Below are 115,343 nucleotides of genomic sequence, written 5' to 3'. Positions count from 1 at the left end.
GTTACTGTTTGAATTAGGTTGTTGTGTGAATGATTTGAGTTGTTATTGCTCAATGATAAACCTCAATAACATTCAGCAAGCCGAAATGAGCCTCCATAAATTAGAAGGCCTTGTTTCTTTTGTTAGAATGTTTATTCTCAAACGCTTTCCTTGTTGAATAAAACCATTTACTCTTACTTCTACTCCGCATAACAGAAAACTCACTGACTATGCGGATGTTTTACTGTCATATGTTGATTAAAGAGACATGCCAATCAACACATCCACTAAATTGACAAAAATTAATCAAATAGATATTATTCGAGCAAAATTTGAAGTAGGATGTTTCACAATGACAATAGTAGGAAATGAACTAGAATATTTAGGAACTTTACATATTATGGGATAGGAAATCCTCAATTCGATCTCGTCCTCGACGCATACTTAATCCAAATCAAAAGGATGAATATTTTTCTCCCTCTTACGCGCCAACCCCTCGCAGTACATCCAATCATTCAAAATCTTGATTCTAATTCTAAGGCTGTAACCTTTATTTGTCTCAAACTGTTTATAAATTTATGTATGATATTGCAATTTTGGAAACAGAATTGGTCAATCGTGGCGCTTTAATTGTTGCAAATGACTGTTTAGATATGGGCTTCCCCTTAGCTCTGCGCCAAGATGCATTATCTGTCATTATTGATGAAGCGTATCATGCTTATGTTGCATTGGACTTCATCAATTAAGTAGAAGCAATCACCGGCACTAAGCGTCTGAATACTCCTACACAAACAACTGTACTTCAAGCTGTTACAGCAGTGAAAAATAAATTACCTGCAGATCTTCATGTTTTATTTGAACTTATCGCAGTATGTATTAGTGAACATGTTTTAACTAAAGACTTTATCAGACGCATCTAAGCTATGCAATGAATTACATCAATAAGCAAACTGAGAGAAAAGGAAGCCCTGTTGAGATGGGTACTGGTGGAACCCCTTTAGTCACTTATTTAAAACAACATGTGGATGATGTGTTAAACTCAAAGGTTGTATTGGCAGGAGCCTAATTTACTTATGAAGACTGCAAGTTATGAAAGTGAACATATTCCTTATGCGTTACCTTCATTATTATTGATTATATATATGGTTAGTTTGCCACAGATAAGTGAAACAATTTACTCTCCTGCTCTCCCACAGCTAACTGCTGCATTAAAGACCACTAGCCATTTAGTGCAGTGGTCTTTAAGTATCTATTTTATTGGCTTTGCAGTTGGCGTAGCTTTTTGGGGTAAATTATCTGATCATATAGGTAGACGCCCTACTATATTGGTAGGCTTAGTTATTTATTTGTTATTTTCGATTTTCTGTGGTTTATCAACGCATATCTATTGGTTATTATCAGCTCGTTTTTTTCAAGCTTTTGGAATCAATGTAGGCTCAGTGATTACTCAAGCTATTATGCGTGATTGTTATGATGGCGTTGAGCGTAATAAGATATTTGCTTTAGCTGGTATGGTTATTGCCTTTGCTCCAGCTGTAGGCCCCATCATAGGTGGCCATTTGACCGAGTGGTTTTCATGGACTGCTAATTTTACTTTTTTAGCTTTACTAGGTAGCTTCTTATTTATCTATGCTTATATGAACCTACCAGAAACTTACCAATATCGAACTTCTGCGACAAGCGCAAATTCGCTGAAATTAATGCCATTATTTTTGCATATGCTTAAAGACAAACATGTAATGGCTTCTGCTTTTCTCGTTGGTGGTTTTAATGGAATCTTGTTTAGTTATTATTCCGAAGCTCCTTATCTTTTCATTAACTTACTTGGTATGGCTTCCGAGCATTATGGGATGTTGGGTATGTTTATGGCTACAGGTGTTGCCTTAGGCTCTTTTTTATCTCATAGAGTTAGTCAAAGGTGTAGCGCATTGAATCTAACACGCCTGGCAACCTTAGCTAACTTAATCGTTATGGCTGTTTGTTTTACTTTAGTGAGAATTAATATAATTAATACCTATAATTTACAACAAAGTGTGCTTTTAATCATGCCTTGCATGATGCTTTTCTACGTTTGTTTTGGCTTAGCTATTCCCAATATATTAAGTAAAGCTTTAGTGAACTATCAAGAAAATATAGGGGCTGCTGGTTCTATTCCAGGATTAATTTATTACTGTTGGGCCGCTTTATCTATATTTGGAATTGGGCTATTTATTCCTAAATTGCATATAATGCCTGGTTTTTTTCTTGGAGTCAGTGGACTTATGTTTTTTTCATCTTTTTATTTAGTAGATTACAGCAAATAAAATAAATATAAGCAGGGTGAAGTTATACGCTCGAATAATTACAAAATTTTTTAGTTAACAATTTTTATTGTAACAGTAAGTTAACTGACTACGTAGATATTTTACTGTTACTTACTATCTTACTTATTACTTTAGTTAATAGAGGCTAATTTTGGAGCAAATTAATCGATTGTTCTTCGATTTAAAAACTACATAGTGAGCCGAGAATAATTTTCGTTTAAATCCTCAGAGTCATAAGCAGATCTTGAGAAAATTCCCTGACTAGATGTTAAACCAGAGGCGACTACAGGCAATGCTTGAAGACCCTTAATTGCATTAATATTTTCCAAAGATTGTCCTTGCCCAATAAAAATTGATCTTACAGGTAGTACATGATCTGCATTAGTTTCAACAGTTTTTGAGTCCTTTCGGGTACATATTGCTTCACCCATATTACCTGTTGGTACTATTTTAGCAACAGCAATTAATGTATCTTCTTTTTGGTAAATAGCACAAATCTGAATATCATTAGACAAATTAGAAAACCCCTTACTTACTTTTACTGTTTGTTTCATATTATCTCCTTTTAGAATGATTTAGATAGCGGATGTTATACTGTTTTCTTATAAGGAACAATTCGACTTTTAGGAAAAAATAATTACAGATTATGGTAGAACAAAAGTTAAACTAAGCTCCGAAATCTATTTGCATTTTGAAAGATAAATAAGCAAATGTTATGATTCAATTATTTTAATAATACATCGATTGATTCAAAAAGATATCAATAAGATTTTTATTTGGTTTCAAATAGATAAGAGTGCTTTTTCTCCATTGAGCGTAATATCTCATAAATTTTTTTATAATTTTAGAGACAACTAATAATAATAAATAAGACCGAAAAAATGTTGTTTGATGCCATCAAAAACCGAAGTGATGGCATGGCATGTTCTACAGTTGGTTTATTTGCAGCGCCTGATGAGGAGTTTGAGCTTGATGTAGAAGTACCCAATCTAAATTTGTGTGACGAAAATGGCTTTGCTCTTTTACATTATGCAGTTAAGCGAGGTCTTCGCGCTACTGTAAATCGTTTATTAGAAAAAGGGGCAGCAGTCGACACTAAAGATAAAGATGGCAATACTCCACTCATTCTTGCCATGAAAAAACTTCCTGAAAGAGAAATTAATGATCCTGACGTCTTTTCAATAACTCATTTAGATACATTCAAAATAATAGAAAAGCTTGTTGAATATAATGCAGATATAAATTCGGTAGATCCTAGCGAGTATGGTGGTTATACCTGTCTTCATATGGCTGTTAGCCGAAATCAATATTTAGCTCTTAGAACTTTATTAATAAAGCAAAAAGACCCTGCAAAATGCTTGGAAGTATTGGATAGCATGGGTCAATCCCCTCTTCATTTAGCATCTCTAAAAGGGGATATGTTTACAGTGAGCTATATGTTAGATGAGGTAAAAGCTAATCCAGATTTTCAAAGTGGTCTATTCCGGAGACATGGGTTACAAATTATACCGGAGACATAGGTAACACTTTAGGCCCAAAAGGATTAGGCAAAACGCCAAAAACAATTATTTGTGCTGTCATGCACAAACTTGCTCATATTATTTTTGGCGTTCTTAAAAATAAACAACCTTTTAATCTAAATTTTGCTTGATTTTAAAGACAGAATCTACGCTAGCTTTATTTTTTACACTGAAATACATTTCTACGAAAAGATAAATAGTCTTGAATGGCTTTTGACTCAATTACATAGGCGCGAATAGGAATATCTAGCGGTGTTTGCTGGATAACTTGCAAAAAAGCATACAATGACATATCAATAACACGACACTCTTCTTGCTGGCGATGAATGATGAATTGTTCAATTGCTCGTAAATCATCAATACCTTTTTGATAAATTTGCTGACGGTTGTGTCGAGCAATACCTTGAAAATAGCCTTGTTTGCGTAATTGTATACGGATAATAGATAACAATAACTTACCCATCCCTTTGGGGAAAAAAGGGTTGAATGCATTTTCAATCTGTACCCGATTTTCAGGATCAATCCATCGAGAATATAAAATGATAAAATAAAGATGCTCTTCTACTAACCGTCTGATAGATAAATCATCTACGTGATCTGCAATATCTACTTCATATTTTTGTCGGCAGTATTCAATGATAAACTCCGAATCAGCCACCAATAAGCCATTATCATCAATCACAGGAAATTTACCCTTAGGCCCCTTACGCGGATTAGAAACGTGAATAACTTCAAAGGGTAAGTTTGCCCAAGTTAAAAAATAAAATACTTTACTGCAAAATGGAGACAAGCTCGGCATGCCCCAGGCGCTAGGATATTGATATAATTTAATCATAATGATGTTTCCACATAAGTTTGGCCAGTAATTTCGGATTTAATAAACACAGCGGCGATATTTTTTGATGCAAAATCTGGATAAAGACTTTTCCAACTACTGGATCAATAACTGCTCGATGCAATAATTTCTGCAATAACCATTGGAAAGTAGTGTCCTTGTCACACTGCTTATCTTGGTGAGAGGCCATTAACCAAGGCAACCAATTACACCGATGAAGTTGTTTTTGATTTGACCAATTTCTTCTCTCTTGCTGCTTTAATACATGTAGCTGTTTCAATATGACCGTTAAGCCCTGGCCATAAACTGGATTTTGATAACAAATACTGTCCCCAATAGCCAATAAGTTTTTGGGCCACTTATGGTATTCAATAATTAAGCGTTTATTATTTAAATTGGCGTAGGGAACCCAATCCTTAAGCGTACAATGAATGCGACCTAGCTGGTTTTCCTTAAATAGACTCTTTATTATTGACTCTTTGTGCGCATCTGTTTTGATAGTTCCTGATGTATCAATTAACGTTAAAATCAATTGCTGCCCTTCAATGGGAGACAAAACCAAACCAATAGGTTGTTTTTTGGGACAAGCTTGAATATAAACTTGTTGAATACCTAAATCAGTTTGCCAATCATGTTGCCGCAACTGAGTAGAAAAGTATCGATATTGATTTTTAACCTGCAAACTCTTGAGACTTAACTGCCGTTGCAGATTTGAAGATCTGCCCCGTGCATCGATAACATCTCCTGTTATTGGTATAGAACTCCCATCTTTAAATTGCAGTTGTTTTATTTTTCCATCCACCATCCGCCAATTGTTTAGAGTAGCGGTTAAGGTTCTTATATTTTGCTGTTGCTGACGCTGGGACCATAAAACCTGATTTAACCATTGACGACTAAATAGGTACGTTTTTACGCTACAATTATTCCGAGCAAGCAAACCTTGAGGGGTTTTCCACCAGGTCTCTTTACCCCAATCCACTACGGGTAGCAAATTGAATGTTAATTGCCGCCAAACGTCTGGTAATAAAGAAGCCAATAATTGTTGCCCTTCTGCTAACAATACATGCAAATGATAGCTTTGAGGTGTTCCTTGACTAACACCCTTTTCGTCAGGCCAATATCGATCTATCAGTAAAATATCGTCATAATATTTCGCTAAAACTAATGCTGATAATAACCCACTGGCACCTGCACCAATGATCGTGAGTGATGACTTCATATCACGCCTTGCATCTCTTCATGCAAGGTCTGCAACTGCTGAAGCCCTTGAACATAATCAACAGTTGAAAATGTTCTTAAAAATTTATCACCTATTTTTTGATAGAGATCAGCTCTCTCTTGCTGTAGAAATTCAATGATATCCTCTTCGCTTCCATTGTTCCCATGTAGTATTCTTAGCTGAATTTCGTTGCTCATACATCCTTCTTCTATTTCTCTATTCAGGGTTGTTAGCGTGTTACAAATGTGTCCACTACGTTGTGCACAGTAAAATATTTCACGCATGGCCGCCATTTCATGCCACTCAATGTGATCACTGCAGGCTAAATCCACCATTCCTGCAATCACTATGCCCATATTATGAGGAGCATGCCATAAATACTCTCGTTTACAAATTAACAAAGGATCACTATTGAGAAAGGTACTGAAGTGCATATTAAGGAAGTATTGTTGTAAGTCAAACTCAATCAAGGGGATAAGTCTTGACTGAAGCGTCATTTGAGCTAGGGATTGTTGTATCCATTCATATAATTGGCACGACAATTTCAGTGCCTGTTGCTGTTTAGTAGACAGCAAACAAATCTGATGACCTCCTTGGATAGCGGCAATAAATCCTTTTACCCAAGACATACTCCTAAATGCTGGATTATCTGTGAAATCATCGGTCAAAGTAATAAGTGCGCCTATCATCCATTTCGTTAGTTGACATTGTTTATAAAAGGAAGTATTGACACAAGATAACGTTGTTTTGGCATAGCCAAAAGGTAAAAACTGAGTAAATAGACGTTCATCTCGGCCCATATTCAGTTTTAAATATTCTCGTAACCAATGATCTAACGTGGTTCGCAGTTTAACCATATATGACTCCTTGGATGCAGTGTGATTTCAGCATTCATCATCGGTTTGATAATGTTTGGAGTTGATAATCGAAAACGCTGACATATTAAAGATAGCGTCATCATACTTTCAATCATTGCTAATTGATGCCCTGTACAAATGCGTTTTCCCAAGCCAAAAGGCATAAACGCTTTATTGGCAAAGGGTGAACTATTCAGATGTCGCTTAATATCAAATGACCTGGGCTCAGACCAGTAGTACTCATGTCTATGAATGCCATGAACATTAACGATAATTAAATCCTCATGCAAAAAAGTCAGGTTATTTAGATGAATATCTTCTGTCGGCTGACGAGCCAACATATAGGCTGGTGGATACAGCCGAAGTGTTTCACAATAAAGGGCATGAGCCCACGACCATTGCTTCATAAGTTGTACTGACAACTTCCCCGTGTAGCCGCTTTCTTCTTGTATTGCTTGCTGTAATTCTGGTTTCTGAGCTAAATAATACAAAGCAGTACTAATAGAGCTTGCTGTCGTCTCAAAACCTGCAAACAAAAATGTACTTAAGTGATCGACGCATTCGCTGTAAGACCATTGTTGTTGTAGTTGATGTAATGGTGAATTAGGGCGAACTTTTCCTGTTTGTATGAGAAAACTTAGTTTCGATCTCAACTCGTAAGTCTTTTTCTTAAGTATTTGATGTGAGCGTAGCGGCAAAAGTAAAGGCCATCGAAACAGTTGCCGCATACGATGACCACAGAGATTGTTTAATACCAACATATCATTAATAATTGCTGTTACATTCGGTCTACCTTCAATACCCATCATCACTAATATATTGTCCATTGTCATTCTCATGATGAAGGGATATATATTGATTGGACCTTTATGCCATTGTTGTAATACGTTTTCTATATTATCTGTTATCAGTGATAAAGACTCATTCAACCCTTGAATAGAAAATTGTGGCTTAATTAAGGGAATTCTAAGTTGCCACTGGCCATTATTTAACTGGACCAATCCTTGACGACCAGTAACAGGATAAAGCTGTTTAAAAACAAGGGAAGATTTGGTAAAACAGCTATTTTTCACCAAAGCATTAGCTAAATCAGGCTGACGAATTATCCATAAACGCTGATTAAGACATTGAAAACCTGCTATATCACCATGGCAATAGGCAACTTGATTCATGAAACGAATAGGCGCCTTGTGAAAATAAGAAAGTTCTTTTAATGATAACCGACTGAGCTTATATTTGCTCTTCCTAAACATACATAAATCTCAATACAACATTAAGATCATCAGTATAACTGTCAATGATGATTTCTAACAGCACTATAAATCTACTGTGGGGCACAAATGAGGGAGTTTAGATAACGTAGGACCGAATTAAAAGCATTTTTTAACAAAGAGATTGGGTTTTTCGTAAGTCCTGATTTTGTAATTCCTATGGTAAACAATGACTACGACAACCCAATATATATACACAATTGGTGAAGCAACAAATTAAATAGGGATAGATGCCAACTTAAGCCAATGATGTTAGTTATTAACCCGGCTAATCAATAACTTAAAGGCGGTGTCTAATTACAAATTTTAATAATTAGTTTTTAAATTAAACTTATGAACTAAGGTTTTCCAGTTACCAAAGTCTACCGGTGGCGTTACTGCAAGTGCCATTAAAGACTGGTCATTATTCGTATATACGCAGGTCCACTCATTGTCTCCTGTTTCAGAAGGGCCTACCATTAAAGATAAGCGAGGTAAAGCTTTATTAGCTTTGACGAGAGCTTCAGAAGCATTATCAGCTTCTATAAAAAAGACAACTAAGGTCCAGTTATTAACTGTTTCAAAACTATTGCTTGAGCGATAAGTTATCCACCCAGATTTAGTAAACTCCTCAGCACTATTAACGCCTACTGCAGAAAGTGCCTTAATTGTAGGGCAAGCATCTGGTTTATCTGCAGTTAAGGCAAATACAGATTGAGAGATTAAAAGCGGTAGAGTAAGAACTAATTTTTGAAACCTCATTGAAAAAACTCCTTATGTTTACTTCCCTTGATGCAGCTGTTAGCATTTAATTTCTAGCTAGAAAGGGTATGTAAATTGTATCTTTCCTGTCAATAGTTTTTTAAATTAAATTAAGAAAATTCAAAAGCGCCTAAAACCTAATTTTTTCAAATTAAAATCCACGTGAAAGTTGGCCTAAACGAAGTGCAATCCAACTAATAACTATGAATAAAACTAAAGATGAGAATAATCTAATCCAGATATTATTTTTAGCACTTTCTCTATCCTTGTCATTTAATACAAATTAGATAGAAAAGATAAATGTTTAGGTTAAACTTACGTTGATTTAAAGTTAAGTTGCTTAGATTCAATATTACTCTACACTGACGTCTGGAAAAAAAGGAATGACCATGAAACTTAAAGCAGAAGAAAAAAAGTCTATGTTCAATAATTTAGACATCATACGAAGGAAGATGAATCTATTGACAAAGGATTTCAATTCAGAGTCGGTTGAAGAGCTAAATGATTTTATAGTTACTTGTAATAAAATAGAAAGTCAATTTGAAACGAGCCACTTAAGCCAAACTAAAATTAAATTAGAACCTACCCTGCAACATGTGCAAGCAGTGTCCATGTTGGCTATTCCTTCTGTAAGCGAAACAGCAGAACTTATCAATCTGTTGGGCGATCTTTTTCAAGGAAAAGGAAATGATTATCTGCAAGAAATACTAACAAATGCTGAACTCTACTTAAAAGTTCACCCAAAAGATGAGGATGACCCTAACAGTCGCAAAGTATTAACTATTAATATCCAACTAGCAGCGACCGTTATCGATAAATATGCTCACCTCTTAGAAGTCATTCTAGGCAAAGGACAAAAAAACCTTTTAAAAAATCATCAAACCCTTTTTTTAAAGGCCTATAATAACGTGCTTCAAGCTGATAAACGATTAGAAAATCTACAGCGCGAACGATTTTGCACAGGATTAAAATATCTGCTTGAAGAAGCTGAAGACTATATTACAGGTCATAAAGGGAGAACATGTTGTTTCGGTTTATTTAAGAAAAAACCAACAAAGCAGTATGACGATTTAATTAACTGGTTTTATCAATTGAGCCAGCAACCACTTTCCGCCCGCGAACTTGCTGGCGCTATTTATTTTATCTGCAATCAAATAAGTCAAATAAAACTAACAGATGAGTATGCAGCTATTCGTGATAGTTTAGATAAACTCCTTAAAGAAAATAACTACCCTTCGTATTCTAAAAAAGATCCCGATCAATTAATTTCGCACTGTACGCAATCTTTTATTGAACGAGCTGAAACTTTAAACTTAAATCTATTTTATTTAATTAAGAAAGAGGAGCATAAAGCTACGCTTTCTATTTCATAGTAAGATATAATGTATAGCTAGCGTAGATTGGACTAAGCTAATATCCCGATTTAAGGCTGATATCCCTAACAAAAATAAGTTGAAGGATATTCGCTTAACTTTTAATAAGATGAAGAATAATACCATTAAATAAATTTATAGCATTGCTTTCAATAGACCTCTTTCCAAACTGTCACCGACGGTTTGGAAGAGGTCTAATAAAACAAAGTTACTTGCCCGCTTAGCATCTACACAAACCAGGCATGCGCTATTATCCCCTATTTTCCGGGAGAAAATTTATAGCGAGTAATTTAGGCCTCTAACCAATAATTAGTGAACTTGCTATCAAAATCCAACCTACTTTCCTTACAAGTCCCTTTTATTAATAATCCCGAGATAGCCAAGGCAGCAAGTGGAGCCTTAATAGAGCAACGCGTAATCAGAGCTCCCATTAGCCAGACTACGCCCAGTCTTTATCTAAACAACCTTAAAGTAGGGAATATTAAAGACCCTTATGTAAGGGTAAACAAACATTAAATGCTCTCTTTAGATTTTAATTTATACTAAATGTATAAAATTTTTATAAAAATCATGGCGAACAATAGTAGTTATTATTATACTTTAAGAGGGTTTTAATTTTGAAGTGGCTGCCTATCGAGCTAAATATAGGACTCACTGCATTACTAAGGTAGGGCGTAAATGGTTACCGTATCTGGGTATGCATTACAAGAAAGAATGCAAACCAAGCATAATATAGATACTTATTATGCCTTGAGGTGGAAAGACAGTTGTAAGGTTTTATTAAAAACGCCTAATAATAATAGTTCACCGTCCGAAAATTTAGCTATTTTACAGCATGAATACGACCTGCTCCAAAAAATTAAATCCTCAACTATCATAAAACCTTATGATTTTATTCCAAATCTTTCAGAACCTATTTTAGTTTTAGAAGGTGTTGAAGGACAAATTTTAACTTTGTACCTTAAGAAACATCAGTTAACCATAGGCGATTTTTTAAATCTAGCATTACAATTAGTAGATATCATTGAGGAATTACATCAATTAAATATTATTCATAAAGAGATAAGATCAGCAAATATTATAATAGATCCTAGTAAATTAACCTTAAAATTAATTGATCTGAGTGCCTCTACCAAGCTCTCTGAAACCTTTGATTATTTAAATTTAGGTAGATTTGATGAGGGTTTAGCCTATATTTCACCGGAGCAAACAGGAAGAATTAATCGCCCTGTGGATTATCGAACTGATTTTTATTCCTTAGGTATTACTCTTTTTGAAATGTTAACTAATCAATTACCTTTCCCAACTGATGATCCTTTAGAATTAGTTCACTGTCATATTGCTAAAAAACCTATAGACGTTCTTGAAGTTAGGCACGATGCACCAAGGATGTTAGCTTCTATCATTGCTAAACTATTACAAAAAATGCCGGAAGAACGCTACTCAAATATTATTGGATTAAAACATGACCTACAAGAATGCCAAAGGCAGTGGTTGGCTACAGGAAATATCAACAAATTTACCCTAGCCTTAAAGGATAAAAAAGATCACTTAGTCATTTCACGTAATCTCTATGGTAGAAACGAGCAAGTATGCCAGCTATTAGAAGCATTTGAGCGCATAAGTCAAGGCAGAAAGGAACTAGTGTTTATTGCAGGTTACTCTGGGATAGGCAAAACTTCGTTGGTTAAAGAAGTACACAAACCCATTATGCAGCATAGGGGTTATTATACCCAAGGTAAATTTGACCAGCTACAACAGAGTGTGCCTTATAGTGCGATTGTAAGTGCTTTTCAGAGCTTAATTAAACAAGTTTTATTAGAAAATGAAACTAGAATTCAAGAGCTGAAAGAGCATCTTATTCAAGTTTTGGGAAGTGTCGGACAAGTAGTTATAGATGTAATCCCTGAAGTCGAACTTATTATAGGTAAGCAACCGCCAGTCCCCAAACTGAGTCCAAGCGATGCGCAAGCTCGTTTTAATCTAGTATTTCAAAATTTTGTGCGCGTGTTTGCGCAAGCCAGTCATCCTTTAGTGATATTTTTAGACGATTTACAATGGGCTGACAATTCATCACTTAATTTTATCGAAAATTTATTACAAGATCGCGAAACTAATTATCTGCTCATTATTGGCGCCTATCGAGATAATGAAGTCTATGCAAATCATCCCTTACAACTCACTATACATGATTTAAAAAAGACAAAAATACCTTTTACCACTATTACATTACAACCCTTGCAATTAAATAATATTGAACAACTGTTAGTTGATACTCTATTTACACCTATAGAAAGAATTCAGGCGCTGGCAAAATGTATATATGATAAAACACACGGTAATCCTTTCTTTATAAATGTATTTATTAAAATTATTTATCAGAAAAAAATACTGACTTTTTCTTATGATAGAGGCGCTTGGGAATGGGATTTAGATAAAATTCAACAGCAAAGCGCAACCGACAATGTGGTTGATCTGCTCACTACAAAAATTCATTTACTTTCCGAACCAACTCAAGAAAACTTAAAATTAGCTTCCTGCCTTGGTCACCAATTTAATTTTAAAACATTGCTTATTGTAACCGGCCAAACTATACAAGAAACAGCAGAAAAATTATGTGATGCTATTAGAGCCAATTTAATTTATCCGCTTGAGGAACCTTATAAAACAGTAGGATTAATAGGTTTGAAAGGAATTATTACTACCGATCGCAACATCAGTTCTTTACGTTATCGCTTTGCCCATGACAGAGTTCAACAGGCAAGTTATGAACTTATTAATAAAAAAGACAGGGCTACTATCCATCTTAAAATAGGGCGCTTACTGTTAAATAAAAAAGCGCTCAAACAGCAAAGTGAAAATTTATTCGATGTCATGAGCCACTTCAACCAAAGCCTAAATTTAATTACCGATCAGAAAGAAAAATTATTGTTAGCCAAATATAATCTTTGGGCTGGCCAAAAAGCCAAGCTTGCTGCAGCTTATTATAGAACAGATGAATATCTATCAGCTGGGATCTCGTTAATAAACGAAGATAGCTGGAGAGAAAATTATGATCTCACTTTTCAACTTTATAAGGAATTCGCTGTTTGTAAGTATCTAATTAGTGACTTCACCGCAGCCGATCAAGGTTTCTCTACAATACTAAATAATATCAGTGATCCTCTAAATATTTTAGAAATTAATCGCCTTAAAATCGAAATGTTTTCAACGTTAGGAAAGCATACTGAGTCTTTAGATGCAGGAATTAGCATTTTAAAAAAGTTGGGAATAAAAATACCTATAAGACCCAATAAGTTGCAAGTATTAAGCGCAATTTTTAAAATTAAAATGCAATTAAGAAGAACACGCATCGAAGACATTGAGTTACAACCTATGACAGATCAGATGCAAAAAGCAATTGCTGATTTAATAACGCAATTGTTTAATAGCGCTTTTATTGTCAATCAGCAGTTATTTGTCATTCTCATTTGTAAGAGTATTGGCTTAAGTTTACGCTATGGCTATACGGAAAGTAGTTCTATGGCAATGCCTGTATATGCCTTTGTTATTATGCATTCACTTAATCTATATGACGAGGCCCTCTCTTTTGTCAAACTTTATAATAATCTAAAAATAAAATATGGGTCTTCAAATTTTGAAGGCAAAAACCAGTTTGTACTTGGGTCTTTTATAGAACCTTATCAAATACCACTGAGTGTTTGTAATAACACTGTTATTAAAGCATTTAAGTTGTGTTGTGAAGTAGGTGATTTGGTATATAGCAATTATTGTAATTTACTTTTAGTTTTACATGCCTTATCAGCAGGAAAAGACATAAGCGAGCTTAAAAAAAACCTTCACTCTTTTTTATCCTTTATAGCTAGAGTTAATATTTCTGATTTTGTTACTTTGGGCCAATTTTTAGAATATTCTATAAAGTGTTTAGAGAACCTTGAAGATGTAGACCCTAAACGCTTCAACTATTTTGAAGAAGTGATTACTAAGGGAAAAAATACAACAGAATTAAGTTTCTTTTACAGTAATTTAACTCGGCTACATTTTTTATTAGGAAATTATGAAGCAGCAATTAAAGCTGGCTTAAGCCATGAGCGTTTTTCAGATTATGACAAAGGATTAATTAGTCATATAGATGGTAAACTTTTTCTAATGTTGGCTTTATTTTACAATTATCCACATGTGTCTAAACAAGAGCAAAAATCTTATTTAAAGCAATTAAAGGTGCTTGGTACCTTTATAAAGAAATATGCGCACTGGTGCCCTAATAATTTTAAAGCTTATGCTCTACTCATTGACGCTGAAATGGCTCGTTTGCAAAATCAGAATGCCCTTGGATTTTATGAACAAGCCATTGAAGTTGGCCTTACTAGAGGAAGTATTTTAGTGGCAGCTATAGCCAGCGAGGGCGCAGGTTGTTACTGCCTGGTGAATAGAATGGATAGGCTTGCAAAGTTATATTTACAAAACGCTCATCGATATTTTAAAGATTGGGGAGTTATTGCCAGGATACAATTGTTAGAGAAGACTTATGCTAGTTTAAAATTCCTAAATCATGATAATAGTTTACAAAAATCAGCAGTACCGCCAATCAGCGCATCCAATTTAGATATGCTTGCTATCTTGAAATTTACTCAACTCATATCCAGCGAAATTCGCTTAGATAAGCTATTACAAAAATTTATGATGATAGTTTTAGAGAATGCAGGCGCCCAAAGGAGCATTATTCTAGTAAACATTAATGATAGATGGGTAGTTGAGGCAGAAGGCGATCTTGATCAACAGACCATTTATTTAAATAGTTTATCGCTAGAAGAAGCTCAACCCAGATACCCGGTATCTGTTTTAAATTATGTGCAGAGAACACAAAAGCCACTTATCTTACATGATGCTACTGACTCTGAGATTAGCTTTCATGACCCCTATATACAACAAGAGCAGCCTCGATCACTTTTAATGATGCCCCTTTTTTATAAGGGACAATTGTGTCGCCTACTTTATTTAGAAAATAAAAGTAGTACTCATACTTTCACGCCCAGCCATTTAGATAGTTTACATTTGCTATCCTCACAAGCAATGACATCACTTGAAAATGCAAAGCTTTATTATCAAGCGACCCACGATCCTTTAACTGGATTAGCCAATCGCAATATGCTTTATGAAATATTTGAGCAATCGGCAAAACAAATAACGCGCTCTCAAGAAAAGTTAGCCTTATTATTTTTAGATTTAGATTATTTTAAAGTTATTAATGATACTCTAGGTCATGATAACGGCGATAAATTACTAATGCACATCGCGCAAACTTTCCTTACTACTTTGCGTGAAGGTGATATGGCGGCTCGAATAGGTGGTGATGAATTTGCTATCATGCTCGCTAATATTACTTCCCAAGAGCAAATTACGAGTATTGCTGAACGTATCTTTAAAGAGTTGGTAAAACCTATACAAATAGGAGAGCATTTAGTTCAAATTACTTTTAGTATGGGCATAAGTATATGTCCTGATCATGGTAGTGATATAGAAAAGTTACTTAAATTAGCTGATACGGCTCTCTATCAGGCAAAAGGAAAAGGACGTAATCAATTTCATTATTATTCAACTCAATTAGATGAAGAATATCAAAGAAATCACGGCCTTGATAAAGATTTACAACGTGCTTATGAGAATCAAGAATTCTTCTTAATGTATCAACCTTTTTATGATACTAATTCTGGAGAAATTATTGGGCTTGAAAGCTTATTGCGTTGGAACCATCCTAAAAAAGGAATTTTAGAAGCAGTAAATTTCATTCAAACTTTAGAAAAAAGTCCTCTTATTATTCCTATTAGCGAATGGATTATCAAAACAGCCTGTAAACAAGCAAAAATATGGCAAGCAGCAAATGTACTTCCAGGGCCTATAGCTATCAATATTTCTACAGTGCAATTCTTACGCCAATCAATTAGCGAACTTGTTAGTAAAATTTTAATGGAAACGCAATTAGATGCTTCCTATCTTGAATTAGAAATCACAGAAACAGTTTTCATTGAATATACTGATAAATTATTTAAAGAGCTTAAAACATTACAAAGACTAGGTGTTAATTTGGTAATGGATGATTTTGGTACAGGGTATTCAGGTTTATCCTATTTAAAAAATATCCCTATTCATAAAATAAAAATAGATAAAACTTTTGTAAGAAACTGTGATACAGATCATTTAGATCAAACTATAATTAGTGGTATTACTATGATGGCTCATAATCTTAAACTCAAGGTTATAGCAGAGGGCGTGGAAAATGAAACTCAGCTTAAAACGCTACAATTAAACGGAGTCGATGGGATTCAAGGATATTATTATTCACGACCACTCACCACCGAAGGTTGTGAGACTTATTTAACCAAAAAAGCTGCCCAACTCAGAAATTACCAGCGTTTAAAGATTAAGAAAGATTAATCAACTCAACCCACCTTTCTTTTTGTGTTCAACATTATAATGAGATAATATAATTATTATCTCAATGAATTTAGAATCTAAAGCTCAGGCAATAGTCTACTACTTAGATTAGACAACTGATGTTGTATTGAAGCAGGAGCTAATAGATATATGTTGCTATAAATTTAAGATTTCTAAGTCAAAATCCAACAGTGGCTGCAGATTAACTCCATATTTTAGGGATATTTTTATAGGAGTATTAGTTGATGTTTAGGAAGAACTTTTTAAAAGTAGCTTTTGCTAATGATGTGTATACGATATTTGCCTCAGCAGTACTTAAGTTCAGTACAACGTTATTTTTATTGTTTTTATTCATTAAGCTCAGTCATGCTTCAGAGCCTCTAGTTTACCTGCGGCCAAACGAAACGCCAATGTTTACAGAACTGTATCAGCGTTATGGGCTACTTAATCCGCCAGCTGTCCACGTTTATGATAGTGCAGTTTACATTGGTCAACCTGGTGAAAAAGGTCCCCTGGTGATACCTTCTAGTGAAGCTTTTTTTAATGATGTGGAGCAAACACTTCGAGCTTATCATGCGCGCCTTGGTAACCAAGAATTATTTCTTAATCCCAATGAAACAAAGCCTATCTTTTGTCCCTCGAATGGATCACTGCAAATTATTTTTGGACTAGTCTATGCTATTGCTATGTCAGAACCTCAAAAACATTTCCTTTTTGTTGAAAAAATCCCTTTTTATTCATTCCATGAGCATGCAATTTCATATCGACCTTACCCAAATGCGCGATTTCAAGGCTTTAACGATCCCAGCGAAATTAAACTAAATTCAGGTGAAACGCTAGTTGAGTTTGTCACCTCCCCTAATAATCCTGATGGAAAATTTCGCAAGCCCTATACCCAAGCAAGCATTATTATTGCTGATTTTGTTTTTGCTTCACCTTCGTATGGCAGTGATGGTACAGGATATATTAAAGAGAACCTTGCTTGGATTGCTAAGGCAAGGAGTGAAGGTAAACATGTATTTGCTTTTAATTCTGTTTCCAAGGCTCTCGGAAAACCAGGCTATCGGCTTGGTTATACTTGGTTTCCTATGAGTGACGCTTATGCTGCCAGTATTTTCCACAATTTTTTTTCTTATATCTGGAAATTAACAGTAGGAACCAGCACACCAGGTACAGCTGAAGCTTTAAATCTTATCTCTGCCCTTCTTTCACTTCCTGATGCAGGACAATCGCTGCGCAATGACGCCTTTAAAACAATTGTAAAACGGCATGATATCGTTAAAGCTGAGCTTCTTAAACGTTATCCTGGCACAGAAGTGACAAGTATTGCGGGTAGTCCCACCCTTTTTGCAAGGCTTCATACTCCAGATGATATTAAAATGACAGGGGAAGATATTTTATTTAAAGATCTTAATGTTGCAGTTGATAATGGTAATACAATGGGGGCGACAGATAATTTTGTACGCATTAACTTATGTGGCTATAGTGGTGATCTTGCTGAATTCTTGAATCGTCTTGCTAATTCTAAAAAATATCAAGCCAATGATCTTTTGGTATCATCAGCAAATCATTGCTCGCACACAACAATCCATAGTAATGAAAATACCAATTATGTCGTAAAACCTAGTGATTGCAATATTGATATTGATGCTCAAGCTGGCAATATTCAAATAACATTGCCACAATTTATTAATTATCAAAGTAGTAATTTAATTACTATTAGAAAAATAGATAATAGTAACCATTCGATTACTGTACAGGCAAATAAATTTACAATGGCACTTAAGAAAAAAGATGAACAGTTACGCATCCAATGGACTCAGCCCTTTTTCTTAAATGGTCAGTGGCGAACTATAAACCCATAAATTGACTCTACCCTGATCCGTCATGCGCCTAGCTAAAATTAAATCTTTAATTTACGGTAGAAAATTTTTAGCAATCAAATGATGAATCAGTCTTCCCTGCAGCAGTTAAATAAACCAATTACGCTGCGCTACATCAAGGCATTTATTAAAATTATTTTATAGTGGTATTGTCCTTTAAATTTTTATTTAAGGAAAGACCTGATAGAAGGACTAATAATCATATCTTTGTTATACTCAGTGGCTCTTGAGGACGACCTCAACCATTGTGGAAGAATTGCAGGGACGACCCAGCTTATGGGCGAGAATAATGATGGCTTGGATTTATCTTTTGCTGGCCGGTTTACTTGAAATTATCTGGTCATACTTAATGAAGCAATCTGCTGGCTTTACAAAATTAATTCCTTCAATAGTAACTGTAGTTACAATGGTTGCTAGTTTTGTCCTTTTGTCTTTATCTATGAAAACCCTTCCACTTGGGACAGCCTATACGGTGTGGACAGGTATTGGTGCGGTAGGGGCATTTTTAATAGGAATTTTAATTCTTGGAGAACCTACCAATCTTTTACGAATCATAGCTGCAATCTTCATTGTTGTCGGCTTACTGATGATGAAACTTTCTTCATAAAGGTCTAAAGAAGCAATCAATTAAATAGCTAAATTTTTATTTAACCTTTTCATTGGCCTATATTAAGCGAGTAGCTTTGATGAAGCGAAGCGTAATCAAGATCTTCATTCACTAAATTGCTTACACTCAATTTTTATTTACTAATAAATATACCCACAGCTCGTTGGGCTTATTAAGCAATAGCAAAACTTGGTGGTTGGACTGATTCCAAAAATCCGGTAAAGCGGCTTGGTCGACTATTTGAAAAGGATGGTTTCGTCTAAAAGAAAGATTGGAAGAGCTTAGAATCGCAACTGCGATGATGAAGATGCGATCAAGAGACAGCTCAAATGAGAAAGAGCCGTTCTTACTTTTCCTTCACTCATTTCACACCTCTAGTTGAATAATAATTATACATTATATTCGGCTGCGATGTGTCTACTTTATGGTAGCAAGATTAAACTATGCTTGCCAAAAAATACTGGAAAAATGGTATCAGCCAATGCATAATTGGGCTCTAATCATTTCTCATTCCCAAATTTATTTCGATGGTCGATTAAATTTAGGACTTAAATGATAGCCAGGTAACACCACAGTTAAATGAAAGTTCTTCTTCTAAGGAAAGAAACAAAACTCTTATCCTTTCGGCAGACAATATGATGCAATTTCATGTGTGCTGTTGATTGTTATATTTAAATACACATAAAGAGATAGATAATGGACAAAATACTTTCTTGGGCACGTTATCCATACAATGCTCAGACTGCACACACGGTTGATTTTCCGGATAATATACACAATGCTTTATCCAATATTAACGAACTTGGATGTCATTCCACTCTTGCGTATGGTTCAGGGCGAAGTTATGGTGATGTCTGTTTAGCAGAGTCTAATCATGTACTCTCTATGAAAAAAATGAATAAGTTAATAGATGTAAATTGGGAAACGGGTGTTATTTGTGCTCAAGCAGGTATAACTTTCGCTGAACTCATTGCTTTAGTTCTTCCGCGAGGCTGGTTTTTTCCAGTTACACCTGGCACTCAATTTCTTACTTTAGGAGGAGCAGTTGCTAATGATGTGCATGGCAAAAATCATCATGTTACAGGTACTTTTGGTCGACATATAAGTAGTTTGGTTATCTATCGCAGTGATGAGGGAATGATTGAATGTTCTCCTACGAAGAGAGCCGAACTTTTTTTTGCTACCATTGGAGGTCTAGGTCTCACAGGAATTATTATCAGTGTCGTTTTTCAATTGCGCCCGATTACTTCAAGCCTTATTGAGCAACGCCGCATTCGGTTTAATTCGCTGAATGAATTTTTCACTATTTCTGAGAAATACAATACCGCATATGAATATATGGTGGCTTGGATTGATTGTTTAGCTTATGGCAAAAAAGCTGGGCGCGGTATTTGTGTATTAGGAAATCATGCTAAAACCGGCCCTCTTGAAGTCTCACCGCCTACTAAATTTAGCTTACCTAAAAATTTGCCATTCTCATTAATAAATCCTTTGAGTTTGAGAGCTTTTAATAACAGTTACTATCATCGACAATTAAAAAAAAACGTCAGTCGTTTAGTGCCCTATCATTCGTTATTATACCCACTTGACTCTTTACAACTATGGAATCATTTGTGTGGCAAGAGAGGTTTTCAACAATATCAATTTGTGATAGACAAAGAACAGGCGCCAGAGATTATAACTACTATCTTACAAGAAATCTCCAGAAGCAGTACCACATCATTTTTTGCTATCTTAAAACTATGTGGAGATCTCGTTTCTCCCGGACTCATGTCATTTCCACGTCCAGGATTTTCTTTATCATTGGATTTTCCACAACGAGCTGAAATCAACCAGGCTCTTTTTAGAAAATTAGATAATATTGTGCATATGGCAGGAGGGAGGCTCTACCCTGCTAAAGATGCGCACATGAGTGCAGAGCATTTTAAGCAAGCTTACCCAAAATGGTCCGTAGTAGAAGCATTACGTGACCCCAAGCTTTTATCCCAATTCTGGAAGCGTGTGACCATGTAAATTAATCGGGCGTTAAGATAATAGAAATTTGCTCATACCGCAGAAAACAGGGATAAAAAAATTGAATGAGTAAAGTAAACGAACTTCCAGGCCTAGCAAATAAATGCTTCGGTTGGGGATTACAAGGATTGCTCTTTATTACGGTATTTTGTGTATTAGTACCTTTTTCACCAGAGATGCCTAAAGAGGGACTTGATCCATCAAGAGAGTTTGGAATGAGCCAAGCAATTGTACATGGCATGATTTTTGGTAAAAATATTATTGCTGCTTACGGACCCTACGCGTTTATTTATACAAAAATATACCACCCTTTGATAGAGCATCGCATGATGATGGCCGCGCTATACTTAGCTTTTTCATTTTGGCTTGCTCTTTTTTTTGCCACACGAAACGCTAATTGGAAGTTACTTACTGCCTTTGGGCTAATATTAGCCTGCTTCGATTCCTCGATCATAAATATATTATTTTTTTTATACCCAGTTCTCGTAGGAATTGCCTGTTTTAACATGATAAATATCAAACAGCTTGATACACATGGAGCTTTAGGACTGTTTTTAATGGCAATTTTGTTCTTGCCTTTTGGTTTATTGCCGTTAATAAAATGTTCTTATCTAATTTCATGTGGACTTACTGCTATACTCATTTTTTTCTTGTTTAGCGTGAATAAAAAATGGATACCAGCAATTTTAATTCTCATTTTACCATTTTCAGCACTTATTTTTTTCTGGAAGATATCAGGTCAATCATTAAGTGATTTGCCAGGATACTTCTCCTCACTACTTTTAGTTGTGTCTGGTTATTCAGAGGCGATGTCTACGACCGGCCCTGCTTCAGAAATATCTTATTATGTATTAGCAGCAATTATTTTATTAGTAGATATATACCATGCTAAAGATATTTCTATAAAACAACGTATCTTTCTATTTTGCCTATTTTCTCTTTTCTTGTATTTAAACTTTAAAGAGGGATTTGTTCGACATGACTATGCTCATACATTCCCTGCGAGTATATCTATACTTATGTCTGCCCTATTGTTAATTATGATCGTTCAGCCAACCAATCAGTTAATAATTATTTTATTGTCATCTATTCTTGTATGGCAGAATATTGATAATTATGATTGGAAAGCGTTGTCAAAAAACATACCTAACCAATTACAATTAAATTATGTTTCTGCATGGGAAGGAATTAGCAATAGGTTAAAGAATCATCAATGGCTTGAAAAAAAATTCAAAACTACGCTTGCCCAAATCCACGAAAAATATAATTTTTCATTACTTGAAGGCACCACTGATATTTATTCATTCAATCAATCCAGCTTAATTGCATCTGGAAATCACTGGAATCCTCGTCCAAGTTTTCAAAGTTACAATACTTTTACGCCATCTTTAATTCAAATCAACATGAATCACTTATTAAATCAAAACGCGCCTGATAACATCATTTTCAAAATAGAGCCGATAGATAATAGACTTCCCTCGCTGGAAGATGGAGCAAGCTGGCCAATATTACTTAATAATTATAAGCCATTGCAAATGACAGATGATTTTTTATATCTTCATAAAAAATCATCTGTCACTAAACACTCCGAAAAGCCTTTAATCACTTTAAGTGGAGGATCATACACCTTTGGAGAGGAGGTGGCTGTTCCAGGTGATGAAAATCTCATTTTTGTTGAACTAGAAATCAAAAAAAGTAGTTTCGGACAATTGATGAAACTCTTATTCAAACCTAGTCAACTTCAGATATCATTACGCCTTGAAAATGGCACAACTATAATTTACAGAATAAATTCTGAAATGGCGAAGTCTGGTTTCCTTATTTCTCCTCTTATTGAAAATACACAAGAATTTGCTTTACTCTATACAGGAATTTACTCTCTATCACATAAAAAAGTGACATCGTTTTCTATCTCGCCTATCAATCATAAAGAGCATTGGAAAGATGTTTACGATATTAAGTTTAAAAAAGTAACTCTTGCCACACCGAAAGATATGTCAAGTGCGCTCAAATTTGACAAGATATTAGATACATCTGAGATATATAAGATTTCAACGACAAGAAAATGTGAAGGCAACATCGATTTGATTAATGGAATGAGCATTACTCATAAACCCGCGGTGGTGAGAAACCTACTTACAGTAACGGGATGGTTAACACAATCAACTGCGCAAAGCTTACTACCACAGAGTACCCTCCTAGTATTAAGAGATAAAGCAGGGAAAACTATTTTTATCAAAACACATAAAATGCTGCGACCAGATGTAGGTAATTACTACAAAAACCCAGTTCTAGCTAATTCTGGATATACTTCTTTTGCAGATGTAGCAAAAATTTCGGGAACCTATTCTTTAGGTTTGGCCTTCCTCGAAGAAAGTCAGATAAAAATTTGTCCTCAATTCAATACGATGGTTACGTTTAAGGGTAGGCTTTAATGTAGTATCTATATTAAATCAAGCTTTTTAAGCTATTTAATTAATCATTAAAACCCAAGGCTAACCGTTATTGATTTACGTCATAAACTTGCGGTAGAGTAACAGGTTCACTGTTACCTATCTCTCCGTACATTTGTTACCCGTCTCTCCAGTCTATACGCTAAGTGTAATCAAGGTTTTTATCTTAAATAGGCTAGAGCACTCTTTTTATTTGCTCCAACTAGTCCACCTAGAATCTCTTGAATTAAATAGACACAATATTTATTAATATTTCTTGGTTAAGACGCTTAAAGAAAATCGATTAAACTTCCTAATCCTAATCTTTGGTGGCTTACCTTAATCATGCTCATATTTTCTTAAGCTTATGTTTAATGATTGACATGTATGACAGCAAAAATGAAAATATTAACCCATAATTATTTTGACAAAAATAGGCCTTAAAGATGTATTCAAAATACATTACTGAAAATTCGAAGATTGACACTTTCTTTCAACTAGACAAAGCAAACCCAATCAATCAACAATCACCTTCCAGAACCATTAATGAACTTCAAACTATGCAAGGCTTATTAAATAGCCAAAGAATTAAACTCATATTTGGTAATTATGAGGTGGAACTTGTTGCTCAAGAAGATAATGTTCGCGTATCGAATTTACATTCAGATGGTATAATGCGAACCTGCGCGATAGTTAATTTTGTGTTACCAATTCCAGTGTGGTTACAAAATACCCATAGTAAAATTTATGGTGGAGGATCTATCGGCCAGACTATTAAAGATAATGGATTTGATTTAACAAAAGAGAATATCTACTTTGGTATTACTAAACTACCTAAAACTGTACAAGCTAAGATGGAGACTGATGAGGATTTAACCGCTGTTCATATCTATCAATTATTAGTTAAGAATCCTCTCACATCTGAATCAATAGTATATTGTACTATCAGCGAACTTCATAGCCCTCTATATCTAACATGTGGAGACCTATATCAATTAAATCCAGGAAGTCAAAAATACAGTACTAAGACAAATTTAGTACAAAAATGTCTAAAAGACTTAAGTGTGTTAGATGAATATTTTACCCATTCAAATAATAACAAACCCTAAATTTAATGAACTAAGATTTTGGCATGACTAATTAAATTAGGTGATTACTTAACTTTAAATAGCTCATTTTTGCCGAAAAATTAGCACAGAAAAGCACATTTTTAATTCAAATTGATGTAAGATATACTTTTTATTGACTTAAGTATTTAATATGCTCGCTAACGAAGAACCCAAAAAACAGGCTGATAATTTCCCTTACAAAACATCTATATTCTTAAGCCTAGGCACATCTTTAGCAATGTATGGACTCCTGCGCCGTGGTCATTACCAAGCTGCTTTTCTTCTTTATTCTAAAGGCGGTGGCGGATTAAATTTATATCAACAACGCAATGGTCAACTTAAACGCGTTTTTGCTATTGATTACCATCCATTTTGGAATAAGAAAACAAAGGAGAATATATATAAACTACATTATCATCGTGGCGAAAATAATAATCAAATGAAGAAACATCGTCCTTATGAGGGCGGTTGGTGATGAAAGATAGAACAACTTACCCTTTTAAGATCATTGTTACACATGCTAGATTAGTCAAATAACCTTAATCTATACTCTATACTCAATTACGCAGGGACAGCGTATGAAAAATAAACCTACTCATCCTAAGTTATATCGTGAGCTTGGGCTGCTAGGCGCAGCCATGATGGGCTTGGGCTCAATTCTAGGTACGGGAATATTTGTTAGTATTGGTGTTGCAGCCGGGGTAACAGGCCCGTCTGTTATTTTTGCTATTATGCTTGCAGCATTGGTTGCTACTTGTAATGCCTTATCGAGTGCACAACTCGCAGTTAGCCATTCAGTAAGTGGTGGTACCTATGAATATGGCTATCGTTATCTTCATCCTATATTAGGATTTACTGCTGGCTGGATGTTTTTGTGCGCAAAAACAGCCTCAGCCGCAACAGCGGCATTAGGCTTTGCCGGGTATTTTTTACATCTGCTTGGATTTCAATTAGTTCCTATTATTCCTGTTGCCATAATAACCGTTGTTATTTTAACTCTACTTGTATTAAGCGGTATAAAACGTTCTAACAAAACAAACCTGATTATCGTATCTATTACCCTTCTTTCCCTGCTAGTCTTTGTTTTTCTAGGCCTTCCCCGCTTATTTCAGAATAGCGGACAATATTTATCTCCCTTTTTTCCCAAAATGACTAACAACGGATTAAGCCATTTCTTATATGCAACTGCTTTAATGTTTGTTGCCTATACCGGCTATGGACGTATTGCAACGTTGAGTGAAGAAGTCAAAGAACCTGCAAGTACCATTCCTAAAGCTATCATTTTGACCTTACTTGTCAGCACAGTCATTTATATAATGGTCGCTATTGTGGCTATTGGATCTGTTGGTTCAGACCAATTGGCAGCCGTGACAGAAAGTCACGCAACCCCTTTGGAAACAGCCGCTAAAGCTATCAATCGACTTAGACTTAGTAGTTTAATTGCCCTAGGTGCCTGTACAGCCATGTTAAGTGTTTTATTAAATCTTATATTGGGTCTCTCTCGAGTCGTGTTAGCCATGGGCCGGCAACAAGACTTACCTATTATTTTTACTTTTGTTTCTAGCAAAAATCGTACGCCAGTTACGGCAATCATTGGTATTGGCATTCTCATTGCTAGTCTTACATTACTTGGTAGTATTGAAATCATCTGGTCTTTTAGTGCGTTTACCGTCTTAATCTATTATTCAATTACTAATCTTGCCGCTCTGTATTTACCTAAGGAGAATATTTTATATCCTCGATACATTGCCGTTATCGGCCTTATTGCCTGTTTATTTCTAGCTTTCTGGGTTCCATTAGGTACGTGGGTATTAGGTTTATTATTAATTGCACTAGGAATACTGTGGCATTACTTCTATCATTATTAGATAAAAGGCTAAGCTTTATATAGATATATTTATAAAATGGAGCGTGATTAAATCACTCTATGCTACTCTCATCTTAATTCGCCGATTAACTTCAGCTTGAATTTTTTCAATATCATGATTTAAAAAATGATCCTTATTCACCACTAACTTGCCTCCTACATAGACTTGGTCTATATCTTTTTCAGTGACTGAAAAAACTAAATTGGTGTAAGGATTATCTATAATTAATCCAAGTCTTCTTGGATTAATTATAATAAAGTCTGCAAATTTTTTAGGCTCTAAGCTACCAACTTTATCGCTAATGCCTAAAGCCGTGGCACTACCCATCGTATGAAGCCACAAAATTTGATAGGGACTCATGACATCAGCTCGCTGATATTTATCTCGAATAGTGTATAAGCCGATACGCATGTTTTCAAATGGGTCGGCAATATCTGCACTAGCCTCTCCATCAACACCCATTCCTACAATAATTCCCAATTTTAAATATTTAGGAATATCTGCAACGCCAGAAGCAAGGCGACCATTTGATAAAGGATTCCAACTCATTGCAACATGTGCATTAGCACTTTTTTGTAAAATCAGATCATTAGTGTGAATAAAATGGCCAAAAATCAGTTGAGGTGACAACAAAGCACTATCGGCAAGCCATTGAAATTTTAGACGTTCTTCCTCTTGAGTTTTAGGTTCTTCAAGATAGTGAGTTTGATTACCGATATGAAACTGTTGCATTAAGGCATGTTCTAGTAATGCCTGTTGATAAGTATTATTAAAGGCAGTCATACCATTAATCATTACATTTAAAAAGTGTGATGAGTTTGGCTGATTTGAAATCCAAGTTAAAAAATCTTTTAAGCGCTTACTGGCCATGTCAAAAGAAATCTGACTGCTCTCTATTTTCTCGGGCTGATAACCGTGTATAAATCGGATTCCGGATATCTTTTCAGCGGCAAATTGTGCTTTATCAAATGAATTCGTATTTAAGTGTTGTAAAGTGCCACCATAATTAAAATTATAAACAGAAGTAATGCCATGCTCTAAATGATTTAACGCCCCAAGCAGGCAAAACCAATAAAAATCGTCAGGCTTGGCTTGACTTGCTTTTTTCCAATAGACCTCATCAATCCAGCCCGACAGTGTTTTGTTTGGCGCAAGACCTCGGTAAGCTGCTTGCCATAAGTGGCTGTGTGCGGAAATAAACCCTGGCATAATCCAGTATTTTTTTGCATCAATAATCTTTTTTGCATGTATGTTTTTAGATGGATTACCACGTCCAACTTTTAAAATGGTGCCATCATTAGCGATTACCAAATAGCCGTTAAATGGTTTTTTTTCTTGTTGAGACGCCAGCGTGAAAATATAGGCATTTTTCACTACAAGTGCTGCCTGCGTAGCAGTGAGTGATCCTGAGTAAATAAGTAATAAGAGACTTAAGATAAAAAAACGCGATAAAGAGAATAAAGCCTGAATTCCTTTGCTTAAAGAAAAGAAATTTTTTTTAAGATCAAACTGCATTGATATTTCCAATTTAAATTTAAAGATATTTAATTCTTATTAACTTTAAGTTTCCAGTTGCCCTAGGTTTGCATGAATAACTGAACCATTAATAACAGCATTTTTTGCAGAAAAATAAATTAATTCAGCAATTTCACTAGGTTCAATGAATCGCTCAAAACTTACCTTTTGTTTTGCCAAGGTAACCAAATTTGAGTCATGGCTTAAATGTTGTTGTAACATGTCCGTGTTAGTAAAGCCTGGGCAGATACAAGCGGTGTGAATTTTTTTCTTTGCTAAATCTTGACAAGTTGCCCGCATCATACCGATGGTTGCATGTTTTATGGTGGTATAGCTTGCAGTATTAGGTACTGCTTTTTCAGATAAGGTTGAGCCTAAATAAATAATACTTGACCCTTCTTGCATAAATGGAATCAAAATTTGATTGATGATTGACGGTGAAATAATAGAAACCGTTAGCGCTTTTGTCAGCTGAGATGGATTTTGATTCATGACCGTATCATTAACATGATACGCAGCATTATGTACTAAACAGATGACCGCTTTTTGTGGCAAAATCGATTCCAATTTTTCACTTAACTTAAGTTCAAAACTGGGATCTGATAAATCAATATTTATATTAGTTACCCCTTCTATTTCGCTTGGGGTTCGCGAAATGTTAAAGACTTGCCAATGGTTACTTATAAAATGAAGTGCTGTTGCAAAACCAATACCTTTGCTACCGCCTGTAATAATCAGCATGTTTTTCATTATTAAATAACCTATTTTTGTTACACCGAAATAATTGATAATTATTTCAATTTAATTTGAGATTAAATAGCTATTAAATTAGTCATCTTATTAGTACGCTTCTTTATATACTCATAACGCTCATATAGATATTCTTTCATCACATGATAGTTATTAGTAGCGAACAACAATTAAAGTTAATTATTTTTTCATATTAAACAAGTTATAATATCAATGATTTAAAATTTATCAAATAAATTTGTCCTTAAAATTAATTTATTCTTTTAAAGAAGATATTTTTTAATCAGAATTCCAAGGTTATTTCAATTTTTTCACTGGTCCAATATATTGTTTAATTGTGTGATGTAATCATGCTAGGATAAAGACCACTATGAAAAAAATTAGTAATAAGAAGAGGCTATCAAGACTACAATTAAAAACTTGCCCCCTATCGATATTTTAATCAATAATGCAGGCATTGGATCAATAGGGGCGGCAGAATCTTTTACTTCTGAGCAAATCATGCATGTAATCCAGACGAATGTTATGGGTGTTGTCAATGTAACTAATGCTGTACTTCCTAGCATGAGGGCGCAGAAATCAGGAATAATTTTAACAGTAAGCAGTCTAGTTGGCCCATTACCTGACCTGAATCAACGGGTGTATTCAGGTACTAAGGCCATGGTTGAGCATTACACTGCTCTACATCTGAAATTGACATCACTTATCAAAATACAACTAATTTTTTTCAGCAGAAATACATCGATATTAATACGGCCAGAAGAACCGCTGTTAGCGCTTATACAGCAGGCGAGAACGCCGATGAAGGCATTATCTCTAATAATAGTATACTTGAAATTGAAACCCGTGGAGGTGCAAGATTTATTCAAGCAATTGATATTTGCTTAGATCATGCCTTTCTGCATTCTAAGAAGCTGTTATTGTGCCAATTAAATCAAGATACAGATTATACTTGTTGTGTGCCCGAGCAATCTGATCATATTGTTACTTCGAACTCCATTGATCTAATGGACTTTGCCAAAGTTAGTTCCTCTATACTGCATGTTGATCCAGATCCAGAAATTTTTGAAAATAGAAAAAGGCTTGTTAACAAAGTTAATTTTATAAAGGCAGCTGCCATAGAACCAATGAGTCGCTACTCTAAGATGAGAATCTTAAGTAAGTCTGATGAAACAACGGTTATCAATCCACCTTTCGGCTCTAATTACCATTTAGTTGCTTATAAAGAGAGAAAATTAGGAGGATTTACAGAAGATATAGATATTAAAATTAAAGCACTTAATAAGCGTATTAGAGCTAAACAAATGCATACCCTGTTAATATCCAATGACTCCTCATTACGAAAATTTCTTTCTATCGAAAAAAACTCGATAGAAGCTTATAGTGCAGCAGTCGTGTTATTAAGTACATTATCTAAAAAATGTAAACCCAATTTTCTTGAGTATCTTTTCAAGACCAAAAACTATTATTTGAAAAGAGAGGTAAAAGCTATTTTAGATGATGCGAAAATTACTTTGCAAAAGGGCTTTGAATTGCCACAAGAATGGTCAAGCGAATTAGCCTTTAACTAAGATTAGTGTTAATTAATATGTATTCAACATAAAAGAGTTCTCTTTTATGTTGAACTGATATTAACCTTATAAGCTTAAGCTTTTACAGATATAGCTGGACAATGAAACAAACTAATGTCATCTGTTTTATCTTCAGGAAAACTTTTAACTAACCATTCCTTTGTTAGTTCGTCTTCCCTGCTGGTAATAGCTTGACTAAAAAATATAGGTTTATTCTTACTATGTCGTCTTGCCATGATGGCTAAACCTAAACCAGCAAACAAAACACTAACCACCATTAAAACATCAGCTAAGAGACGTCTAGTGGTATGACGTGGTTGAAATAAGCTATGAGCTTTATCAGTTATAGCTTTTACCTGTTGCGGTATAGACAGAGAAGATAAACGAATGTTTAATGCTGCTTTATAAAAGCTTGTAAGTGACTGATTATACTCTTTGCCAAAAATTTTATCATTTTCTGATTTATATTTAGTTTGATAAAAGGTTTTAAGTATCAATAAGTCATGGGCTATTTCAGCTGAAAGAGACTCTCTTTCAGCTAAGCTAATCGCTTGCCAAAAAATGTGATCGGTAAACACAGCTTCTTTGAGATCTTCTGGATGATTGCTAACCTGCAATCTCTGCAATACTGCATTTATTTTTTCAACCGGCTCATATTCTGCTATAACATTATTCCTTAATAATTCTTTATAGAAAAGATTACTGGCTTGTAGTGAATCAAATTCAGCTTGATATTTTGTTTTAACTAAATGAGGTAGTTCATCAAAAGCTCTTTTATACTGTTCAAATATAGAATATCTTGCACTAACCATTGCAAGATGATTTAAACTTGCTAGGCACTGCAAGTAGATTATTTCTTTTATATCGTCCTCTACCTGCTCTTGATAATTTTGCTGCCTAACTTGGTAAGATTCTTGTAGCCTAATAGGTAATGCATTAAATGCACTTTTTAAATCGCTATAAACTGTGATCCTATCTCTTGCATTACTTGCTTTAAGAAAAATTTTTTCATTCACTAAATAAAGTTCATTGCTTTTTTGCCAGCTTATTAAGAGTTCTTTCCTTTGATTTAAAGCTGTCGATATTTCTTCGCTCTCTTGCAAAAACTCAGGCAAATTCTCATAGCTTAAAGTTAAAGTTTCAAATACAACTTGCTTTTTATCAAGGTTTTCTGCTCTATCAAAATTATTTTTTTGTAGCCTAAATTCTACGAAATCATTGCGCCACTGCTTTAACAATCTCATTTTTGCTTGTGGGTTATCTACACGAGCACTAAAATTGCCTTCTTCATAAGCTCTCTCTATTTTCTCCCATAAGTCATCTCTTTTGAAAAGGCGTTCTAATAAAAGGCTTGGCTTAGTAGCATATAATTCCTCAAGACAAATAGTTACTAGCTGTTCGCCATTCATAAGACTCAATTCATTATCTGAAATAGGATAAAAGAATGGGCTTTCTACTTTAGGTTGGTTATCTGAGTCGAGTTTGATAGGGCAAGATTTCAGTTGGTCATTTAAAATTTTACTAACCTGCATAAATTTCTCTAAGCCTTGTTTTAAAGATAAAACATGCTCTTTGATTGATGCTTGATTATTAAAATCCTCATCACTTAAACTGTGAATTTTTTTCAATAGATGTAAATAAGTAATGACGTCATAGCCTCTATTTAAAACAGCTTCAATATGTGACCAAAAAGAATCTTGATGCTCTTTTTTGTACTCTACCGTGGGCTTTTCATAAGGTTCAAAACGACTTGTTGCCCCACTTTTAGGATTTAAGCTAAAGAGTCGTTTTAAAATAGTACTTTCCCGATATTGCGCGACAAAAGCATTTCCAAAAATTGCTTGGGCTTCGCCTTTATGATAGCGAGCAAATATATTTATATTGCTATGAGGCTCATGATTCCAGAGATTAAAAATCTCTGCTTGATGGGATAATAAATCAATATAAAGATTAAATTGCTTAACCAAATCGGTTAAATTAAGCTTGGTTAAATCTAGAGGCCTCTCTTCATTGAGTAGACTTAACCAAAGAGTCAGTTGATCAGGAAAAGGCATACTTGCCTCGATAGATAAATTCTTTTAGAAGACCTGCGAATAACGCCGTAAATAATTCCTTTTCATCTTTTGGCTTTTTTATGAAAAATTCTTGACCTTGTCTATCTTTATAAAAGCCATCAACATCAGATTTATTTTCACCGCCTCTTTTATCAGCTATTTTTATTAATTCATTTTCTTTATAAAATACCATTGGGAGAAACCCTAAGACAAAAAGTGGCCTATTTTAATAGCAATAAAAAATATTGTTAAGTAAATTTACTTTTTGGAAGAAAATTAAATCTATTTAATTGAGGATAGCCAATTTCCTATTAATGTCTTATTCCCATATTTTCACTACTAACACTTGGAACATGACCTGAATGCTGAGTTTTTAATTCGAAAAAATCATCGGTATGTATAAAATAATACAATCCTATTCCGACCTCTAATAAGAAGAGAACTAAAGTAAAAATAACAATAAGCGAGACCCAAAGCTGAGTTGATTTCCTGTCTCTCTCAACCATTTTATCACAGACTAATTGATTGTCTGATGTAAGGCGCGTACTTAGAATTCTGGCAAGCGAAAGGGTTAATGAATTTAATAGATGTTGAAACGGTTGTGATCTTAATAATCGAATTGATAAGCGTAATAATTTAACAGGCGTATTTGCTTCTACAGTTAAGGAACAAGGCTGATCTTTAATTAAACGCATCTCGCCTAAAGATTCTCCTGAGCTTAAAGTGGTAATTAAACTCCTCTTTTTTCCTTTACTGCTCTTTTTATAGAGGTTGACCTGGCCTAAAATAATTATGTAGATATTGTCACTATATTCTCCTTCTGTAAGAAAGGTCTGGCCTTTATTGAAAGTAACCACATGGGATATATTAATTAATTCTTCAAAGTCAGCTTCAGTCAATGTTTGAAACAAGGGGCTATTTTTTAGTAGAGAGCGCTCTTTTAAAGTTAACTCACTCATAATAGTTCCAATATTTTATTATTCAGTTTAATTATAGGTGAGATTAATACTAAGACTTCAAAGATATCTAATTTCATAGGGAAATTAGGTTGGGTGTAAGCCAACCTAGGTTTATTAACAGCTTAAGATAAACCAATAGATTTTGGTGAACAAATATAAGCGTTACCGAGGTTAGTAACATTAGTTTGTTGTGATTTACCGCTTATGTAGCCATTGTTTTGCGCGGTAAAACCACTCATTGATCCCGTAGTACCAGCACGATTAGTTATTAGCTGGATGTAGTTTGCTCCTAGCCGAACTGCTTTATTTTTAAGGTCATTCATTGCGCCTTCTTCTAAGTTACGGTTGGACGTAAAACCTCCTGTAAAGAAATTACCTTGGTTTCCTACCACTTGCCCTACATACTTGCATCCCTGCGGAGCAGCATTGGTTGAAACAATAACACCATGAACTGCTTGCGGTTCAGCTGGAATTGCTGCGCAACCACTTGCCAATAGTGCAACGGAAGTTATAACAAGTATTTTTCTCATTCTTATTACCTTAGTTGAAAGGATTGCAGATATTAATCGATTAATTTTATGATTTCAACTTAATCAGATTAATCAAATAGGAAGCGGGTACAGCTTGACTTATCTCCTTGGCGCTAATATCTCTGCATGTACTTATCAGAGGACAAAAAGCCAAATCCTTGGCAATCTTTTCCTCTAGTTGGTTTAACCTATATAAATTTTAATAAATGATTTTTAATCACTGAATTTATGAGTAAAATTAGTTTATTTTTAACTTAATATGTTACAGTTTCGTCCTCTCTTTGCAGTTTAATACCTAATTTAACTTTATAGGATTATACATAATTGAACTCAATTCGATGGACAGAAGCCAAATGTATTCAGTACTTATTTCCATTAGTCATTAGTATTTCTTTTGCTATGGATGTTTTTGTCCCGGCCATTCCAGCAATGAGTCAGTTTTTTAAAACGAATGATACTGTAATGCAAGCTAGCCTCTATGTATTTATGCTGACTGTAGCTTTAGGGCAATTAATTATTGGTCCTTTAGCAGATCAGTATGGCCGCCGCCGTATTGCTATTTATGCAGCATTTCTTTATTTTATCGGCTCAATACTCTCAGCATTATCTCAATCAATATCTTTACTCATCACTGCTCGAATCATTCAGGCCGCAGGAGCCTGCGGTACTTACTTAGTATGCTTTATAATCGTAAGAGATAATTTTCCCACCACGGTTTGTGCACGATTATTTAGTATTTTAGGTGGGATAAATGCGATGGTTGCAAGCTTTGCCCCTGTTGTGGGTGGCCTCTTAATAGATATTACCCATAATTGGCATAGTAGCTTTTATTTTCTCACTTTAATTGGTCTTTTGATGAGTATTACAGCCTTTTATAGGATTCCGAATTACGTTTATTCTAAGCAAGCATTATCCCAATTAAACATATTTAAGACTATTTTAACTAATCGTTATTTTCGTCAATATACGCTTATTGCTTCAGTAAATTTACTGGGTTTATATTTATTTTGTGCTCTATCTCCTGGTATTCTAATTAGTCAGTTGCATCTTAGTGCAACTCAATATGGTTTGTGGTTTGGATTAAATGCTATAACCGTGTTTTTTACTAATATCATTACCGCCGGTCTGACTTATTATTATTCATTGGAAAAAATAGTACGCTCTGGCCTAATGTTGATTATCTTCTCTTGTATTTTAATGATATTTTTAAATTATTCTCAAACCAGTGTAATACGTTTTATGTTGCCTATGCTTTGTCTAACTTTTGGCATTGGCCTTAGTATGGGTACAGCAACTGCCCTTGCTTTGCAAGACTTAAAACAGCAAGCAGGATCGGCTACCGCTTTGATCAGCGCTTGCCAGTTTGGTTTAGCTGGTTTTATAGGTGTTCTAACTGCTCAATGGCAGCCAAGACCATTAATCCTTGCTTTTCCTGTGCTTTGTATAGGTATGTTAGCGTTTGTGAAAACAAGAAAAGCAGATGTAAAAATTTTAACTAATTCTTGATATTTCTTTAAGAAAGGTAATTAATTATCTTAAGGGATAGGTGTTTAGAGAGGTTACTTATCAAATAATGGGGAAAAATTAAGCTTTAAATTAATCATCGGTAGCGCTTTGTTTATGACAACGGTAGACAATATTTTGAGTGCTAATTTCTATAATTTCAGCCTCTGCTCCTGACTTTTCTAACTCACAATGAACACTTAAAGAGGCAATTAAATGATCGAGATCATTTCCGTCTGTTTTAAAAACGATCTTATCTTCTACTTTGATTATGGCCTCGTAGATAGAGGCATTACCGGTGACCATAAAATTACTTAATTTAAAGGCCTTATATTAATTATAGCAAATAGACAACAAGCTAGTTATCCAGATAAGCTTAATAAATTTACTTAACTAGCAAGTATCATGAACACTGATGACTCATTATTAAAAAACCTAAAAGTCTATAAACAAATTGAGCTTAATTGTGAACAAAAAATTCAATTTTTCCTTAATAAACATAGCACTAAAGAAGGTAGCTGGGGTTCTTTACAATTGCATACCGGCGCGATTGATTTTGTCTTTTTAGATGGAAAAGCGAATGAAATTTCCCGACATGAAATAAATGTCAAAAATTCAAGCTTAATTATACCACCTGCTTCCTGGCATAAAATTATTATGAAAAGTGCAGACTTTAAAGCAACATTAGAATTTTGTTGTCAGCCCCATCGGTATTTTGAAAAAAAATATGGGCTTGCATCTATCCATTCTGATCTATGGTATATCTATCAAACCTATCTTAGATCGCAAAAAAAAATGTCAATTCTAGACGTTGGGTGCGGTCTAGGACGTAATCCTTTATTTTTTGCTTTATCGGGACATAAAGTTACCGGTATTGATATTAATCAGAATGCTATTCAAAAAATTAATCAAATTGCTACCCGAGAACAACTAACTATAAATACGCAACTTCATGACTTAAACCAGCAGCTTCCTTTTACAGAAAGACAGTTTGACTTTATCTACTCAACAGTGACTCTTCAATTTTTACACCCAACAAGGATTCATCACTTATTAGCCGAATTACAAGCGCTAACAGTCCAAAATGGCATGCATTGTGTCGTATTTCCTATCAAAGCTGAACCTTATCAATATCCTGAAACCTTTACCTATTTAGCTGATAAAAATGAGCTATATCATTTTTATCAAGACTCAGGCTGGTCTATTATAGAATACGGCGAGAAACCAGGGCAGCTACACAAATTAGATACTACAGGTAAGCCTATACAAGGACTATTTGGCCTATTATTGGCGCAAAAGAGTCTATAAATTTAGTTACACTAAGCTTAAGTACCTTTAATTAGTAGGTTAGCCCTCTCCTACTCTACTGCCTAAAAGTCAGCCATGTAGTAAATTATCCTTATGTTTCTAACTTAACTCTTTCAAAAAAAAGGAGATTATAGTAATTTATTAGTTAAATTTAATCAGGTTTTTATCTTATCCTCGCCTTTTTATCGGTAATCCTATCATCCTGGAAGTATCAAATTAAGGAGTATTTGAAGGAGTAAATACATGAAGTTAAACCACCTAAAGCACCTCGAGGCAGAAAGTATTTACATTATGCGTGAAGTGGTGGCTGAAGCCGATAATCCAGTCATGCTTTATTCTATTGGGAAAGACAGTTCTGTCATGTTGCATCTAGCTTTAAAAGCTTTCTACCCTGCTAAGCCGCCCTTTCCCTTACTCCATATAGACACTACTTGGAAATTTCGTGAAATGATAGCCTTTCGTGACCAAACTGTTGCTAAATATGATCTTGAATTAATTGTTCATGTTAATCAGGACGGGCTAGAGGCAGGTATTAATCCTTTTACGCATGGCTCAGCCATTCACACGGATGTAATGAAAACTGCTGCTTTAAAACAAGCGCTAGAAAAATACCAATTTGATGTAGCTTTTGGTGGCGCTCGTCGCGATGAAGAAAAATCGCGAGCTAAAGAGCGTATCTTTTCATTTCGTAATAAAAATCATCGCTGGGATCCTAAAAATCAAAGACCTGAACTATGGAGTCTATATAATACCCGCAAATTCCCTGGCGAAAGCTTGCGAGTATTTCCTTTATCGAATTGGACAGAGTTGGATATCTGGCAATATATTCATCAGGAAAAAATTGACATTGTTCCTCTTTACTACAGTGGTATACGTCCCGTAGTTGAGCGAGATGGTGCTTTAATTATGATGGATGATGATCGGTTACCGCTAGTAGCTGGTGAGCAACCGCAATTAAGACAAGTAAGATTTAGAACACTAGGCTGTTATCCCCTAACTGGTGCTATCGAATCAAAAGCCGAGACATTACCTGCCATTATTGAAGAAATGCTACTCAGTACAACTTCTGAGCGCCAGGGACGAGTTATTGACTATGATGGGGCTGCTTCTATGGAGAAGAAGAAACAAGAGGGCTATTTCTAATGCATGCACATCAACAACAAAATCATTTTACACCTTTTCTTAATGCTTATGAAAATAAAAGCTTGCTACGTTTCATTACTTGTGGCTCAGTAGATGACGGCAAATCTACTTTAATTGGTCGTTTATTATATGAATCTCATACCATTTACGATGATCAACTTGCCATACTTGCTACTGATAGCAAAAAATTTGGTACAACAGGCGAAGACCTAGACTTTGCCCTATTAGTTGATGGGCTTGCTGCTGAGCGCGAACAAGGAATTACTATTGATGTAGCTTATCGTTTCTTTTCTACGAGCAAGCGTAAATTTATTGTCGCTGATACACCAGGTCATGAACAATATACACGTAATATGGCAACCGGCGCTTCTACTGCACAATTGGCTATTGTCATGATTGATGCCCGTAAAGGTGTATTAACGCAAACTAAGCGCCATAGCTTTATTGTTTCTATGCTCGGGGTAAAAAATATTATTCTTGCCATTAATAAAATGGATTTAGTGGGTTATGATGAACTTATTTATGAACGAATTGTTAGCGAATATCATAAATTTTCACAAAATCTAGACATCACAACCATTCAAGCGATCCCTGTTTCCGCTTTAAAGGGCGATAATATAGTAAAACCCTCAGCGTATACTTCTTGGTATCAGGGCCCAACACTTATGCAGTACTTAGAAGAAGTAAGCATTGAAGATGCGCAAGAAAGTCTTCCGTTTCGTATGGCAGTACAATGGGTTAATCGCCCTCATCTTGATTTCCGAGGTTTTACAGGGCGTATTGCATCAGGCTCTATTTGTCCTGGAGAACGTATTAAGCTTTTACCCAGTGGCAAAGAAACTGAAATTGCACGAATTGTCACTTTTGATGGTGATCTAGATAAAGCCAGCCAAGGTCAGTCAGTCACTCTCACCTTCAAAGATGAAGTTGATGTTTCTCGAGGTGATGTCTTGGCCGCTGCTTCTTCGCCATGTGAAGTAGCCGATCAATTTGCCACGAATATGTTATGGCTAGATAAACAACCCATGATAGCTGGCCGTCAATATCTCTTAAAAACTGCTACGGTCACAGCACTTTGTACGCCTAGTAAACCTAAATTTCGTATTGATGTTAACACCATGGAGCATTTAGCAGCCAAAGAGTTAACCTTAAATGAAATTGGCCATTGTGATATAGCCTTAGATCGTCCAATTGCTTTTGAACCTTATAAAATAAATCGTGACTTAGGCAGTTTTATTTTAATTGATAGAATAACAAACGCCACGGTTGCAGCGGGTTTAATTCATTTTGCCTTAAGACGCTCAACCAATGTTCATCCACAGCATTTACTCGTTAATAAAATAATGCGCTCAGAGATTAAGCAGCAGAAGCCTTTAGTGCTTTGGTTTACTGGTCTATCTGGCGCTGGGAAATCAACTATAGCTAACCTCGTTGAACATCAATTAAACGCGTTAGGTAAACACACTATGTTATTGGATGGGGATAACATTCGTTTAGGTCTTAACCGTGATTTAGGATTTACTGAGACTGATCGGGCTGAAAATATTAGGCGTGTTGCTGAAGTAGCTAAACTGATGACTGAAGCCGGTCTCATTACTTTAGTTTCATTTATTTCACCTTTTGCTGCCGAACGCAGAATGGCTCGACAATTAATAGGTGAAGCACAGTTTTTAGAAATTTTTGTTGACGCGCCACTTGCAGTCATTGAAGCTCGGGATGTTAAAGGCCTGTATAAAAAGGCTAAAGCTGGAAAAATTAAAAACTTTACGGGTATGGATAGTCGTTATGAAATACCCGAGAAGCCAGATTTAACTATTGATACTGCAAATCAAACGCCTGCAGAAGCAGCTGAACAAGTTATGCAGCTATTAAATTCTGTTAAAGGATGATACGCCATTGTCTATTGAAACAAATAACGCATTACTTGATAAAATTATTAATATTGCTTGGGAAGCATCGGATGCGGTATTAACACTTTATCAAGGCAAGGTTGATTACTGCATTAAATCAGACAATAGTCCATTAACCCAAGCGGATCTTGCTTCTCATAAAATTATCGTTAAAAAACTTTGTGCTTTAACACCCAAGGTGCCTATTATTTCTGAAGAAAATACCGATTTAGAAAACCTAAACTGGCAGAATTCACACCAATTCTGGCTGGTAGATCCACTTGATGGCACAAAGGAATTTATTAATAAAAATGGTGAATTCACTATCAATATTGCATTAATAGAAAAAAATCAACCTGTATTGGGCGTCGTTGCTGCCCCAGCCTTAGATATATTATATGCCGGATTTAGGGGAGGAGATGCAATTAAGATGGATAAGAACGGTAATAAAGAAGTCATTAAGGTCACGCACCCAACTGAAGATGGAGTCTATGTAATAGGTAGCCGCTCCCATAACGACCCAGAGGCGATGGATACTTTTTTGCTAGATAAGAAGGTAGCAAAGTTTATTGCCATTGGCTCATCATTGAAATTTTGCAAAATTGCAGAGGGTAGTGCTCATCTCTATCCACGACTTGGATATACTATGGAATGGGACACCGCAGCAGGCCACGCTATTTTATTAGCTGCCGGAGGCAATGTTGAGCAACTTAAAGGCAAGCCACTTCTTTATGGTAAAAAAGGATTTAAAAATCCTTTTTTTGTTGCCAAAGCAATATAAAAAATCAACAAAATTGCCAACGAGCTATCTTAGGGCAAAATACAACACTAAAAATTGTAGAAATCTTTACAAAACCCCGTAAACTCTATACGGTTAGGGGCGTAAAAGATAAACAAAGGAATTGAGGTTAAAATGGACTTGATGTATCCAATAGCTGGCGCTTTTACCGGATTTATTGTCGGCTTAACTGGTGTAGGTGGTGGCGCATTAATGACACCAATTTTACTCCTTATTTTTGGAGTTGCGCCCACTGCAGCTGTTGCAACTGATTTATGGTTTGCCACGATTACTAAAATCGCAGCCGTACTCATTCACCATCGCGAACAACAAGTCGACTGGCCAGTTGTGCGAAAACTCTGGTTTGGCAGTCTTCCTGCCGCATTCATTATGGTACTTGCCCTATTAACTGGGCATTTAACAACCTTACATTCAAAATTTCTTACCTCTATCATTGGCAGTGTTATTTTATTAACTGCTACTGTGTTACTAATAAAAAACTGGCTTAAAAGACAGCTTGCTTATCGTCAGACTTTTCTAATACATTTTTTAAGTCAGAAACAACAATATTTAACAATCATATCAGGTATTACGCTTGGAATACTTGTTTCACTTACATCAATTGGCGCTGGTGCCCTAGGTAGCGTAATGCTATTGTTTCTTTACCCAAAGATGACGCCTAATCTACTTGTCGGTACAGACATTGCCCATGCTATTCCTTTAGCCTTGGTTGCAGGTCTTGGCTATTTGATTGGGGGACATGTAGATGGCCTACTTTTATTTTCTTTATTACTTGGTTCTATACCGGCAGCCATTTTAGGCAGCTTTGCTGCAACTCAATTTAAAAATAGTAAGTTAAGGTACTGCATTGTCGCAATTCTAAGTGTTTCGGGTTTAAAGTTGATGTTCTAAGGTTATTTAACTTACACTCTATCCTTAAAAAACTTAAAGACAAGTTTTACTAATTAAACCCATACTGCTGTCTATGAATATTAAAGAAATCTTAATAAATCGTGTCATTAAAAAAAGTAGGCAAGAGCAAGACATCAGCAGAAATGCTAATATTTTCAGAACGCTGCTAAATGTTAGCCAAGATACAGCAAAATTCATTTCTCTTCAGTTTCTTTTTATAAAAAAAATATTAAATCAACTTAAATTTCCTTTAAATCTTCTCAATCTTGGCCTTCAGATTACGGTCGTATTGTTCGATAAAAATTATTCAAAAAAATTAAAATTGGTAACTTTTATAGCGCTCACCTTTTTGCTTTTATTAACATGTGCGATTTGGTCTTTAGCACCAGCCGTTACAATAATGTTAATCACTTTAACAATTAGCTCTCATCTAACAATGCTTTTTTATAGAGCGAATAAATTCAAGTTAAGTTTAAGCAATTATCAAAAAGGTGCTCGGTTAAATCAAACAAGTCCGCCTGATACACTTTTTCTTGATCTCGTAAGCCAATATAAGCAATTAAAAAAATTAGTGTTGTGCCAAGAAGATCAAGAACTCATGACTCGTTCTGAAAAAAAATTAGAATTGTCCTTAGAGCAATATTGTCAACTTACTGAGAAAAAGACTACAAAATATAAGAAACTTTTAAATGTTATTAACGCAGGCTCAGGCGTGGCTATTATTCTACTGCGCGGAGTTGCGGCTGTAGTTCTTTTAACAATAGCAACCTCAATGCCACCGCTTGTACTTCCGTGCTTATTAATCACTTTTTTTTGTAATTTCAGCGATTTAATTCGTAGTCTGCATACCAAATTTGAAGCATTCTCTTCTTCTAAAAAAAGATTACAACATAAAATTGATGTAATTAATCAATTGGACACACTTTCTGAAGTATTTGAGTTTACAAACGACTATGAAACAATTATTAGTTCGCTTCATCAGCGCAAAGGCATAACACTGGAAAATGATCAAGTAGATGAGCTAGAGTTATCAGGTATTCCTTGCAAGCAGACAAACAAGCCTTTTTTTAAACCATTACCAAAACCTTCGCTTAGTTATCCAATCAGCCAAGTAGTTCCTCAATTTTAGCCGATCAAGCTTTGCTGAATATAAGTGCTTAACGCATTTGGCTTACCAATAAAATGGTGGAGTTCACTGCTGCCATCTAAACTTAAATCATTTAAGCGTTGACTTTGACTGACATAAATCATTTCAAAATTTAATGAAAGTTCCTGATAACTTTGCAAAATTTCATTAATACTTAAATTAAAATCATAAATATTATATAAGCCTTCATGCGCCTGATAGTCTTCTGATAAAAAGTAAGCAATACTTTGTACTACTCTATCGATATGAATATAAGGTCTGATTTGATTGCCACAGCCATGCACTAATAGAGGCTCGCGGAAGGTCATGGCTAAATTGAATTTGTTAATTAAGGAGCCAAAGTGCATTGCTGGACTGTAACCAAAAACGCTTCCTAAACGCAAAATGGCTACATCCATTTTTGACTTAATGCGCACTAATTGTTTTTCACCATTCAACTTTGCATGGCCATAAGAAGTACTTGGATTTGGCTCGTCAGAAACAGCAAATGGCTTAGTTGATGATCCATAAACAGCCCCGCTGCTAAGATAAATTAATTTGCGTACAGGTTTTTCCTCAAGTAATGAACAAAGGACTGCTGTACCCCAGTGATTCACCTGTTCAAATAAATGAGTGAATTCTTCATTATATGGTGCTCGTACTACAGCTGCTAAATGGCAAACAACGTCAATATCTTTTAATGCGACTGCAAGTTTACTTTCATCTAAAATATCGCCACGGATAAAACGAACCTGAGGTATTTGCATAAATTCTTTTAAGCAATGGTAATTAGCTTGCAGAAAATTATCATAAATAGTGATTTGTTTAACGGTTGATTGACTTAGTAAAAATTTCGTTAGCTCATAACCAATATAGCCCGCACCGCCGGTAATTAAAACATTCACTTACCACTTACCTCCATCAATTCAGTATGCAATCCGCACTCTTCTTTTTTCATTCCTGTCCATCGCCCTTTTCTTGATAAAGAATGAGTATCAGTTAGCTTTGCTGTACAAGGAATGCAACCGATACTGACATAACCTTCAATTTGTAAAGGGTGCGCTGCAAGTCCATAATGCTTAGAATAATAATAAATATCTTTTGAGGACCATCTTAATAAAGGATGATAACGAGTAATGCCATATTTTCCTTTATTTTCTTCGCTAAAACCCTCCCGTACTTGGCTCTGTGAGCTTCTAACACCACTTATCCAAATATCGTGAGTTTGAATGATAGGCTCTAGAGGTAAAATTTTATTAATATAACAGCATTGATCAGGTTCAGTCATAAATAAGAATTGATGCTGTTTATCTACTTGCCTTAATTTCGCAGTATTTGATTTTATACTAATAACATGCAGCCCTAGCTGACTAACCAACTGTTCTTTAAAAAGGTAGGTTTCTGGAAATAGAAAGCCCGTATCAATAAAATAAATGGGAATTATAAAATCTAGTTCTGAAAGAATATGCAGCAATGGTAAGCTTTGAGTTTGAAAAGATGAGGTTGCAAAAATTTTTTTGCCTAAGGAATGATAATAAGTAAGTTTTTCTTTAATACTTAAAACCCGGCTAGCTAATTCTTCAATTAACTTCTCTGTTGTGCTAAACGTTTCCATAAATAATGATGCGCTACAGCATTTTAATAAAATGACTAACAAAGATAGAATACTACTATAAATAAGAAGCACATTGATAGTGTTAAAGTGCGCTTGTCTTTCCTAGCAAAAAGAATAAAAGTAGAAATCATTTCTATCTACTGCCAAACTAAGACAAATTAGTTTTTTACGAGTATAAGCCTTTGTCCCGTACTGAGCGCCTTTTAGAACTTATCCAACTATTACGCCAATATCACTATCCAGTTAGTGGAAAATATTTGTCAGAAAAATTAGGTGTTAGTCTACGTACTTTATATCGAGACATTGCAACACTGCAATTACAAGGCGCTAATATAGAAGGTGAGCCGGGTCTTGGTTATGTATTACGCCCTGGCTTTATGTTACCGCCACTTATGTTTTCTGAAGAAGAGATTGAAGCACTAGTATTAGGTTCACGTTGGGTAGCGCGTAGAGCAGATGATAAACTTAAACTTGCTGCTACTAAAGCGCTTACTAAAATTAAAGCTGTCCTTCCAGAAGCGCTTCGTCATCAGCTAGAATCGTCTGGTTTATTTATAGGGCCTGCAAAGTCCATTCAAACCAATAGTGATTATGAAGCAATTATTCGCCAAGCTATGCGTAAAAGCTATAAACTAACAATAAATTATGTCGATTTAAAAAACGAAGCATCGCAACGTATCATTTGGCCTTTAGCACTTGGCTTTTTTGAAGACACCCGAATTATTGTCGCTTGGTGTGAACTAAGAGAAGATTTTCGTCATTTTCGCACCGATCGAATTAATCATTTAACTCTATCAGAGGCGCGCTTTAGCAAAAGGCAGACGCTCTTAAAACAATGGCGCAAAATACATAATATCCCTGAACAATAACTACTGACAGAAACTGACACTCACTAGCCTTAAAATAAACCTTGATAACCAACTATTGAGGAGAATTAAATGCTAGAACCGAATGCGCTTGTTATGTATGTTGAAAATCTTCCTAAGAGTCATTCTTTTTATCAAAACTTATTAAGTTTAGAAGCGGAAGAATCATCATCTACTTTTAGAATGTTTAAACTACCTAATGGACTAATGCTAGGTTTAAAGGACTGTAATGCGCTACAGACAATGGGTATTGACAGCCCAGGCAATGAATTAGTCTTTACTGTAGCAGATAATGCTCAGGTAGAGGCATTGTTTCTAGAATGGCAACAAAAAGAAATAAGTATTATTCAATCACCTATAAACTTACCTTTTGGTTATACTTTTCTAGCGCAAGATCCAGATGGTAATCGACTTCGAGTGATATCACTAGAGAAATAACAATGACTATTATAAAACCTAATGTTCAACTTGTTGACTCTTTTACTGTTATGGGCTTTAGTACACGCACTAAAAACAGTGATGAAGCCATGAAAAACACTGCTAAAATACCTAAACTTTGGCAGAAATTTTATGCAAGTAAATTAAAAGATACAGTTCCTACTTTTGGTGTTTACTCAGATTATGAGTCCAATACAGATGGTCTTTATAGTATCACTGTTGGTGTTACTACAGATAATAGGCAACTTAAATTAAGCTGTGCAACAGTTATTGCAGGTAGATATTTAGTTTTTAAAAATAAAGGCCCCATGCCTAGCACCATTATTGATACTTGGAAACAAATTTGGGAATATTTTGACTATCATCAGCCTAAGCTCCAGCGTAAATTTACTACTGACTTTGAATGTTACAATGGATCAGAGGTTGCTGTTTATATAGGCGTCAAATAATAAAGTACTCAAACGAGCATAAACTCTCACCATTCATATTAATGTTAATCAAATAGCTTTATTGGTTAACATTAAAAAGCAAAAAATTAAACGGAAAGTATATTTATGGTTTTGATTATGATTAATTGCCTTAGTTTTGTGAGGATTTTGTAATGCCAAATTATTCAATTGATAGTCCTGTTATCCTATTTAATCATCCAGAATATGGCCAACGTTTATTATTTAAAAATGGCATTACCAATCCACGTGATGAGCTTGGTAAAAATGGCGTTACCATTCATAATGCTTTCTCTGCCCGATTTTATAAAACCATTAATATTATTGCTATACACAGGGATAATAAGGGCGTAGAAAAAGAGCAAGTATTTAAAGTTAACCGGAATAGTTTAATTAAATATCTTGGCACTGATGTGACGCGGCACGCAACAAATGAACAAATCATTACCACCTTAAAGAAGAAATTATGGCATGATACAGATACATTACAAACGATTAGTGAAAAACAAATACAAGCGGGGACCCATGGCTTAAGACATGCTGGCCAGCACAATCAGCAGCCCTTAAATCGTTGGCAGAATGCCTTAATCGATTTTTTTAAAGGTAGTTTCTTAAGTTGGCTTTATCAAACAACCATTCAAGATTTTAATTTATTAAGGGTGCGCTTTCTTCTTGTTAAAAAGGAAAAAACTATTTTAGAGGCAGGCGAAGTGCTTGCCAAAAGGCGCTTCCATGAAGCCTATAAAGAAGTTCCTGCTTATCAGCATCATTTAACACGGTTTAATCATCTACCAACTGATGCAACTACTTTTAAAGATATACCTATTACCACTAAAGAAAACTATATTAAATATCAGCAGCATGATTCTGATATGCATCGTCATGGGAAATACCCTGATGTTAGCAAAACAGATACCTCAACAGGTACCACAGGCAAACCAACAGAATGGGTACGTGGTGCCAAAGAATTAGATACAGTAAAAAAATCACTACAAATAGCAGCAAAAATTCAGTTTGGCCGTCGCAAGCTTAGTTATATTAACGCTTTTGCTTTAGGTCCTTGGGCAACAGGCCTTACAACTTATGAATTAATGCGAGACACGGGAAGCGTTTTTGCGACAGGACCAGATAAAGAAAAAATACTTGATAAGCTCGTTAGTATTCGTAAATATGAAAAGCATCAACTTAGCTTATCTTTAGACAGCTGGCAACATAAGCATCCTCGAGCAATAAGCGATCTTGATGAGCAAAATATAAAGCAATTTATTGAACAAGTTTTAGCGCATGTATTTAAAAGTCGCAACTCTACTTTAGATGACGCTTTCAATACCGCTTTTGCTGAAACCCATGGCCGTACCCATCAGATTATTCGATATTATAAATCAGAAATAAAGGCCATTATTAGTCAACTAAATCAAGAGAGAAAACAAGTTGTTATTGCAGGATACCCTCCTTTTCTTAAAGATTTAACTTCTTATGTCGAACAAAAGGGTTACCACTTTCAAGATTTCTTAGCCATTGGCATTGTGGGCGGCCAAGCTATTTCAGAAGCCATGCGTGATCAATTAATTAGTCATGGTTTTTTACAAATTTATTCATCTTATGGTGCCTCTGATTTAGATATTAACCTTGGCGTAGAAACCGAGTTTGAAATTGGTGTACGCAAAGCAATAGAACAATATCCAGGCTTAGCGCGGGAACTTTATGGTGAGAATAAAGGATTACCGATGGTCTTTCATTATGACACGATGAACTACCATGTAGAATGTAATGAGAATGATGAATTAATTTTTACCTGTACTCGCAATGATCGTTCTTCACCGCGAATTCGCTATAATCTTGGTGATAAAGGTCGCATATATGCCTCTAGCGATATTCAAGCTCTATTAACTAAATATGGCGTTTTTTGTAAGCCCAAAACTAACCTACCCTTAATATTTATTTGGGGACGTGACTCAACAGTCGTTTTTAATGGTGCAAATCTAGCCTTTACTGAACTAGAGCGGGCAATAACTGATCATAGCGAGCTAGAAAAAATGGTATTGAAAAAAGCTTTCTTTATTCAGGAGGGTTCAGGCGGTACAGAACAGCTCGAGATTTGGCTTGAACTGGATGATAACCTTGATTTACCGTCTAAAGAACAGATGAAAGAATACGCCACGGCGCTATTAAATAAACTAGCCGCAATCAATCAAGACTTTCGCTATCAACTTGAAAAACTTGATTTAGGAAATCCGCTTCCTGCTGTTCGTTTCTTTAAAAGGGGCCAAAGCCCGATTAGTGAGGCAGGTGGCCACCGTAAGCAAGTTCTAGTTTTTCAGCGGGGAGCTAATCTAACTAAGAATTATGAATTTCCAAGCCAAGATAACTGCAGGGGTATCAGTTTGTCTATGAGCGCAGATATTCTTGCTGATAATACTAGCTTATCTTTTAATTAATCTAAGATAAAAAGTAGGAAAGCTACTTTTCATAAAGTTCGATAGGTAAATTATCTGGATCAAAAATAAAGGTAAATTGCTTATGAGTGATTTCATCTATCCTTATAGGCTCAGCCACAATACCTTTCTGTTCTAATTCTTGAACTACTACAGACAGATTATTTACCTCAAACGCTAAATGTCTAAGTCCCGTTGCCTCAGGCCTAGATAATCGTTTTGGTGGTGCTGGAAATGAAAAGAGTTCAATCACATATCGACCATTTAAGGCCAGATCTAACTTATAAGACTGCCGCTCTTCTCTAAACGTTTCCCTTATTACCGTTAACCCTAAGATCTGGGTATAAAAATACTTAGATTGCAGATAGTCAGAGCAAATGATAGCAATATGATGAATTCCCTTTAGCATGTTTTCTTCTTAAAAAAGCTAAATAAGCCATTTTACAATACATTAATAAAATGGCTACTTGCCTATTTTTTTAATAGTTTTACTTATAAAGAACTTAGCTAGAATAATTAATGAGATATTCCGTTTAATTTACGCCTACTGACAATTTCAACTTATCCGCTGCCAACGTATTTTGATCATGTATCGTTTCAACAGTACATTTAAAGCGTTGTAGATAAGATTGTAATGTCTTCTCATACCCTGCTTCACTCTCTTTAACTCTTGGCTTAAATTGCTTTAGTCCACCATCTATAAGTTTAATTAGGTAGTCATATCGAGTTACATCATTTTTATATTCTTGATAAGTCGTTTTTAAACGGTTTATATAATCTTTACGTTTTTCCTGCTCACTTTTAAATCTGACACCCAAGAAACATGCAGCCATCGTACCCATAAAATCCTTGAACCAAAACGACTGATGTCTTTGTGTTAAATAAGTATTGAAAATTCCTAAATCTTTGTCACTTCCAAAGTATTTATTAGCTGCCTCCTCTCTAACCTGGTGTGTAAAATGAGGCAGCTCACTTATCTTTGGTACGGTAAAGAAACTTAACTGTTCTTCATATTTCTTAAACGCTTCAATAGAGAAAGGAGACTCCCCAGCTAAGGCTTGATAAGCTTTAAATAAATGACTCTTTTTAAATGCTCGAATTTCATGAGCCAGTTTCGTTTTATCCTTGGTGTAGAATTTAAATGAAGGCAGAGAATACATTTTGCACTTTTCCAATAGCGCTTTATAACCTGCGTCCATATCAGCTAATAAAATTTCCAAAAGTTGCACTTTATATTTATTAGTTCTTAAGCTTGATTCTTTAATTTCCTTTATATAATCGTTTTCTTCTAGAGAAGAAAGATTAACTTTAGCCTGCCAAGCTTTTAATTTTTCAAGTAGAACACGTTGCTCACATGCAACAATATTCTCATAAAATCTTGCTCTCCCTGTATTCTCATAAAAGCGTTTAGTTGGATCAAGCGGTGAAAGTGTTTTATGGCTATCAATTAAGCGCCTATAATCTTCTTCCACTTCTTTAGTCAGCCCATTTAAAAAACCTATTCTGTCTTTATCTGCCTTTTCTGCCCATGTTTTTTTGATTTCAGAAAGCTGGTTTTGGGCAGTATCTATTTGGGTTATTACTTCATAAAGCGGCTTTGCGTAAGCCATGTCTTTAGACAGAGATTTCGCTTTCTCTAGTAAAGGCTTTGCGTCCTTACCTAATTGTGAAATATCGCGACCCAGCTCAAAGCGCGGCGCAAATTGAGGCTCTTCGGTAAGGGCCTTAGCCTGCTCTATCAATTTAGTATAATCCCTTAAGATTGCTTCAGTCTCATTAAGCATAGGGATAACTGTTTCTGCTAGTTGCTCGAAATTTTTGATTTTCTGTTCTATAACAGCCTTTTTATCTTGAACTTCGCGTTCATCGCTAGTGGTGAAAGTAGTTTGCAAAGTCTCTTTTATATTATCTAACTCTTCTTTTATTTCTTTAATAAAATCAGACCTTTCCTGGGCAGATACAGTGGACAGCAATCTTGCTTTATTATTTAAGTCATAAAGAGAGAGCTCAATATTAGTTAATAACCCTTCTTGGTGAGCTGTTTTTGCTTCATTAACTAAGCTTGCAAGCGTTTTGACTTCCTTAAGTTTTGCTCGGCTTGTTGGATGTTTAAAGCCATGCGCCTCTCTTACTTCTAGTTCTTGTAGTTGAGATTGAACTTCAATAATTTGAGTAAATAATTTGTGCCTACCCTGATTATCTTCAACTTTTAAATAAGCTAATTGTTTCTTGAGAGAAAATAGTTCTAATTGCACTGAAGTAAGGCGCTGCAGCATTGAGACAATCTTTCTTAACTGCCGTTTTGTTTCTTGTAATTTTTCTCTTAAATCGTTTAGAGTATTAAAATGCTCCTGCGTTGTTTCTTTAAATTGCGCTAAATCTTCAGGTAGATTAATAATATTTCGTGTTAATTTTCCAATTTCTTTATTACAAATATGCTCTTGTGTAGCAAACTGTCCATCAACTTTTTGTTCTAAAGCGTTGCAACTTGGATTACGATAATGACTGCTGCTAGCAAGTAAAGCCTCTAAATCAATTGCTTCTATCGCTTGCTGTGCTTGGTCTAACTCAAGTTGAGTTTGATCCTCATTAGATAACACCGGCTCAACTATTGCTTGTAGGTCTGCACTTACTTTGCTTATAACTTCTGCATATTTATTATCAAGTGTATAAATATTATCCTCAATAATTTCCTGCTGATTTCTAGCACTTGCCAATTGGGTAAACAGCTTAGCTTTCGCTGCTTTTTGCATAACAGGGGCATTTTCTTTTTCCCATTTAGCAAGTTGCTCAGTTTCCTGCTGTTTTAGTTGATTAATAGTTTGATACTTTTGCTGAAGATTATATAAATTATTTTCAGCCAAATTTTCTGGCGCTGAAGTTAGGGTTTCTCCATCTATCTGAACTTTTAACTCTGCGCTAATTTGGCTTAATTTTTCATCAACTAATTCGGCTAAGAAATACCAATCTTCGTCAGCCTCAGCTGTTGAAAAAAAGGTTGTGTAATATTTGGCCTTCTCTGATAACCAGCTCCATGTACTTCCTTCTATCGCTTTTGCTCGAGTATAATAATCATCAAACCATTTATTAAATGACTCAGACCGCTTATCGCTTTCTAAGTATTGTTTTAATTGTTCTTTAGGAACCTTACTGGTAGAAACATATAATCCGCTATTTTCTTTAAACTCTTGTTGGTATTTTACTAAATTTTCTTGAGCCTCTAGAAGGAATTTCCTTCGTTGTTCTGCCTTTAAATTTAATATATTCAATGCATTGGAATATTTGCCGCTTGCCTTACCTAGAATGATGTTAGGATCACCTATGATTTCTTCAATGTGTTGATGTCCTTTCCTCTCAAGCCTTTCTACATCAGAATTATACTGCTCAAGACAGCGTGATTCGTCTAGGGTAGCAGGCAGTTCAAGTCGTCTAGCTTCTTGTAGCTGTTGAAATGAGGTGTTAATTTGCTTTTTTTGTTTTTCAGCTAAGAATTTTCTTTCTTCTCGTTGCAAAATGGTGATTGCCGCATTTATCTCAGTTAATATTTCTGTTATCCACTTCTCTAGCTGTATTTTAGCTCCTATTATTCTTACATAGGCTTCTGCATCTAGAGGCTCTTTGGATTTATGATTTTTTAAAGAAGCTTGTACTCCCTTAAACTCACTTAAATAATGCTGTAATAAGTCAATTTGTTCTCTGCATTCTTCCGCATGAACTGGTTTGCATCCAAAATCTACCTTTGTAGGACTTTGTTCTTCTAGATTGTTAAGGTTTAACTTAAGCTCTGCATCCTCATTATATTCCTTAAGAGCCTCTTTAAGCTTTGCAATTTTATTAAGTAGTTCACTAATATTCATTGGCTTTTACCTTAATTTATGACTTTCTTACTGATTAAATAAAATTTTCGAGTATAAGAGACATTTATTAAGGGAGTATTAAGTTTTAGCCATAATGATATTCATTTGGCCTTGATGATAAATTCTTTGCATTTTTGTAACGACAAGAAATTTAGGAAAGAAGCCAACATAATGATTAAGTTTTTTACTCTATTGCTAACTTAGTATTCTTAGCATATATTCATAAAGCCGTTTGTCTTAGAAAGGAATGAATATGCGCAATAAAGACAAAAAAGTTGAAGAGAAAGTAACAAACACGTCAAAATTGCTTGGTTTGACAAATCTAATAATTACCCCACTCTATGCCTTTGATGCTAAAATTGGCTTAACAGCCACCATTACAGCAAATGCACTTTTATTATATCATCTGCATGAGTTAGGTAAGCGTAGAAGACCTGGTTCTAATACTATTAATAAAATTAATACTTTCTTCTCATCGCAAGCCAACAGTGAAAGCCTTGAAGTAGATAACGCTTTAAGAAATATCGTCAATGGCGGTGATGCTGTTTATAACGAGTTATCATCAAAATTTACCTCCTAAATATATTGGAACACTTTGTTCCAATATTAAATCGCTTATAGACTTAAACTCATTTTAACTAATCTAATTTAATCAAGTGATAGCTTAATAAAGTAAATAAACTAATATTATTAAGTAACATGTTCTTAATTAGCAGGAAGCTAACTATTAAAAGGAGGTTGTGATGGCTATGAAAGCACTTGTGTTTCATGACATTGGTGATATTCGGCTAGAAGAAATCAAAAAACCTAGAATAGAAGATCAATATGATGCTTTAGTTAAAGTCACAACTTCTGCTATTTGTGGTACTGACTTACACTTTATTCGTGGCACTATGGGTCCTATGAAGTCTGGTACCGTATTGGGTCATGAAGCCGTCGGGATTGTTGAAGCAATAGGCAGTGAAGTGAGGAATTTACAGGAAGGTGATCGGGTGGTTATTCCTTCTACTATTTCTTGTGGCTACTGTGTTATGTGTCGAAAAGGCTGTTATTCACAATGCGATATTGCTAATCCAAATGGGCCTGCTGCCGGTACCGCCTTTTATGGTGGGCCTAAAACCACAGGGCCATTTAATGGTTGTCAGGCAGAGTATGTGCGTGTCCCTTTTGCTAATAATAATTTAATTAAGTTATCTGATACCATTTCAGATGATCAGGCAATTTTAGTGTCAGATATTTTTCCAACCGCTTATTTTGCTGTCGATAATGCGAGAGCTAAACAAGGTGATGTGGTCGTTGTTCTAGGGTGCGGTCCGGTGGGTCAATTTGCCATTGCTAGCAGTAAGTTACGTGGAGTATCACGTATTTTTGCTATTGATTCTATACCCTCACGCTTGGAAATGGCACGCCTGCAAGGCGCTGAATGTATTAATTTTAATAAAGAAGACCCAGTTGAGGTTATTGAAGATTTAACTAATGGTACCTTAGCTGATGTTGTCATTGATGCTGTAGGGATTGATGCTTTTGCGCCTAAACATGGGCCTGCCGCTAAGAAAGCGAGGCAACAGCAGGCTGAATTTGAAAATGAGCTTATGCAAGTTGCGCCTAATGCCTTAAATCAGACCAAGCAATGGGTACCAGGAAATGCACCCAGTTATGCTTTAAGAGAGGGCGTACAACTAGCAGCTAAGTGTGGGACTATTTCCATAGTTGGTGTTTATCCGCCCTCTTTTAAAGTTTATCCAATAGGAGAAGCGATGAATAAAAATTTAAAAATAGTGATGGGTAACTGCCCCCATCGCGCTTATATACCCCAACTACTTGCCTTAATTGAAGACAAAAGAATTGATCCGCTTGCAATATTGACGCAAAAAGTCGCTATTTCTGATGTATTAGAAGCTTATGAGCATTTTGATAAACGTGAAGAAGGCTGGATTAAAGTTGCACTTCATATGCATGAATAAATTGATTGAAGCAATTTAAATAAGAGGCGCCGCGAGGCGCCTTGCTAATTAACTTATCTGTAATAGTTATCAATGGTATTGTTCCAGCGGCTCATATCAGGCCAATGATCCTTATCAAAACCATAATCTCTATTTAACTTATCTTTATCAACATTCAAAATGAAGCATTCTTCTTCTTTGTTATAACTGATGCTTTTCCAAGGAAATGCAAAATACTTATCGCCAAAACCCATAAAACCACCAAATGAAAGAACAACATAACGAGCTTGACCGTTATATTTATCAAGTACTATTTCTTCAATAGTACCTAAATCTTCTAAATCAGGTGATTTAACTTCTTTACCAATAACGTCTTCTGTTCTTACAACGTCTTCTGAATGATATTCCATGTTACTCTCCTTGTAATTTATATATCATTAATTAATGTAGCTTTAACTTTCTACTATTTCAAATAGACTTCAGTAAATGCTAAATTTTTAATGATTATTTCTATACATCTATTTAAGTATATATTTTTTTCTAGAAATAGGCAGAAAATGTCTAAACTTAGATAGCCACCTAGGCACATCTTATTATTTAAAATAACGCGAAAGAGTAATAAACTTGATTCAATAGATTTGTTTAAAATTTGGTTCTCTTATCAATCTATTTAAAATGAATTAACATAGTTATTCGTCTGCTAATATAAGAAAAACGCCAAGCGCTGTAACTAAAGTTAGCAAAAAAATTCTTCGTGAAGCAGGCTCTTTAAGATAGAAAATAGAAAAAATAAAAACAAACACAATAGAGGTCGCACGTATCGCAAGCACTGAAGGCGTTTTTGTATAGGTAAATGCCCAAATAGCAACAGCATACCCCATTCCTGCTAATAGACCAGCTATAATGTAACTATTATTCTGCTTCATTAAACTAAACAGACGCAACTTATATAAACTAAAAACAGGAATAAATAAAATCAAGGCCTTAATGACAAAAAGCCAACTAATATATGCTATAGGATTATACGCGTTACGTACACCAAATGTATCAATTAAAGTGTATAAAAAAATAAAAATACTGGTGGCAATAGCATAAATTATTCCAGAAACACTAATTGCTTGTCGATCTTCTCGGGCAAAAGTAAAGCTCATAATGCCAACGGAAAGCAATATGATTCCTAAATCGGCTAACAAAGATATAGGATTTTTCAAAATAAAATGCCAAAAGATTAGCGATAATAGAGGCGGAATCCCAATGGCTAAAGGGTAAACTCTATTGATTAAGCCATGTCTGTATGAATTACTAAGGAAGAGAATGTAGCCTGTTTGCACCAATGAACTAGCTAAAATATAATAAAAGCTCTGCAATGAGACAATAGGCACTAATAAAGCCAAGGGTAAAGAAATTATAAATTGTGGTATGACCATTAATGTCACAAACGCAACCTGATCAGACGATTTTTTAACATGGATATTCCAAAAAGCGCTACCAATAGCAACGAGTAAAACGACAATGAGGCTCAATGTCTTAAGTTCCACCCTATTCCTTAGTAATTAGATAGACTTATTTTATTATCGTATAAATTTTATTATTTGACTGGGCTAATTAATATTCTTAACTACTTCATTAAGGAAAATCACCTGCTGTTTGATTGGTAACGACCCGTCGACAACTAAATCAGCATTTTCTTTAAGCTCGCTATCATCAAATAAAGGTCTTGACTTCTCCACATAAAACTTAAGCTCGTTTAATAATTCATCTTTTGTTTTAGCCGGATGACTATAATCTCTCAGTAGCCAGCGACATAAGGAAATATCAAGAGGAGTAGTAATATGTACCCAAGTATCAATATAGACACCTGTTTGTTGGTGAAAACGCCCTAGAGGCGCATCAAAAACAATAAAGGCCGTTGGCTTAATTACCACGTTTAAAGCAGGATGTATAATTGACTTACTGTATTTAAGGCAGCTAAGGGTTTGAGCCAGCTTGTGATAATCCCATTCACTATAATCTTGTCCTCGCCTATACCAATCAATATAATCGCTTGGGCTTATAGAAATTTCATCAAAATCATCCCATAAAAGATAAGAAGCGCCTAAACTTTTAGCAAGAGCTAATGTGAGAGTGGTTTTTCCGGCACCCATATTACCACTTATACCAATCACGTGTGTCATTAAAATATTTCTTAACTAAAAGTAATTAACTATATTATCGTAACTTTATTAAGTACATTGAAAAATCATTTAATATTGCATTAATGATAGAGAAATATTCCAGCTCATAAAGTGTGTGAATAATTGTAACAAAGACGTAAGGTACTGCTTTAGTATGAAAACATTAAAAAATAATATATTAGGCGCTTTTGGCACCCAAGGAAAACAATGGCTGGACAATCTTCCTAAAACTATAGAGGTGTTATCAACCAAATGGTCACTCTCTAACCTTAAACCGGTTAAAAATATGACTTGGCATTTTGTTGCTAAAGGAAATTTTCAGCGCACCCATACCATTGTGTTAAAAATTGGTTGTGATAAAAAAACGATTAGCGATGAATATCATGCTTTAACTCACTTTAATGGCCAAGGCTGTATTAAGGTACTGGCACTTGACTTAGATTACAATGCTTTGTTACTTGAACAAGCTATTCCCGGAAACTCCTTAAAATACATTAACGAGTTGACACTACATGAAAAAATAACTTGCTATGCAAGCATCGTTAAACAACTAGCAGCTAAACCACCACCTAAAAATTATCAATTTCACGCTGTTACCCACTGGTTGAGAGTAATAGACAACTTAACCCCTCATAAGTTTGAACAAGCCCTAATTGATAAAGCGCAGCGTTTAAAGTCTAAGCTTATTAATACAAGCACATCTTTCTATCTTTGCCATGGCGATTTACATCTAGAAAATATTATTAATCACCAGAAAAGTTGGTTAGCAATTGATCCTAAAGGTATTATTGGTGATATAGGGTTTGAGGCAGCAGCTTATGACTTAATCAGCAAAGAGGAATTAAATCAAGAGAAACAAAATTGTAAAACAATCATTCTAGAACGACTTATTAAACTTGCAAAAGCCTTAGACATTGACCTAGCTTATTTAACATCTTGGGTATTTTTACGCGTTATATTATCTGCTCAGTGGTTTATTGAAGATAAAGGTGATCCAACCTTTATGTTGTCACTAGCCCAACTTATTTACTCACTAATTGATGACCTGCACTAGATAACAATTATTATTCAGAGTAGCTAAGCTACCCTGAATAAATTTATTTTAATCGAGTTCGATAGTATATGAATAAGAACCAACACCATCATACTTTGTACCTATATAGCGAATACCACTGCAGGTTGCTTTTACTACAGGATGATTCATATAAGGACCATCTTTGATATCTAAAATACACCAATTATAATTGTCATAAGCTACTGTGATATGCGCATAACCACTACGGCAAGCTGGTGTATCACGTAACTCAAAACTGCGAGGGCTTATAACTTGCATATAAATCTCAGGTGATGTGTTAGCCTCAACGATATAAATACCAGGATGAGTGGCATCACTTAAACGAAAATAATCCTTATAACCACACAACAAACTTGCGTTTGGCTGTTGAGCATATACAGCAGCGGATAAACCACAGGCTAAAAAAATCGCTATTTTTTTCATAAATTCCTTACTCCTTTCACTAAAAATCTAAGCATGCCTATAATACTGCTCATGAGAGGAATAAACAAACTAGTGATGTGTTTTTATTTAACATTTAACCAAATTAACTTATGAATAAAACTATTATTTTGCTTATTGTTGCTTTTATGATGTTTATGGAAGCTGTGGATACCACGATTATTAACACGGCTATCCCTGTGATGGCCTACAGTTTAAAAGCAAATCCTGTTGACTTAAAACTTGCACTTATTAGCTATCTTCTGAGTTTAGCAATTTTTATTCCTATTAGTGGTTGGTTAGCTGATAAATTTGGCGCCAAAAAAATATTTATGACAGCCATCATTATTTTTACACTAAGTTCAATTTGGTGTGGCTTTACTACTAATCTTTTAGAGTTAATTGTCGCCCGTTTTATTCAAGGTATAGGTGGCTCTATAGCGATGCCAGTAGGTAGATTAATTATTATTCGAACTTGTGAACGACATGAATTAATCAGCAAATTGACTGTTGTAGTGATGATAGGCGCAATAGGTTTAATGCTAGGACCCGTATTAGGTGGTTTGATTACTAACTATTTTTCGTGGCGTTGGATTTTCTGGGTTAATGCACCCATTGGATTAACCACCTTTTTATTAGCTTATTATCTTTTACCACACATGCCCGCCCGACAAGTTCACCGCCTGGATAAACTAGGCTTTATTTTATTCGGTAGTAGTCTCTCATTTTTAACTTATAGCTTTGCAAGTTTTAGTGAAACGCTGATATCTGATGTACGTTCGCTAATTACTATAGGTGCAGCAGTATTATTATTAGTTAGTTATGCTTGGCATTCCCAAAACCAAAAACACCCCATTGTTAAGATTCGCCTGTTAACAATCAGAACATTTCGAGTTGCAATTATTGGTAATTTACTATGTCGAATAGGGTTTGGCGGTATTCCTTTTCTTTTACCTCTACTCTTACAAATTAGCCTTAGTTATTCGCCGCAAACTTCAGGCCTCTTATTAGCACCTACTGCACTAGGCGTTCTAATTGTTAAACCGTTATCCGTTTATATACTGCGCTTTTTAGGCTATAAAAAATTACTCATTCTAAATACTCTCCTAGTCGGTTTTTCTTTAATTTCTTTCTCATTTATTAATGAACACTCAACTGTTTTAAAAATTGGCATACTAACGTTTATTTATGGTTTTCTTATTTCATTACAATATACGGGGATGAACTCACTTGCTTATGCTAATGTCGAGCCGGATGATTTAAGTTCAGCAACAAGTATTATGAGTACCGTGCAACAAATATCACAAAGTTTTGGTGTGGCTATTGCTGCTATTCTACTGCATTTATTTACGCCGTTTTCTAAAGCGTCCCTACTTAGTGTGGCTACTCTTCATCATACCTTTATTGCCATGGGATTAATTACCTGTCTTTCTTTGTTAGTTTTTAGTCAACTTAAAAAAGAAGACGGTCAAGAGCTCATTCATGTTCCCGCCTAGCTTAGCGCCTTTTTAACACAATAAGCTAAATAATTACTGACCTGGGTAAAAACTGCTGAAATTAAATAATGTAAGATAAGCTCCCTTACTTTTTCAAATTTTTCTAGTTGCTTATACGCTTTCTTCCTAATTATTGATTTGAACTAAGATGAGAAGCTCGCAAGATTTTGATGAGTAAAATAAACAATAATAAATTCACTATAACCAATACGCGTTAAAAAATGTATTTTATATGTAGTACGGCGAATACGTTCAATCAACTATTTGTAAAATTATGTCATCACGTGTTTGAAGCTCTTTTCCATATACAGAATTTTTATGCGAACCAAATACTCTTATACTTAAAACAATAAGATTTTCTTTACCATGAAGCGGCTAATTATATTGCTCTAAATTCAGAAATTTACTCTTGAAGGAAGGTAAGAAAGATAAGGGTTACATAAAGTTAATGTTTGATTAATAACCCAGGCTAGAAAACTACACCTGGGCTATTGGCTAAAGTAAAAGTGCTTCTTATCGAGAGCCTGCTCTACCGCCTTGGTGAGAATGCTTGCCACCTTTTGATTTAGCTTCTTTAGATAGATTAGAGCCACGGCCAGTACTAGATTTACCACTGTGCGAACGCTCGCCACCTTTTTTCTGAGCTTCTTTGGATAAGTTAGAACCACGTCCACCTTGCATAGCCATAATAATCTCCTTATTTATCTTAAATGAATCATTCAAATGTAAAGGTAGTACATAGGATGATATTTTGCCAATTAACTAATTTTTAAAATAAAAAATTTAGATAAATTGAAAATATTAGAGCGCTTGCCTAACCCGCATCTTTTACTTTATTGCTGCGTTACAAATGTTTCTGCGGTGCTCCCACTCTCTGTAAACTCTACTCCTCGGAACCTTTGCGCCTTGCACTAAAGTAAAATCTACAAGTTAGGCAAGCGCTCTATTTATGTAGGAATTAAGTCTTAATAATAAAGCCAGAATTTTTATTCATTCTCAAACTATACTAGGATTAAAACTTCTCTAATTTATTGTGGAGATTAAAGTGATAAATTTTAAACCTGTTACTTTTTTTCTCGTTATCTTTCTAACACCAGCGCTCTCGCTAGCTCAAATTATTACAGGAGAGGTCGTTCGCATCATTGATGGCGATACCTTAGTGGTATTAGTCAATGGTAAATTAACAGAAAAAATAAGATTGGCAGAAATTGATGCGCCTGAACGTTATCAAGCTTATGGTAATCGCTCAAGACAAGCCTTAGCTGCTCTTTGTTTTCGTAAACAAGCTGTTCTTAATATTAAATTGAGGGACCATTATGGACGTTTACTAGCCCGAGTCCATTGTAATAATATTGATGCTAATGCCGAGCAAATTCGAACAGGCATGGCTTGGGTCTATGACCGTTACCATACTGATAAAAGTCTCTATAAACTACAAGAAGAAGCAAAGAAAAATAAAGTAGGTTTATGGGCTGATCCTTACGCTTTTCCACCATGGCTATTTAGGAAACATTAAGTCTCAATTTACATTTAAACAGCCTTGAAAATTATTATAAAAACTAGCTAACAATATAATACGCTTATACTATAAGATCATTTCATTAAGATAGATCGATAGGTGGAAGATGAGAGAAATTATTTTAGCTACAGCTAATGCAGGTAAAATTGCTGAATTACAAACCCTACTTTCTCCTATTCGTTGTATAAGTCAGCTAAGCTTAGGTATAAATAGCATTGCTGAGACAGGACTTAGTTTTCTTGAAAATGCTCTATTAAAAGCCCGTCATGTTAGCCAAGCAGCAAATAGACCCGCTTTGGCTGATGATTCAGGTTTAGTCGTTCCTGCCCTAAACGGTGAACCAGGCATTTACTCTGCACGCTATGCAGGAACACAAAATAATGACGAAGCAAATATTCATTTGCTTTTAGAGAAATTAGCAGATGTCGCTGATGAGCATCGATATGCTTTTTTTTATTGCGCTATTGTTCTTATGCAATATCCTACAGATCCTACTCCGTTAGTGGCCTTTGGACGCTGGTCAGGCAAGATTGCCTATGAGCCAGCTGGGAACCAAGGTTTTGGTTATGATCCAATTTTTTATGTGCCCACTTATCAATGCACAGCAGCTCAATTGCCTGCTAATATAAAGAATGAGCACAGTCATCGCGCCCAAGCATTAACTCAACTCAAACAGCAACTTGCACTATTATGATTACTGAAGATGAATTATTTAAAAAGGCCCACAAGCTTCATCAAGACAACCAATTGCCCCAGGCAATTAAGGCCTATGAAAATTTAATTAGGCAAAACCCTAATCACAGTCAGAGCTTACATTTTTTAGGACTAGCTTATGCTCAGCTTGGCAATACTCTACTGGCCATAGAAAATTTTAAAAAAGCATTAGAACTAGATCCTAATAACCCTATTATATACAATAACTTAGCCAATTCTTATAAAAAGAATTATCAATTTAACGAAGCTATTCTTAACTATCAGAAAGCAATTAAGCTAGCGCCAGATTATGCGCAAGCTCATAATAACTTAGCTAGTATTTATGCCATGCAAGGTTTATCTCAACAGGCCTTACACCATTATCACCTTGCCTTAAAAAATGCACCTGATTTTGCTGCAGCTCACTTTAATTTAGGACTACTTTTTATTAACCAAAATAAATTAGATGCAGCTCGCATTCAATTTCAAAATGTTCTGGCTTTAAATCCAAAGCATCTAGATGCCTTATTTTACTTAGGTGTGCTAGCACTAGAAACAAATGATCTTACCCAAGCAGAGCAAGCCTTTCAGCAAGTATTATTAGAAAATAGTAATCACGTTGATGCATTAACAAACCTTGGTGTTATTGCAGTTAAACGAGAGCAAGGTCAGTTAGCTGTTGATTATTTTAGCAAGGCATTAGCTCTAAATAACGAGCATATTGAAGCACGCAATAACTTAGCCGCAACGTTCATGCACCATGACCGTTTTGAAAATGCCCTAATGCATTATGATTACTTATTACAAAAAGATCCTAATAATGTTGAATATCTCTACAATAGTGGTGTTGCACAAATGGCTTTAGGCCACTTAAATGAGGCCATCAATCATTTTGAGCATTTACTAAATGAGCAAGATAAACATTTTGCCGCCTTAAATAACCTTGCTGCCATTTATATTCGTTTAAATGATAAGGAAAAAGCAAAAAAACTACTTTTGCAAGCACTTATCATTAATCCAAAAGATAAAGCAAGCCAGCATATGTTAAATGCGCTATCTGACTTAGATAAGCCAGTCGAAACGGCACCCGAATATGCAGCCAATTTATTTAATAATTATGCTTTATATTATGATCAGCATGTACAAAAGTATTTAAAGTATTCAGTTCCTCAGCAAATTCTACATATTCTGAGTGAGTTAGATATTACTCATTGCGAGAAAACGCTTGATTTAGGTTGCGGGACAGGTTTAACTGGCCAGGTATTGCGTGATGTTTCTCAAAAACTTATTGGGGTTGATATTTCCAAAAAAATGCTGAATTGGGCTTGCCCTAAGGGTATTTACGATAAACTTATTGAAAGTGAAGCACTTACCTACTTAACAGCTGAAAAAGAATTGTATAATTTAATTGTTGCAGCCGATGTTCTGCCCTATTTCGGTGAACTATCCCCTTTGTTTCAGCAAATTAGTAAACATTTAGAATCGCAGGGGTATTTTATTTTTAGCACTGAGATTAGTTCTACTATGCCTTGGCAATTGCAAGAAAGCGCGCGTTTTAGCCATCATGAAAAGTACCTTGAACAATTAGCAGAGGCTAATTCACTAAATATTATTATTAAAAAACAAATTGTAGCACGACATCAAGAAGGCGTACCTTTACCTTCTTGGCTAATTGTTACGCAGAAAAATATTCATTCCCGTTGAAAGTGTAAAATATTCCTGCAAAAGTCTAGTTTATTCTTAAAAGTACAATTACTATTCTGCTTGATTTAATTTTAGATTTTACCTTTATTAGGGGCTGTCGACAGTTACACCATAGCCCTACGTGGCGCGGCTTGTCCGTGAAACGTAGAGGCTTTAGGTAATTTAAAAATGAATTGTCAACGGACCCTGGTTTTACACAGGAAAATTACTGTGAGTCGATTAAATTATCAGTTAATTAATAATATACCTAATTATTATAAAAACGCGCTTGGCTATTATCCCGACATGCTTGTTTATCAACATAATGCAAAGCAATATGCACAACATTGGCAGAGATTAATACAGGCAAAATACATTTATACCAATGGCTATGATTTAAAACCCGTAGGATTTTTCCGTTATGCATTTGAGTCATTTAAAGGCGCCTTAGGCTTTAATAATCATTGTGAACCTCAAAAAGTACAGCTTTCACTGTGTAAATTTGCTTACTATGGCTATCTAAATAACTATTCGCAAAACTATCTACAAAAACCTTTGGCTCTTTATCAAATACCTGAGGAATACCTTGAACTTGTAAAAAAACCACGTGAAGCGGCAACTTCAAAGGCTCTACAAAATTTGCTTATTCATTATTATCGAATCAGTGCTAATTCTCTACCACAACTACCTAATTTAACAGTGACATCTTATTATGCTTTTGGCGAGTGCTTTAAATTTATAGAGCAATGGGCAGAAATCCCTAGGCTCGATCCTCAATCACCTAATTTGATTAAGACAACTCTTAATAAACTAGAGCATGAGCTTGCAATAAAAAACTACTCGTTCTTTCCAGATAGTCACTATGCCAAACTTACTGCTCAAAGTTATCTTGATAGAGCAAAAGATAAGAAAAATAGCTATTTATATCATTGGTCATGGTTTAGTAATGCAAGGCAGCAAGCACACTATTATTTACAACAAGCCATGTTTTTTAATCCCAACATAATCAATCAAAATTTAACTTTATACATTGATTATTTTTTAGAAAGACAAGAATTGGAGCAAGCTTTTAATTTAATTAACCAACTTCAGGATCTAAAACAAGCTACTAATTATATAATTTTAAATTATAAAATAACCGAGCAACTTGCGTTTATTAAACCTAATTCTCCTTTAGCAAAAGAATTAGCGCAATATTACTTACAGAAAAATACCATAAATGAATTACAGCTTGCAGCGCAGTTAGACCTCGATCTTGCTCAAACTGACCCACTAGACATATTTCACTTATATATAGCTGAAAAGCAATATGATAAAGCATATGAGCTGTGGTTAACAAATCAGGATAAATATAATTTTAATTCTAATGACTTAACTAAATTAGCTAATTATTTTGATAGCCTTGGTGAGCAAGCTTATGAAAAAGGACGAGAATATCGGAAAACAAGTCAGTGGGAAGATGCCTCTTTAGCCTATCAACAAAGTTTAGAGGCGAAAGAGAAAGCATTTAAAGTTAACCCTCTGAAAGAAAGACAAGAACAATACTTTATTCACATGCGCCTGTATGCTCAACTGCTTATTGATGCAGACTTAAATCAACATAAACCTGCACAAAGCAATATTACTGAAATTGAAAAAGCGATTAAACTACTAGATAGGTGCGATTCCAAAGCGGTCAGTCAGGAAGAACAACAGCGCCAAAATCATGCCTTAGTGAAAGGATTGATGCGTCAGGTTGACTATTTAGTTCATCTCGTTTCGGTGCCTGGTCCTTATGATATAGATCATCAAACTCGCATACAGCATAAAACAAAACATCAGGCGCATTTTGATTCTGCCTTGAATGCTCTCCATCGTATTACAGGATTACTTAAAGGTACTAGAAATCCACAACAAAAAAGGCTTTTAGGAAAAGCTTACTTTTTATTAGGCGATATTGCTTATTTCTTTAATCTCAATTCTTCTTACCCAGAACATTTTAAAAAGGCCATGGATACGGTACCCCATAATCCATTCTATATATTACGTTGTAGTGAAATATTTGCTACTGATCGAGAAGAGGAGTTACGAGCCCGAGCGCTTCCCCTGCTTAAACAGCTAGGCTTTACAGCTATTGATTATCTCCATTGGGATGCAGAACGCTGGGAAGAGGAAAACAATAAAACTAGTAAAATTAAGGATATTCATTCTTTAGACCTAGTAAGTGAATCTTCATTTACACTTCGGCTGGGCTTTCATTAAAACTAGCAAGCTTGCTTTGGTAAGCTTGCTTATAGAGGCTTTAACTTCTTAGCTAAAAAGGAATCAACAAATTCTTTTCAATTCTTAATAGCTCTTGTTTAAATAACTGCTGAATACTATCTAAACTTATTTTATCTTGCGCTTCGAAACGAGCAACTAAGCAGGGTGTTGTATTGGAAGCTCGAATTAATCCCCACCCATGTTCAAACTCAACCCGTATACCATCAATTTTTATAATTTTTGCCATATTAAATTCTGCTAATTCACTAAATCGCCGCATGAAATTAAATTTATCATCCTCATTAATCGTGATTTTAATCTCAGGCGTATTCACACTATCCGGGATCATTAAGAATTGATCATCAACAGATAAAGGACTTTCGCTAATTATCTCTAGTAAACGACAAGCACTATAAAGTGCATCATCAAAACCATACCATTTATCTTTAAAAAAAAGATGACCACTCATCTCGCCAGCTAAAGCCGCCTGAGTAGTTTTCATGACATCTTTAACAATAGAATGGCCAGTTGGGCACATTTGTGCACGTCCACCTGCTGCCTCAATAACAGCTGCCAGATGTGCTGAGCATTTCACATCATAAACAATCGTCGCACCTGGATTATCTTTTAATAAGTGACGAGCATAAAGCATCATCAACCGGTCAGGCCAGATAACTTTTCCTGTGTTGGTAATAACGCCAAGCCTATCTGCATCGCCATCAAAGGCAAGACCAATATCGGCATGGTGTTTTGCGACTGTATTCTTTAAGTCAATTAAATTCTCTTCAACTGCAGGATCAGGGTGATGATTAGGAAAACGGCCATCTACTTCGCAATAAAGTGGAATTACCTCGCAACCTAAGTTTCGTATGACCTCTGGAATAATAGCGCCTGCTATACCGTTACCACAGTCAACAACGACTTTTAAAGGACGTTTTAAAGTTAGATCGCGAATCACCCGTTGCATATAAGCAGGTAAAATATCTAAAGATTTAGACTCTCCTATACCCGTGATGAAATCAGCCTTTAAAATAAGTTGATAAAGAAGATCGATATCAGCTTGAACTAATGTTTTACCTGCCAAAACAATCTTAATCCCATTATAGTCTGCAGGATTATGGCTACCTGTAACCATCACGCCACAGTCTATTCCACATTCATGCGTTGCAAAATACATAACAGGTGTAGAAGTCTTACCTAAATCAACAACAGTAGTACCGCTGTCAAGCAAGCCTTTTTTTAAGGCAGTCGCTAAACTTGTGCTTGTAAGACGCCCATCGCGAGCAATGACTATCTTTTGACGGTTAAGCTCGTGCATACGGTAACCAATAGCGCGGCCTATACTATAGAAGGCATGTTCATCAAAGTCAGCATCAATAACACCGCGAATATCATAAGCACGAAATACAGCTCGATTTACTCTCTTAACTTGATATTGCATTATACCCTCCCTGAGCTACCAAAGCCGCCCTCTCCCCTATCTGTTGCGCTAAAGTCTGCTACTACTTTAAATTCAGCTCTAACAATAGGTAAAAATACTAACTGCGCAATCCTGTCGCCGGGATGGACCGTGAAATGTTCTTGATTACGATTCCAACAAGAAATTTTTAATTCGCCTTGATAGTCAGAATCAATTAACCCAACTAGGTTACCTAAGACAATCCCATGTTTATGCCCTAATCCAGAACGAGGTAGGATCACTGCAGCTAAATTAGGTTCTGCAATATAAATAGCTAACCCTGTAGGCAGTAAAACAGTCTCTTGCGGCGCAATTTGTAAGGGTTCATCAATACAGACTCGTAGATCAAGGCCTGCGGAGCCTTCAGTCGCATAGGTAGGTAGAGGAAATTTTTCTAAAAGATTAGGATTTAGGATTTTTAATTCAATAGCCTGCTTCATAAATTTTATACCTTTATTGTTAAACAGCATCATTTTGAATAGTTGCTGAGAGAATTTCAATAATCTGCCCAGCTAAGCAAATTTTATTTGTTACAGGTAAATCAATTTTTTTATTAGCTGTCACTACAGTAACTGCATTATTATCGCTATCAAAAGCAAGGCCAACACCGACTTGATTCGCAATAATCATATTTAGCTGTTTTTTATATAATTTTTGTTTGGCATGCTCAAGCACATTATCTGTTTCAGCAGCAAAGCCAACAACATAAGAAGCCTTCTTGCTCTCGGCTACGGCAAGTAAAATATCAGGATTAAGTGATAATTCAAGAATTAAATTTTCTTCGCTATGTTTTTTTATTTTCTTATCTGCTTGGGTAACAGGCGCGTAATCAGCAACAGCAGCGCAACCAATAAAAATACTTTTCTCTTGTAGGTGCTTCATTACTTCAGCATACATCTGTTTGGCTGTAACAACTTGATAAATTTTTACATTAGGTGGCGCAGGCAACGCAGTTGGCCCGCTTATTAAAGTAACATTAGCGCCTGCAATTGCTGCTGCCTGGGCTAAGGCATAACCCATTTTTCCTGAACTATAGTTAGAGAGATAACGTACGGGATCAAGCGGTTCGCGGGTAGGGCCTGCTGTAATTAAAACATTTTGCCCTTCTAATAGTCCCTTAACCGAGTGTAATCGCAGCCCACTAATAATATTATCAACTTCACTTAATCGGCCAAAGCCATATTCGCCACATGCTTGCCTTCCCTCTTCAGGACCAATGAATAACACACCTTGCGCCTTTAGAACTTCTACATTTCTTTGTGTAGCTTGGTGTTTCCACATACTTTGATTCATAGCAGGACAGATTACAACCGGCGCTTCTATGACAAGATAAAGAGTTGATAATAAGTCGTCAGCAAATCCATGTGCTAATTTAGCCAGGCAATTAGCTGAGGCTGGAGCAATAATTAAATAATCTGCCCAGCGGGCTAGCTCAATATGCCCCATTGCCCGTTCAGCTTGTGAATCAAATAATTTATTACGAACCTCGTAACCACTTAAGGCCTGTAAAGTTAAAGGGGCTATAAATTGTTCTGCAGCCTCAGTCATGACCACTCTAACTTGGGCACCTAATCTGGTTAATTCTCTTACTAGATAAGCAGCTTTATATGCAGCAATTCCACCACAAATTCCCAATAATATTTTTTTATTAATAAAATCTTGCATCATTAACTCATTCTAAATAAGAATACCCGGGATCAAAACACAAACCTCGCTATAAAGGAATAACTAGCATGAATTTACCAACCTTACCCTTGCGCCTGCGTGAAAAACTAATGATACAAGGTGCTCATAATTTGTCCGATATTGAGCTATTAGCACTGTTTATTAGCTCCGGAAACAATAAAAAATCTTGTTTAGATCTCGCCTTTGAATTATTAAAACGATTCGGTGACTTACGAGCAATTCTTAATGCAGATTTTAAGAACTTCAATCAAGTAACAGGCGTAGGATTAGTACGCTACTTACAATTACAAGCTAGTAAAGAAATATGCCGACGCAGTGATTTTATCTCTCTCCAAAAAACGATAAAACTTACTAACAGTCAAGAAACCTATACCTTTCTTAAACGACAATTAAGAGATAAGCACAATGAAACTTTTTCAGCTCTTTTTTTGGATAATCAGCATCGAATTATTCATTATGAAGAACTTTTTCAGGGTACGATTAATACAGCCTATGTTTACATAAGACCTTTAATTGTACGTATTTTAAATTTAAACGCAGCGGCCCTTATTCTTGCACATAACCATCCATCAGGACTGTCCGATGCAAGCCCGCACGATTTTACAATAACAAAAAAAATTCAACGTGCGCTAGATTTAATAGATGTGCAATTACTTGATCATTTAGTAATTGGTGACAATGAAGTATTTTCTATTCTTAATCAGGTTAAGTGGTTTTGTCATTAATAATTGTATTTTTATTAATTTAAACAACTATCCTGCTGTTAGCCTAGTATTTTTTGTATAGTTGCGCAAATAAAGCTCATCTTTTAAGAATTGTAGCTATACTTAAAATAGCTAAGGCTTTAAGGCAATAGACCATGGAGCATATATCACGATCAAAGATTCTTGAGCTTTCAACAGAACAGCCTGTTGGGCTCATTTACTCACGAGCAGATTTAAATCAATACCTAGTGGAATTGATTACATTTAAAAGAGCCGACTATATTCATGAAGGGCAGGACCTCGCTAGCTTTTCTACTGTGGATGAAGCAGTCCGTAGTGCTCGTGAATCTGGCGCAACCTGCTTTTTCCTTTGTTTAGATAATACGTATGATGAATGTGGTTCATTACCAACAGAGGAACGCTTTAATTATTTACCCATTGCTCCTTCAGCTGAGCCTAGTACAGGTATGTAAAGTATAGAAAACGTTTTTAAGTAAGCTTAATCGTGACTCGTTAAGGAGCTCGTATGGCTGAACAAATAGTGGATGCACTTGTAGTAGGAGCAGGCCCAGTTGGTTTATTCTGTGCTAATGAACTATTCCGACATGGGGTAAGCTGCCGTATTATTGATAAAAAGTCTGCATTAAGTGATAAATCAAAAGCACTAGCTATTCATATTCGAACATTAGAAGCTTTTGAAGATACTTACTTTTTAAATGATGTGCTTGAGCAAGGCCATAAAGTTTATGGGGTACTGTTTAAATCAGATAGCGGTTTATTGTCTGAAATAAATTTTGAAAGAATAGGAAGTAATTATAATTTTTTAGTTGACTTGCCTCAAAATAAAACAGAAGACATCCTCTACCAAGGCTTACTTGCAAAAAATATCTCTCTTGAATGGCAGTCTGAATTAATTTCTTTTCAAGAAGGCGATCCAGTTATTGCATCAATTAAAAAACCAAATGACCAAATTGAAAAAATTGCCGCTAAGTGGATTATTGCCTGTGATGGCGCACACAGCACGTTAAGACATTTATGTAATGCTAAATTTTTAGGGGCAGCGTACAAGCAGCAGTTTTGGCTAGCCGATCTTCACGTACAATGGGATTTACCTGAAGATAAGATGGTCATTTATGTAAGCTCTAATGGCCCCCTTGTTTGTCTTCCTATGGGAAATAAACGTTATCGTTTTATTACAACCACGCCAGCTAACAAACCAAAAGAACTTACTCTTGAAGATATGATTGCCATTTTTAAGGAACGTAGCTCAGATAAAGCTACGCTTTATGATCCAGTTTGGTTAGCAGGATTTTCAATTCATCACCGCCAAATTGATAATTATCGATATGGTCATGTCTTTTTTTGTGGTGATTCAGCTCACATTCATAGCCCAATGGGCGGACAAGGGCTTAATACGGGTATTCAAGATGCTTATAATCTCGTATGGAAATTAAGTTTAGTATTGAAAGGCGATGCTAAAGAAGTTTTATTAGATAGTTATCAAATAGAGCGGCATCCTATTGCTAAAAGTATCTTAAAGAAAACGGATATCATGACAAAAATGTTTTTACTTAAAAGTAAACCTTTAATTAATTTGCGTAATAAATTAATGAGTAAGTTGACTTCTTATGATTTTTTAATTTCTCCTATTGTTAAGGATTTGGCTGAACTTGGCATTTCATATGCCAAAAGCCCTATAGTTAGCGCTAAAGGCCAGAAAACTCGCTTTCGTATTGGCGAATTTATTCCTGCTGTAACTTTAAAATCTATACAGCAGCGAACTTCTCAACTCATTGAAACAATTTGCCAAGGAACACTACATAATGTATTTGTTTTCTTACCAGATAAAGATTTTAATGAAGAAGTTGAAGAAAAATTAATCGACTTAACCAAAAAATATCAAAGCGTTTTGCATGTTCATTTAGTCTTATTAGATTCTTTAAGTACCAGTTCAAGTCTTCCTTCAGTGTGGCTAGATGAAAACTATATTATTCAAGATAGGTTTAACATTAAAAACTCTGCCGCAATAGTCGTTCGCCCCGATAAATATATAGGGTATGTAGACTCTCCTTTTAATTTAGAATACCTAGAATTTTGGTTAGAGACCATATTTAATCTAAACACTTACGAACTTTAATATAAATCTTCATACAAAGTGATTATCGTGAAAAAAGCATAACCGCGTATCCTTACCTGGTTTACATTCCTAACTATCAATAATCCGATTATAATTGTTTTATATTGACCCAGATAGATTAAATATTATACAATATAATCATATTCGTTCTATTGGTTTATTTATTATGCCCGTATCCAATTCAGCAGCCTCTATTTCTTCAAATCATCTTAATCAAAGAGCCCCTAAAAAGACCTATGTTTATTTAAATGGCCAAGAGGTTAATGAGCATATCTTATTAACGTATGAAGAAGAAAAAAAAGGACGAAGTATAAAACGTTTTGTTACCCAACAGGAGCAGAAAATACAAATTTATACGAAAAGTGAATACAAGCATAACCGTTTAATTTTAAATGGCAGGCAAATCATTGATCTAGGCGTGTTAGCAACACACACTACTGAAGGCAATGGAAATCGAACAAAACATTATGTAGTAATAGATAATCAAAAAACACAGGTTTTTACAGCAGACCAGTTATTCCATAAGCGCTTGTTTTTAAATGGCCAGCAAATCATTAATGCAGATGTGTTGGCAACATACACCAGCGAAGGCAAAGGAAATCAAACAAAACATTATGTAACGATAGAGAATCAAAAAATGCAGGTTTTTACAGCCGCCCAATTATCTGGTCAGCGCCTGTTTTTAAATGGCCAGCAAATTACCGATGCAGATGTGATAGCAACGCACACCAGCGAAGGTAACGGAAATCAAATAAAACATTATGTAATGATAGAGAATCAAAAAATACAGGTTTTTACAGCTGCCCAATTATCTGGTCAGCGCCTGTTTTTAAATGGCCAGCAAATTATCGATGCAGACGTGTTAGCAACGCACACCAGCGAAGGCAAAGGAAGCCAAACCAAACACTATGTAATGATAGAGAATCGAAAAGAACAGGTTTTTACGGCAGATTCGGTATCTAAAAATCGTTTGTTTTGGCCCAACGGCGAGCTTATTACAGATAAAGACATCCTAAATACGCATGAAAAGAATAAATTAAATAAACACTTTGTCACCTGGCAAGGCAATCAACAAGAAGTCTACACTTATAGACAACTCCAAAAGCGTGGCATAACCCCTATTTATTCAAATAATTGGATGAGCGTGAGCCAAGCCGCCCAATTTGACGTTGATGTAGGACCCCTATCGTCGTTAGCTCATGCTAACTTGCTAGAACCTTCCTTTGACCATAGCGACATTGATGGGGAATGCGATGATTTACCTGATGTGTTGGTTACAGCGCTTACTAATCAAGTTGGGTTTGTAAGCGATAATCCTCATAGGCAGGAAAAAATTGCTCAGCCATTTGAAATTACAGACCTGCCCGAAGACGTATTAAGTGCTATTGCTTCTTCTACAGTTAATACTGAAAATAACTTATTTAAGACACAAAAACCCAGCTCTGAAAGAGGAGGCTATAACTTAAGCTTTTTTAGCGTACCTGAGAAGAGAAACAGAGCCCAAGCTCAGCTGCTGGAGGAAACTTATGGAGATGAAGGTACTGATGAGACTTCTTACACAAAAAAACGCTAAGAGTATATTAATTCTGATTAAAGCTATTTTGATCAAAATCACAATGAGAACTTGCTTGAATAAAGTATATAGTTGATTAAGATTTTTTGAAATTATTAAAATAAGCTCATACTTTTGCCCGATAAGTTTATACTGATAAGTGCCTTAATGTAATAATGAAATCTATTAGAGCATCAAAGATAGTCGATTTAATTAAAGCTATAGATAATAATTAATTACTCTATTAAAATTGCTTATCGAGCCTACATGAAAATCGCTTTATTAATTTAAAAACTAGTAACTACCACTTAATAAAGCTTCTGAGGACTACTTATGCGCTTTCTAATTAGCTTATTTGCTCTTGGAGCATCTTTTTATACTACTGCCGATACGATTAATCATTATATGAATATTTTTAACAATATTCCCAAGATGCAGATGAAGGCAGATCCACAAGCTCAAGCTTGGGCACGCTCAGCTAGAAATATATTAATCCTAGCTGATGAGAGCATTGCAGAAACACTTGCCCAAGGAAATGAGTTAGCAAAAAATCAAGGAAGGCCCTTTTTCTGCCTACCGACTGGCACAAATTTAACTGCCGAAACTTTACATGACATTATTATTCAAACCTATAATAGCCTTTCAAGCCAACAAAGTGATAAAAATAAAATGACAGTATCACAGATTGCCTGGTTAGGCGTTATGCAAAAATATCCTTGCCAACAACAACCTGCAGCTGCAAGTCTAGGATTTAATAACCAAAATCCAGCTATGCAGCATTTAGAGACCACAGACTTAGAGAAAAATAAACTTTAAACGTAATAGATCAAGGGTATGTCAATAGCTTGGCGAACGGTTGGTAGGAGCTAACCTATTACCTTTATACCTTCATTGCGCTACATAATATTATCGGAAAACTGTTATCCTTTAAGGAATAACAGTTTACTTAATCTTAAGTGCGCCTCATATTAATTTACTGGTTAAATTCTTCAAATGCTTCCAATGCTTCTGCAGCATACATTAAAGAAGGTCCACCGCCCATATAAATAGCCATTGCTAGTGTTTCCATTAGTTCTTCTTTAGTTGTTTGTAATTTAGCTAGTTTTTGTGAATGAAATCCGATACAACCAGGACAGTGATTAGCAACAGCTAAGGCCATAGCAATAAGCTCTTTTGTCTTTTTATTTAATACACCGTCTTTCGTTGCTGCTTGGCCTAACGCGGCGAAACCTGCCATTACATCCGGCATTTCTTTTTGCATTTTGGCAAGTTGAGTATTGATTCCTTTGGTTATATCATTAAATTTCGTTGACATAGACTTAAGCTCCTTTAAATTAGCAATGAGAATATAATTGCACCATAGCGTCACCTGCTACGCTTTATGTTATAACATAACTTAAAAATGTTACCTAATTAACATAAAAATATTAACTATTTTTCATGTCGAATTTGCCTATTTGACATAGAGCATTTAGCGACATAAAAGGCTTGCAGCTCTTTTATGTCGAACTCACGTTAATGGTTACTTTTTAAATCCAGCAAATCAGACCATAATTGCTTTGCAATTAAACCATGTGCAGGTTTTTGTAGGCGAATTGCCTCTAATGGCACTAACCGTTCATCAAAATGATGGCCTGATAAAATTTTTAAACGACCATCAGTTAATTCAGTACTAATAAGATGTTTAGGTAGCCGTCCCCATCCTAAACCAGCTAAAATAATTTCTTTCTTTGCTATAACATCACTCACTGTCCAATGTTTACATTGTTCAATGACGCCAAAAGAAAAATTAGTTTTAGAAGAGTCTTTTAAAATAACTTGCATACAGTCCTTAAGAGTATCTAAGTTAGCTAACTCTTCCTTATATTGTTCAATAAATTGTGGCGTTGCGACCGCTGGCATTAATACAGTTGTAAGCGGAATAACTTCAACAGCCTGTTTAGAAATTAAATTCTCACTAATGATTAAATCAGCTTGACCTTGTAATAGACGTTCGCATGCCCCACCAATAGACTCAGAAAGAAAATGAAAATGGGTTTGCGGAAACTGAGTTATCCATTGCCGAAATAAATTTTCTAACTTAGTTAAAGGAAAAAAAACATCAATGGCTATTGTAATGTCAGTTTCCATATCTTCTTGTAGTAACTCTACAAATTGATTGAGATGCTCCCAATGAGTAATCAAAGTTTTAGCACGTTGATATAATTTTTCACCTTGACTAGTTAGCTTGGGTCGATAATAACTGCGATCAAACAGAATAATATCTACTTGCTCTTCCAATTTTCTAATTGCATTGGTAATAGCTGGTTGTGATTTAAACATTGCTTGCGCTGCCGCATGAAAGCCGCCTTTTTCGCTAACCATTATAAAGACTTTTAACGCATCAAAATCAATCATGATTTGTTTAAGTTATCAATTTAATAAAATAATAATATTATCAATCTATCAAGGATTTTACTAGGATGAGAATAATTCTTATTTATCAAGGAGACTACACTATGCAGAGGATTGCTGAGAAAATTCTTGCTTTATTATTAAAACAAAAGCGGCAGGTTAAACCCTATGCATTGTATTGCCAAGGGGACTATTGCTCTAACTGTCAAGAACCACATATAGCTAAAGTAAGCCAAGCTATTAAAATGGAACAACCACTTACTTTAATTTTGCCTGCCTTTCCAGCGAAATCAGCAAATAGACAAAAAACCATTTCCTCTCATCCTGATTTAGGTGAAATTATGGGCTTAAAAAATCTCAATCAACTATGTCATGAAATAAAACAATTACATGCGCCTGGCGTTGAACTTATAATTTGCTCAGATGGCCGAGTTTTTAATGACTTAGTGTTAGTTACGGACGCTGATGTTGATATTTATCAACAAGAGGTTAAGTTGATTATTACAGAGAATAAATTAACTTATTTAAGTACCTTTTCTCTAGATGATGTTTACACTCATTGTAGCTATGAAACCATGCGGGAAAGGTTAATCAATGAATTTGGCGAGCCTCTAGCTTCATTAAAAAAACGAGTTCTTGCTAATGAAATACTCTTATATCAATTTAACGGTATTCATCGCTTTATTATTGAAGATCAATTGTATTTACGGCGAGATATTTCTAAAAATCAAATTCGTAAAGAAGCAAAACAAGTTGCTTATGAGGTGCTAAGACGCTCTAATGCCTGGTCTAATCTATTGGCAAACCATTTTCCTTATGCAGTCCGTTTGTCAATTCATCCGCAACCGTGCGGTTCAGAAAAATTAGGTATTCAATTTTTACCTTCTACTAATTGCTGGGCAACACCTTGGCATAATGTTTTACTTAAAAATAGACATTCCTGGCAATTAATTAAACGAGCAGAAGCAGAGCGTTTAGGCGCCACACTTAACCATGATCATTATGTCTTGGAGGCTAGCTAATGAGTACCGTACCAGTAGAATTTTCTTTTCAACCTTATCTTATTGAACATAAAAACCAAAATAGCTTAGTTAATTTTAACTTACAAGATCTTTTGTCTCAGGCTAGGCGCCACAAAGTAGTCCTGTTGCGAGGTTTTACAGCGCTTACTCGAGATGAGTTATTAAACTACTGCTCCTCCCAAGCAGCCCTTTTACACTGGGATTTTGGCCCGGTTATGGAAATGCGGCCCAATATTGATGCTAAAAATTATTTATTTACCCATGGCGATGTGCCTCTGCATTGGGATGGCGCCTTTTATCAAGAACCTCGCTTTTTATTCTTTCATTGCCTACAGGCGCCAGAGCAGAATACGGGAGGCGAAACTCTGTTTGTCAATACAGAGGCAGTTTGGAACGAGGCTCTAGAGCAGCAAAAACAAGAATGGCTTACTTATGAATTGACTTTTTCTACGGAAAAATTAGCCCACTATGGTGGCCATATTAAACGAAAATTCATTACTAAACATCCAGACACGGCAAAAACAATCATGCGGTTTGCAGAGCCTGTAGGGGAAGATTATCTTAATCCCGTGAAAGTAAATATTATTAATAAACTTGAAGAGGAATCATTAAAAATTCTTAAAACCATTAGTCTTTTAATGCGACAGCCCCGCTACTGTTATCAGCACCAGTGGCAAACTGGCGATTACCTTATTGCGGATAATTTTTCGCTCTTACATGGACGTAATGCCTTTAACCAAGTTACACCTCGTCACTTAAGAAGGATTCAAATTTTATGACAACTTATACTTTAATGCAGTTAAAACAAACAAGCTCCCCTGCCCAATTTGCTCAGCATTTATGCGAGATGGGGCCTTTATTTTGGTGGGATCCTGGTAAATTTTGGGTAATTACTAAATATGATTTAGCAAAACAAGTTTTATTAAGCCCAGATTTTAGCTGCGATCGCAGTCCCTTTTTTATTTCTCGTATGCCCAAAATGGATTTATCGTTAATCCAAGATTTTTTTAGGGTTGTTAGTAAAATGATGGTAATGAGTGATGTGCCTGAGCACACTGCAAGAAGACGCATATGTTATCATGGTTTTACCAATCAGAAACTAGCTGAATTAAAACCACTTATTGAACAAACCCTACTTAATTGTCTTAATTCTTTTATACCTAACAATTCTTTTGACTTTGTTAAAGAGATTGCCCAAGTTATTCCATCGACAACCCTTGCGGAGTTATTTGCTATCCCTGAAGATGAACGATTAGACTTTTATAATTGGTCAAATAATATGACCCAATTTTTTGGTGGTTCAACGAGTTATTTTAATGAAGATGGTATTAAGGTTAACAAGAGCGCGCAAAATTTATATAACTACTTTGCTGATTTAATTCACCGTAAACGCGCTAACCCAACTGATGATTTTTTAAGTATATTATTACAACATCAAGAACACTTCGGTTTAAGTGATGATGAAATTATTTCACAAGCAATTATGATGCTAGTCGCAGGACAAGTTACCACCACTGATCAATTATGTAATAATCTTTATATTATGCTATCTACGCCCGGCCTTTGGCAAAAAATGCTAGCCGAACTTAATTATTTAGATAATTATATAGAAGAAGCCAATCGTCTTGACCCTGCCGTAACATTTATCTTTCGTGTCACTAAAAATGATACTTATCTAGGCGATCAATTTATTAAAGCAGGTAGTGTGATTTTTATTTCTACACATGCTATTAATCGTGATCCTGAGTATTTTCCTGAGCCTGAAGATATAAAACTTGACTTGCGTTCGAATGCGCATTTTAGTTACGGTTATGGTGGTCATTTCTGTTTAGGGGCAAAGCTTGCCCGTATGGAGATGAATTTGGTTTTTAAAAGCCTATTACAATATTATCCAAATCTGCGACTTGCTAGCCACTTACCAGCTATTAGGAAGCATCATAGTTTATCTTTTTCTGGATTTGAGCAGTTATGGCTTAAATACAATTAACTTATTGATTAAAATAGTAAATGTAAGTGAATGCTAGCATGGCTATTAAAACTTTAGCTGCTTAAAGCACCACCATGAAAAGTTTTATGTGTGGTCTTATTAAGACCAGATTTTTTATAAAATGGCACAACTTGAGGAGACGAAATTAAAGCATAAAGAAAAGATTACGGGTGATGTATTGATTTCGCAGTAGGTATTTTATTTACTAGCGATTTAGAAGCACAATGTAATTAGCCTAATAGGCAGCTCTTATGCCATATTAATTATTAAATTTAAAGAAAAGGATCATATAAATGTCGAAAGTTGCATTTATTACTGGAGCCGCAGGAGGAATTGGTCAAGCGATAACGGAAAATTTTATCAAGCATGGCTATTTTGTAGCCTTAGTCGACCAACAGCGTGAACAGTTGATTAGGTTAACTCATGAATTAAATAAAAAATATCAACTCAAACCTGAAAAACAATTGAGGACTTTTAATATTGATATTACCGATTCAACACAGGTCAAAGCGACCGTTAACAAAATTTTATCTCAACACAATAAAATCGACATACTGTTCAATGGTGCAGGTATAGCACGTATTGGAGGTATTGATATGAGCCCTCAAAGTTTTGAGGAAATCATAAGAGTCAACTTATTTGGAACATTCAATTGTATTCATGAAATTGCACCTATTATGAAGAAACAATCTTCTGGTTATATTTTTAATGTAGCATCTCGGCAAGGCAAAATGGGGGGAGCTAACTTAGCAGGTTATGCTAGTTCGAAATTTGGTGTAGTAGGGCTAAGCGAATCCATATTGAAAGAACTCATTGATACTGGCGTAAAGGTAACCGCTTTATGTCCAAGCTATACTAATACATCTATGATGGATTTGTTAGATTTCCCACGCGAAGAAATGCTTTCCCCGGAAGACATAGTAAAAACGGTTAATTATTTATTGAGTCTTTCAACTCCCGCCTGCGTAAAAGAAGTACTTATAGAAGTGCGCAAATTGGTAAAACAACCTTTTTAGAAAATAAATTATACAAATGGCAAACGAAAAGACTATTAACTTAATAACACTTACACGTTTATATTAGCGATGTATATTATCTTCTTTTAATAATGGTAACCTCTTATTTGTTTATCACTTATTACCATTTGAATTTCAATGGATAATGGCTCATATAACGCTATCTGTCTCTAATTTGTGCTAAATCTGTCATGTTTATAACTTAAAATAGAATTTTGCAACTTCTAAATAATATATAACAAATAATAATTTATAATTAAACTCATTTAAACTTTTAAATCTTTGATTAATTAAAAATTCTTGCTCAAAAATTAATAGGCATTTAGTTTGCGATAACGTATTTAGTGTCTATTATTAATTAAAGATAGCTAATAATGAGATTAACTATTTTTAGGGATAAGGAGAGTAAAATGGATCATTTACAGCAAGAACAATATCAAGATCACTTTAGTCACAGACCTTGGTATAAACGGGTTAAGCAACGATTTATTGAATTTTTCCACAATAGACGCGATAACATTTCTAAAGCCTGTGCTACTGTTAAAAACTGTTCATGCGCCGCTATACAAAAAATCGTAGATAGGCCACTTCCTTATTTAATTATGGCTAGTGCGCTTGGCTTTTTCTTATCTTCTATATTACGTCATAAGTAAAAATTAGCTAATCTAGAAATTTAATTAAATTCTAATATAAGATGAAGTTAAGCTACTTCATCTTATGACTTTTGTTTAAAAATTGGAGGATGTATGCAAGAAAAACAACAACCACCACAGCATCAAAATCAGCAACCTGGTATTGAGGCAGAAATGACGCCAAAGCCTGAATATCTTTCTCCTTCCTATAAGGGAAGTGGTAAATTAAAAGATAAAGTCGCTCTAATTACCGGCGGCGATAGCGGTATCGGGCGCGCTGTGGCTTGTGCATTTGTTCTAGAAGGCGCAAAAGTTGTCGTTCATTATTTAAATGAAGAAAAAGATGCTAGAGAAACGCAAAGGATTATTGAGGAAGAATTAGGGGGCCAATGTCACTTAATTGCTCGTAATCTACAAACTTATCAAGCATGTGAAGAAATTGTTAATGAGACAATTAAACAATTTAACCGCATAGATATCATCGTTAATAATTGTGCCGAGCAGCATCCACAGCAATCTTTTGAAGATATTAGCTGTGAGCAATTAGAAGAGACTTTTAAAACAAATTTCTTTTCCTACTTCTATGTGATTAAAGCTGCGCTGCCTCATTTAAGAGAAGGTAGTACTATTGTAAATACGACCTCCGTAACAGCTTACAAAGGTAGCGATCATTTAATTGATTATTCATCTACCAAAGGAGCTATTATTGCCTTTACCCGCTCTCTTTCACAAAATTTAGTGGAAAAAGGTATTCGAGTTAATGCTGTCGCACCAGGACCCATTTGGACGCCATTAATTCCAGCCACCTTTTCCAAAGAAGAAGTAGCCGAATTTGGCAATCAGGTGCCTATGAAACGCGCTGGCCAGCCTTCAGAAATGGCACCTGCCTATGTCTATTTAGCTTCTGCTGATTCATCTTACATGACAGGCCAAGTTTTACATCCTAATGGTGGCGTGATCGTAAATGGTTAATTAAGTTCATTAGAACTCTATCATAATATTTAGTCCTAAATACTTAATTGGTGGATTTACGGTTTTCCGTACTATCCACCTATTTTGTTTGCATAATATTAACATCAATAAGCTTTAGTACTTGCACTTTCAGGCATTTCTGCACCTTTAGCTATTTGTTTGTAATTATAAAAATTATGAGCGCCAAAAGAATTATTAAACCCTAAATTTTATTTAAATTGAAAAAATCATCATTAAATCGTTAGCTTAGGCTATATTAATTGATAAGGGGTTAAAAATTATTATATGTAATTGAGGAAAGCTCATGATAAAAGGCCTGCTATTATATTTAGCAGTTACATCAACTTGTTTTTCCATGCCCTCGCTTGATTTTTTCCAGCAAAAAGTAGCTAATACTTATAATTTAATGGGTTTAATCACGTCTCTTTTTAATCCTTCTAGCGTACAAAGCGATGTACAAATTGACCCATTCAATGAAATTAAAGCAATGTTACAAAATAAAGATTATTTATTAAGTGGCGCAGTCATTAATAAAGTATTAACTACTTTAAAGTGTGCAACCATATATAATGTTGAGCATAATAATATTTTAGCGGTTATTGATTATTCTCTGCCGTCTAGTGAAAAAAGACTTTGGGTTTTTGATTTAAATCAGAAAAAGTTACTCTTTCATACCTATGTTTCACATGGCATTAATTCAGGCACGTTGTTATCTAATTATTTTTCTAATAAATATAATAGTAAAGCAAGCAGTATTGGGGTTTATGAAACGGATAAAGTTTATCGTGGCCGTGAAGGCTTGTCTTTGCAACTGACAGGTTTAGATCAAAGTTTTAATGATAATGCTGCAGGGCGTGCTATCGTTATACACCCAGGCTGGTATGTTGAAGAAAATTTTATAAAGAAGTATGGTAGAGCTGGCCGCAGTTGGGGCTGCCCTGCTCTGCCTGAACATTTGAGTGAATCAATCATTAATACTATCAAAGATAAAGCACTGTTAGTCATTTATTATCCAAGTGATAAGTGGTTTGCAAAATCAAAATTTCTAAATTGTGATAGTGAGCCGGTTATAGCAAATGATGATGCAAAACTGTTCCCTGACTTAAAGCCTGATGCAGATAGTATTCCACAAGAAGAAATTCTTTTTGTGGACTTAAATAAAAATAATAAGCGAGAGGAAAATGAACCTATTTTAGCAGTTACAGCTGATAATTATGAACGCTTCTTTCAGGCTAAAGTACCACTGAGTAGGATGCTGCGTCGGCAAATTAATCATACTGAATATGTTGCCCTTAATGGCTCTGAATTTAAAACTTTAGTAGTTACCAGTAATATTCTCCTTAATACCAACAAAGATGATTTAAATGCAGTTTATTTCATTATTCCTGAGGTCAAAATGCGCCGGGGTTATTATCAAACACAAATGAAAATTATTCTTTTAGGTAAGGCAAAAGATGTAAGGCTTAACAGTGCATCATTAATAGAGAATGGTGATACTAAAGAATATAATATTTATTTTGATGCCCAATCCTTTATTAGCTTAAAATCTACCAAGCAATTTATTCGTTGGCTTGGTCTTTAACCGCAGAAACGTTTGCAACATAACAATAAAGTAAAAGATGCAGGTTATGCAAGAGCTCTAATATTACAGTCCTCATCAAGCGTCAATTGTCCAGGTAGCGAGGCTAAATTATTCTCTGGAAAAATAACTCGAAAGCCAGGCTCTAAAATTTGTCCTAGCGGATTGGCTGAAATTTCAGAAGCCTTAATTTCAGCCCTTCTTTGCGATAAGAGTGCATACATTTTCTCAACATTACTACGCTTGCTTAGTTTTTTCTGACATTGATGAATAATTTTTTCGGCTTTCTTTTGATAAAATTCTTTGGTATGCGTTGTATCAATGAGATTTGCTAATAATTCCTCAGCAGCCTGATTTTTAGCATGCTTAAGATTATCAATAAAAATAGCAAGCCAATTAGAAGTATAGGTAATAGGAAGATATCGTAGAAGAGCACAACGTTTATTTGAAAAAGCAGGGTTAGTAATATCGATAGCTAATACATCAGAAATAAATTTATCAGTAACTAAGTCTTTATCAACTAGCACTTGGATTGCTAATTGATCTGATAATGCCTTTACTGGCGCAAGCCAAGCATGATCAGCATCTGTTTGATTGGTTTCAGGGAAATGACTTAAAGCCTTTGTGACTGCTGCTTGATAATGATGACGGGAAACAGTGATAAATGAGTTTTTTGTTACAGGCAGTAACCTTGAATCAATGAAAAAATGACTAGGAATTGTAATGGTGGCTTGACCTAACTCGTTAGGCAAATTATCAGATATAAAATTAATTTCAACTGGGCAAAACAAAGGCCTTAATTGCTCTTGCCATGTTAAATGATGATATGGAGAATTTTGAGTAAGTTTGTTCATACCTATTTTAACATTATGTGCTAATTTTTCTGCTGAAACTAAACTTATTAAGATTGTAGACAAATTATCATCTGGCTTTCTATAGCGTCGCCCACTAAGTTTTAAACAAGGCGCAAGTGAGCGAAGCGAAGGAGCGTACAAATAAGTACATGACTGAGCTGAGCAAGCTTGCAACGAAGTATAAAGCTTAGTGGGTGGCGCTATACCGCCAAAGTCTAATGGTCGACTTTGTGTCCACCAATCGTTATAGGGCTTATCTATCTCCTTCATAATAGGCCCACCTTGGCCATGGCAACCAGAACAACGCAGCCGCTGGCCAAATTGAGGATGAATGGGATCGCTTTGCAAATGAAGTTGTTTATTATCAGCAAAAATATCTAATGAATTGCCGCGATAAAACCATTGCCCTTTTCTGCCATCACCACGCAGTTCATAGAAATTAAATAGTTTTTTTTCATAATCCCAGGCAATGGCTTCAATCATTAAAGCGCCTTTTATAGGCTGTTGATTCGCAATTAAACGATTTTGCTCGTCAATATCAGTAAAATGGCCAAAGAAAAATTCGCCAGGTTTTATTAGAGGAATACCCGTTGCCTGTCCTCTAACTATTTCAAATAGACTAAAGCTACCAAGGTTTGGATTATGAAAACCACGGTTAGCCACTAATGTTGTATCTAAGGTTAAGTTTTTACCTTTAAGGAGAGCTCGGAATGCAAAAACATCGGTTGGACACTCTTTACTTCGTTCAACAATTAATCGCAAAGCATCATGGGTGGCAAGCGCTGCATGATTACTAGAATCCTTAAAAGAACAAGCAGACCAACAACATACAGCGTTATTTAAAAATATTAAAAAAAGAATTACCCGTAAGAACATCCATTTCCTATTAAATTTATGATGTGAATTTAGCGATATAAAAGCCTTTATCTCTTTTATATCGAACTCACATTAATTAAAGTAACGTAACCCAATTGCATCTCTTACTTCTATAAGGGTTTCTTTAGCTACTTCCCGTGCCGCAAGTGTTCCTGTAATTAGGATATCGAGTAATTCACTACGCTTTAATGACGCTCGTCTTTCACGTATAGGCTCTAATAAACTCTCTAAGGTTGCTGTTAGCAATTTTTTAATCACTGAGTCCCCTAACCCACCTTGTCTATAATGAGCTTTTAAAGCTTCAACTTCTTCTTTATCTGGGTGAAAAGCATCTAAATAAGCAAAAACGACATTGCCTTCAACCTGACCCGGATCGCTAACTCGCAAATGATTAGGATCTGTAAACATCATATAAACCTTACGTTTAACTTCCTCCGTATTATCAGCAAGGAAAATCGCATTACCTAAGGATTTGCTGGCTTTCGATTGCCCATCAATACCCACTAAACGTGGCGTCTTACTAAGGATAGCTTTAGCTTCTTTAAGGCAATTAGTATTATAAATACGATTAAACTTCCTGACAATTTCATTGGTTTGTTCAATCATAGGAACTTGATCGTCGCCAACAGGTACCTCTTGTGCTTTAAACGCGGTAATATCAGCAGCCTGGCTAACTGGATAACAAAAAAATCCTGCTGGAATCGATAAATCATAATTTTTCTGCTGAATTTCTGCCTTTACAGTAGGATTACGCTCTAAGCGGCCAAGCGTTACTAAGTTTAAATAATAAGTTGTTAACTCAGCAAGTTCTGGAATTTGTGATTGAATAAAAATAGTGCACTTAACAGGATCAATACCAACTGCTAAGTAATCTAGAGCAACTTCATAAACATTTTCAATAATCTTCTCAGGGGTTTCAAAATTATCAGTAAGCGCTTGAGTATCCGCAATCATGACAAATTGATTATATTCATCTTGAAGCTTAATGCGATTAGCTAATGAGCCAACATAATGCCCTAAGTGCAATTTTCCAGTAGGGCGATCGCCTGTGAGAATAATCTTTTTCATGAAAATCCTAAATTAATTAACTAACAATTAGAGATAAAAGGCGCTGATCATAAGGGGGATATCGCAAGAAGACAATCTTTCAGCTTAAGGTAATCAATATCAAAAAACCTTTGCCCCTTTTGTTAACACATTACTAACGGTATCCCTTGCAGTAATAAAAGAGCTAAATTGGCTTATCTTCTTTGCATGATATTAGACCATAAATCATTAAGATAATAGAATAGAAAATTATCATCTCTTTGTATCTAAGTTCCCTAATTAAATAGCTAATACTTAATGCTACTCTTCTTTTAGTTGATAATTTTTGATCTCTAACTGAGCCTTTGCTAATGGCTTTAACTTAATTTTTGCCAAGCCAAGTTTTTTAAGTAAGAGAATATAAATCCATCCTATATCTAATTCATTAGGGTAATAGGAAAATTTAGCAGAAGCCGGGTATTGATGATGATTATTATGCAATTCTTCACCAGCAACAAAAAAACCAAAACGGGTGATATTATATGAATTATCCTTAGTTTCAAAGTTTCGATACCCAAGATGGTGGCCTAAGCCATTGATAACGCTGGCCTGAAACAGGATTTGAAGTATCATTTGCAATGTCCACAAAGGAATAGCCCAAACGCCAAATAAAATCATTTCGATGATTAGTAAAATAATCGGCCCAAATATTGAATACTTACCATACCAATGTCTTTCTAAATAATCATTATCACCAATAATACCGTACTTGGCGACTTCTTTATTAGATTTTGCCTTATGGTAAAGTTCAAAGCCTGATGTAAACAAAGCTTTCAGGCCATAGACAACTGGACTATGGGGATCATTTTCGGTGTCGGTTGACTGATGGTGCGCTCGATGTACAGCAACCCAATCTCGTCGGGGGGTACCTGTTGCAAGCCAAAGCCAGAATCTAAAAATATGACGTATGGCAGGATGAAATTTTACAGCACGATGCGTCTCACTTCGATGTAAATAAATAGAAATCACAATCATAGTAAAATGACAAGCCAGGGCTAAATAGACGACTGCCCACCAGAAATTAATTCCAAGAAGTCCTTGAGTTACAGCAGGGTATAACAATGCTAAACCCCAAAATCCCATTATAATGGCAAATGTTATTAAACTATATTTAAAATGGGTGAAGTTAATTTTCTTAATTGCATCCATTAGACGATCTAATATCAGCATATTGGTCAAACTATCATAAGATTTACTTGTATTTAACCCTAGCTCTAGTTTATTAATCTCTTTCTCATCAAAAAGAGGTTTGCAACCAGTCCCCAATAGCCTGTCCCATAGGGGAGTAATAAGCCCGTAATTTCTAGTATCTTTATCCATTACATGGTGAAGAAGATGAGTCTTTGTGGTTACTATAAATGCACTTAACCAGCGCTCTATTTTTTCATTGCACTTAAGATTAGAGTGAGACCAAATTAAAATAATAGAGTTAACTATATCGTAAACCAGGACAACTAGAAAATATGGGCCAAATACAACAATCATGCTAATTTTATAAATATTAAACATAAAGTATTCAATGGGGTGAATACGCAGCGCTGTGGTAGCATTTATAGATTTATCAGAGTGATGAATTTTATGAAAATACCATAAAAATGAATAGGCATGACTCAATCTGTGATAAGAATAATATATAAAATCATTAATTAAAAACCATACTAGAAACACTAGCCAGATAGGAGCGTTAAAGAACTGGAAAAGTCCAATATTATAATTGTCGCAAAGCAAAGCAGCATAAAGCGTGCTTAAAGGAAGAATAGTAATTAGGGTTATAAGGCCTAAAGACCAATTCAATAATCGTCGTTTTTTTCTTCCTTCCTTACCCAGGCTGTGAAATGAATAAAAAGCTTCTAATACAATAAATAGCCCAATCATCATGAAAAAAATTAATGCCCTTATTATGCTATAAAAATCAGCATCATAAAAATCCACAGCCTACCTCTTACATGTACAACTAAATAACATTGATTATAGACCATTGCATAATTTTTGCTCCAACAAGTCTATTTTTATACTTTATAGAAGTTAGCAGATAAAAGAGCAAGCTGTTAAGAAGAGAGGGTCAATAATTTTTCTCTCTTTATTTACCGAAGATTAAACCAGGTCTAATTTTTAATTAATTACTAAAAATAATCAGCAAAATCAAAGTATCTTAGTAATTTCACCTATTCACTAATATTGCTGAAAATGAGCGTGTTCCATTAGTTTTGGACTTTTGCTTGGAATGTTGTCCCCATACTGCTAATGTATGTCGAGTATTTCCGTCAAAAAAAAATAATTTTACTTTTATCATTGGCAACAAAGAATCTAAAGAAATTACTAAAAATAGGAGCTAGAGTAAAAAAATACTAGTTTGGCCTAAAAGATATTTGCTAGTCTTAATAGCCTGTGAAGTTTAATTTACTATCTTAACTAAATCTTTTTCAAAGAATATTAAAAGGCAGTTTTTCTAAAATATCCGCTATTAAAATAGAATCGTCAGTACTTGCAATTTCATCATCTGTTAAAAGAGAGCGAAATGATCGATTATACATTTTTGGCAGCATTATTTTATCATCTTGGCTAAAAGCCGAATTAGACCAAGTTTCAGAAGGTTTAATTAATTGGGATGTCCAGCGTAAGGAAACTATAATTACATAGGAATTATCAAATTCTCTTGCAAATGCTATAACATGTTTTGCCAAATTACCCTGCACTTCTAAAGGGATATATTTTCCATGCATAAAAACATTTTTAAAGCGGCTTCTTATTTCCAGAAGCTTACGAGTGGTGTTTAATTTAATCCGGCCATCTTCCCAAGTTTTTAATAAATCAGGTAAGGGCTTATCAGTCAGCAAAGAAGTAAGATAGCTATAATCGACTAAGCTACGATTATCAGGATCAACTAGACTAAAACACCAGCCTTCACAACCTTGGTAAAAGTCAGGTGCACCTGGCGCTGTTGTTTTTAGGACTACTTGTGCTAGGGAATTATACATACCAAAAAAGGCTACCTTCTTTTGCAGTGTCGTAAAGCTCTTTAAAAACCACTGATCATTGAGCAAAGACTCAAAAAAATTAATGATTGCATTTTCATAAGCTTCATTAGGCGCAAACCAAGTTGTATGGCATTTGCGTTCTCTTAGTGCTTTGGTTAAAAAAGTATGTATACGCTCTTTAAACGGTTGATTAATACCATTAAAGGGCCAAATGCCTATTAAAATCTGATAGAGCATTATTTCATCATTATCATCGGGCGCTAATTGCTGATTTATTATAGTTTTTTTAGACTGATTTTGCTCCATCCACATCCTGACCGTTGAAATCCATTCTTCACTGACTTCACTTAAAACATTTAATCTGGCTCGTACATCTTCACTGCGTTTTGTATCATGAGTTGAAGTAGCATTTAGGCTAGCAGGCCATTTTTCTTGTTTAAGCTCATTATAAGCATGAAAATCTTGAAGTTTGCCTGCTCTTGTAAAATATTCCGGTGCGCCGCCTACTTCATTTAATGATAGGAAGGCGTTATACCTATAGCACGTTGTATCTTCAAATCCCTTAGCCATTAAAGGACCCGTTAAAACTTGCCAATTACTTAACCATCTAGCGCATTGTTGCTTTTGCTGCTCATTGAAATCTGCATTAAACTCTAATAACAGCACCTGCTTGATTTTCTCTAGTAAATCACGTCTTTTAGTATTTACCCTTTCAAGAATATTATTAATTAATTCTTTTTCCTGGGGCGAATAAAAATCTTGGTTACCATAAATTCTATAAATTGGCATTAAAGCACAAATTTGCAGCAAGATAATGCCTACTTCAGCCTCGTCTTCACCAATTAATTCTTGTAGCGTGGTAACTAGATTTTGGAATTCAGTATTAAATAATTTTTCAATCACTAAAATAATACTTTCTTGACGAATTTGCTCAACTGTTTTTGTTGAGTGAGTTAATGACTCATAAAAGGTAATAATTCTTTTTAAACCAGCTGGCTCTACATAAACTTGATTTAAACGATTTAAGAAATCGTACCCTGTTGTTCCATTAATTGACCATGTTTCTGGTAGCGTTTCATTAAAACCTAATATTTTTTCTACAATGATATAAAATCCAGGGCCAGTATGGTCTTTTAAACATTTAAGATAAGTTGCTGGACTGCGTAAACCATCAATATGATCTACACGAAGACCTTGAATTAACTTCTCATTAATTAATGAAAAGAGTAGTTGATGAGTTTTATTAAAAACCTCTGGATCTTCAACCCTCATACAAACTAATTCATTAATATCAAAAAAGCGGCGATATACTAATTTATCCTTAGAATGCGCCCAATTGACATCAAATAAAAAAGCAAACTCTGAATCCTCTTGCTTTTTAAGAACATCTTGCCAATAAATATTATGCTCTGTAGATGCCATGTGATTAGGCACAATATCCACACAAAGACTCAAGCCTTCTTCCTGTAACCTTAAACAAAAATGCTTAAATCCTTCGTAACCTCCTAAGTCCCGGCTTACCTCGTCATAGTTAGTTGCGTCATAACCATGCGTACTTCCAGGTTGTGCTTGCAAAATAGGTGAAGTATAGATATCAGAAATACCTAACTTTTTTAAATAATCTAACAGGAGCTCAACTTTCTCAAAGGGAAGATCTTTATTAAGCTGCACTCTATACGTCGCTAGCGGAATATGCATATTCGATCTCCAAATCAAGTTGGTTAGCTAACTCTGTTAAAAGAGGATTTTGCTGATTTTGTTTATTTTCCTTTAATAATTTATACACTTCATTTTGCATATGCCATAAGTTAACGTTGACCGGTATTGTTTTTACAAGAGCCACTAATTTAATTAAGTATTCTAAGAAATCTTTATCATTAATATGATGTTCAATCACCATGGCATTATCATGCACCATATGATTTGCATGAAACTCGATGGTTTCTTGATCTAATCGAACGTGTAACCGCTCTGCTTTATCAAATATCGATTGTAAATCTTCAATATCTGGATTCGGGCCTAGGAAGAGATGTACAATATCAGTGTTAATTAATGAATTAAGAGCGCTTTTAATTGTCCTTGGTAACTCAATACTTAAATCAGAAATAAAATTAATCATCGGCGCATTCTCATCGAAGAAGCGTCGATAATTTAATTCTAAATCGGCTAAAGAAGCAGACAATATTTCTTCGGTAATCCTTAATTTCGTATCGTAAAATAAGTCTCGTAAAGAAATAGTATCTTCACCAAAGTAATTTTCAAATAGTTTTACAACCTGAAAAATATCGCCAGTACTAAACGTCTCGTGTAATGTTTTGCCTATTTGTTCTAAGGACTCATGCGGATGCTTAATTGCACATATTAAATTATGATCGCCTTGATAAAAAAGCCAATACCAAACCCTTAATGACTCTGTTGTTAGCTTAGAAGTAATAAGTAACTCACCGCTAATTAACTGGGTTTTACCTTCAATTGTTTTTTGTGTATTAATCAATTCACATTCGTAGCAATACATGGCCACTTTATCTTCATAAGCCATAAAAGGTAAACTTGCAGCTAAGTGAGCAGATACATTAAATAAGTCAATGCGAAGCGGTTTAACAAACATATTGTATAATTGAGCGCCATTTTTAAAACGGGGGAAATTAGAGGGCGCTAAGGCTAGTTTTTCAATAAACGTTTCTTCAAAGCTTTGGCCAGTTAATTCTGTATGCAACTGAATAACACGGGCAGCGTATTTCATAATTTGCACTGTTTCAATGCCAGACAATTCATCAAAGAACCAACCGCAACTTGTATACATCAACATCACATGGCGTTGTAGCTCCATCCACTTTAAAACAATTTCCTTTTCATGCTGCTTTAATTTCTTTTTTGCATGTTTTGCTAAAAATGAACTTTGTTTACTACGATTGAGAATGACTTCAATATAATCATTTCTAGCTTCCCAAGGATCTTTGACTAAAGCGCTTACTCTCTTTTCAAACACAGGAATCAATTTATCACGTAGCCAATCTAAAGCCTGGCGTAATGGACCTCGCCATTCTTGATGCCAACCTTGGCCATTATTACAACCACAATTACTTTTCCAGCGTTCTACACCATGCGCGCAACTCCAAGAAGAATGCTCCCAAATTTCAACTTCAAACTCAGGTGGTTGAATTTCTAGGAAATAACCATAGTTTACAATTGCAACATCGCTTTGATGTTCAATATAATGAAGTGCGTAGGCAAGACCCATATCACCATGTGGATGATGATGACCATAGGTCTCTCCATCAGTAGCGATATGCATTAAAGTATTTGTTGTCCATTGCGGCGGAAAGGCATCTAATAGACGATGAGCAAAATGTTCTCCGTGCGTTAATAATTTTTCAAAAGCAACTGCTTTAGAAACACCGCCATCATAAAAGAAAAGAGTGATTGTGCGGCCAGAAGGTAAATGCTGTAAATAAGGTGTCCCTATTGTAAAATCACCATGCCAATCTTCATCACTATTAAGACGTCTAACATGCTGTAATTGATTGGGCGCAAGAATGGTGAATTTAATACCAAGCTCACTCATAATATCCAATGTTTCTAAATCAACTGCTGTTTCTGATAACCACATACCTTCAGGACTACGGCCAAAGTAATACTCAAAATCCTTAATTCCCCAATAAATTTGTGTGTATTTATCCTTTGAATTAGCAAGTGGCATAATCATGTGATTATAAGATTGAGCAAGTGCATTTCCGTGGCCATTCAAACGCTCTTGGCTTTTAGTATCTGCCTCACGTAATAACTCAAGTAAGTGTGGATTTTTTTCACTGATCCAAGAAAGTAGCGTAGGTCCAAAATTAAAGCTCATTTTTTCATAATTATTAGAAATAGCAGTAATTTTTCCTTCAGAATTTAAAATTCTAGAGGCTGCGTTAGGCGCATAACATTCCTCTGTAATACGTTCATTCCAGTCATGATAAGGCGCTGCTGACTCCTGATTTTCCACAGCCTCTAACCAAGGATTTTCGCGTGGTGGTTGATAAAAATGGCCGTGTATACAAAGGTATTTATTAGTCAATTTCTGCTATCCTTTCAAAAAGTAAAACGCCAAACGGCTTAAGTTGAGCATTAAACTGTGGGTGTTCTTGCGCTAGCTCTACTGATTCATAATCATAGGAGTCTAACAATAACCTTAACCCCTCTGTATTAATATGTTGCTTATAATCAAAGTTTTCATTAGAAAAATTAGCAATAAGTAAGATTTCATTTTGTCTGTTAGTCCGTTTGATTAACCATAACTTTTCATCTTCGAACAGCTCAAAAGATAAGTTATTTTTGTTTAATTCAAATAAGGCTGGGTGGTTACGGCGAATTTGAATAAGTCGCTGATAATATCGCCACATACATTGATGTTCTTTTTTCTCTTTAAGATCATGATTTAATTTACTTTGATGATAAGTGTTAGGATCATAAGGATCAGGCACCTCAACACTTTCATGAAATGCAAATTCTTGTCTGCGCCCTTGACGCACTGCTTCAATAAGCTGTTCATCTGTGTGGCTAATAAAATATTGAAATGGTGCAATTTCACCATATTCTTCTCCCATAAAAATAAGTGGAATATAAGGAGAGAAAAATAATAAAGCTGCTCCAAAGCGAAGCTGTGCTGGTGAAAGGATACGTGTTAAGCGATCGCCGTTAGGACGATTACCAATATGATCGTGATTTTGCATAAAAACCACAAAGCGGTGGCCTGGAATAGCTTGTGAACTTACACCGTGTGGCTGCTTGCGAAAGGGAGAATATTCACCTGAATAGGCATAACCTTCCTGGTAGGCTTTTAGAAAATGTTTTATATCGCCATAATCTTGATAGTAAGTATTGCGTTCCTTAGTAAGAAGGGTATGTAGAGCATGGTGAAAATCATCATTCCACTGGGCATGCAACCCGAACCCATATTCTTCTTTAGTCCTAATAAGTCTTGGATCGTTGGCGCTGCTTTCTGCAATTAAATAAAAATCCTGTCCTAAAGCTTGAGATAGCGCTCTTGTTCTATCGGCGAGTTCCTCTAAAAAAGGATAAGCAGAAGTATCAACAATTGCGTGTAAAGCATCTAAGCGTAGTGCATCAATCCCATATTCAGAAAACCAATGAAGCGCATTTTCAATAAAATAATTCCGCACACAATGACTGTATTCGCCATCAAAATTTAAGGTTTTACCCCAAGGCGTGCTATATTTGTCTGTTAAGTATGGGCCAAATTCAGTAAAAAAATTTCCTTCTGGGCCTAAATGGTTGTAAACCACGTCTAAAATAACAGCTATCTCTAAGTCATGACACGCATCTACTAATTGCTTTAAACCTTGCGGTCCACCATATGTATTTTGTACAGCAAAAGGAAGCACGCCATCATAACCCCAATTTCTATCGCCTGGAAATTGTGCGACTGGCATAAGTTCAAGGGCGTTAATACCCAGTGCTTTAAGTTCTTTCAAATAGGGAATAATGCCCGTAAATGTACCTTCTTGGGAAAAAGTTCCTACATGTAGTTCATAAATAATATAATCGGCTAACAACGTTGCCTGCCAAGATTTAGGCCTTGTTTTACTAATAATTTCTGATGGCCCAAGAACCCCTTCAGGCTGATAATCAGAAGCTAAATCGGGTAGCGACTTGTTTGCAAAGCAATAGTAATAGCGATCACCTGCTGTGACACTAGACGTGGTGAGTTCAAAATAACCATCCTCGCCTTTATGCATCTCTAAATAATAAATCGTCCCATTTTGAGAAAGGATTTTAATTTGCATATGTTTAGCAAAAGGGGCCCATACGCAAAATGTACAGGAGCCATCTTGAGCCAGGTTAGCACCTAATGTCCTTGTTATTTTTCTATCCATTTATAAAAGCTCACACTTAAGCCTGGTAACGTTAGGCTAATTGAATAATCTCTGTAATGAAATGGGTGTTTTTCCGTATCTAATAGATTGTCTTGATTGCCTGCCCCACCATATTGTGTTGCATCACTTGATGCAATAAGTTTCCATCTACCTTGCTTAGGGACACCAACTCGGTAAAAAAATCGAGTCACAGGCGTACAATTCAGTACTACTAATATTAGCTCACTATTAGCTGATTTGCGTAAAAAGCTATACACACTACTGTGAGCATCCTCACAATCAATCCATTCAAAACCAGCCGCCTCATGATCAAAATCATGCAATGCTCTTTCCTCTTTATAAAGCTTATTTAAATGAGTAACCCATTTCTGTAAACCTTGGTGCAATGGCCAGTCCAAAACATGCCAATCAATACTTACTTCATGATTCCACTCACTCTTTTGACCAAACTCATTACCCATAAAGAGTAATTTTTTACCCGGCAGGCCAAACATGTAGCCAAATAACAAACGTAAATTAGCAAAACGCTGCCATTCATCGCCAGACATTTTAGAATATAAAGAGCCTTTACCATGCACACTTTCATCATGCGATAAAGAAAGGGTAAAGTTTTCATTAAACGCATAAATCATCCGAAAAGATAGTCGATGTTGATGGAAACGACGATGGATAGGATCAAGGTGAAGATAAGACAACGTATCATGCATCCAGCCCATATCCCATTTAAAACCAAACCCAAGACCACCAATATAAGTAGGTTTTGAAACACCAGGCCAAGCAGTTGACTCTTCGGCAAATGTTTGAACATCAGGAAAATAATGATAAACTGTTTTATTTAAGGTCTGTAAAAAATCAATGGCTTCTAAATTTTCGTTACCACCATGAACATTAGGAATCCATTCACCTTCAGAGCGTGAGTAGTTTAAATACAACATAGAAGCAACTGCATCAACACGTAAACCGTCAATATGATATTGCTCTAACCAATATAAAGCGCTACTAATTAAAAATGACTTCACTTCATGGCGGCCATAATTGAAAATGGCACTTTTCCAATCGGGATGAAACCCTTTTCTAGGATCACTATGCTCAAATAAATGGGTACCATCAAAATAAGCTAAACCATGTTCATCATTTGGAAAATGAGAAGGCACCCAATCAAGTATGATACCAATATTATGTTGATGTAGATAATCAACTAAATATTTAAAATCATCTGGATTGCCATAACGGGCCGTTGGGGCAAAATACCCAAGTGTTTGATATCCCCAAGAGCCATAAAAGGGATGCTCCATAATAGGTAGGAATTCAACGTGGGTGAAATTCATTTTTACAACATACTCTGTAAGCAAAGGTGCAAGTTCGCGATAATTTAAAAAACGTCCTCCTTCTTCAGGGACTCGCCGCCAAGAGCCTAAATGGACTTCATAAATAGAAATAGGTGCATTTAAGCGTTGATGCTCCCGCCGTTTATTCATCCATTCTTCATCATGCCATTGATAATTAGAATGCCAAACGATAGAAGCTGTGTTTGGCGGCACTTCTTGCAAAAAGGCGAATGGATCTGCTTTTTCTGTCCTGTAGTGATGATACTTTGATTCAATATAAAATTTATATAAATCACCTGGGTTCGCATTGGGGATAAAAGCTTCCCAAATTCCAGAGTCATCTACTGTGGACATAGGGTTTTCGCCACGATTCCAAAAATTAAAGCTTCCTACAACAGAAACATACTGTGCGTTAGGCGCCCATACTGCAAAATAAACGCCTTTTATCCCTTTTTTAGAAATATAATGAGCGCCTAAATGATCATAGAGCTGGTAGTGTGTTCCTTCATTAAATAAATATAAGTCATCTTTACTTACCAGAGAGAGCTGTTTAGGCTTTTTAGAAATTTTAGCTTTTTCTGGCCTTAATTCTTTTATTATATGCAAGAGATGATTTACAGTTGACATTGTTTTAATCTGCTCAATAGAATAAGCAAATTTCCTGCGCCAATTAGGTTTATCAGGCCCACTAGCAGGTATATTTTGAGGCTCAGTTTCTTGCCATAAATCTTCAATATTTAAAGTTAAAATTTTAGCTTTACTCGCAGCGAGAAATTTAAGACTTGATTCAAGTAAATTATCTTCATCTAATTTGTGCTTAGCTAAAGTCTCCCTTAAGAATAAAATTTGCTTTTTCCGTGTCTGAATAGCGTCATGATATTCTTTTGAAGATAAATTTTTTTCTTGTTTATTTTTTTCAATATCCAAGCCTTGACAAAATGCAAAGAAAGTCGGCATATCATGTGTGTTTAAACTAGTAAGCATCAATTCATGTGTAGGTTCAAGTTGCATTTTTGATTCTAATAAATATTGGGTAATATTCATCTGAATCATGTCATGCTGTTGCATCATTTCATCCGTTATAGGTGGAACAGAACCTAAATTCTCACCAATGATAGCCGCTTTATGACGATTAGATTCAATGGATAAAATGGCATACATTTCCTCTGCTGGGTATTGCACATAAGCGCCTTCAGCAATTGGAAAATTATCAGGAATCCAAAATAAGCGATTGAAACTCATCACATGATCGATGCGTAAAATGTCAACATATTGAAAAATATTGCGCAACATTAAAATAAAGTAGTGGAAGTGCGTATTTTTTAAAGTTGTTGGGCTTAAAGGTGGCGCTCCCCAATTTTGGCCCTGTTTAAAGACAGGATCGGGAGGCGCGCCAATACTAATCCCTTCTAAAAAATTATCCTGAAAATACCAAGTATCAAAGCCATCTTTATGAACGCCCACAGGTAAATCTAAATAAAGAAGCTGCCCACGTTTATTAAGTTCTTCTTTAAATGCCTTTAATTGCTTATCAAACTGCCATTGTGCTAGGAGATGGTAATTATAGTATTTTTCTAGACTGGCATTTAATTTGAGCCTGCCATTCTTTTCTCTAGCAGTCCAAGCATGCCAGGTTTGATTATCTACCTCATTTTTAGCTCTAAAAAGGGAATATTGATCAATTAAAGGGCACTTTTTGCGGTAAGCATTAATTTCCTCTTGCAATTCTGAATCAGCTAAAAAGGAATCAATATATTTTTCAAACTGCTGTCTCTTTAATTTGGCTGCCGCTGGATAATCAACTAAACCGTTGTCTTTTAAATTTTCATTGCTATCTGCATAGCTTTCCTCTTCTGTTTCATCATCCAGATGATGCAAATTAAGATATAAATCATTCCAGAATAAACGGCTAACGGGCGAGTAAGGACTGGGTTCACAATGGCTTTCAGAAAAACTAGCAAAGAAAGGCATGGTTGCAACAACCTTGGCCCCCTGGTCAGCTAACCATTGAGAAAAAAAGGCAAACGTTGATAAGTCACCACAATGCTTTGTGCGTTCATCATGAAGCGCATAAATTGGGGCAAACATGCCATAACACCGCTCTTTATCAATATTTTGTGTATAAAGTTTGGTGGGCGCTGCAATTAACAAGCTTGAGTAATTTTTTGATAAAAAAGTTATTTTTAATTCATGGTAACCCAGTGGTAGTGTAGGCAGAGAAATTAATTTTTCTATGTATTTTACGCCATGTGCTTGTTTGCGCTTTGATTTAATTTTACTAAGCTCAACTGATTCTTCAATCAAAGATCCGTCCTCAAGCTTAATCTTATAATTTAGTTGGCCTTTTATTTCGTTCTCAGCTAAAAGAATAGGTATATCTTTAACTTTACCGTCCCAGATGACAATATTTTTATCAATCTTTTCAGTAATTCTATTTTCAATCGATTTTTTTAAAAACTCAGGCGCTTGTTCAATTCTTTCTATAGGAATTCCTAAGCGTTTTAAAAGGCATAGAATTACATCAGTTGTCGCTATTACCTTTTTTTTCCAGGCATTTTCATAAGAAAGTAGAATGCCTGCATCTTTAGCTAAATCTAAGAGTGCTTTCTTTAAATCATTCTTATCTACTTTATCCTTCAATTTTTCACTCCAGAAGCTGAATTAAGCCTTTACAGGGCACATACAACCAATCAGGTCGGTTATTTATTTCATATTCAATTTCGTGTAATACCTTTTCAAACATAAATGCTTTAAGCAGTAGAGAAAAACAACTCGCTTCCTTAGGCATTAGATTTTTAATACCCGGATACTCTAGATAGGTATTAATAAATAAATGACATACCCAACAATACCATTCTTCCGCATCAAAATGATGAGCGGTAGAAAATACCGTTTTGTTATTTAATACCATATATAATGCATAATGAAATGAACGTAAAATTCCGGCTACATCTCTTAGTGGCGGGCGTTTTATTTTTCTTTCTGATAAAGGCCTACCTGGCTCGCCTTCATAATCAATAATGACGAAATCATTACCTGTATAGAGAATCTGACCTAAATGATAATCACCATGACAACGAATTTTTTTACCACCTATTTTATGACGCAAAATAAATTTTACTTGATCTAACAACAAATCTTTGTTCATTGTAAATTTGTTAATTTTTTCCTGTAATTCATCATCTAGCTTAATCGTAGCTGATTTAAATAAAGCTGATGTTTTAATAAAGGCATTACGTAGCGACTGATATAGACTGCGCTGATCAAATAGAGTGAAATTTTCAGCAGCGAAATGCTTATTATCTGTTTCTGCAGCTAATGCAATATGCATTTGTGCTGTACGTTCTGCCAAGATAATGACAGAGTGAGCATATAAGCCTAATGATTCGACAATATCTTTTGGCAAAGATGGGATGAGCTTTTGCCAAGGATACACACGGGAATTTGTAATCTTCGCTGGTATAGAAAGATCCATTTGCTCAATTAAATTAGCAATGGAATTAACTGTATATTCCCAAGCATTACCAGCATTAGGAATATACTCTTGAATAATACCCACCGTCATGGTTTTATTTTTATGATGATATTTTAAAATACACGCAATTCTTGACGATTTAAAATCTTTTTGCTGGGCTAAAAACTGGCTAATTTCAACCTCTGGGTTCTCTTCAAACTCACAACGACGATAAATTTTTAAAAGAGCCGTTTTACCATATAAAATTGAAGTATTGGACTGCTCGACTGCTAATGCTTTAATTTCAATTGCTTCCTTGTGATTTGTGACAATTTTTTTATAAAGACTATTTACACAAACTTCTAACTTTCCATTAGAACCCGATAACATTTTATTTGTACTAAAAATATGAAAGACATCTTTCCAGGCCTCTGAAGTATACATCGCATCAATTAAGTAAGATGTTTTCTTATTTTTATCTACAAGAGAACAAATGATTTTAGCCGGTTGATCAGCGCCATAGAGGTTTTCCTCATTTGTCTCAGCTGTAATAAACATAAAATATTGTTCGGCTTCCTTATCATTAAATTCCACATTAATTAACAGAAGATTAACCGGCGTCGTAGAGCCTTTAATTAAGATGCAGTCGGCAATAATCACTTTAGAAATAATATTGTTCTTCGATCTAAACCAACGGCAATCAACTAGATAATGCGCAAGTATTTTTTCTAGTTTTTTCCTCTCCGAGGAAGCCAATAATTCATTCCATTTGTCTTTAATTGTTAAAGTCTCAATTTTATGGCTAGCTTTGCCAGGTTGTACATCTGGCTTAACTTCTAACCACAAAAAGCCATACGGGCAAAGCATAAAAGAATAGAGTGCATCGGTAATAGCTGGAAAAGAGGATCTGCCAAACACTTCAATGAGTGAATAATTGATATATTTTGATAGATCCAATTTAAAACTCTGTGTAAACCGAGATAAATTAATAAGAACTAAAATAACTTGCTCTTCATATATTCTGTAAAAAGCAAGAATTTTAGTATTATCAGAATCTAAAAACTCAATAGTGCCACGGCTAAAAGCAGTATATAAACCATGAACCTCAATTAATCTTTTCATCCACCATAATAAAGATTGAGAATTTTGCTGCTGTAGCTTAACGTTAACGGCCTGATAATTGTATTCCGGGTCGATAATAACAGGTAGATATAATTTTTGTGGAGTCGCATTAGAAAAACCAGCATTATTATCATTAGACCACTGCATGGGCGTTCTTACGCCATTGCGATCACCTAAATAGATGTTATCGCCCATACCAATTTCATCACCGTAATACATGACCGGTGTTCCAGGCATGGAAAATAATAACGCATTTAATAGCTCTATTTTTCTTCTATCGCCACTCATTAATGGAGCTAAACGCCGGCGAATACCTAAATTAATACGCATTTGCTGGTCTTGGCCATACATACGATACATATAGTCTCGTTCTTCATCAGTGACCATTTCTAATGTTAATTCATCATGATTGCGTAAAAAAATTGCCCATTGGCAATTTTTAGGTATAGGAGGTGTTTGCTCAATAATATCAGTGATTGGAAACCTATCTTCCATTTGCACAGCCATATACATTCTAGGCATTAAAGGGAAGTGAAAAGCCATTTGACATTCATCGCCATTACCAAAATAATTAACTGCATCTTCTGGCCACTGATTAGCTTCGGCTAATAAAAAACGGTTTTCAAATTTTGATGTAATATGACGATTTAATTTTTTTAAAAATTCATGGGTTTCGGGTAAATTTTCACAATTTGTCCCTTCACGTTGAAATAGATAAGGAATAGCATCCAACCGTAAACCATCAACACCAAGTCCTAACCAAAAATCGACAATCTTAAAAATCTCTTTTTGTACAGCGGGATTATCATAATTTAAATCAGGCTGATGAGAATAAAAGCGGTGCCAATAATAAGCATTTGCAATATGATCCCAAGTCCAGTTAGAAGGCTCAAAATCTCTGAAAATGATACGTGCATCAGAATACTCTTCTGCTGTATCACTCCAAACATAAAAATTACGCCAATAGGATCCCGGTTTAGCTGCCCGTGATTTAATAAACCATTCATGCTGATTTGATGTATGGTTGATGACTAATTCCGTAATAACTCGAATATTTCTTGCATGGGCTTCTTTTAAGAATTTTTTAAAATCTCTAAGTGTGCCATAAATCGGATTGATACTCATATAATCAGCGATATCATAACCTTCATCTTTTAATGGTGAGGGGTAAAAAGGTAATAGCCAGATGGTATTGACCCCTAGAAATTCTATGTAATCTAGTTTCTGGATTAGTCCTTTGAAATCACCAATACCATCATCATTGCTATCATAAAAACTACGCACATGGATTTGATAAATGACGGCATCTTTATACCATTCCACTTGTGTTAAATCTGTCATGTTTTTATTACTTCCTTACCTGGAAAATATGTGCATATTGATCTTTCCCTGGATTTAACTCGACATAACATCGCCCATTATGCCAGGTATATATATCATCTGTTAATAAATCATGAATTTCAAAAGGTCCTTGTTTAATACCAAATTTCTCAAAATTAATATCGATAAATCCTGCTTGCTTATATTGATAATCTAGGTTAATTACAACCAAAATAATATTATTCCCATCAACAGTATGTTTACTGTAACAAATCAGTTGCGGATTATCGGTCCAATAAAATTGCAGTGAAGTTGTGTTTTGTAATGCTTTATGTTGTCTTCTAATTTCGTTAACTTGCGCAATGATATCGCTAATATTATCTTTTGTTTTCTGCCAATGACGAATAGTATATTTTTCTGAGTTTAAATACTCTTCTGAACCTTCATGTAAGGGTTCATTAATGCAATTTTCATAAGCAGGCCCATACATACCATAACTACTACTTAGTGTTGCAGCTAGCATAAATCGGATAATAAAGGCAGGGCGTCCGCCTTTCTGCAAAAATTCAGTCAGAATATCAGGTGTGTTTGTCCAAAAATGTGGCCGAAAAAAATCAACAAGCGGTGGCGAGTTTAATTCATTTAAGTACTGTATTAATTCCTCTTTAGTATTTCGCCAAGCGAAATAAGTATAGGATTGAGAAAAACCACATTTCGCTAGTTGATACATGATTTTGGGACGAGTAAACGCTTCCGATAACATAAGTACATCAGGATGCAAGGCTTTAATCTCTTTAATTAACCATTGCCAGAAAATAAATGGCTTGGTATGCGGATTATCTACACGAAATATTTTAACGCCTTGTTTAATCCAAAATAATACGATTGATTTAAATTCTTCCCACATTGACAGCCATTCAGTTGAGGCAAAATCAAGTGGATAAATATCTTGATACTTTTTAGGAGGATTTTCTGCATATTGTAACGTACCATCTGGACGATGTTTAAACCAATTTTGATGCTTCTTTAAATAAGGATGATCAGGGCTACATTGCAAAGCAAAATCAAGAGCAATTTCAATGTCCAACTCCTTTGCTCGCTTTACCATTTGGCGAAAATCATCAAGTGTACCTAACTCAGGATGAACACTTTTGTGGCCACCAAAAGAAGAACCTATTCCCCAGGGACTACCTGGATCACCTTCGGTTGCCTTTAAACTATTATTTTGGCCCTTTCTATTTGTTGTACCAATAGGATGAATAGGTGGCATATAAACAACATCAAAACCCATTTTTTTAATAGTTGGCAGATAATTTATGACATTTTGGAAGGTACCATGTTTATCTGGACTATCTGTAACCGAGCGTGGAAATAACTCATACCAGGTACTAAAACGTGCTTTTTCACGATCCACCGTAATTGTTAATTCATGCGGATATACGGTAATAAAATTAGGTTTTAACTCTTTTTGCATCCACTGAACTAGTTTTTTATTGTTTAATAACTTTTCCAGTTGGGCGGCCTGCTTTGTTGCCGCAAGCTTTTCTAATGTTGATTTAATAATATCTGGTGCATCATTTCGATAAGTTCGCTTAAATAATTCAGCACCAATTAATTTTTCTACTTCAACATCATCTTTTAAGGGTAATTTCTTAAAAAAGCGTTTCTTCCAAGTAGTGAATTCATCAATCCAAGCCTGAATTGTATAGAAATAATTGCCTAATTTATTAACTATAAAGGAAGCTTTAAAACGATCATTATTTAAGGGAGAAAAATAGGTTTGCTGCCAGACTTTGTCCCCTTCATGTTTATAAAGTAAGACGGCCTGAATATCATCAATACCATCACAAAAAATATCAGCCTCAATAGCGACAATATCATTAATAATCCTTTTGGCCGGAAATTGCCCGCCCTCTATTTCAGGATAAACATTGCTAATCCATACCCTTTTTAACCCACTTACCTCTTGCTTATTTCGATTGATGTCCATTGCCGGATTTTTTTCTATTTTTAACATGGTGTCCATTCCTAAACATAGTGTCAAAGCTGCAGGCATAAAAAATTTTTTTTTAATTTTCTATTTATAAAAAGGCCTAAATAGTTGAATAATTTTATTTATTACCCTATCTTAAAAATTGAAACAGTCAAGGGATTGCTGGATGGAAAAAATTTTTAAGTTGAAATATGTAGGTCTAGCATTACTAGCGTTCGCTATTAATTTCTGCTTTACCTTTCAACTTTCTAATTTAACCGTACTATTGAAATTTGTTGGTGCAAGTGATGCATCTATTCCATTATTATGGTTAATTCCTCCGTTAACCGGGATGCTTGTTCAGCCTATTGTTGGTTATCTAAGCGATAACAGTTCTACTAGTTATGGCAAACGCAAACCCTATATTATAGGCTGGGGAATTTGCGCTGCGTTTTCTTTCTTACTCTTACCTCTTTCAAGCTCTATTATTTATATTGTTTGGTTTACTTTTTTAATTGACTGCAGTATCAATGGTAGCGCTGAAGGCTTACGCGCTTTAACTGCAGATTTTTTTCAGGAGAGTGTTGCACGCACCCGTGCTTTTTCAGTCTTTGCTTTTTTTTCAGGTTTAGGTGGCGTTTGTGGTGCTTATTTACCTAACGCAATTCAAAAAATTTTTATAGGTAACAATAGTGCAAACACTCTAAGTAGTGCCTATGCGATCCCTCCTAATTTAGTAGGTGGGTATATATTTACTGGCATTATGCTATTCAGTACCTTGATTTATTTTTTTAGGAAAACGACAGAAAAACCCACGTGTGATGCGCCTATTACCAAAGGCCTTTTTATCTCTTTAGTTAAGGAGCTATTTTCTAAAGCTAAATCGATTAAAACAGAAATTAAAAATACACATCCAATTTTTTTAAAAGTCTTAACTATCAATTGTATTGCTTGGGTTGGTATATTTACTTTTTGGCTTTACTTTAGTTTATGCATAGCACAGCAAGTTTATCATCTGCCTAGAAATGTCATAGTTAGTGAGTCTGAGCATTATAAAGCGATTATGCATCAAGTCAGCTTAGATGTATCTTATTATTTTTCTTTTTATCAATATATTAGTCTTATTTTCACCTTAATTGTTTATAGTCTATCAAGATACATTAAGAGTGAAAAAATACATGGTACTGCGTTACTATTAGGTGGATTAGGAATCTCTTTAATATGCTTTAAGACTACTTCAGCTAGTATGCTTTTTAGTTGCACATGCATTGGTATTTTCTGGGGAAGTTTGGTTGTTTTACCTTATGTTATTGTTCTTAAATATTTGCCAAATGACAGAACGGGAACATATTTAGGAATTTTTAACATTAGTGTTACTTTGCCACAAATTTTCGGTGGCTTTATTTTACCCCTTGTCTATAACTATATTTTTAAAAATCATGCTAACTATACTTTATTTATGGCGGGATTTTTAATTCTCATTAGTGGTTTTCTATGGCTGCGACTATTCTATTTAATTAATAATAATAGTTACCAAACAAACATGGTAAATACTTAATTATCAATGAAATAAATAGCAAGCTACACAAGTCTAAAATTTAGTATCTTGCTATTAAAAAGTTCTAAGCAAAAATTTCTTGTAAAAAATTAGTCATTGCTTGCAAAGAGCGCTTTTCTGCTACTGGATTATAAATGGTTCCCAGCTTTTCATCATTGGCTTCTGGATTGGAAAAAGAATGTTTTGTATTACTATAAACGTGAACTTGCCAATCCACATTAGCAGCAGTCATTTCGTGACAAAATTGTCTAACTTGATCGGGTTTAACCATAGGGTCTTCAAAACCATGTAAAATTAAAACTTTAGCCTGAATAGTTTGATTTTCTAAATCAGTTGGCTTATTTAGTAAACCATGAAAGCTTACTACACCTTTAAGCTCAGCACCGCTTCGAGCTAGATCAAGTACGCATAAACCGCCAAAACAAAATCCTATTGCTGCAACTTTAGTACTATCAACTTCGGGCATGGCAATGAGTGCATCAAATGCAGCACGAATACGAGCACGTAACATCCCCCTATCTGCTGCTAAAGGCTGCATAAGCCCCATTTTTTCATCCACAGTTTCACCAATTCGAGCATGGCCATACATATCTAATGCAAAACCAACATAACCCATTCTTGCTAACATTTTTGCTTTCTGACAGCTAAAATCATTTCGGCCGCTCCAATCATGAGCGACTAAAACTGCAGGCCTTGGTTGAGAATGACGATCATCATAAGCAAGAAAACCATATAATTCCTGCTCACCATCATGATAAAGATAATTTGATGTGTGCATATTAATCCTTTTAGCTTAATTTAAATCTTAGCTGATCTAATTATATATCTTTTATTAAAAGTTATAGTAATCAATCCCGCCAATATACCTTTGATCAGCTATGCGAACAATAAATCTTTATCATAATTAGACGATTACTTGTAATTCTTAATAATAGGAACTATTTAAATTAGAAATGGTTTCAACGTGGTCATTATTGAATTTATTGACTATTCTTAATAATAAATAAAGTAGTGAGGATAATGCTATGCTAGCTAATGCATTGGCCGAACTAAGAAACTTTTTTCATGTACAACTATGCTATCAGCTGTTTATTACACCTCTGCCGCTTCCAGTAGAAAAGGAATATAGAGAATTTGCTCAAAAGGCTTGTGATTTCTTAGTTAATCATCGAACTAGCTTTTTAGTTGCTAATTCCCCTCGTCATCATGTTATACATCGCTTTGCGCAAGAGAATAATCCAGCATCAAAGAAAGTATTGATTACTCATGGTTGGATGTCACGTGCAGCCTATATGGCACGTTTAATTCATGCACTTCATAAGCAGGGTTATGATGTCTATGCCTTAGATTTTCCAGCTCATGGAGAAGCTAAAGGGTTGCAATTAACATGGATTGATGCCGTAAACACCTTAAAAACGGTAATTAATCATTTAGGACCCTTTTATGGCGTTATCGGTCACTCTTTTGGCGGCTCTATGCTTTTAAATACTTTAAATTTAGCTTGCCAATTACCTGAATGGCAACTTGAATCTTTACCAGAAAGGGCGGTACTTATTGCCTCACCAACTAATATGCGAACGCCTGTAAGCAGACATGCAAGACGATTTAAATTAAATGGTAAAAGTTATTTACGGCTACGAGAAGTTATTCGTCAAAATTCTAAGACAAATATTACTCATCTTAACTTCCGTAATTTTATTAACCGAAGCACAACGCCCATTTTGTGTATCCATGGGACAGAAGATAATTCTATTCCCCCACAGGAATCAATTGAATTTTGTCGTCATTACCCTTATGCTTCCCTTGCTCTACTTGCGAAACTTGATCATATCAATGTATTGATTGATGAACGTGTTGAGCATATGGTTATGAATTTCTTAGTTTAATCTAAGGTTTGTCTAAACCGGTTAAAACCTATTAACATCGCTACAAAAGTAAATGCTAAAATGGGTATTATTTCATACCACACATCAAAAAATGTACTTCCTTTAAGTAATATGCCCCGCACAATAACTAAAAAGTGTGTGAGCGGTAATACACTGCCGATCCATTGGGCCCATTCAGGCATACCCCTAAAAGGAAACATAAAACCAGATAATAAAATAGAAGGTAGAAAGAAGAACATAGCACTTTGTACAGCTTGTAGTTGATTAGAAGCGACTGTTGAGAAAGTTAAACCCATCACTAAATTAGCAGCAATAAATGGCAGACATAGAAATAGCAATAAAAAAATACTCCCCTGCATAGGAACACCAAATAAATACCTTGCAAAAACTAAAATAAGTAATGTCTGAGCATACCCTACAATTATATAAGGGATAATTTTACCAACCATGATCTCAAGTGGCCTTAAAGGCGTAGCTAATAGATTTTCCATAGTCCCGCGCTCATATTCTCGCGTAATAACCAATGCAGTTACAATAACCATAGTCATGGTTAATACGACCCCTAACAGACCAGGAACAATATTGTAAGCCGAAATAGCTAAAGGATTATAAAGAGCATGAACTACCGGCGTATAGGGCAAAGGCTTTGCATTTAATCGTTTAAGTGGCCCTACTAATTCTTCCTTTAAAGTTAGATAAGGAAGCTCATTAAAAACAGCAACGGCGCGACTTGTTGCGGCTGGATCACTAGCATCTGCTTCTAGTAGTAGAGAAGGACTTAAACCCTTTACAAGGTTATCAGTAAAATCTGGCGGAAAATTAACTACAAATTGCACTTGTCCTGTCTTTAATAATTTGTGTGCTTCTTCTTCACTTACAGCAGGATTTATAAATTGAAAATAAGTTGAATTTTCCATACTAATTAAAATGCGACGAGTCAAATTAGTCTTGTCATCATTAACAATAGCAGTTGGTAAGTAACGAGGATTATTGTTAATAGCGTAACCAAATAGAATTAACTGCATTAAAGGAATTGCCAGGATCATACCAAAGGTAGCTTTATCACGACGCATTTCAATGAATTCTTTACTGATTATGGCCATGAGCCGCTGCATCCCTGCAATCACTTTAAATCTCCTTGTGATTTTGTTACCAAGCTAATAAATGCATCTTCCAGCGTTGATGAAATTTGTTGCCATTGTATATTTTGAGTTTGAGCTAATTCTCTTAAACTCTGCTCAAGCAGCTGTTGGTCATAACCGCTAATATGTATTTGATTACCAAATAATGCTGCCTGAACAACGCCTTGTAGCGCTTTGGTCTTTTGTAATAACGTAGTAGTAACTTGACCTGTAATTTCCCAAGTCAATAGCTTAGTAGCAGCAATGACTTCATTAACAGTGCCTGTTATTAATAATTCACCATAGGCTAAATAAGCTAATCGTGTACAACGTTCAGCTTCATCCATATAATGAGTAGAGACTAATGTTGTAATACCCTGCTCACTAAGCATATGAATTTTATCCCAAAACTCTCGTCTTGCGATTGGATCAACCCCTGCTGTTGGCTCATCTAAAAGTAGTAATTCTGGCGTATGCAAAAGGCAGGCGGCAAGGGCTACTCGCTGCTTCCAACCGCCCGACAGCGAACCTGTTAATTGTTGACGTCGGCTACTTAAACCTAATTCTTCTATCGCTTGCTCAACTCGCTTTTTACGATTATTCATACCATAGACACGAGCTACAAAATGAAGATTTTCTTCAATACTTAAATCGGTATATAAGCTAAATTTTTGAGTCATATAGCCAACATGTTGCTTAATCTCTTTAGATTCTTTAATAATATCGTAACCTAGACAGGACCCTCTTCCTGCATCAGGCGTTAACAGGCCACAAAGCATTCGGATGGTTGTTGTTTTCCCACTACCATTTGGACCAAGAAAACCGAAAACTTCACCTTTTTTTACATGCAAATCAACACCGTTAACAACAACCCGATTGTCAAAACTTTTGCGTAAATCATGAACGTCAATAACTATGTCTTTAGTCATGGTAGGTAAACAGTCACAGGCTGGCCAGGTTTATATTGATTAAACGTTATCATATTAGCCTTAATTCGGAATACCAGTTTAGCAGCATTTTCACGGCTATAAACTAAAGGTGGTAAATATTCGGCTTCAGGAGAAATGTAATTAACTACTGCTTGACTAGGCTGACAACCAGCGCAAGTAAAATTTATGCTTTGCCCTACCTTAAGATTACCTAACTGCTCTATTGGTATAAAAAACTCAATATGGACATTTTCTGGCGTTAGCAAAGAGAGTACAGGCTGCTGATTACCTACAAATTCACCTTCTCTATAATAAGTGTCAAATATGATTCCGGCCGCTGGCGCAAATAACTTTTTCTGCCTAAGTTGCCACGTTGCCTCCTTAAGTCTTGCTTGTAGCGCTTGTATCTGTGCTTGCTGAGCACGAATTTGTTCAATACGGCTGCCTTGTTTCGCTAAATCTAGATTTGCTTGATATTGTGCTTTACTTTTGACTAGTTCTTGATACCGAGCAACAACTTCATCATAAACATCTTTCGCCACAACACGACGTTCATAAAGTTGTTGATAGCGCTTCAGACGAGCCTGAGCTAATATTAATTGGGCATTAACTTGCTCTATTTGTGCCTCAATCGCTGTAATTTCTTCCGTTCGTCTGGGATTTTGCAAGTCTTTAAGAACATGTTCGGCCTGAGTGATTTCTGCTTGATATTGCTTAATAGCTAACGCTTGCGGATTAGGATCTAGCTCAAATAAAAATTGACCTTTTTTAACTAATTGACCTCGTTGTACAGCTAATTTTATAAGGATGCCGGAATTAGGTGAAGCTAAATAAATATTCTCACCTTCAACATAACCTTGATAAGCTGCCTGCTCATGTCGGCTGCAGCTTAGCAAAATTAAAGTAAATAAAATCACCAAAGGAAATTTTAAGGTCATGAGCAAATAAAAATTTATCCTGTTAGTAATTATAGTGACGCTAATTTATATTTTCAGCAAATTTAATAGCTTAATAAATCCTTGAAGAAATAAAGTATGCTGGCTAAAGTAACGTGAGTTCGACATAAAAGGTATCCGATATCTTTTATGTCGAATTCACGTTAAAGTAATTATTAACTAGTTTTATCCTAAGGTAAGTAATGGATTTTGATTTAATCGTGTTAGGGGGTGGTAGTGGTGGCATTGCAAGTGCTGTTCGAGCAGCGAAATATGGTGCTAAAGTTGCAGTTGTTGAAAAATCCCATCTGGGCGGCACCTGCGTTAATTTAGGCTGTGTACCTAAAAAAGTCATGTTTAATGCTTCTTTAATAGCAGAACATTTGCATAAAGCCAGAGATTATGGCTTTACACCTGTTGATGTTGACCTTGACTGGTCTATGTTAGTTACCAAACGTGAAGCTTATATTGCAAGATTGAGAGACATTTATGCTAGTCGTTTTAGCCAATATCATATAACTCACATACAAGGAGAGGGCTTCTTTGTTGATAAGCAAACTATTTCTGTAGCTGATAAACAATACAAAGCGCCTCATATTATTGTTGCTACAGGAGGTGAACCAACTATTCCTAATGATTTAGAAGGCAGTGAACACCTTATTACCTCAGATGGCTTTTTTCATTTAACAAAAAAACCAAATAGCGTTGCTATTGTTGGTAGTGGTTATATCGGTGTAGAACTTGCAGGCGTGTTGCATGGATTAGGCATCAAAACCCATTTATTAATTCGTGGTAATCGGCCACTTAGCCGTTTTGATAGTATGTTAGGTAATACCTTACTGGAAATCATGAAACTACAGGGCCTGAATGTACATTTAAATCATTGTGCAAAAGCCATTACTCTACAACCTGACGGTAAAAAAAATATTCTTTGTACAAAAGGCTCAATCATTTCTAATATTGATGTTGTTATTGCAGCAGTTGGCCGTACTCCGAGAACTTTTAATTTAAATTTAGATAAGATAGGTGTTTGCCAAGATAATCAGGGTTTAATTAGGGTTGATAAGTATCAGAATACAAATATCTCTGGAATTTATGCCCTTGGTGATGTTATCAATGCACCTGCGTTAACGCCTGTGGCTATTGCTGCTGGCCGCAGACTCTGTGATCGTTTATTTGGCGGGCAAAAAGAAGCTCACTTAGACTATGAAAATATTTGTTCTGTTGTTTTTACGCACCCACCTATTGGCAGTGTCGGATATAGTGAAGAAGAGGCGCTCACTAAATATGGAGCCGAAGCGCTTAAAATTTATAATACTCGTTTTACACCCATGTTTGATGCTTTAAGCGAGCAAAAATTACCTACGGCGATGAAGCTTATTACGTTAGGCCATGAGGAAAAAATTATTGGTTTGCATGTGATTGGTTATGGCGCTGATGAAATGTTGCAGGGTTTTGGTGTAGCTGTCAAAATGGGCGCTTGTAAACGTGATTTTGACAACACGGTTGCTATACATCCTACTAGCGCAGAAGAATTTGTCACCTTAATTTGAGTTTAGAATGATACGTCCTTTTGAAAATAAAGTTCCTTCTCTTGGCCAGGGTGTTTATATCGATCCCGCTGCAATAGTCATTGGTGACGTACGGCTTGCTAATGATGTTTCAGTATGGCCCATGGCGGTTATTCGTGGTGATGTTAATAGCATCTATGTCGATGAAGGTACTAATATTCAAGATGCTGCAATTTTACATGTGACCCATGATGGGCCCTTTACACCAGGTGGCCGCCCTCTGATCCTTGGGAAAGGAATCACAGTAGGCCATCGAGCCGTCCTGCATGCCTGTACTATTGAGAATTATTGCCTTATAGGTATGGGAGCTTTACTACTTGATGATGTTCATGTGGAAGAAAAAGTGATCATTGGGGCAGGTTCCCTTGTTCCACCAGGTAAACGCTTAGACAGTGGCTATTTATATCTAGGCAGTCCTGTAAAACCTATTAGAGAATTAAATAAAGCAGAATTAGAGCAACTGGAATATTCAGCAGCGCATTATATACGCTTGAAAAATAAATACTTATCACAAAATAAACCACTTAGCTCGTCTGCAGCGCTTCATCAATATAAGGGTGATTAAATTTAAAACCAGCTTCTAATAAGCGTTTAGGTAAAACGCGCTGACCACGTAGAAGCAAATAATCACCCATTTCACCAAACAACAATTTAACTAAAGGCGCGGGCATTTTAAGAATTAAAGGTCGGTGCATTGCTTTAGCTAACGCTTGGGCAAACTCTCTTTGTGTAACAGGATTTGGTGAAGTAACGTTAAAAGCGCCATATAAATCAGAATGATCAAGAAGAAATAAAAAAGCTGCAATAACATCATTAACATGTACCCAGGAAATGACTTGCTGCCCATCACCGATTATACTACCCAAGCCCAGTTTAAAACTTAGTTCTAGTTTTTTTAATATTCCCTCGCCTTTCTTTAAAACAACGCCAAATCGAGTAATGACGGGCTCTAATCCATAATCAAGAGCAGGCTGTAGTGATTGTTCCCACTTTATACCTATTTCACTTAGAAAATCTTTGGGATGTTGAGTGTCAATAATCGTATCTTCATCAAACGCTGTTGGATCAGTATTAGCCTGTGTACCATAAATACCAATCGCATTGGCAACAAAAAGGCGGGGCTTAGCTTGAGCTTTAATGACCCAGTCTATTAAGTCAGTTGTTGTATCGACTCGTGAGCTGATAATTTCTTGCTTAACCTGAGAACTCCATCTTGAAGCAGCAATATTATGGCCACATAAATTAACAATACACTGATACTGCTGTGCCGGCTGCTGCGGTAAATCAGCCCACGTTAAATGTGATACGGTAGGAAAAGTCGCTTTCAGTTTAGCTTTATTACGACCTAAAACAGTAATATTATGGGTGCTTTTTAGAGCTGTAACTAGCTCGCGACCTATAAACCCAGTTCCGCCTGCAATTAAAATATTCATTAGAATCCCTAGCAATTCATATCCTATCTTAAAGCACGATAGAATATTTAACTCGCTTTTGAAAGAAAAATTAAATCAACTTTGTATTGAGTAAGTTTTTATAATGAGGCCAATCAGGCATAAACTTTGTCATTAAAGCATGAAAACGCTTATTATGGCTTGGCTCAAGTAAATGCACCATTTCATGGACTAAAACATATTCCAGGCAAATAAGTGGCTTTTGTATTAAGTGTAAATTAATCCAGACTCGTTTAGCCAAAGTATTACAAGAGCCCCAGCGGGTCTTCATCATTTTTACACCATATTCTAATACTTTAACCCCAATGATAGGTTCCCATTTCTTAATCAATTTAGGTAAAAGGATTAGCATTTGCTCTCGATACCAAGCATGTAAAATTGTTCGCTTAAAAGTCGTATTATCAGCATTTGCACTAAAGCAATACATACACTGATCATCCAAAATAATACCTTTTTGTACATCACTTTTCATAAGATGTAACTGGTAACGCTTACCAAGGTAAAAATGCTCCTCACCTTCTCGCAAATGCATATTAATAATTGTTTCTTGATTCTTTAACCGCTCTTGATTCGAAGTAATCCAAGCAGATTTATCTTTAACAAAACGTGAAATACTTACAAGGGATGAGCGCTTAGGCGCACTAACTTTAATATTACCTTGTGAGGTAATACGAAGATTAATGTATTTAACTGGTTTTCTGGTAAGCTCAACTTTGAAACCTTCTATTTCTACAATCATAAACTAACAATCACACAGTATTAATAGTAAGGGCTAATATATACTTGATTCAGACGTAGGCGTCAAATGAGCTATCAGGTAAAAATTTAATTTAAATTCCACCTTTAGTAGCTTCTTACAATAAGCAGCTGATAATGAAAATAAAATGATTAGGACGAATAACTAAATATCAAAAAGCTAAAGACATAAAAAAAGCAACAATAAGCCGCTTTTAAAAACAAAACCCTAACGATGACCTAATTTTTTTAACTACTTTGGCCTTCCATAACAGCTAGTCACACTGTTGCCAATCTATAGCGCCACATTTATATCAACAGCTGTCAGCGCTATAATGTGCTTTGGCAGTACACTTATCACCAATTCTCATTCATAATTGGCCTTGAAAGCATCAATTCTTTTATTTTTTGCTGGCCAATAACTAACATTTAAATAGTCTATGGTTCTGAACATGCTGATAATTTTGATGCTATGTTACAGTTTGTTGTCATCTCAAATAATTACATGGAAACTTATAAACTATTGCCACAAGCTTTTACTTTATCAATTGTATCTCCAGCCTTTAAACATTTTATAAAGTCTTGAGGTCCTTTTATATCTACTCTGTAAGAAGCACTAAAGCCATTACACCTAAGATTTGGCGGAAACGCAAGTGAGTGAATAGCAACTTGTATTTCTTGCCCTGTATTTTTATCTTTTTGGAAAGTAGGACCGCCCGAATCACCAAAACAAACACCAGATTGATCTTTAGCTAAATTATTTTGTACTTGTAAATAACTTTCTCCAAAAACACTATTATTTAAATAAAGGCCATTCTCAGAGATATATCTAGTAGCAAATGGCTCTAATGAAGGAGCTGCGTTGTTCCCTTGGTCATTAGGATTTAAGCTTACCGCGCCCATACCATAGCCCACATCAACTATCTTAACATCTTTTTTATTTAGATTATCCACATAGCCTTCATCTGCTATGCTTACTGGCATAATAGCCTTAACATTAATTTGCTGACCACCATGGGTCGTCGCGTAACCATTCACTAATGGTATAACAATTGCACCATAATCATAGGAGTCAGTACCATTAAGCTCAGGAAGATCAATATATTGAGTATTCACTATTGGAGTAGCGCCCATAATAAATTGATCAGGATAGATAGCAGTTGTATGATCATTGACCCTATTTATCTTGGCATCAAAAGCTACACCAAGAACACCACCAGCCAGTTGACCGCTTACTAGAGGATATACACAATGGCCAGCAGTCAAAATAATTGCTTTATCATTATCTGCTTTTAAGAGACTACCCGAACACCTGACAGCAGATGCGCCATTCCTTGGATCAAAGATACCTGACATAACTACATTGGGGTGTTTACAATTAAGATTAGTCGCATTATCTTCACAGTCTAACTGGCCATTAGTTACTGCAAGTGCCGATAGGCTACAACTAGAGACTACACCGGTTAACAACAATTTAATACATTTATACACAGCTACCTCCAACAACTAACCAAAAACACTATAGTAAATATCGATACTGCTTTAAGTATAAGAGTGGAAAATAAGCGACAGTAATAAAAAAAAACTTGAGGAATGTAAGTTAATTGTAAGAAATTTTAAAAGCTAAAAAGATGTCTATTTAAGACAAGCCTAATGCAGAGAAGAGTTGAATTTATTTTATGTGCCTATTTTTTTATTAATAGTGAAGGGTTAGAAGCAGGAATCCTAGAAGGAATAAAAAAGCGGCAAGGAGCCGCTTTTAAG

92 protein-coding genes and 1 pseudogene are annotated in these 115,343 nt (G+C 35.3%); 50 read left to right on the top strand and 43 right to left on the bottom strand.

Annotated elements, in window-relative coordinates:
* Positions 1–575: 575 nt before the first annotated feature.
* Both ACQUW5_RS02865 and ACQUW5_RS02860 read left to right on the top strand, forming a co-directional pair.
* Positions 576–725 carry a hypothetical protein gene (locus ACQUW5_RS02865; protein ID WP_444989705.1) on the top strand — a complete coding sequence of 50 codons (150 nt, stop codon included), beginning with the start codon at positions 576–578 and terminating at the stop codon, positions 723–725.
* Between the two features lie 327 nt (positions 726–1,052).
* On the top strand, positions 1,053–2,282 hold the full coding sequence (locus ACQUW5_RS02860) for a multidrug effflux MFS transporter (RefSeq protein WP_444989704.1): 1,230 nt from the start codon (positions 1,053–1,055) through the stop codon (positions 2,280–2,282).
* Positions 2,283–2,470: 188 nt separating this feature from the next.
* Here ACQUW5_RS02860 and ACQUW5_RS02855 read toward each other — a convergent pair whose 3' ends face one another.
* Positions 2,471–2,836 carry a hypothetical protein gene (locus tag ACQUW5_RS02855; RefSeq protein ID WP_444989703.1) on the bottom strand — a complete coding sequence of 122 codons (366 nt, stop codon included), beginning with the start codon at positions 2,834–2,836 and terminating at the stop codon, positions 2,471–2,473.
* Positions 2,837–3,199: 363 nt separating this feature from the next.
* Between ACQUW5_RS02855 and ACQUW5_RS02850 the strand changes: the two genes are divergently transcribed.
* On the top strand, positions 3,200–3,802 hold the full coding sequence (locus ACQUW5_RS02850; protein ID WP_444989702.1) for an ankyrin repeat domain-containing protein: 603 nt from the start codon (positions 3,200–3,202) through the stop codon (positions 3,800–3,802).
* Between the two features lie 157 nt (positions 3,803–3,959).
* On the opposite strand, the gene ACQUW5_RS02845 is transcribed toward ACQUW5_RS02850, so the two are convergent.
* The 5 genes from ACQUW5_RS02845 to ACQUW5_RS02825 all read right to left on the bottom strand — a co-directional run bounded on the left by ACQUW5_RS02845 (position 3,960) and on the right by ACQUW5_RS02825 (position 8,725).
* Positions 3,960–4,637, bottom strand: a complete 678-nt coding sequence (locus tag ACQUW5_RS02845) for a Tom37 metaxin N-terminal-like domain-containing protein (protein WP_444989701.1) — start codon at positions 4,635–4,637, stop codon at positions 3,960–3,962.
* Positions 4,630–5,856: an FAD-dependent oxidoreductase gene (locus tag ACQUW5_RS02840; RefSeq protein WP_444989700.1), complete on the bottom strand. Its 1,227-nt coding sequence runs from the start codon at positions 5,854–5,856 to the stop codon at positions 4,630–4,632. Before ACQUW5_RS02840 ends, ACQUW5_RS02845 begins: the two co-directional genes overlap by 8 nt.
* Positions 5,853–6,713: a terpene synthase family protein gene (locus ACQUW5_RS02835; protein ID WP_444989699.1), complete on the bottom strand. Its 861-nt coding sequence runs from the start codon at positions 6,711–6,713 to the stop codon at positions 5,853–5,855. The genes ACQUW5_RS02840 and ACQUW5_RS02835 overlap by 4 nt, the downstream gene beginning before the upstream one ends.
* Entirely contained in the window at positions 6,689–7,966 is a 1,278-nt protein-coding gene (locus ACQUW5_RS02830) for a cytochrome P450 (protein ID WP_444989698.1), read from the bottom strand. Before ACQUW5_RS02830 ends, ACQUW5_RS02835 begins: the two co-directional genes overlap by 25 nt.
* A 324-nt stretch (positions 7,967–8,290) precedes the next feature.
* On the bottom strand, positions 8,291–8,725 hold the full coding sequence (locus ACQUW5_RS02825) for a DUF4949 domain-containing protein (protein ID WP_444989697.1): 435 nt from the start codon (positions 8,723–8,725) through the stop codon (positions 8,291–8,293).
* 389 nt (positions 8,726–9,114) lie between these two features.
* Between ACQUW5_RS02825 and ACQUW5_RS02820 the strand changes: the two genes are divergently transcribed.
* From ACQUW5_RS02820 to ACQUW5_RS02775, 10 genes and pseudogenes are all read left to right on the top strand, one after another.
* Positions 9,115–10,098: a hypothetical protein gene (locus tag ACQUW5_RS02820; RefSeq protein ID WP_444989696.1), complete on the top strand. Its 984-nt coding sequence runs from the start codon at positions 9,115–9,117 to the stop codon at positions 10,096–10,098.
* Between the two features lie 678 nt (positions 10,099–10,776).
* Positions 10,777–16,533 carry an EAL domain-containing protein gene (locus ACQUW5_RS02815; RefSeq protein WP_444989695.1) on the top strand — a complete coding sequence of 1,919 codons (5,757 nt, stop codon included), beginning with the start codon at positions 10,777–10,779 and terminating at the stop codon, positions 16,531–16,533.
* A gap of 245 nt (positions 16,534–16,778) precedes the next feature.
* Positions 16,779–18,398: an aminotransferase class I/II-fold pyridoxal phosphate-dependent enzyme gene (locus tag ACQUW5_RS02810; RefSeq protein ID WP_444989694.1), complete on the top strand. Its 1,620-nt coding sequence runs from the start codon at positions 16,779–16,781 to the stop codon at positions 18,396–18,398.
* Positions 18,399–18,705: 307 nt separating this feature from the next.
* Positions 18,706–19,023 (top strand): DMT family transporter, encoded by a 318-nt coding sequence (locus tag ACQUW5_RS02805; RefSeq protein ID WP_444989693.1) that lies wholly within the window; start codon positions 18,706–18,708, stop codon positions 19,021–19,023.
* A 149-nt stretch (positions 19,024–19,172) separates the two neighbouring features.
* Positions 19,173–19,333: pseudogene (locus ACQUW5_RS02800) on the top strand (IS4 family transposase); the annotation flags it as partial.
* Between the two features lie 386 nt (positions 19,334–19,719).
* On the top strand, positions 19,720–21,036 hold the full coding sequence (locus ACQUW5_RS02795; protein WP_444989692.1) for an FAD-binding oxidoreductase: 1,317 nt from the start codon (positions 19,720–19,722) through the stop codon (positions 21,034–21,036).
* 65 nt (positions 21,037–21,101) lie between these two features.
* Entirely contained in the window at positions 21,102–23,471 is a 2,370-nt protein-coding gene (locus tag ACQUW5_RS02790; protein ID WP_444989691.1) for a hypothetical protein, read from the top strand.
* Between the two features lie 443 nt (positions 23,472–23,914).
* Positions 23,915–24,577, top strand: a complete 663-nt coding sequence (locus ACQUW5_RS02785; protein WP_444989690.1) for a hypothetical protein — start codon at positions 23,915–23,917, stop codon at positions 24,575–24,577.
* Positions 24,578–24,728: 151 nt separating this feature from the next.
* A complete protein-coding gene (locus tag ACQUW5_RS02780) occupies positions 24,729–25,052 on the top strand; it encodes a hypothetical protein (RefSeq protein ID WP_444989689.1) in 324 nt (107 codons plus the stop codon).
* Positions 25,053–25,155: 103 nt separating this feature from the next.
* Positions 25,156–26,445, top strand: a complete 1,290-nt coding sequence (locus ACQUW5_RS02775; protein WP_444989688.1) for an APC family permease — start codon at positions 25,156–25,158, stop codon at positions 26,443–26,445.
* 57 nt (positions 26,446–26,502) lie between these two features.
* On the opposite strand, the gene ACQUW5_RS02770 is transcribed toward ACQUW5_RS02775, so the two are convergent.
* Complete coding sequence (locus tag ACQUW5_RS02770) at positions 26,503–27,960, bottom strand: amidohydrolase family protein (RefSeq protein ID WP_444989687.1); 1,458 nt, start codon at positions 27,958–27,960, stop codon at positions 26,503–26,505.
* Positions 27,961–28,005: 45 nt separating this feature from the next.
* Complete coding sequence (locus ACQUW5_RS02765; protein ID WP_444989686.1) at positions 28,006–28,710, bottom strand: SDR family oxidoreductase; 705 nt, start codon at positions 28,708–28,710, stop codon at positions 28,006–28,008.
* Between the two features lie 399 nt (positions 28,711–29,109).
* Here ACQUW5_RS02765 and ACQUW5_RS02760 point away from each other — a divergent pair, with 399 nt between their 5' ends.
* Positions 29,110–29,598: an SDR family NAD(P)-dependent oxidoreductase gene (locus ACQUW5_RS02760; RefSeq protein WP_444990019.1), complete on the top strand. Its 489-nt coding sequence runs from the start codon at positions 29,110–29,112 to the stop codon at positions 29,596–29,598.
* Positions 29,599–29,630: 32 nt separating this feature from the next.
* The gene (locus ACQUW5_RS02755; RefSeq protein WP_444989685.1) at positions 29,631–30,281 is read left to right on the top strand and encodes a hypothetical protein; all 651 of its coding nucleotides are present in this window, start codon (positions 29,631–29,633) and stop codon (positions 30,279–30,281) included.
* Between the two features lie 74 nt (positions 30,282–30,355).
* On the opposite strand, the gene ACQUW5_RS02750 is transcribed toward ACQUW5_RS02755, so the two are convergent.
* The 4 genes from ACQUW5_RS02750 to ACQUW5_RS02735 form a co-directional block, all read right to left on the bottom strand.
* Positions 30,356–32,335 carry a LepB GTPase-activating domain-containing protein gene (locus ACQUW5_RS02750; RefSeq protein ID WP_444989684.1) on the bottom strand — a complete coding sequence of 660 codons (1,980 nt, stop codon included), beginning with the start codon at positions 32,333–32,335 and terminating at the stop codon, positions 30,356–30,358.
* A complete protein-coding gene (locus ACQUW5_RS02745) occupies positions 32,322–32,528 on the bottom strand; it encodes a hypothetical protein (protein ID WP_444989683.1) in 207 nt (68 codons plus the stop codon). The genes ACQUW5_RS02750 and ACQUW5_RS02745 overlap by 14 nt, the downstream gene beginning before the upstream one ends.
* Positions 32,529–32,646: 118 nt before the next feature.
* On the bottom strand, positions 32,647–33,294 hold the full coding sequence (locus ACQUW5_RS02740; protein ID WP_444989682.1) for a cyclic nucleotide-binding domain-containing protein: 648 nt from the start codon (positions 33,292–33,294) through the stop codon (positions 32,647–32,649).
* A gap of 122 nt (positions 33,295–33,416) precedes the next feature.
* Positions 33,417–33,824: a DUF4156 domain-containing protein gene (locus ACQUW5_RS02735; RefSeq protein WP_444989681.1), complete on the bottom strand. Its 408-nt coding sequence runs from the start codon at positions 33,822–33,824 to the stop codon at positions 33,417–33,419.
* Positions 33,825–34,148: 324 nt separating this feature from the next.
* Between ACQUW5_RS02735 and ACQUW5_RS02730 the strand changes: the two genes are divergently transcribed.
* Positions 34,149–35,330, top strand: a complete 1,182-nt coding sequence (locus tag ACQUW5_RS02730) for a multidrug effflux MFS transporter (RefSeq protein ID WP_444989680.1) — start codon at positions 34,149–34,151, stop codon at positions 35,328–35,330.
* A 90-nt stretch (positions 35,331–35,420) separates the two neighbouring features.
* Here the strand turns inward: ACQUW5_RS02730 and ACQUW5_RS02725 are convergent, their stop codons facing one another.
* Positions 35,421–35,633, bottom strand: coding sequence for a hypothetical protein (locus ACQUW5_RS02725; RefSeq protein WP_444989679.1), 213 nt, complete (start codon positions 35,631–35,633; stop codon positions 35,421–35,423).
* 99 nt (positions 35,634–35,732) lie between these two features.
* On the opposite strand from ACQUW5_RS02725, the gene tehB reads away from it, so the two are divergent.
* The 6 genes from tehB to ACQUW5_RS02695 all read left to right on the top strand — a co-directional run bounded on the left by tehB (position 35,733) and on the right by ACQUW5_RS02695 (position 42,486).
* Positions 35,733–36,635, top strand: a complete 903-nt coding sequence (gene tehB / locus ACQUW5_RS02720) for an SAM-dependent methyltransferase TehB (RefSeq protein WP_444989678.1) — start codon at positions 35,733–35,735, stop codon at positions 36,633–36,635.
* A 243-nt stretch (positions 36,636–36,878) separates the two neighbouring features.
* Positions 36,879–37,778: a sulfate adenylyltransferase subunit CysD gene (gene cysD, locus ACQUW5_RS02715; protein ID WP_444989677.1), complete on the top strand. Its 900-nt coding sequence runs from the start codon at positions 36,879–36,881 to the stop codon at positions 37,776–37,778.
* Complete coding sequence (gene cysN / locus ACQUW5_RS02710; RefSeq protein ID WP_444989676.1) at positions 37,778–39,667, top strand: sulfate adenylyltransferase subunit CysN; 1,890 nt, start codon at positions 37,778–37,780, stop codon at positions 39,665–39,667. The genes cysD and cysN overlap by 1 nt, the downstream gene beginning before the upstream one ends.
* A gap of 7 nt (positions 39,668–39,674) precedes the next feature.
* Positions 39,675–40,448 (top strand): 3'(2'),5'-bisphosphate nucleotidase CysQ, encoded by a 774-nt coding sequence (gene cysQ / locus ACQUW5_RS02705; protein WP_444989675.1) that lies wholly within the window; start codon positions 39,675–39,677, stop codon positions 40,446–40,448.
* A gap of 132 nt (positions 40,449–40,580) precedes the next feature.
* Complete coding sequence (locus ACQUW5_RS02700; RefSeq protein WP_444989674.1) at positions 40,581–41,357, top strand: sulfite exporter TauE/SafE family protein; 777 nt, start codon at positions 40,581–40,583, stop codon at positions 41,355–41,357.
* A 73-nt stretch (positions 41,358–41,430) separates the two neighbouring features.
* On the top strand, positions 41,431–42,486 hold the full coding sequence (locus tag ACQUW5_RS02695) for a hypothetical protein (protein ID WP_444989673.1): 1,056 nt from the start codon (positions 41,431–41,433) through the stop codon (positions 42,484–42,486).
* Here ACQUW5_RS02695 and ACQUW5_RS02690 read toward each other — a convergent pair.
* A complete protein-coding gene (locus ACQUW5_RS02690) occupies positions 42,483–43,388 on the bottom strand; it encodes an NAD-dependent epimerase/dehydratase family protein (protein ID WP_444989672.1) in 906 nt (301 codons plus the stop codon). The two genes, ACQUW5_RS02695 and ACQUW5_RS02690, sit on opposite strands and share 4 nt — an antisense overlap.
* Positions 43,385–44,098 (bottom strand): phosphoadenylyl-sulfate reductase, encoded by a 714-nt coding sequence (locus ACQUW5_RS02685; RefSeq protein WP_444989671.1) that lies wholly within the window; start codon positions 44,096–44,098, stop codon positions 43,385–43,387. The genes ACQUW5_RS02690 and ACQUW5_RS02685 overlap by 4 nt, the downstream gene beginning before the upstream one ends.
* Positions 44,099–44,280: 182 nt before the next feature.
* Between ACQUW5_RS02685 and ACQUW5_RS02680 the strand changes: the two genes are divergently transcribed.
* The 4 genes from ACQUW5_RS02680 (at position 44,281) to ACQUW5_RS02665 (ending at position 48,286) form a co-directional block, all read left to right on the top strand.
* A complete protein-coding gene (locus tag ACQUW5_RS02680; protein ID WP_444989670.1) occupies positions 44,281–44,967 on the top strand; it encodes a helix-turn-helix transcriptional regulator in 687 nt (228 codons plus the stop codon).
* A gap of 69 nt (positions 44,968–45,036) precedes the next feature.
* Positions 45,037–45,402, top strand: coding sequence for a VOC family protein (locus ACQUW5_RS02675; RefSeq protein ID WP_444989669.1), 366 nt, complete (start codon positions 45,037–45,039; stop codon positions 45,400–45,402).
* A 2-nt stretch (positions 45,403–45,404) separates the two neighbouring features.
* Entirely contained in the window at positions 45,405–45,851 is a 447-nt protein-coding gene (locus ACQUW5_RS02670) for a GyrI-like domain-containing protein (protein WP_444989668.1), read from the top strand.
* Between the two features lie 152 nt (positions 45,852–46,003).
* Positions 46,004–48,286, top strand: a complete 2,283-nt coding sequence (locus ACQUW5_RS02665; RefSeq protein ID WP_444989667.1) for a phenylacetate--CoA ligase family protein — start codon at positions 46,004–46,006, stop codon at positions 48,284–48,286.
* 22 nt (positions 48,287–48,308) lie between these two features.
* Here the strand turns inward: ACQUW5_RS02665 and gloA2 are convergent, their stop codons facing one another.
* Positions 48,309–48,692 carry an SMU1112c/YaeR family gloxylase I-like metalloprotein gene (gene gloA2 / locus ACQUW5_RS02660; RefSeq protein WP_444989666.1) on the bottom strand — a complete coding sequence of 128 codons (384 nt, stop codon included), beginning with the start codon at positions 48,690–48,692 and terminating at the stop codon, positions 48,309–48,311.
* A gap of 124 nt (positions 48,693–48,816) precedes the next feature.
* The gene (locus ACQUW5_RS02655; protein ID WP_444989665.1) at positions 48,817–52,140 is read right to left on the bottom strand and encodes a hypothetical protein; all 3,324 of its coding nucleotides are present in this window, start codon (positions 52,138–52,140) and stop codon (positions 48,817–48,819) included.
* Positions 52,141–52,393: 253 nt separating this feature from the next.
* Here ACQUW5_RS02655 and ACQUW5_RS02650 point away from each other — a divergent pair, with 253 nt between their 5' ends.
* The gene (locus ACQUW5_RS02650; RefSeq protein WP_444989664.1) at positions 52,394–52,720 is read left to right on the top strand and encodes a hypothetical protein; all 327 of its coding nucleotides are present in this window, start codon (positions 52,394–52,396) and stop codon (positions 52,718–52,720) included.
* 163 nt (positions 52,721–52,883) lie between these two features.
* Positions 52,884–54,104: a zinc-dependent alcohol dehydrogenase gene (locus ACQUW5_RS02645; protein WP_444989663.1), complete on the top strand. Its 1,221-nt coding sequence runs from the start codon at positions 52,884–52,886 to the stop codon at positions 54,102–54,104.
* A 53-nt stretch (positions 54,105–54,157) separates the two neighbouring features.
* Here ACQUW5_RS02645 and ACQUW5_RS02640 read toward each other — a convergent pair whose 3' ends face one another.
* The 3 genes from ACQUW5_RS02640 to ACQUW5_RS02630 all read right to left on the bottom strand — a co-directional run bounded on the left by ACQUW5_RS02640 (position 54,158) and on the right by ACQUW5_RS02630 (position 56,257).
* Positions 54,158–54,493: a PRC-barrel domain-containing protein gene (locus ACQUW5_RS02640; protein WP_444989662.1), complete on the bottom strand. Its 336-nt coding sequence runs from the start codon at positions 54,491–54,493 to the stop codon at positions 54,158–54,160.
* 279 nt (positions 54,494–54,772) lie between these two features.
* On the bottom strand, positions 54,773–55,621 hold the full coding sequence (locus ACQUW5_RS02635) for an EamA family transporter (RefSeq protein ID WP_444989661.1): 849 nt from the start codon (positions 55,619–55,621) through the stop codon (positions 54,773–54,775).
* A 63-nt stretch (positions 55,622–55,684) separates the two neighbouring features.
* Positions 55,685–56,257 (bottom strand): nucleoside/nucleotide kinase family protein, encoded by a 573-nt coding sequence (locus tag ACQUW5_RS02630; RefSeq protein WP_444989660.1) that lies wholly within the window; start codon positions 56,255–56,257, stop codon positions 55,685–55,687.
* A 154-nt stretch (positions 56,258–56,411) separates the two neighbouring features.
* Between ACQUW5_RS02630 and ACQUW5_RS02625 the strand changes: the two genes are divergently transcribed.
* Positions 56,412–57,311, top strand: a complete 900-nt coding sequence (locus ACQUW5_RS02625) for an aminoglycoside phosphotransferase family protein (RefSeq protein WP_444989659.1) — start codon at positions 56,412–56,414, stop codon at positions 57,309–57,311.
* A gap of 48 nt (positions 57,312–57,359) precedes the next feature.
* Here ACQUW5_RS02625 and ACQUW5_RS02620 read toward each other — a convergent pair whose 3' ends face one another.
* The gene (locus ACQUW5_RS02620) at positions 57,360–57,755 is read right to left on the bottom strand and encodes a hypothetical protein (protein ID WP_444989658.1); all 396 of its coding nucleotides are present in this window, start codon (positions 57,753–57,755) and stop codon (positions 57,360–57,362) included.
* A gap of 110 nt (positions 57,756–57,865) precedes the next feature.
* Between ACQUW5_RS02620 and ACQUW5_RS02615 the strand changes: the two genes are divergently transcribed.
* Positions 57,866–59,248 carry an MFS transporter gene (locus ACQUW5_RS02615; RefSeq protein ID WP_444989657.1) on the top strand — a complete coding sequence of 461 codons (1,383 nt, stop codon included), beginning with the start codon at positions 57,866–57,868 and terminating at the stop codon, positions 59,246–59,248.
* Between the two features lie 513 nt (positions 59,249–59,761).
* Here the strand turns inward: ACQUW5_RS02615 and ACQUW5_RS02610 are convergent.
* On the bottom strand, positions 59,762–59,935 hold the full coding sequence (locus ACQUW5_RS02610; RefSeq protein ID WP_444989656.1) for a hypothetical protein: 174 nt from the start codon (positions 59,933–59,935) through the stop codon (positions 59,762–59,764).
* 358 nt (positions 59,936–60,293) lie between these two features.
* Here ACQUW5_RS02610 and ACQUW5_RS02605 point away from each other — a divergent pair, with 358 nt between their 5' ends.
* The 4 genes from ACQUW5_RS02605 to ACQUW5_RS02590 all read left to right on the top strand — a co-directional run bounded on the left by ACQUW5_RS02605 (position 60,294) and on the right by ACQUW5_RS02590 (position 65,384).
* Positions 60,294–60,764, top strand: coding sequence for a thermonuclease family protein (locus ACQUW5_RS02605; protein WP_444989655.1), 471 nt, complete (start codon positions 60,294–60,296; stop codon positions 60,762–60,764).
* Positions 60,765–60,873: 109 nt separating this feature from the next.
* The gene (rdgB, locus tag ACQUW5_RS02600; protein ID WP_444989654.1) at positions 60,874–61,461 is read left to right on the top strand and encodes an RdgB/HAM1 family non-canonical purine NTP pyrophosphatase; all 588 of its coding nucleotides are present in this window, start codon (positions 60,874–60,876) and stop codon (positions 61,459–61,461) included.
* A complete protein-coding gene (locus tag ACQUW5_RS02595) occupies positions 61,458–63,164 on the top strand; it encodes a tetratricopeptide repeat protein (protein WP_444989653.1) in 1,707 nt (568 codons plus the stop codon). The genes rdgB and ACQUW5_RS02595 overlap by 4 nt, the downstream gene beginning before the upstream one ends.
* Before the next feature lie 210 nt (positions 63,165–63,374).
* On the top strand, positions 63,375–65,384 hold the full coding sequence (locus ACQUW5_RS02590; RefSeq protein WP_444989652.1) for a hypothetical protein: 2,010 nt from the start codon (positions 63,375–63,377) through the stop codon (positions 65,382–65,384).
* Between the two features lie 52 nt (positions 65,385–65,436).
* Here ACQUW5_RS02590 and ACQUW5_RS02585 read toward each other — a convergent pair whose 3' ends face one another.
* Genes ACQUW5_RS02585 through coaBC form a run of 3 tightly spaced genes read right to left on the bottom strand, consistent with a single transcriptional unit; the run spans position 65,437 to position 68,508 of the window.
* Complete coding sequence (locus tag ACQUW5_RS02585) at positions 65,437–66,825, bottom strand: phosphomannomutase/phosphoglucomutase (protein ID WP_444989651.1); 1,389 nt, start codon at positions 66,823–66,825, stop codon at positions 65,437–65,439.
* On the bottom strand, positions 66,825–67,283 hold the full coding sequence (gene dut, locus ACQUW5_RS02580; protein ID WP_444989650.1) for a dUTP diphosphatase: 459 nt from the start codon (positions 67,281–67,283) through the stop codon (positions 66,825–66,827). Before dut ends, ACQUW5_RS02585 begins: the two co-directional genes overlap by 1 nt.
* A gap of 19 nt (positions 67,284–67,302) precedes the next feature.
* A complete protein-coding gene (coaBC, locus tag ACQUW5_RS02575) occupies positions 67,303–68,508 on the bottom strand; it encodes a bifunctional phosphopantothenoylcysteine decarboxylase/phosphopantothenate--cysteine ligase CoaBC (protein WP_444990018.1) in 1,206 nt (401 codons plus the stop codon).
* Positions 68,509–68,576: 68 nt separating this feature from the next.
* On the opposite strand from coaBC, the gene radC reads away from it, so the two are divergent.
* The 5 genes from radC to ACQUW5_RS02550 all read left to right on the top strand — a co-directional run bounded on the left by radC (position 68,577) and on the right by ACQUW5_RS02550 (position 73,738).
* Positions 68,577–69,254, top strand: a complete 678-nt coding sequence (gene radC, locus ACQUW5_RS02570) for a RadC family protein (RefSeq protein WP_444989649.1) — start codon at positions 68,577–68,579, stop codon at positions 69,252–69,254.
* A 134-nt stretch (positions 69,255–69,388) separates the two neighbouring features.
* Positions 69,389–69,706, top strand: coding sequence for a hypothetical protein (locus ACQUW5_RS02565; protein WP_444989648.1), 318 nt, complete (start codon positions 69,389–69,391; stop codon positions 69,704–69,706).
* 53 nt (positions 69,707–69,759) lie between these two features.
* Positions 69,760–71,370, top strand: coding sequence for an FAD-dependent monooxygenase (locus ACQUW5_RS02560; protein ID WP_444989647.1), 1,611 nt, complete (start codon positions 69,760–69,762; stop codon positions 71,368–71,370).
* 166 nt (positions 71,371–71,536) lie between these two features.
* Entirely contained in the window at positions 71,537–72,943 is a 1,407-nt protein-coding gene (locus ACQUW5_RS02555) for a hypothetical protein (protein WP_444989646.1), read from the top strand.
* 312 nt (positions 72,944–73,255) lie between these two features.
* Positions 73,256–73,738, top strand: coding sequence for a phosphatase (locus tag ACQUW5_RS02550; RefSeq protein WP_444989645.1), 483 nt, complete (start codon positions 73,256–73,258; stop codon positions 73,736–73,738).
* A gap of 157 nt (positions 73,739–73,895) precedes the next feature.
* On the opposite strand, the gene ACQUW5_RS02545 is transcribed toward ACQUW5_RS02550, so the two are convergent.
* Positions 73,896–74,237 (bottom strand): carboxymuconolactone decarboxylase family protein, encoded by a 342-nt coding sequence (locus tag ACQUW5_RS02545; protein ID WP_444989644.1) that lies wholly within the window; start codon positions 74,235–74,237, stop codon positions 73,896–73,898.
* Positions 74,238–74,437: 200 nt separating this feature from the next.
* Positions 74,438–75,319: a LysR family transcriptional regulator gene (locus ACQUW5_RS02540; RefSeq protein ID WP_444989643.1), complete on the bottom strand. Its 882-nt coding sequence runs from the start codon at positions 75,317–75,319 to the stop codon at positions 74,438–74,440.
* A gap of 101 nt (positions 75,320–75,420) precedes the next feature.
* On the opposite strand from ACQUW5_RS02540, the gene ACQUW5_RS02535 reads away from it, so the two are divergent.
* The 7 genes from ACQUW5_RS02535 (at position 75,421) to ACQUW5_RS02505 (ending at position 82,527) form a co-directional block, all read left to right on the top strand.
* The gene (locus ACQUW5_RS02535; RefSeq protein ID WP_444989642.1) at positions 75,421–76,338 is read left to right on the top strand and encodes an L-tyrosine/L-tryptophan isonitrile synthase family protein; all 918 of its coding nucleotides are present in this window, start codon (positions 75,421–75,423) and stop codon (positions 76,336–76,338) included.
* Positions 76,338–77,117, top strand: a complete 780-nt coding sequence (locus tag ACQUW5_RS02530) for a TauD/TfdA family dioxygenase (RefSeq protein WP_444989641.1) — start codon at positions 76,338–76,340, stop codon at positions 77,115–77,117. The genes ACQUW5_RS02535 and ACQUW5_RS02530 overlap by 1 nt, the downstream gene beginning before the upstream one ends.
* Positions 77,114–78,325, top strand: coding sequence for a cytochrome P450 (locus ACQUW5_RS02525; protein ID WP_444989640.1), 1,212 nt, complete (start codon positions 77,114–77,116; stop codon positions 78,323–78,325). Before ACQUW5_RS02530 ends, ACQUW5_RS02525 begins: the two co-directional genes overlap by 4 nt.
* Before the next feature lie 293 nt (positions 78,326–78,618).
* The gene (locus tag ACQUW5_RS02520; RefSeq protein ID WP_444989639.1) at positions 78,619–79,341 is read left to right on the top strand and encodes an SDR family oxidoreductase; all 723 of its coding nucleotides are present in this window, start codon (positions 78,619–78,621) and stop codon (positions 79,339–79,341) included.
* A gap of 410 nt (positions 79,342–79,751) precedes the next feature.
* The gene (locus ACQUW5_RS02515; RefSeq protein ID WP_444989638.1) at positions 79,752–79,994 is read left to right on the top strand and encodes a hypothetical protein; all 243 of its coding nucleotides are present in this window, start codon (positions 79,752–79,754) and stop codon (positions 79,992–79,994) included.
* Positions 79,995–80,087: 93 nt separating this feature from the next.
* Positions 80,088–80,945 (top strand): SDR family oxidoreductase, encoded by an 858-nt coding sequence (locus tag ACQUW5_RS02510; RefSeq protein ID WP_444989637.1) that lies wholly within the window; start codon positions 80,088–80,090, stop codon positions 80,943–80,945.
* Between the two features lie 304 nt (positions 80,946–81,249).
* Positions 81,250–82,527, top strand: coding sequence for a murein L,D-transpeptidase catalytic domain family protein (locus ACQUW5_RS02505; RefSeq protein ID WP_444989636.1), 1,278 nt, complete (start codon positions 81,250–81,252; stop codon positions 82,525–82,527).
* Between the two features lie 44 nt (positions 82,528–82,571).
* Here ACQUW5_RS02505 and ACQUW5_RS02500 read toward each other — a convergent pair whose 3' ends face one another.
* The 9 genes from ACQUW5_RS02500 to ACQUW5_RS02460 all read right to left on the bottom strand — a co-directional run bounded on the left by ACQUW5_RS02500 (position 82,572) and on the right by ACQUW5_RS02460 (position 103,438).
* Entirely contained in the window at positions 82,572–84,254 is a 1,683-nt protein-coding gene (locus ACQUW5_RS02500) for a hypothetical protein (RefSeq protein WP_444989635.1), read from the bottom strand.
* Positions 84,255–84,326: 72 nt separating this feature from the next.
* On the bottom strand, positions 84,327–85,322 hold the full coding sequence (gene trpS / locus ACQUW5_RS02495; RefSeq protein WP_444989634.1) for a tryptophan--tRNA ligase: 996 nt from the start codon (positions 85,320–85,322) through the stop codon (positions 84,327–84,329).
* Between the two features lie 279 nt (positions 85,323–85,601).
* Entirely contained in the window at positions 85,602–87,272 is a 1,671-nt protein-coding gene (locus tag ACQUW5_RS02490; RefSeq protein ID WP_444989633.1) for a sterol desaturase family protein, read from the bottom strand.
* A 491-nt stretch (positions 87,273–87,763) separates the two neighbouring features.
* On the bottom strand, positions 87,764–90,016 hold the full coding sequence (gene treY / locus ACQUW5_RS02485) for a malto-oligosyltrehalose synthase (RefSeq protein ID WP_444989632.1): 2,253 nt from the start codon (positions 90,014–90,016) through the stop codon (positions 87,764–87,766).
* Complete coding sequence (locus ACQUW5_RS02480) at positions 89,991–92,378, bottom strand: DUF3536 domain-containing protein (protein ID WP_444989631.1); 2,388 nt, start codon at positions 92,376–92,378, stop codon at positions 89,991–89,993. The genes treY and ACQUW5_RS02480 overlap by 26 nt, the downstream gene beginning before the upstream one ends.
* Positions 92,371–94,197 (bottom strand): malto-oligosyltrehalose trehalohydrolase, encoded by a 1,827-nt coding sequence (gene treZ, locus ACQUW5_RS02475; RefSeq protein WP_444989630.1) that lies wholly within the window; start codon positions 94,195–94,197, stop codon positions 92,371–92,373. Before treZ ends, ACQUW5_RS02480 begins: the two co-directional genes overlap by 8 nt.
* A complete protein-coding gene (gene glgB / locus ACQUW5_RS02470; RefSeq protein WP_444989629.1) occupies positions 94,182–98,165 on the bottom strand; it encodes a 1,4-alpha-glucan branching protein GlgB in 3,984 nt (1,327 codons plus the stop codon). Before glgB ends, treZ begins: the two co-directional genes overlap by 16 nt.
* 4 nt (positions 98,166–98,169) lie before the next feature.
* Positions 98,170–101,442 (bottom strand): maltose alpha-D-glucosyltransferase, encoded by a 3,273-nt coding sequence (gene treS / locus ACQUW5_RS02465; RefSeq protein ID WP_444989628.1) that lies wholly within the window; start codon positions 101,440–101,442, stop codon positions 98,170–98,172.
* A gap of 7 nt (positions 101,443–101,449) precedes the next feature.
* Entirely contained in the window at positions 101,450–103,438 is a 1,989-nt protein-coding gene (locus ACQUW5_RS02460; RefSeq protein ID WP_444989627.1) for an alpha-1,4-glucan--maltose-1-phosphate maltosyltransferase, read from the bottom strand.
* 142 nt (positions 103,439–103,580) lie between these two features.
* On the opposite strand from ACQUW5_RS02460, the gene ACQUW5_RS02455 reads away from it, so the two are divergent.
* Entirely contained in the window at positions 103,581–104,951 is a 1,371-nt protein-coding gene (locus tag ACQUW5_RS02455) for an MFS transporter (RefSeq protein WP_444989626.1), read from the top strand.
* 64 nt (positions 104,952–105,015) lie between these two features.
* On the opposite strand, the gene ACQUW5_RS02450 is transcribed toward ACQUW5_RS02455, so the two are convergent.
* The gene (locus ACQUW5_RS02450) at positions 105,016–105,729 is read right to left on the bottom strand and encodes a dienelactone hydrolase family protein (RefSeq protein WP_444989625.1); all 714 of its coding nucleotides are present in this window, start codon (positions 105,727–105,729) and stop codon (positions 105,016–105,018) included.
* A gap of 247 nt (positions 105,730–105,976) precedes the next feature.
* Here ACQUW5_RS02450 and ACQUW5_RS02445 point away from each other — a divergent pair, with 247 nt between their 5' ends.
* Entirely contained in the window at positions 105,977–106,837 is an 861-nt protein-coding gene (locus ACQUW5_RS02445) for an alpha/beta hydrolase (protein WP_444989624.1), read from the top strand.
* Here the strand turns inward: ACQUW5_RS02445 and ACQUW5_RS02440 are convergent.
* The 3 genes from ACQUW5_RS02440 to ACQUW5_RS02430 are packed head-to-tail and all read right to left on the bottom strand — an operon-like array spanning position 106,834 to position 109,825.
* Positions 106,834–107,964: an ABC transporter permease gene (locus tag ACQUW5_RS02440; protein WP_444989623.1), complete on the bottom strand. Its 1,131-nt coding sequence runs from the start codon at positions 107,962–107,964 to the stop codon at positions 106,834–106,836. The two genes, ACQUW5_RS02445 and ACQUW5_RS02440, sit on opposite strands and share 4 nt — an antisense overlap.
* Positions 107,961–108,887 carry an ABC transporter ATP-binding protein gene (locus ACQUW5_RS02435; RefSeq protein WP_444989622.1) on the bottom strand — a complete coding sequence of 309 codons (927 nt, stop codon included), beginning with the start codon at positions 108,885–108,887 and terminating at the stop codon, positions 107,961–107,963. The genes ACQUW5_RS02440 and ACQUW5_RS02435 overlap by 4 nt, the downstream gene beginning before the upstream one ends.
* Positions 108,884–109,825, bottom strand: a complete 942-nt coding sequence (locus ACQUW5_RS02430) for an HlyD family secretion protein (protein WP_444989621.1) — start codon at positions 109,823–109,825, stop codon at positions 108,884–108,886. The genes ACQUW5_RS02435 and ACQUW5_RS02430 overlap by 4 nt, the downstream gene beginning before the upstream one ends.
* A 200-nt stretch (positions 109,826–110,025) precedes the next feature.
* Here ACQUW5_RS02430 and gorA point away from each other — a divergent pair, with 200 nt between their 5' ends.
* On the top strand, positions 110,026–111,375 hold the full coding sequence (gene gorA, locus ACQUW5_RS02425) for a glutathione-disulfide reductase (RefSeq protein WP_444989620.1): 1,350 nt from the start codon (positions 110,026–110,028) through the stop codon (positions 111,373–111,375).
* Positions 111,376–111,382: 7 nt separating this feature from the next.
* A complete protein-coding gene (locus tag ACQUW5_RS02420; RefSeq protein ID WP_444989619.1) occupies positions 111,383–111,958 on the top strand; it encodes a gamma carbonic anhydrase family protein in 576 nt (191 codons plus the stop codon).
* On the opposite strand, the gene ACQUW5_RS02415 is transcribed toward ACQUW5_RS02420, so the two are convergent.
* The 3 genes from ACQUW5_RS02415 to ACQUW5_RS02405 form a co-directional block, all read right to left on the bottom strand.
* The gene (locus ACQUW5_RS02415) at positions 111,918–112,826 is read right to left on the bottom strand and encodes a TIGR01777 family oxidoreductase (protein ID WP_444989618.1); all 909 of its coding nucleotides are present in this window, start codon (positions 112,824–112,826) and stop codon (positions 111,918–111,920) included. The genes ACQUW5_RS02420 and ACQUW5_RS02415 overlap by 41 nt on opposite strands.
* A 70-nt stretch (positions 112,827–112,896) precedes the next feature.
* Positions 112,897–113,583: a M48 family metallopeptidase gene (locus ACQUW5_RS02410; protein ID WP_444989617.1), complete on the bottom strand. Its 687-nt coding sequence runs from the start codon at positions 113,581–113,583 to the stop codon at positions 112,897–112,899.
* A 509-nt stretch (positions 113,584–114,092) separates the two neighbouring features.
* Positions 114,093–115,070: a hypothetical protein gene (locus ACQUW5_RS02405; RefSeq protein ID WP_444989616.1), complete on the bottom strand. Its 978-nt coding sequence runs from the start codon at positions 115,068–115,070 to the stop codon at positions 114,093–114,095.
* Between the last annotated feature and the right edge of the window lie 273 nt (positions 115,071–115,343).

Source organism: Legionella pelazae (genome assembly GCF_052527395.1).
The sequence above is the reverse complement of the archived record's forward strand: the minus strand, read 5'-3'. Positions and strand labels throughout refer to the sequence as shown.

What these genes read in the sequence shown, in the direction of transcription:
- ACQUW5_RS02860 (WP_444989704.1), top strand. Translation starts at nt 1,053, where the DNA reads ATGAAGACTGCAAGTTATGAAAGTGAACATATTCCTTATGCGTTACCT.
- ACQUW5_RS02855 (WP_444989703.1), bottom strand. Translation starts at nt 2,836, where the DNA reads ATGAAACAAACAGTAAAAGTAAGTAAGGGGTTTTCTAATTTGTCTAAT.
- ACQUW5_RS02850 (WP_444989702.1), top strand. Translation starts at nt 3,200, where the DNA reads ATGGCATGTTCTACAGTTGGTTTATTTGCAGCGCCTGATGAGGAGTTT.
- ACQUW5_RS02845 (WP_444989701.1), bottom strand. Translation starts at nt 4,637, where the DNA reads ATGATTAAATTATATCAATATCCTAGCGCCTGGGGCATGCCGAGCTTG.
- ACQUW5_RS02840 (WP_444989700.1), bottom strand. Translation starts at nt 5,856, where the DNA reads ATGAAGTCATCACTCACGATCATTGGTGCAGGTGCCAGTGGGTTATTA.
- ACQUW5_RS02835 (WP_444989699.1), bottom strand. Translation starts at nt 6,713, where the DNA reads ATGGTTAAACTGCGAACCACGTTAGATCATTGGTTACGAGAATATTTA.
- ACQUW5_RS02830 (WP_444989698.1), bottom strand. Translation starts at nt 7,966, where the DNA reads ATGTTTAGGAAGAGCAAATATAAGCTCAGTCGGTTATCATTAAAAGAA.
- ACQUW5_RS02825 (WP_444989697.1), bottom strand. Translation starts at nt 8,725, where the DNA reads ATGAGGTTTCAAAAATTAGTTCTTACTCTACCGCTTTTAATCTCTCAA.
- ACQUW5_RS02820 (WP_444989696.1), top strand. Translation starts at nt 9,115, where the DNA reads ATGAAACTTAAAGCAGAAGAAAAAAAGTCTATGTTCAATAATTTAGAC.
- ACQUW5_RS02815 (WP_444989695.1), top strand. Translation starts at nt 10,777, where the DNA reads ATGGTTACCGTATCTGGGTATGCATTACAAGAAAGAATGCAAACCAAG.
- ACQUW5_RS02810 (WP_444989694.1), top strand. Translation starts at nt 16,779, where the DNA reads ATGTTTAGGAAGAACTTTTTAAAAGTAGCTTTTGCTAATGATGTGTAT.
- ACQUW5_RS02805 (WP_444989693.1), top strand. Translation starts at nt 18,706, where the DNA reads ATGATGGCTTGGATTTATCTTTTGCTGGCCGGTTTACTTGAAATTATC.
- ACQUW5_RS02795 (WP_444989692.1), top strand. Translation starts at nt 19,720, where the DNA reads ATGGACAAAATACTTTCTTGGGCACGTTATCCATACAATGCTCAGACT.
- ACQUW5_RS02790 (WP_444989691.1), top strand. Translation starts at nt 21,102, where the DNA reads ATGAGTAAAGTAAACGAACTTCCAGGCCTAGCAAATAAATGCTTCGGT.
- ACQUW5_RS02785 (WP_444989690.1), top strand. Translation starts at nt 23,915, where the DNA reads ATGTATTCAAAATACATTACTGAAAATTCGAAGATTGACACTTTCTTT.
- ACQUW5_RS02780 (WP_444989689.1), top strand. Translation starts at nt 24,729, where the DNA reads ATGCTCGCTAACGAAGAACCCAAAAAACAGGCTGATAATTTCCCTTAC.
- ACQUW5_RS02775 (WP_444989688.1), top strand. Translation starts at nt 25,156, where the DNA reads ATGAAAAATAAACCTACTCATCCTAAGTTATATCGTGAGCTTGGGCTG.
- ACQUW5_RS02770 (WP_444989687.1), bottom strand. Translation starts at nt 27,960, where the DNA reads ATGCAGTTTGATCTTAAAAAAAATTTCTTTTCTTTAAGCAAAGGAATT.
- ACQUW5_RS02765 (WP_444989686.1), bottom strand. Translation starts at nt 28,710, where the DNA reads ATGAAAAACATGCTGATTATTACAGGCGGTAGCAAAGGTATTGGTTTT.
- ACQUW5_RS02750 (WP_444989684.1), bottom strand. Translation starts at nt 32,335, where the DNA reads ATGCCTTTTCCTGATCAACTGACTCTTTGGTTAAGTCTACTCAATGAA.
- ACQUW5_RS02745 (WP_444989683.1), bottom strand. Translation starts at nt 32,528, where the DNA reads ATGGTATTTTATAAAGAAAATGAATTAATAAAAATAGCTGATAAAAGA.
- ACQUW5_RS02740 (WP_444989682.1), bottom strand. Translation starts at nt 33,294, where the DNA reads ATGAGTGAGTTAACTTTAAAAGAGCGCTCTCTACTAAAAAATAGCCCC.
- ACQUW5_RS02735 (WP_444989681.1), bottom strand. Translation starts at nt 33,824, where the DNA reads ATGAGAAAAATACTTGTTATAACTTCCGTTGCACTATTGGCAAGTGGT.
- ACQUW5_RS02725 (WP_444989679.1), bottom strand. Translation starts at nt 35,633, where the DNA reads ATGGTCACCGGTAATGCCTCTATCTACGAGGCCATAATCAAAGTAGAA.
- tehB (WP_444989678.1), top strand. Translation starts at nt 35,733, where the DNA reads ATGAACACTGATGACTCATTATTAAAAAACCTAAAAGTCTATAAACAA.
- cysD (WP_444989677.1), top strand. Translation starts at nt 36,879, where the DNA reads ATGAAGTTAAACCACCTAAAGCACCTCGAGGCAGAAAGTATTTACATT.
- cysN (WP_444989676.1), top strand. Translation starts at nt 37,778, where the DNA reads ATGCATGCACATCAACAACAAAATCATTTTACACCTTTTCTTAATGCT.
- ACQUW5_RS02700 (WP_444989674.1), top strand. Translation starts at nt 40,581, where the DNA reads ATGGACTTGATGTATCCAATAGCTGGCGCTTTTACCGGATTTATTGTC.
- ACQUW5_RS02695 (WP_444989673.1), top strand. Translation starts at nt 41,431, where the DNA reads ATGAATATTAAAGAAATCTTAATAAATCGTGTCATTAAAAAAAGTAGG.
- ACQUW5_RS02685 (WP_444989671.1), bottom strand. Translation starts at nt 44,098, where the DNA reads ATGGAAACGTTTAGCACAACAGAGAAGTTAATTGAAGAATTAGCTAGC.
- ACQUW5_RS02675 (WP_444989669.1), top strand. Translation starts at nt 45,037, where the DNA reads ATGCTAGAACCGAATGCGCTTGTTATGTATGTTGAAAATCTTCCTAAG.
- ACQUW5_RS02670 (WP_444989668.1), top strand. Translation starts at nt 45,405, where the DNA reads ATGACTATTATAAAACCTAATGTTCAACTTGTTGACTCTTTTACTGTT.
- ACQUW5_RS02665 (WP_444989667.1), top strand. Translation starts at nt 46,004, where the DNA reads ATGCCAAATTATTCAATTGATAGTCCTGTTATCCTATTTAATCATCCA.
- gloA2 (WP_444989666.1), bottom strand. Translation starts at nt 48,692, where the DNA reads ATGCTAAAGGGAATTCATCATATTGCTATCATTTGCTCTGACTATCTG.
- ACQUW5_RS02655 (WP_444989665.1), bottom strand. Translation starts at nt 52,140, where the DNA reads ATGAATATTAGTGAACTACTTAATAAAATTGCAAAGCTTAAAGAGGCT.
- ACQUW5_RS02650 (WP_444989664.1), top strand. Translation starts at nt 52,394, where the DNA reads ATGCGCAATAAAGACAAAAAAGTTGAAGAGAAAGTAACAAACACGTCA.
- ACQUW5_RS02645 (WP_444989663.1), top strand. Translation starts at nt 52,884, where the DNA reads ATGGCTATGAAAGCACTTGTGTTTCATGACATTGGTGATATTCGGCTA.
- ACQUW5_RS02640 (WP_444989662.1), bottom strand. Translation starts at nt 54,493, where the DNA reads ATGGAATATCATTCAGAAGACGTTGTAAGAACAGAAGACGTTATTGGT.
- ACQUW5_RS02630 (WP_444989660.1), bottom strand. Translation starts at nt 56,257, where the DNA reads ATGACACACGTGATTGGTATAAGTGGTAATATGGGTGCCGGAAAAACC.
- ACQUW5_RS02625 (WP_444989659.1), top strand. Translation starts at nt 56,412, where the DNA reads ATGAAAACATTAAAAAATAATATATTAGGCGCTTTTGGCACCCAAGGA.
- ACQUW5_RS02620 (WP_444989658.1), bottom strand. Translation starts at nt 57,755, where the DNA reads ATGAAAAAAATAGCGATTTTTTTAGCCTGTGGTTTATCCGCTGCTGTA.
- ACQUW5_RS02615 (WP_444989657.1), top strand. Translation starts at nt 57,866, where the DNA reads ATGAATAAAACTATTATTTTGCTTATTGTTGCTTTTATGATGTTTATG.
- ACQUW5_RS02610 (WP_444989656.1), bottom strand. Translation starts at nt 59,935, where the DNA reads ATGGCTATGCAAGGTGGACGTGGTTCTAACTTATCCAAAGAAGCTCAG.
- rdgB (WP_444989654.1), top strand. Translation starts at nt 60,874, where the DNA reads ATGAGAGAAATTATTTTAGCTACAGCTAATGCAGGTAAAATTGCTGAA.
- ACQUW5_RS02595 (WP_444989653.1), top strand. Translation starts at nt 61,458, where the DNA reads ATGATTACTGAAGATGAATTATTTAAAAAGGCCCACAAGCTTCATCAA.
- ACQUW5_RS02585 (WP_444989651.1), bottom strand. Translation starts at nt 66,825, where the DNA reads ATGCAATATCAAGTTAAGAGAGTAAATCGAGCTGTATTTCGTGCTTAT.
- dut (WP_444989650.1), bottom strand. Translation starts at nt 67,283, where the DNA reads ATGAAGCAGGCTATTGAATTAAAAATCCTAAATCCTAATCTTTTAGAA.
- coaBC (WP_444990018.1), bottom strand. Translation starts at nt 68,508, where the DNA reads ATGCAAGATTTTATTAATAAAAAAATATTATTGGGAATTTGTGGTGGA.
- radC (WP_444989649.1), top strand. Translation starts at nt 68,577, where the DNA reads ATGAATTTACCAACCTTACCCTTGCGCCTGCGTGAAAAACTAATGATA.
- ACQUW5_RS02565 (WP_444989648.1), top strand. Translation starts at nt 69,389, where the DNA reads ATGGAGCATATATCACGATCAAAGATTCTTGAGCTTTCAACAGAACAG.
- ACQUW5_RS02560 (WP_444989647.1), top strand. Translation starts at nt 69,760, where the DNA reads ATGGCTGAACAAATAGTGGATGCACTTGTAGTAGGAGCAGGCCCAGTT.
- ACQUW5_RS02555 (WP_444989646.1), top strand. Translation starts at nt 71,537, where the DNA reads ATGCCCGTATCCAATTCAGCAGCCTCTATTTCTTCAAATCATCTTAAT.
- ACQUW5_RS02550 (WP_444989645.1), top strand. Translation starts at nt 73,256, where the DNA reads ATGCGCTTTCTAATTAGCTTATTTGCTCTTGGAGCATCTTTTTATACT.
- ACQUW5_RS02545 (WP_444989644.1), bottom strand. Translation starts at nt 74,237, where the DNA reads ATGTCAACGAAATTTAATGATATAACCAAAGGAATCAATACTCAACTT.
- ACQUW5_RS02540 (WP_444989643.1), bottom strand. Translation starts at nt 75,319, where the DNA reads ATGATTGATTTTGATGCGTTAAAAGTCTTTATAATGGTTAGCGAAAAA.
- ACQUW5_RS02535 (WP_444989642.1), top strand. Translation starts at nt 75,421, where the DNA reads ATGCAGAGGATTGCTGAGAAAATTCTTGCTTTATTATTAAAACAAAAG.
- ACQUW5_RS02530 (WP_444989641.1), top strand. Translation starts at nt 76,338, where the DNA reads ATGAGTACCGTACCAGTAGAATTTTCTTTTCAACCTTATCTTATTGAA.
- ACQUW5_RS02525 (WP_444989640.1), top strand. Translation starts at nt 77,114, where the DNA reads ATGACAACTTATACTTTAATGCAGTTAAAACAAACAAGCTCCCCTGCC.
- ACQUW5_RS02520 (WP_444989639.1), top strand. Translation starts at nt 78,619, where the DNA reads ATGTCGAAAGTTGCATTTATTACTGGAGCCGCAGGAGGAATTGGTCAA.
- ACQUW5_RS02515 (WP_444989638.1), top strand. Translation starts at nt 79,752, where the DNA reads ATGGATCATTTACAGCAAGAACAATATCAAGATCACTTTAGTCACAGA.
- ACQUW5_RS02510 (WP_444989637.1), top strand. Translation starts at nt 80,088, where the DNA reads ATGCAAGAAAAACAACAACCACCACAGCATCAAAATCAGCAACCTGGT.
- ACQUW5_RS02505 (WP_444989636.1), top strand. Translation starts at nt 81,250, where the DNA reads ATGATAAAAGGCCTGCTATTATATTTAGCAGTTACATCAACTTGTTTT.
- ACQUW5_RS02500 (WP_444989635.1), bottom strand. Translation starts at nt 84,254, where the DNA reads ATGTTCTTACGGGTAATTCTTTTTTTAATATTTTTAAATAACGCTGTA.
- trpS (WP_444989634.1), bottom strand. Translation starts at nt 85,322, where the DNA reads ATGAAAAAGATTATTCTCACAGGCGATCGCCCTACTGGAAAATTGCAC.
- treY (WP_444989632.1), bottom strand. Translation starts at nt 90,016, where the DNA reads ATGCATATTCCGCTAGCGACGTATAGAGTGCAGCTTAATAAAGATCTT.
- treZ (WP_444989630.1), bottom strand. Translation starts at nt 94,197, where the DNA reads ATGGATAGAAAAATAACAAGGACATTAGGTGCTAACCTGGCTCAAGAT.
- treS (WP_444989628.1), bottom strand. Translation starts at nt 101,442, where the DNA reads ATGACAGATTTAACACAAGTGGAATGGTATAAAGATGCCGTCATTTAT.
- ACQUW5_RS02460 (WP_444989627.1), bottom strand. Translation starts at nt 103,438, where the DNA reads ATGTTAAAAATAGAAAAAAATCCGGCAATGGACATCAATCGAAATAAG.
- ACQUW5_RS02455 (WP_444989626.1), top strand. Translation starts at nt 103,581, where the DNA reads ATGGAAAAAATTTTTAAGTTGAAATATGTAGGTCTAGCATTACTAGCG.
- ACQUW5_RS02450 (WP_444989625.1), bottom strand. Translation starts at nt 105,729, where the DNA reads ATGCACACATCAAATTATCTTTATCATGATGGTGAGCAGGAATTATAT.
- ACQUW5_RS02445 (WP_444989624.1), top strand. Translation starts at nt 105,977, where the DNA reads ATGCTAGCTAATGCATTGGCCGAACTAAGAAACTTTTTTCATGTACAA.
- ACQUW5_RS02435 (WP_444989622.1), bottom strand. Translation starts at nt 108,887, where the DNA reads ATGACTAAAGACATAGTTATTGACGTTCATGATTTACGCAAAAGTTTT.
- ACQUW5_RS02430 (WP_444989621.1), bottom strand. Translation starts at nt 109,825, where the DNA reads ATGACCTTAAAATTTCCTTTGGTGATTTTATTTACTTTAATTTTGCTA.
- gorA (WP_444989620.1), top strand. Translation starts at nt 110,026, where the DNA reads ATGGATTTTGATTTAATCGTGTTAGGGGGTGGTAGTGGTGGCATTGCA.
- ACQUW5_RS02420 (WP_444989619.1), top strand. Translation starts at nt 111,383, where the DNA reads ATGATACGTCCTTTTGAAAATAAAGTTCCTTCTCTTGGCCAGGGTGTT.
- ACQUW5_RS02415 (WP_444989618.1), bottom strand. Translation starts at nt 112,826, where the DNA reads ATGAATATTTTAATTGCAGGCGGAACTGGGTTTATAGGTCGCGAGCTA.
- ACQUW5_RS02410 (WP_444989617.1), bottom strand. Translation starts at nt 113,583, where the DNA reads ATGATTGTAGAAATAGAAGGTTTCAAAGTTGAGCTTACCAGAAAACCA.